Annotated in this window: 101 protein-coding genes, 1 pseudogene and 1 riboswitch (2 of these 103 running past the window's edge); of the genes and pseudogenes, 60 read left to right on the plus strand and 42 right to left on the minus strand. The window is 47.6% G+C overall.

Translation table 11 applies throughout. The features are described 5' to 3' along the window. The 6 genes from NFHSH190041_RS03850 to NFHSH190041_RS03875 all read left to right on the plus strand — a co-directional run. Nucleotides 1–1,170, plus strand: partial view of a sterol desaturase family protein gene (locus tag NFHSH190041_RS03850; RefSeq protein ID WP_261923987.1) — the 3' portion only. The gene continues 75 nt to the left of window position 1, outside the view; the window shows 1,170 of its 1,245 coding nt (coding positions 76–1,245); its start codon lies beyond the left edge, outside the window; the stop codon is at nucleotides 1,168–1,170. 218 nt (nucleotides 1,171–1,388) lie between these two features. Further along, nucleotides 1,389–2,093, plus strand: coding sequence for a DUF3581 domain-containing protein (locus tag NFHSH190041_RS03855; RefSeq protein ID WP_261923988.1), 705 nt, complete (start codon nucleotides 1,389–1,391; stop codon nucleotides 2,091–2,093). 293 nt (nucleotides 2,094–2,386) lie between these two features. After that, complete coding sequence (locus tag NFHSH190041_RS03860; RefSeq protein ID WP_261923989.1) at nucleotides 2,387–6,058, plus strand: ATP-binding protein; 3,672 nt, start codon at nucleotides 2,387–2,389, stop codon at nucleotides 6,056–6,058. After that, nucleotides 6,059–6,712, plus strand: coding sequence for a hypothetical protein (locus tag NFHSH190041_RS03865; RefSeq protein ID WP_261923990.1), 654 nt, complete (start codon nucleotides 6,059–6,061; stop codon nucleotides 6,710–6,712). Beyond that, nucleotides 6,709–7,929: a phosphoenolpyruvate carboxylase gene (locus tag NFHSH190041_RS03870; RefSeq protein WP_261923991.1), complete on the plus strand. Its 1,221-nt coding sequence runs from the start codon at nucleotides 6,709–6,711 to the stop codon at nucleotides 7,927–7,929. Before NFHSH190041_RS03865 ends, NFHSH190041_RS03870 begins: the two co-directional genes overlap by 4 nt. Before the next feature lie 591 nt (nucleotides 7,930–8,520). Next, entirely contained in the window at nucleotides 8,521–9,771 is a 1,251-nt protein-coding gene (locus NFHSH190041_RS03875) for a dicarboxylate/amino acid:cation symporter (protein ID WP_261923992.1), read from the plus strand. A gap of 161 nt (nucleotides 9,772–9,932) precedes the next feature. Here NFHSH190041_RS03875 and NFHSH190041_RS03880 read toward each other — a convergent pair whose 3' ends face one another. Further along, nucleotides 9,933–10,925, minus strand: coding sequence for a class 1 fructose-bisphosphatase (locus NFHSH190041_RS03880; protein WP_261923993.1), 993 nt, complete (start codon nucleotides 10,923–10,925; stop codon nucleotides 9,933–9,935). A gap of 211 nt (nucleotides 10,926–11,136) precedes the next feature. Further along, on the minus strand, nucleotides 11,137–11,853 hold the full coding sequence (arcA, locus tag NFHSH190041_RS03885) for a two-component system response regulator ArcA (RefSeq protein WP_261923994.1): 717 nt from the start codon (nucleotides 11,851–11,853) through the stop codon (nucleotides 11,137–11,139). Nucleotides 11,854–12,490: 637 nt separating this feature from the next. Between arcA and NFHSH190041_RS03890 the strand changes: the two are divergent. Both NFHSH190041_RS03890 and lysC read left to right on the plus strand, forming a co-directional pair. After that, a pseudogene (locus tag NFHSH190041_RS03890) lies at nucleotides 12,491–12,867 on the plus strand (DUF3293 domain-containing protein). Nucleotides 12,868–12,981: 114 nt separating this feature from the next. Then, nucleotides 12,982–13,155: riboswitch (Lysine riboswitch) on the plus strand. Nucleotides 13,156–13,289: 134 nt separating this feature from the next. After that, entirely contained in the window at nucleotides 13,290–14,648 is a 1,359-nt protein-coding gene (gene lysC, locus NFHSH190041_RS03895) for a lysine-sensitive aspartokinase 3 (RefSeq protein WP_261923995.1), read from the plus strand. A gap of 110 nt (nucleotides 14,649–14,758) precedes the next feature. Here the strand turns inward: lysC and NFHSH190041_RS03900 are convergent, their stop codons facing one another. The 6 genes from NFHSH190041_RS03900 to NFHSH190041_RS03925 all read right to left on the minus strand — a co-directional run bounded on the left by NFHSH190041_RS03900 (nucleotide 14,759) and on the right by NFHSH190041_RS03925 (nucleotide 21,728). Further along, a complete protein-coding gene (locus NFHSH190041_RS03900) occupies nucleotides 14,759–18,601 on the minus strand; it encodes a S8 family serine peptidase (protein WP_261923996.1) in 3,843 nt (1,280 codons plus the stop codon). 242 nt (nucleotides 18,602–18,843) lie between these two features. Next, nucleotides 18,844–19,305 (minus strand): transcriptional regulator AsnC, encoded by a 462-nt coding sequence (gene asnC, locus NFHSH190041_RS03905; RefSeq protein ID WP_261923997.1) that lies wholly within the window; start codon nucleotides 19,303–19,305, stop codon nucleotides 18,844–18,846. Nucleotides 19,306–19,454: 149 nt separating this feature from the next. Continuing rightward, the gene (gene rluA / locus NFHSH190041_RS03910) at nucleotides 19,455–20,132 is read right to left on the minus strand and encodes a bifunctional tRNA pseudouridine(32) synthase/23S rRNA pseudouridine(746) synthase RluA (RefSeq protein ID WP_261925029.1); all 678 of its coding nucleotides are present in this window, start codon (nucleotides 20,130–20,132) and stop codon (nucleotides 19,455–19,457) included. Between the two features lie 210 nt (nucleotides 20,133–20,342). After that, the gene (locus NFHSH190041_RS03915; protein ID WP_261925030.1) at nucleotides 20,343–20,642 is read right to left on the minus strand and encodes a hypothetical protein; all 300 of its coding nucleotides are present in this window, start codon (nucleotides 20,640–20,642) and stop codon (nucleotides 20,343–20,345) included. Nucleotides 20,643–20,778: 136 nt separating this feature from the next. Next, entirely contained in the window at nucleotides 20,779–21,321 is a 543-nt protein-coding gene (locus NFHSH190041_RS03920) for a class I SAM-dependent methyltransferase (protein ID WP_261923998.1), read from the minus strand. After that, nucleotides 21,318–21,728 carry a hypothetical protein gene (locus NFHSH190041_RS03925; protein WP_261923999.1) on the minus strand — a complete coding sequence of 137 codons (411 nt, stop codon included), beginning with the start codon at nucleotides 21,726–21,728 and terminating at the stop codon, nucleotides 21,318–21,320. Before NFHSH190041_RS03925 ends, NFHSH190041_RS03920 begins: the two co-directional genes overlap by 4 nt. A 360-nt stretch (nucleotides 21,729–22,088) precedes the next feature. Here NFHSH190041_RS03925 and NFHSH190041_RS03930 point away from each other — a divergent pair, with 360 nt between their 5' ends. The 3 genes from NFHSH190041_RS03930 (at nucleotide 22,089) to NFHSH190041_RS03940 (ending at nucleotide 25,986) form a co-directional block, all read left to right on the plus strand. Further along, a complete protein-coding gene (locus NFHSH190041_RS03930) occupies nucleotides 22,089–23,876 on the plus strand; it encodes a flavocytochrome c (protein WP_261925031.1) in 1,788 nt (595 codons plus the stop codon). 200 nt (nucleotides 23,877–24,076) lie between these two features. Beyond that, the gene (locus tag NFHSH190041_RS03935) at nucleotides 24,077–25,066 is read left to right on the plus strand and encodes a 2-hydroxyacid dehydrogenase (RefSeq protein WP_261924000.1); all 990 of its coding nucleotides are present in this window, start codon (nucleotides 24,077–24,079) and stop codon (nucleotides 25,064–25,066) included. A 182-nt stretch (nucleotides 25,067–25,248) separates the two neighbouring features. Further along, nucleotides 25,249–25,986, plus strand: coding sequence for a dienelactone hydrolase family protein (locus NFHSH190041_RS03940; protein ID WP_261924001.1), 738 nt, complete (start codon nucleotides 25,249–25,251; stop codon nucleotides 25,984–25,986). Between the two features lie 80 nt (nucleotides 25,987–26,066). Here NFHSH190041_RS03940 and NFHSH190041_RS03945 read toward each other — a convergent pair whose 3' ends face one another. Beyond that, entirely contained in the window at nucleotides 26,067–26,588 is a 522-nt protein-coding gene (locus tag NFHSH190041_RS03945; RefSeq protein WP_261924002.1) for a DUF3332 domain-containing protein, read from the minus strand. 287 nt (nucleotides 26,589–26,875) lie between these two features. Here NFHSH190041_RS03945 and NFHSH190041_RS03950 point away from each other — a divergent pair, with 287 nt between their 5' ends. From NFHSH190041_RS03950 to NFHSH190041_RS03975, 6 genes are all read left to right on the plus strand, one after another. Next, nucleotides 26,876–27,619, plus strand: coding sequence for a spermidine synthase (locus NFHSH190041_RS03950; RefSeq protein ID WP_261924003.1), 744 nt, complete (start codon nucleotides 26,876–26,878; stop codon nucleotides 27,617–27,619). Nucleotides 27,620–27,638: 19 nt separating this feature from the next. Next, the gene (locus NFHSH190041_RS03955; protein ID WP_261924004.1) at nucleotides 27,639–28,541 is read left to right on the plus strand and encodes an NAD-dependent epimerase/dehydratase family protein; all 903 of its coding nucleotides are present in this window, start codon (nucleotides 27,639–27,641) and stop codon (nucleotides 28,539–28,541) included. A gap of 211 nt (nucleotides 28,542–28,752) precedes the next feature. Beyond that, on the plus strand, nucleotides 28,753–30,297 hold the full coding sequence (locus tag NFHSH190041_RS03960) for a leucyl aminopeptidase (RefSeq protein ID WP_261924005.1): 1,545 nt from the start codon (nucleotides 28,753–28,755) through the stop codon (nucleotides 30,295–30,297). A 586-nt stretch (nucleotides 30,298–30,883) separates the two neighbouring features. Then, the gene (ahpC, locus tag NFHSH190041_RS03965) at nucleotides 30,884–31,453 is read left to right on the plus strand and encodes an alkyl hydroperoxide reductase subunit C (protein WP_261924006.1); all 570 of its coding nucleotides are present in this window, start codon (nucleotides 30,884–30,886) and stop codon (nucleotides 31,451–31,453) included. 192 nt (nucleotides 31,454–31,645) lie between these two features. Continuing rightward, nucleotides 31,646–33,220, plus strand: a complete 1,575-nt coding sequence (gene ahpF / locus NFHSH190041_RS03970) for an alkyl hydroperoxide reductase subunit F (protein ID WP_261924007.1) — start codon at nucleotides 31,646–31,648, stop codon at nucleotides 33,218–33,220. A gap of 903 nt (nucleotides 33,221–34,123) precedes the next feature. Continuing rightward, entirely contained in the window at nucleotides 34,124–36,052 is a 1,929-nt protein-coding gene (locus tag NFHSH190041_RS03975) for a hypothetical protein (protein ID WP_315972966.1), read from the plus strand. Nucleotides 36,053–36,122: 70 nt separating this feature from the next. Here NFHSH190041_RS03975 and NFHSH190041_RS03980 read toward each other — a convergent pair whose 3' ends face one another. After that, a complete protein-coding gene (locus tag NFHSH190041_RS03980) occupies nucleotides 36,123–37,397 on the minus strand; it encodes an amidohydrolase (RefSeq protein WP_261924008.1) in 1,275 nt (424 codons plus the stop codon). Nucleotides 37,398–37,402: 5 nt separating this feature from the next. Next, entirely contained in the window at nucleotides 37,403–38,695 is a 1,293-nt protein-coding gene (gene dcuC, locus NFHSH190041_RS03985; RefSeq protein WP_261924009.1) for a C4-dicarboxylate transporter DcuC, read from the minus strand. 922 nt (nucleotides 38,696–39,617) lie between these two features. Between dcuC and NFHSH190041_RS03990 the strand changes: the two genes are divergently transcribed. Further along, on the plus strand, nucleotides 39,618–40,589 hold the full coding sequence (locus NFHSH190041_RS03990) for a glucosaminidase domain-containing protein (protein WP_261924010.1): 972 nt from the start codon (nucleotides 39,618–39,620) through the stop codon (nucleotides 40,587–40,589). Between the two features lie 53 nt (nucleotides 40,590–40,642). On the opposite strand, the gene NFHSH190041_RS03995 is transcribed toward NFHSH190041_RS03990, so the two are convergent. From NFHSH190041_RS03995 to NFHSH190041_RS04005, 3 genes are all read right to left on the minus strand, one after another. Next, nucleotides 40,643–40,825, minus strand: a complete 183-nt coding sequence (locus tag NFHSH190041_RS03995) for a cytoplasmic protein (RefSeq protein ID WP_261924011.1) — start codon at nucleotides 40,823–40,825, stop codon at nucleotides 40,643–40,645. 80 nt (nucleotides 40,826–40,905) lie between these two features. Then, nucleotides 40,906–42,291: a glutaredoxin family protein gene (locus NFHSH190041_RS04000; RefSeq protein WP_261924012.1), complete on the minus strand. Its 1,386-nt coding sequence runs from the start codon at nucleotides 42,289–42,291 to the stop codon at nucleotides 40,906–40,908. Nucleotides 42,292–42,690: 399 nt separating this feature from the next. Further along, nucleotides 42,691–43,101, minus strand: a complete 411-nt coding sequence (locus NFHSH190041_RS04005) for a hypothetical protein (RefSeq protein WP_261924013.1) — start codon at nucleotides 43,099–43,101, stop codon at nucleotides 42,691–42,693. 265 nt (nucleotides 43,102–43,366) lie between these two features. Here NFHSH190041_RS04005 and NFHSH190041_RS04010 point away from each other — a divergent pair, with 265 nt between their 5' ends. Both NFHSH190041_RS04010 and rlmC read left to right on the plus strand, forming a co-directional pair. Beyond that, nucleotides 43,367–44,572: a glycerol-3-phosphate dehydrogenase/oxidase gene (locus NFHSH190041_RS04010; RefSeq protein ID WP_261924014.1), complete on the plus strand. Its 1,206-nt coding sequence runs from the start codon at nucleotides 43,367–43,369 to the stop codon at nucleotides 44,570–44,572. 15 nt (nucleotides 44,573–44,587) lie between these two features. Further along, entirely contained in the window at nucleotides 44,588–45,772 is a 1,185-nt protein-coding gene (rlmC, locus tag NFHSH190041_RS04015; RefSeq protein ID WP_261924015.1) for a 23S rRNA (uracil(747)-C(5))-methyltransferase RlmC, read from the plus strand. A gap of 127 nt (nucleotides 45,773–45,899) precedes the next feature. Here rlmC and NFHSH190041_RS04020 read toward each other — a convergent pair whose 3' ends face one another. From NFHSH190041_RS04020 to NFHSH190041_RS04065, 10 genes are all read right to left on the minus strand, one after another. Next, a complete protein-coding gene (locus NFHSH190041_RS04020; RefSeq protein ID WP_261924016.1) occupies nucleotides 45,900–46,463 on the minus strand; it encodes a cysteine hydrolase family protein in 564 nt (187 codons plus the stop codon). Between the two features lie 54 nt (nucleotides 46,464–46,517). Further along, nucleotides 46,518–47,234, minus strand: coding sequence for a tryptophan synthase subunit alpha (locus NFHSH190041_RS04025; protein ID WP_261924017.1), 717 nt, complete (start codon nucleotides 47,232–47,234; stop codon nucleotides 46,518–46,520). A gap of 4 nt (nucleotides 47,235–47,238) precedes the next feature. Continuing rightward, nucleotides 47,239–48,402: an iron-containing alcohol dehydrogenase gene (locus NFHSH190041_RS04030; RefSeq protein WP_261924018.1), complete on the minus strand. Its 1,164-nt coding sequence runs from the start codon at nucleotides 48,400–48,402 to the stop codon at nucleotides 47,239–47,241. A gap of 16 nt (nucleotides 48,403–48,418) precedes the next feature. Continuing rightward, nucleotides 48,419–49,213 (minus strand): BtpA/SgcQ family protein, encoded by a 795-nt coding sequence (locus NFHSH190041_RS04035; protein ID WP_261924019.1) that lies wholly within the window; start codon nucleotides 49,211–49,213, stop codon nucleotides 48,419–48,421. Between the two features lies 1 nt (nucleotide 49,214). After that, nucleotides 49,215–49,970, minus strand: a complete 756-nt coding sequence (locus NFHSH190041_RS04040) for a nucleoside phosphorylase (protein WP_261924020.1) — start codon at nucleotides 49,968–49,970, stop codon at nucleotides 49,215–49,217. Nucleotide 49,971: 1 nt separating this feature from the next. Continuing rightward, a complete protein-coding gene (locus NFHSH190041_RS04045) occupies nucleotides 49,972–50,916 on the minus strand; it encodes a carbohydrate kinase family protein (RefSeq protein ID WP_261924021.1) in 945 nt (314 codons plus the stop codon). Nucleotides 50,917–50,935: 19 nt separating this feature from the next. After that, entirely contained in the window at nucleotides 50,936–52,180 is a 1,245-nt protein-coding gene (locus NFHSH190041_RS04050) for a nucleoside permease (protein ID WP_261924022.1), read from the minus strand. Between the two features lie 494 nt (nucleotides 52,181–52,674). After that, complete coding sequence (locus tag NFHSH190041_RS04055) at nucleotides 52,675–53,013, minus strand: P-II family nitrogen regulator (protein ID WP_261924023.1); 339 nt, start codon at nucleotides 53,011–53,013, stop codon at nucleotides 52,675–52,677. Between the two features lie 270 nt (nucleotides 53,014–53,283). Then, nucleotides 53,284–54,192, minus strand: a complete 909-nt coding sequence (locus NFHSH190041_RS04060) for a ketopantoate reductase family protein (protein WP_261924024.1) — start codon at nucleotides 54,190–54,192, stop codon at nucleotides 53,284–53,286. A 6-nt stretch (nucleotides 54,193–54,198) separates the two neighbouring features. After that, the gene (locus NFHSH190041_RS04065; protein WP_261924025.1) at nucleotides 54,199–54,573 is read right to left on the minus strand and encodes a VanZ family protein; all 375 of its coding nucleotides are present in this window, start codon (nucleotides 54,571–54,573) and stop codon (nucleotides 54,199–54,201) included. A 160-nt stretch (nucleotides 54,574–54,733) separates the two neighbouring features. On the opposite strand from NFHSH190041_RS04065, the gene NFHSH190041_RS04070 reads away from it, so the two are divergent. Beyond that, on the plus strand, nucleotides 54,734–55,216 hold the full coding sequence (locus NFHSH190041_RS04070) for a YajQ family cyclic di-GMP-binding protein (protein WP_261924026.1): 483 nt from the start codon (nucleotides 54,734–54,736) through the stop codon (nucleotides 55,214–55,216). Between the two features lie 345 nt (nucleotides 55,217–55,561). On the opposite strand, the gene NFHSH190041_RS04080 is transcribed toward NFHSH190041_RS04070, so the two are convergent. The 4 genes from NFHSH190041_RS04080 to NFHSH190041_RS04095 form a co-directional block, all read right to left on the minus strand. Then, nucleotides 55,562–56,998 (minus strand): AmpG family muropeptide MFS transporter, encoded by a 1,437-nt coding sequence (locus NFHSH190041_RS04080; protein WP_261924028.1) that lies wholly within the window; start codon nucleotides 56,996–56,998, stop codon nucleotides 55,562–55,564. Between the two features lie 194 nt (nucleotides 56,999–57,192). Next, nucleotides 57,193–57,513 carry a hypothetical protein gene (locus tag NFHSH190041_RS04085; RefSeq protein ID WP_261924029.1) on the minus strand — a complete coding sequence of 107 codons (321 nt, stop codon included), beginning with the start codon at nucleotides 57,511–57,513 and terminating at the stop codon, nucleotides 57,193–57,195. 170 nt (nucleotides 57,514–57,683) lie between these two features. Next, nucleotides 57,684–58,238 carry a peptidylprolyl isomerase gene (locus NFHSH190041_RS04090; RefSeq protein ID WP_261924030.1) on the minus strand — a complete coding sequence of 185 codons (555 nt, stop codon included), beginning with the start codon at nucleotides 58,236–58,238 and terminating at the stop codon, nucleotides 57,684–57,686. A gap of 4 nt (nucleotides 58,239–58,242) precedes the next feature. Further along, nucleotides 58,243–58,809 carry a YajG family lipoprotein gene (locus tag NFHSH190041_RS04095; protein ID WP_261924031.1) on the minus strand — a complete coding sequence of 189 codons (567 nt, stop codon included), beginning with the start codon at nucleotides 58,807–58,809 and terminating at the stop codon, nucleotides 58,243–58,245. 498 nt (nucleotides 58,810–59,307) lie between these two features. Here NFHSH190041_RS04095 and NFHSH190041_RS19715 point away from each other — a divergent pair, with 498 nt between their 5' ends. From NFHSH190041_RS19715 to NFHSH190041_RS04110, 3 genes are all read left to right on the plus strand, one after another. Continuing rightward, nucleotides 59,308–59,859, plus strand: coding sequence for a DUF2804 family protein (locus NFHSH190041_RS19715; protein ID WP_410010848.1), 552 nt, complete (start codon nucleotides 59,308–59,310; stop codon nucleotides 59,857–59,859). A gap of 96 nt (nucleotides 59,860–59,955) precedes the next feature. Further along, nucleotides 59,956–60,495 carry a DUF2804 domain-containing protein gene (locus tag NFHSH190041_RS19720; RefSeq protein ID WP_410010863.1) on the plus strand — a complete coding sequence of 180 codons (540 nt, stop codon included), beginning with the start codon at nucleotides 59,956–59,958 and terminating at the stop codon, nucleotides 60,493–60,495. Between the two features lie 9 nt (nucleotides 60,496–60,504). Continuing rightward, entirely contained in the window at nucleotides 60,505–61,434 is a 930-nt protein-coding gene (locus tag NFHSH190041_RS04110) for a sterol desaturase family protein (protein ID WP_410010849.1), read from the plus strand. A gap of 24 nt (nucleotides 61,435–61,458) precedes the next feature. On the opposite strand, the gene NFHSH190041_RS04115 is transcribed toward NFHSH190041_RS04110, so the two are convergent. The 3 genes from NFHSH190041_RS04115 to NFHSH190041_RS04125 form a co-directional block, all read right to left on the minus strand. After that, nucleotides 61,459–61,809, minus strand: a complete 351-nt coding sequence (locus tag NFHSH190041_RS04115) for a hypothetical protein (protein WP_261924033.1) — start codon at nucleotides 61,807–61,809, stop codon at nucleotides 61,459–61,461. Between the two features lie 156 nt (nucleotides 61,810–61,965). Then, nucleotides 61,966–63,192, minus strand: a complete 1,227-nt coding sequence (locus NFHSH190041_RS04120) for a DEAD/DEAH box helicase (RefSeq protein ID WP_261924034.1) — start codon at nucleotides 63,190–63,192, stop codon at nucleotides 61,966–61,968. A 106-nt stretch (nucleotides 63,193–63,298) separates the two neighbouring features. After that, the gene (locus tag NFHSH190041_RS04125) at nucleotides 63,299–64,447 is read right to left on the minus strand and encodes a methyltransferase (protein ID WP_261924035.1); all 1,149 of its coding nucleotides are present in this window, start codon (nucleotides 64,445–64,447) and stop codon (nucleotides 63,299–63,301) included. Nucleotides 64,448–64,704: 257 nt separating this feature from the next. Between NFHSH190041_RS04125 and NFHSH190041_RS04130 the strand changes: the two genes are divergently transcribed. The 18 genes from NFHSH190041_RS04130 to dinB all read left to right on the plus strand — a co-directional run bounded on the left by NFHSH190041_RS04130 (nucleotide 64,705) and on the right by dinB (nucleotide 81,046). Further along, nucleotides 64,705–65,322 carry an alpha-ketoglutarate-dependent dioxygenase AlkB family protein gene (locus tag NFHSH190041_RS04130; protein WP_261924036.1) on the plus strand — a complete coding sequence of 206 codons (618 nt, stop codon included), beginning with the start codon at nucleotides 64,705–64,707 and terminating at the stop codon, nucleotides 65,320–65,322. A gap of 120 nt (nucleotides 65,323–65,442) precedes the next feature. Then, on the plus strand, nucleotides 65,443–65,742 hold the full coding sequence (locus NFHSH190041_RS04135; RefSeq protein WP_261924037.1) for a BolA family protein: 300 nt from the start codon (nucleotides 65,443–65,445) through the stop codon (nucleotides 65,740–65,742). Between the two features lie 418 nt (nucleotides 65,743–66,160). Continuing rightward, complete coding sequence (locus NFHSH190041_RS04140) at nucleotides 66,161–66,667, plus strand: TRAP transporter small permease subunit (protein WP_261924038.1); 507 nt, start codon at nucleotides 66,161–66,163, stop codon at nucleotides 66,665–66,667. Further along, complete coding sequence (locus tag NFHSH190041_RS04145; RefSeq protein WP_261924039.1) at nucleotides 66,667–68,034, plus strand: TRAP transporter large permease subunit; 1,368 nt, start codon at nucleotides 66,667–66,669, stop codon at nucleotides 68,032–68,034. Before NFHSH190041_RS04140 ends, NFHSH190041_RS04145 begins: the two co-directional genes overlap by 1 nt. Nucleotides 68,035–68,109: 75 nt before the next feature. Continuing rightward, nucleotides 68,110–69,219, plus strand: a complete 1,110-nt coding sequence (locus NFHSH190041_RS04150; protein WP_261924040.1) for a TRAP transporter substrate-binding protein — start codon at nucleotides 68,110–68,112, stop codon at nucleotides 69,217–69,219. Between the two features lie 41 nt (nucleotides 69,220–69,260). Then, complete coding sequence (luxS, locus tag NFHSH190041_RS04155; protein ID WP_261924041.1) at nucleotides 69,261–69,770, plus strand: S-ribosylhomocysteine lyase; 510 nt, start codon at nucleotides 69,261–69,263, stop codon at nucleotides 69,768–69,770. Nucleotides 69,771–70,290: 520 nt separating this feature from the next. Further along, on the plus strand, nucleotides 70,291–71,631 hold the full coding sequence (locus tag NFHSH190041_RS04160; protein ID WP_261924042.1) for a Na(+)-translocating NADH-quinone reductase subunit A: 1,341 nt from the start codon (nucleotides 70,291–70,293) through the stop codon (nucleotides 71,629–71,631). Continuing rightward, nucleotides 71,628–72,827, plus strand: a complete 1,200-nt coding sequence (locus NFHSH190041_RS04165; RefSeq protein WP_261924043.1) for an NADH:ubiquinone reductase (Na(+)-transporting) subunit B — start codon at nucleotides 71,628–71,630, stop codon at nucleotides 72,825–72,827. The genes NFHSH190041_RS04160 and NFHSH190041_RS04165 overlap by 4 nt, the downstream gene beginning before the upstream one ends. Next, nucleotides 72,820–73,617 (plus strand): Na(+)-translocating NADH-quinone reductase subunit C, encoded by a 798-nt coding sequence (locus NFHSH190041_RS04170; RefSeq protein WP_261924044.1) that lies wholly within the window; start codon nucleotides 72,820–72,822, stop codon nucleotides 73,615–73,617. The genes NFHSH190041_RS04165 and NFHSH190041_RS04170 overlap by 8 nt, the downstream gene beginning before the upstream one ends. Further along, nucleotides 73,617–74,249, plus strand: coding sequence for an NADH:ubiquinone reductase (Na(+)-transporting) subunit D (locus NFHSH190041_RS04175; protein ID WP_261924045.1), 633 nt, complete (start codon nucleotides 73,617–73,619; stop codon nucleotides 74,247–74,249). The genes NFHSH190041_RS04170 and NFHSH190041_RS04175 overlap by 1 nt, the downstream gene beginning before the upstream one ends. Before the next feature lie 6 nt (nucleotides 74,250–74,255). Beyond that, nucleotides 74,256–74,864 carry an NADH:ubiquinone reductase (Na(+)-transporting) subunit E gene (nqrE, locus tag NFHSH190041_RS04180; protein WP_261924046.1) on the plus strand — a complete coding sequence of 203 codons (609 nt, stop codon included), beginning with the start codon at nucleotides 74,256–74,258 and terminating at the stop codon, nucleotides 74,862–74,864. A 43-nt stretch (nucleotides 74,865–74,907) separates the two neighbouring features. Further along, nucleotides 74,908–76,164 carry an NADH:ubiquinone reductase (Na(+)-transporting) subunit F gene (gene nqrF, locus NFHSH190041_RS04185; RefSeq protein WP_261924047.1) on the plus strand — a complete coding sequence of 419 codons (1,257 nt, stop codon included), beginning with the start codon at nucleotides 74,908–74,910 and terminating at the stop codon, nucleotides 76,162–76,164. 76 nt (nucleotides 76,165–76,240) lie between these two features. Beyond that, entirely contained in the window at nucleotides 76,241–77,257 is a 1,017-nt protein-coding gene (locus NFHSH190041_RS04190; RefSeq protein WP_261925034.1) for an FAD:protein FMN transferase, read from the plus strand. Nucleotides 77,258–77,269: 12 nt separating this feature from the next. Beyond that, nucleotides 77,270–77,491: a (Na+)-NQR maturation NqrM gene (gene nqrM / locus NFHSH190041_RS04195; RefSeq protein WP_261924048.1), complete on the plus strand. Its 222-nt coding sequence runs from the start codon at nucleotides 77,270–77,272 to the stop codon at nucleotides 77,489–77,491. A 221-nt stretch (nucleotides 77,492–77,712) separates the two neighbouring features. Then, the gene (locus NFHSH190041_RS04200) at nucleotides 77,713–78,696 is read left to right on the plus strand and encodes a GGDEF domain-containing protein (RefSeq protein ID WP_261924049.1); all 984 of its coding nucleotides are present in this window, start codon (nucleotides 77,713–77,715) and stop codon (nucleotides 78,694–78,696) included. A 235-nt stretch (nucleotides 78,697–78,931) separates the two neighbouring features. Beyond that, entirely contained in the window at nucleotides 78,932–79,396 is a 465-nt protein-coding gene (gene bfr, locus NFHSH190041_RS04205) for a bacterioferritin (RefSeq protein ID WP_261924050.1), read from the plus strand. Between the two features lie 10 nt (nucleotides 79,397–79,406). Further along, nucleotides 79,407–79,877, plus strand: coding sequence for a bacterioferritin (gene bfr / locus NFHSH190041_RS04210; protein ID WP_261924051.1), 471 nt, complete (start codon nucleotides 79,407–79,409; stop codon nucleotides 79,875–79,877). A 101-nt stretch (nucleotides 79,878–79,978) separates the two neighbouring features. Continuing rightward, on the plus strand, nucleotides 79,979–81,046 hold the full coding sequence (dinB, locus tag NFHSH190041_RS04215) for a DNA polymerase IV (protein WP_261924052.1): 1,068 nt from the start codon (nucleotides 79,979–79,981) through the stop codon (nucleotides 81,044–81,046). A gap of 262 nt (nucleotides 81,047–81,308) precedes the next feature. On the opposite strand, the gene NFHSH190041_RS04220 is transcribed toward dinB, so the two are convergent. After that, nucleotides 81,309–81,713, minus strand: coding sequence for a hypothetical protein (locus NFHSH190041_RS04220; protein WP_261924053.1), 405 nt, complete (start codon nucleotides 81,711–81,713; stop codon nucleotides 81,309–81,311). Between the two features lie 803 nt (nucleotides 81,714–82,516). On the opposite strand from NFHSH190041_RS04220, the gene NFHSH190041_RS04225 reads away from it, so the two are divergent. Both NFHSH190041_RS04225 and NFHSH190041_RS04230 read left to right on the plus strand, forming a co-directional pair. Beyond that, on the plus strand, nucleotides 82,517–82,705 hold the full coding sequence (locus NFHSH190041_RS04225; RefSeq protein ID WP_261924054.1) for a hypothetical protein: 189 nt from the start codon (nucleotides 82,517–82,519) through the stop codon (nucleotides 82,703–82,705). 21 nt (nucleotides 82,706–82,726) lie between these two features. Further along, a complete protein-coding gene (locus NFHSH190041_RS04230) occupies nucleotides 82,727–82,960 on the plus strand; it encodes a GNAT family N-acetyltransferase (protein WP_261924055.1) in 234 nt (77 codons plus the stop codon). An 80-nt stretch (nucleotides 82,961–83,040) separates the two neighbouring features. Here NFHSH190041_RS04230 and NFHSH190041_RS04235 read toward each other — a convergent pair whose 3' ends face one another. Then, nucleotides 83,041–84,495, minus strand: coding sequence for an aminoacyl-histidine dipeptidase (locus NFHSH190041_RS04235; RefSeq protein ID WP_261924056.1), 1,455 nt, complete (start codon nucleotides 84,493–84,495; stop codon nucleotides 83,041–83,043). Nucleotides 84,496–85,744: 1,249 nt separating this feature from the next. Between NFHSH190041_RS04235 and NFHSH190041_RS04240 the strand changes: the two genes are divergently transcribed. From NFHSH190041_RS04240 to NFHSH190041_RS04250, 3 genes are all read left to right on the plus strand, one after another. Then, entirely contained in the window at nucleotides 85,745–87,034 is a 1,290-nt protein-coding gene (locus tag NFHSH190041_RS04240) for an NCS2 family permease (RefSeq protein WP_261924057.1), read from the plus strand. A 286-nt stretch (nucleotides 87,035–87,320) separates the two neighbouring features. Continuing rightward, complete coding sequence (gene proB, locus NFHSH190041_RS04245) at nucleotides 87,321–88,442, plus strand: glutamate 5-kinase (protein WP_261924058.1); 1,122 nt, start codon at nucleotides 87,321–87,323, stop codon at nucleotides 88,440–88,442. Continuing rightward, on the plus strand, nucleotides 88,442–89,719 hold the full coding sequence (locus tag NFHSH190041_RS04250) for a glutamate-5-semialdehyde dehydrogenase (protein ID WP_261925035.1): 1,278 nt from the start codon (nucleotides 88,442–88,444) through the stop codon (nucleotides 89,717–89,719). The genes proB and NFHSH190041_RS04250 overlap by 1 nt, the downstream gene beginning before the upstream one ends. 282 nt (nucleotides 89,720–90,001) lie before the next feature. Here NFHSH190041_RS04250 and ybaK read toward each other — a convergent pair whose 3' ends face one another. Further along, a complete protein-coding gene (gene ybaK / locus NFHSH190041_RS04255; RefSeq protein ID WP_261924059.1) occupies nucleotides 90,002–90,478 on the minus strand; it encodes a Cys-tRNA(Pro) deacylase in 477 nt (158 codons plus the stop codon). Between the two features lie 247 nt (nucleotides 90,479–90,725). Here ybaK and NFHSH190041_RS04260 point away from each other — a divergent pair, with 247 nt between their 5' ends. Then, on the plus strand, nucleotides 90,726–91,052 hold the full coding sequence (locus NFHSH190041_RS04260; RefSeq protein ID WP_261924060.1) for a cell division protein ZapB: 327 nt from the start codon (nucleotides 90,726–90,728) through the stop codon (nucleotides 91,050–91,052). A gap of 433 nt (nucleotides 91,053–91,485) precedes the next feature. Continuing rightward, nucleotides 91,486–92,757, plus strand: coding sequence for an MFS transporter family glucose-6-phosphate receptor UhpC (uhpC, locus tag NFHSH190041_RS04265; RefSeq protein ID WP_261924061.1), 1,272 nt, complete (start codon nucleotides 91,486–91,488; stop codon nucleotides 92,755–92,757). Nucleotides 92,758–92,869: 112 nt separating this feature from the next. Here uhpC and NFHSH190041_RS04270 read toward each other — a convergent pair whose 3' ends face one another. After that, a complete protein-coding gene (locus tag NFHSH190041_RS04270) occupies nucleotides 92,870–93,163 on the minus strand; it encodes a DUF3144 domain-containing protein (RefSeq protein WP_261924062.1) in 294 nt (97 codons plus the stop codon). 294 nt (nucleotides 93,164–93,457) lie between these two features. Continuing rightward, complete coding sequence (locus NFHSH190041_RS04275; protein ID WP_261924063.1) at nucleotides 93,458–94,366, minus strand: DMT family transporter; 909 nt, start codon at nucleotides 94,364–94,366, stop codon at nucleotides 93,458–93,460. A 256-nt stretch (nucleotides 94,367–94,622) separates the two neighbouring features. On the opposite strand from NFHSH190041_RS04275, the gene dnaK reads away from it, so the two are divergent. From dnaK to carB, 7 genes are all read left to right on the plus strand, one after another. Further along, nucleotides 94,623–96,539 (plus strand): molecular chaperone DnaK, encoded by a 1,917-nt coding sequence (gene dnaK / locus NFHSH190041_RS04280; RefSeq protein WP_261924064.1) that lies wholly within the window; start codon nucleotides 94,623–94,625, stop codon nucleotides 96,537–96,539. Between the two features lie 93 nt (nucleotides 96,540–96,632). Next, nucleotides 96,633–97,769 (plus strand): molecular chaperone DnaJ, encoded by a 1,137-nt coding sequence (gene dnaJ / locus NFHSH190041_RS04285; protein WP_261924065.1) that lies wholly within the window; start codon nucleotides 96,633–96,635, stop codon nucleotides 97,767–97,769. A gap of 270 nt (nucleotides 97,770–98,039) precedes the next feature. After that, entirely contained in the window at nucleotides 98,040–98,843 is an 804-nt protein-coding gene (locus NFHSH190041_RS04290; RefSeq protein ID WP_410010864.1) for a M48 family metallopeptidase, read from the plus strand. Nucleotides 98,844–98,942: 99 nt separating this feature from the next. Next, nucleotides 98,943–99,560 (plus strand): FKBP-type peptidyl-prolyl cis-trans isomerase, encoded by a 618-nt coding sequence (locus NFHSH190041_RS04295; RefSeq protein WP_261924067.1) that lies wholly within the window; start codon nucleotides 98,943–98,945, stop codon nucleotides 99,558–99,560. A gap of 178 nt (nucleotides 99,561–99,738) precedes the next feature. Then, nucleotides 99,739–100,551, plus strand: coding sequence for a 4-hydroxy-tetrahydrodipicolinate reductase (gene dapB / locus NFHSH190041_RS04300; protein ID WP_261924068.1), 813 nt, complete (start codon nucleotides 99,739–99,741; stop codon nucleotides 100,549–100,551). Nucleotides 100,552–100,728: 177 nt separating this feature from the next. Then, on the plus strand, nucleotides 100,729–101,874 hold the full coding sequence (carA, locus tag NFHSH190041_RS04305) for a glutamine-hydrolyzing carbamoyl-phosphate synthase small subunit (protein WP_261924069.1): 1,146 nt from the start codon (nucleotides 100,729–100,731) through the stop codon (nucleotides 101,872–101,874). 23 nt (nucleotides 101,875–101,897) lie between these two features. Beyond that, the gene (gene carB, locus NFHSH190041_RS04310; protein ID WP_261924070.1) at nucleotides 101,898–105,122 is read left to right on the plus strand and encodes a carbamoyl-phosphate synthase large subunit; all 3,225 of its coding nucleotides are present in this window, start codon (nucleotides 101,898–101,900) and stop codon (nucleotides 105,120–105,122) included. Nucleotides 105,123–105,502: 380 nt separating this feature from the next. On the opposite strand, the gene NFHSH190041_RS04320 is transcribed toward carB, so the two are convergent. After that, on the minus strand, nucleotides 105,503–105,901 hold the full coding sequence (locus tag NFHSH190041_RS04320) for an SMI1/KNR4 family protein (protein WP_261924072.1): 399 nt from the start codon (nucleotides 105,899–105,901) through the stop codon (nucleotides 105,503–105,505). A 173-nt stretch (nucleotides 105,902–106,074) separates the two neighbouring features. On the opposite strand from NFHSH190041_RS04320, the gene NFHSH190041_RS04325 reads away from it, so the two are divergent. After that, entirely contained in the window at nucleotides 106,075–106,719 is a 645-nt protein-coding gene (locus tag NFHSH190041_RS04325; RefSeq protein WP_261924073.1) for a LysE family translocator, read from the plus strand. Nucleotides 106,720–106,792: 73 nt separating this feature from the next. Here NFHSH190041_RS04325 and NFHSH190041_RS04330 read toward each other — a convergent pair whose 3' ends face one another. The 4 genes from NFHSH190041_RS04330 to NFHSH190041_RS04345 all read right to left on the minus strand — a co-directional run bounded on the left by NFHSH190041_RS04330 (nucleotide 106,793) and on the right by NFHSH190041_RS04345 (nucleotide 111,995). After that, complete coding sequence (locus NFHSH190041_RS04330) at nucleotides 106,793–107,785, minus strand: nucleoside hydrolase (RefSeq protein ID WP_261924074.1); 993 nt, start codon at nucleotides 107,783–107,785, stop codon at nucleotides 106,793–106,795. A 349-nt stretch (nucleotides 107,786–108,134) separates the two neighbouring features. Further along, nucleotides 108,135–110,501, minus strand: a complete 2,367-nt coding sequence (locus tag NFHSH190041_RS04335; protein ID WP_261924075.1) for a phosphoketolase family protein — start codon at nucleotides 110,499–110,501, stop codon at nucleotides 108,135–108,137. Nucleotides 110,502–111,120: 619 nt separating this feature from the next. After that, nucleotides 111,121–111,282, minus strand: coding sequence for a hypothetical protein (locus tag NFHSH190041_RS04340; protein ID WP_261924076.1), 162 nt, complete (start codon nucleotides 111,280–111,282; stop codon nucleotides 111,121–111,123). Further along, complete coding sequence (locus tag NFHSH190041_RS04345; protein ID WP_261924077.1) at nucleotides 111,240–111,995, minus strand: DMT family transporter; 756 nt, start codon at nucleotides 111,993–111,995, stop codon at nucleotides 111,240–111,242. Before NFHSH190041_RS04345 ends, NFHSH190041_RS04340 begins: the two co-directional genes overlap by 43 nt. 481 nt (nucleotides 111,996–112,476) lie before the next feature. Here NFHSH190041_RS04345 and greA point away from each other — a divergent pair, with 481 nt between their 5' ends. Further along, on the plus strand, nucleotides 112,477–112,953 hold the full coding sequence (greA, locus tag NFHSH190041_RS04350; protein ID WP_261924078.1) for a transcription elongation factor GreA: 477 nt from the start codon (nucleotides 112,477–112,479) through the stop codon (nucleotides 112,951–112,953). An 87-nt stretch (nucleotides 112,954–113,040) separates the two neighbouring features. Here greA and yhbY read toward each other — a convergent pair whose 3' ends face one another. After that, the gene (yhbY, locus tag NFHSH190041_RS04355) at nucleotides 113,041–113,340 is read right to left on the minus strand and encodes a ribosome assembly RNA-binding protein YhbY (protein WP_261924079.1); all 300 of its coding nucleotides are present in this window, start codon (nucleotides 113,338–113,340) and stop codon (nucleotides 113,041–113,043) included. A 91-nt stretch (nucleotides 113,341–113,431) separates the two neighbouring features. On the opposite strand from yhbY, the gene rlmE reads away from it, so the two are divergent. Continuing rightward, complete coding sequence (gene rlmE, locus NFHSH190041_RS04360) at nucleotides 113,432–114,061, plus strand: 23S rRNA (uridine(2552)-2'-O)-methyltransferase RlmE (RefSeq protein ID WP_261924080.1); 630 nt, start codon at nucleotides 113,432–113,434, stop codon at nucleotides 114,059–114,061. Nucleotides 114,062–114,093: 32 nt separating this feature from the next. Beyond that, nucleotides 114,094–115,343 carry the 5' portion of an ATP-dependent zinc metalloprotease FtsH gene (gene ftsH, locus NFHSH190041_RS04365; protein ID WP_261924081.1) on the plus strand. The gene runs 733 nt beyond the window's last position, so 1,250 of the gene's 1,983 nt are visible here — the first part of the coding sequence; it begins with the start codon at nucleotides 114,094–114,096; its stop codon lies off the right edge, out of view.

Below are 115,343 nucleotides of genomic sequence, written 5' to 3' on the forward strand. Positions count from 1 at the left end.
GTCGATACCAGTAAACGTATTTACTGGGGCTATTTGCTCGGGGCGCTACTGCTGGCAATCCCGGTCTATCTGCGACTTGGGCATGCTTTTGCTCGGCATGTCAGCAGTCATCCGGCCGCATCCTGTCAGTCTGATAAGCGCGGTATTTGTGCGCCCAGCAGGCCGAAAATGCAGGAAGAGCAGGGCGCTCAGGGCGCAAATCAGTATTCTGGTGTGAGCGGGTTTTTCCGCTTTGTCTTCCCCCGCGCCGTGTATCTGTCAGCCTCAGCCAGAATGGATTATCAATTGCTGGTGGTAAATAAACTGCTTAAAGGGCTGTTATTTGCCCCTTTGGTGCTGACCATGGTGCCGGTGGCCATGGGGGTGAGTGATGCTTTGTCATGGCTGCTAGGGGATATCGCCCCTTTGAGTCCCCATGTTGTCGTGGTGATGACGACCTTTACCGCACTGTTGTTTATTCTCGATGATGCTACCCGGTTTGTGTTGCATTGGTTGCTGCATAAGGTGCCTGTACTGTGGGCATTTCATCGGGTGCACCATTCTGCTGACGTGTTAACGCCACTGACCATTTATCGCACTCATCCGTTGGAAAGTTATCTCTATGCCTGCCGAATGGGATTGGCACAGGGGATTGCGGTGGGGCTGGGGTATTTTTTGTTTGGACCGGCGCTGAAAATGTACGACGTGCTGGGTGCCAACCTTGTTGTGTTTCTGTTCAATGTGCTGGGGGCAAATTTGCGCCATAGCCATATCTGGTTGCCCTGGGGCGACAAGTTGGAGGGCTGGTTTATCAGTCCGGCGCAGCATCAAATTCATCACAGCGTGGCCCCGGAGCATAGAGACACCAACTTGGGCTCGGCGTTAGCCTTGTGGGATAGATTGGCGGGCAGCTTGATAAAATCCAGCCAAGTGGTGCCGTTTTCCCAACGTGGTGGTCATCGTGTCGATGATCGTGTCGATGGCAATCATGCCGCAGTGCCTGGGGCGGCTTATATGCCGTTACCCATAGGTGTTGGCGGCTATCCCGGCCATGATAGCCTATGCGGGGTTTACCTTAACCCGCTGCGGGATGCGATGATGATATTAAGTCGCAAGGGCAGAATATGGCCGCAGTATTTATTATTGCGTTTACGCCAGCGGATGGCGCGGCGACAGCCAGACTCGGATTGATAAATTACTTCAATTTGTAGACGCTTTGCAGCTTTTAGTGAGAGTGAAGTATCTGGTTTTTACCGCCACAGTCAGGGCCATTTTCAGGGCTAGAGCCACAGACTCAACTGCTCCGTCCAGTGGGAATTTTGCGGCGAAAACCAAGTCATCGGGTGAGTTGTTGACGATTTTGCCGGTAGACTGTGCCCCGTTTCTGTTTCAATGTCAGGTAATGCGTTATGTTTCTTCAGCCGTATTTTAATGAGTCCTGCCAAGGTGTCGAAATTACTCCAGCCCAGGCCAGCGCTTTTGCCAAAGGGGTGGCCGGTGACTTTAACCCCATTCATGATGTAGATGCTAAGCGATTTTGTGTGCCCGGCGATTTGCTGTTTGCTTTGATTATGGGCCGTTATGGTTTGCGCCAGCAGATGCAATTTAGTTTTTCTGGCATGGTGGGTGCGGGGGTGACATTGCAGTTGCCCCAAGCGGCAGATGAAATGCAGATTTGTGACAGCCGCGACAAGCCTTATCTGTCTGTTTGTCAAAGCGGGGATGTCAGCCATAACCGGGCACAGATAGAGTCATTTATCCGCAGCTATGTGGCGTTTTCTGGGTTGAATTTTACCCATGTGTTGGTGCCCTTGATGAAAGCTCATCAAGTGATGATCAACCCCGAGCGGCCGTTAGTGATTTACGAAAGTATGAGTTTTACGTTAAGCGAGTTGGATTTTACTGAGGTAAAACTGGAGCTTGTCAGTAAAACCTTGATGGCGGATGGCAAACGTGGTGATGTGACGCTGGAGTTTGCTTTGATAAGCGATGGACGTCAGGTGGGTACCGGGCAGAAAAAATTGGTGCTCAGTGGTTTGCGCCCCTATGAAGAAACCGCTGTGCAGCAACTGTGCGATGCCTATTTAGCCCGCAGTATGGCTATGTCAGCCTGATCCCATTGCGATAAATCTCAACGGTCATTTCCTTTGCAATATCACCTGGGGGATTTGGCCGTTTGGGATATGACTTTTCTTTGCTCATCAACCCGCCTGCCTGTTATTCCCTCTGGGCTGATTATCTTCTAAGCGCTTCTTTTTCTACTGATTGCATGGCTCTTGCCTTTGAATTAAGTTAGTGGGTTTGAATATCCCTTTGACTGCAGGGGTGCTCCCCGGCAACTGTCTGGGGCCGACATGGTGTCGGTCTGCCAGTGCCTACTGTCCGGGCAATTCTCGTAAGGAAAGCCATGTCCAGCTTGATTCGAATTGTGCTTATCGACACCCATTTACCCGGGGTGGTCGAACTGGCCTTAGACGGCCACACCAATATTTGTGGTACCAATGCTTCGGGTAAAACCACATTGCAGCGTCTGGTGCCAGTGTTTTACGGTGAATACCCCAGCCGAGTGGTGCCATCGACCCGTGACAGCTTTGAGCGCTGGTACTTGCCCCGTGAATCAAGCTACATCATTTATGAATACCGTAAAGATGATGGTTTGTTATATCAGGCAGTATTGTCGTCTGCCGGTGACGGTAAAGGGGTGAACTACCGTTTTATCGCCAAAGGTTTTGAGCTGGATGATTACGTCAAGCAGCGTAATGGCGACACTATTTTGTGCCATACCATGGCCGAGCTGGGACGGGAGATGAAGCGCAATGGCGTTAGTGTCACCAATTTGCTTAATACCCGTGAATATCGCGCCATTATCCAAAATGACCGGGCATTACTGAGCAGTGGTAGTAACCGTTCTGAACTCAGGGCTTATGCTCAGCAATTTGCCCTTTGCGCCCCTGAGCATTCTTTGCGCCATATTGAAAAACTGGCTAAAGCGGTGCATTCCAAAGAAGGCAAAATGGAAACGGTGAAGTCCATGATTGCGGCTATTTTGGAGGAAGATGGCGTTAATCCGCCCAGCTCGCGCATTAATCCGCAGCGGGTGGAAGCTTGGATTAAAGAAAGTCAGCTTATTCAGGGGTTTGAACAGATCCGTCCGGAATATGACAAGCTGGAGCAGGAGTTTAATCAGTTACAGAGCAGTGAGCTGCGTCTGGCTGGCCTGGCTAAGGGGTATCGCCATGATGAAACCCAGGAAGTGGAGCGGCAAGAGAGCAATCAGAATCTATCCAAGGAGCTGAATCTGGCGCTGAAACAGCTGGATGAAAGCTGGAAAGAGCAGCGCGATGAAATCAACCTTGAGCTGTCTGCTGCCAAGGGGGATGTGGCCAAATTTGAAAGTGAGCTGGATGCCATTGAAGAGCAACACAGCGCATTTTTAGATGCAGATATTGAGCAGGCCAAGCGGGATTTGGAATCTCTGCCTAACTGGCGTTCAGATTTAGACAGTTTATCTGAGCGGCACAAACTGCAAACGGAAAAACACCAGGATGTGGAAGCGGCTTATAACGCTCGGCGCAGTAAAATTGGTGAGCAGCTTAACCGAGAACTGGAAAAACTGCACAGTGAACAAGATGCGGTGCGGGAACAACGTGATGCGCAAAAAGAGCAAGGCCGTAATGATTTGGCCGCTCAGGCTGACAGTGACCGTGAAGCGCTGCAAGCCGGTAACATGCGCTTTCAGGAGCAAGAGTACCAGCTGAAATTACGCGCCGCCGAGCTCAAGCTGAAAGTGGACAGCGTTACCTATACCGAAGAAGAGAAGCTGGAGTTGGCGGTTTTTGATGAGCGTATCTCCCAGGCTGATGAAGATCAGGATGTGGCCAGCAAAAAAGTTGACCGTATCGGCACTGAAGAGCGCAAACTCCGGGCGCGGCGGGATCAGGCCAATGAGGCATTACGCCAAGCAACCCTTCGGGTGACTGAGCGGCAAAATGCCCTCGATGAGCTGCATGAGATGTTGTTCCCTCAATCTCATACGTTGCTGGAATATCTGCGTAAAGAAGCTGACGGCTGGGAGCAGACGCTGGGTAAGGTGATAGCCCCTGAACTGCTGCACCGTACGGATCTGCACCCAACCTTGGGTGGGGATAAAGACGCATTATTCGGGGTGCAGCTGGATCTGAAAGCGCTAGATGTTCCTGAATACGCCGCTTCTGAGCAGGAATTACGGGCTCGGCATGCACAGGCTGAAGAAGCACTGAAAAGTGCTGTTGAGCTGCAAGAGCAAGCAGAAGATAAACTGGTTGAGGTCAACGGTGAGCTGGATAAACTCAGCCGGGAACTGACCTTTGCCCGTACAGCTTATCAAAACAGTCGAGATGATTTGCGCCGCTTGTTGGATGAAAAACGCAGTCTGCAGGCGAAAATTAATGAATTGCTGGCTGGCCGTAAGGCGATGGCGGCAAAACAGTTGACTGTACTGGATGGTGAGCAAAAGCAGCTGAAACAGCAGCATGCCCAATGGCTGGAAGAGCAAAAATCCCTGATGCTGGAAGCCAAAATGGAGAAACAGGCTTACTGGCAGGAAGTGGTTGGGGCATTAGATGCCCAGCTCGCACAAATTAAAGCCAGCCTTAACAGTCGGCGGGATAACGCCAAGGCTGAGCAAAAAGCGTGCGAAGCCTGGTATAAAAATGAACTGAAATCCCGCGGTGTGGATGAAGATCAGATTGTGGCGCTCAAGCGGGATATCCGGGATCTGGAAAGCCGCATCAGCCGCGCTGAGCAGCGCCGCAGTGAAGTGCTGCGCTATGACGATTGGTACCAGCACACCTGGCGGGTACGTAAACCTAAGCTGACTGAGCAGTTGGCAGAGGTTAAACGCATTGCCACTGAGTTGGAGCAGCAACTGAAAAGTCGCGCTTCTGATGTGAAAACTCGCCGTACTGAGTTGGAGCAACAGCGCCGTGAATCCGATGCCGCGCAGGTAGAAGCTTCTGAAAATCTCACCAAACTGCGCAGTTTGATGCGTAAATTGGCAGAGCTGAAATTACCACCGAACAGTGAAGAAGCCGTGGGCAGTCTTGGTGAGCGGTTGCGTCAGGGTGAAGATTTACTGCTTAAGCGGGATTATCTGCTGGGTTCTGTAAAGCAGTATGTGGAACATTTTGACACAGTTATTGCTGCCAAATCTGGCTCAGGTTTATCAGAAACCTGGGAGCGAGCCCGGGAAGAGTCGAGCTTTATCAATGAAAAAGGGATCCGGTTACTGGATTACCGCAAATTGGTACCGGCTCTGGAGCAGTTACTGAATGTGATCGTGCCCCAATCTATGACGGCGCTGCGTGAGCAGGGACGTATCTTCGGGGTGGATTTAACGGCCTTTTATGAAGTGCTGGCAGACATTGACCGCCGTATTGCCAGCCAGAGCGCTCGGATCACCCGGGAAGTGGGAGAAGAGCTGTTCCTAGACGGAGTCTCTGAGTCTGCGGTGCGTATTCGTTCTCGCATCAGTGAGCTGGAATTCTGGCCTGAGCTGGAAGCCTTTGTTAAAGCCTTTAAGCGCTGGCGCAGTGATGGCTTTAACGGCCTGCCGGATGAGGATTATATCCACTCGATGCGCCGCGCTTTGGATATTATCGGGCGCAGTGCCTTAACTGGTGGCGTGGCCAAACTGCTGGAAATTGAGCTGCGGCTGAAAGAGGGAAATTCGGATCTGATTATCCGCACTGACCGTCAGCTGAATGAATCGTCCAGCCATGGTATGGCTTATCTGATTTTGTGTAAGTTCCTGCTGGCCTTTACCCGTTTGTTACGGGGCCGGGCGGATGTCACTATTCACTGGCCAATTGATGAATTGGGCACCTTGCACCATGGTAACGTGAAGAAAATTTTCGATGCCTGTGAAAATAACAATATCTCCGTACTGGGAGCCTTCCCGAATCCGGAATCTGAGGTATTGAGCCTATTTGCCAACCGCTACATTATCAACAAACAAACCCGCAAGCTGCAGGTGGTCAAACCTAAGGTCAACCCTTTGGCTGAAAGACTGAAACAGCATATGTCAAAGGAGGCGATGTAAATGAGTGAGCCACAAACTGTGATTTTGGGTGTCGGCGCCCTGATTGAACGGCTGTTAAAGGGCCAATTTATCTGTAAAACCACAGATGAAGATGGCTGGCGGGCACTGCAAACTCCGGCCACCCGGGAGCGGGTAGAAGAATATCTTAGCCATATCAACCGCACGGTGGCATCGGCGGCAGAAGGTGAGGTATTTTTCTGTGGTTACCGTTTGCTTGGCGATGCTGAACGTAAGGTGATCTCCTCGCAGTTTAAGGATATTTGCTCCGCTTTGACCCCTATGGTGGAATGGTTAGTGCTGGTTCAGGAAGCCTCTGGCCAGGATGCGCCGTTGACCGAAGGCGCGGCAATTCGTCTGACCGATCTGCAAAGTCGTATTGAAGATACTCCGGCATTTCGTGAGCAACTGGCGAAACTGAGCCAGTACCGTCTGTTCGGCTCAACCAGCAGTAATGCTGATGCCCAGATTAAACTGGTATTTAAGCGGCTGGTGGAGCTGGGTTACCTTGTCCGCCCCAATGCAGAAAAACAGATTTATCTGGCCACAGGTAAATTAGATTACCTGTATGAAGTGATCCGCTTTATTGATGAAACCGAGGGGTTGCAGCTAGAAGCACAGGCTGAGACTGCCAGTAATCAACGGGAGCTGATATGAGCAGTAACCTGCATCAGGCCGGTGTCAAGTTGCTCAAACAGTTGGGCCGCCATGCTGATGCCATTATGGATGTGTACCAAAGCGGTGAGCTGACCGAAACCGAAGACAATGCGGCGGTAGTAGAGAAGTTGTTGAAAGCCGGGCTAATTTGGCGGCCTGAGCCGGAGCAACCGCTGCGACTGAAACGCACTATACGGGCATTTTTGGAAGAAGCTCTCAGTGATGAGCGTAATCGGCAGATTGATGCCAATGTTGGCTCGGCGCTGGCAACTATCAAGACATTAGCTGAGCACTATAAAGAGGCTCGTCATCGGGTCGATTTCAGCGCTGCGGAAGCATATCTGGCTGATTTGACAGAACATGTTTATGCCTTTACCGATGCGCTACGTTATGCCGTGCGGGTGTTGTGGGGACGGATTAATAATGAGTTCGGTTATGTCGGTACCATTAACGCTAAAATCCGTGAAAATGAGTTAGCCCAAAGTCAGGTAACAGAGCTACTCAATGGCTTGGAAATGTTCCATTTCAATGAGCTGGCCGAGATTGCCGGGGATACCCGGGAATTGCGACGGTTATTGGTGACCTCATTGCAGGATACCTTGAGTAATTGTGCGCAGGAATTGTCTGTGGTGCAGGCGCGGTTATTGGAGTTGCTGGGGCGCTTCCGGCAAATCCGTGGCCGAACCCGCTTGCTGAAAGGTTGGTTACTGCATACGGATCTGCATCCTGATTATCGGGTACAGGATCATGTGGCCCATAAACATGTGGCAACCTTGTTTAACCGGGCTGAAGGTATTTTGGCGCAGGCATCCGTGGATGTGCATAACCTGAGTCAAGAACATGATCTGCTGGAGCTGGTGGCAAAAGTAAAAGAGATTGTTCGGCTGCCTAAACCGGTCAAACAGCAAGAGGCGGATCCCAGCGTGGCGTTGTCGGATGCCGGTGAGTTTGATGTGCCGGATAATCCGCTGAAAGAGGCGGTGGATCAGTATTTCTGCGCCGTGATCGATTCCGGGGTACGGCAATCGGCATTGGAATATCTTGAGCATCAGCAGCTGCCGTGGAATGCGGAAAACTGGTTGTATCAGGTGATCTGTGGCTATGACGGGTTAAGTGAAGAATATCGGGGGTTCTTTGAGTTAGAGCCCATCGGTGAGCCACACCCTGTCTACAGTGGTAACTTTATCATCCGGGATGTGGAGTTATGGATGGCCTGATGTGGTCACCTTGCGGTGATATTTTGCCATAGCTACGCGATATATTTGTCATCGTCGCGAGCGTGCAACAGAATGCATAAAAAACCTGCCAGATAGCAGGTTTTTTATTGTTTTAATGAAAGGGGATGGATATTGAATTAGGGGATATTTTGCGCGAATAATGGGTAACAATGGGTGAATTAACAAATATCGGTTACCAGAAAATGTGTAGCACACATAATAGTGGTAGTTGTTTTATCCTTTAATAAATAAATATGCAGTTTATTATTCTATTTATATAGCACAACAAAGTATTAATCACCGACATAGTTTGCCGTTATGTATTTAAAATGATATCAAATTATTGATTTGGTAAAAGTTTTGATTTTTTGTAATTTGTTTTAACCTTTTTATTTTCCTTTAAAATCATCTAGATGAGTAGTTTTATTCCTAGTGGTTGTTGAACTGTTGCTGAGACTTTAGGCAAAGTTGTGATTGAAATAATATCCAGCATGTTTCACTATCCTCAGCCAGATAATAAAACAGGGGCTTAAAGCTCCGGGTTATATAGCGAGTGATTGCTGTGTAACGCCAACCAGGGAAATACTCATTATGATGAAATCATTATCAGCCCGGATCTTTTCCGGACTGTTTGCCGGCCTGATATTAGGCACATTAGTGCAATATCTATTAAGCGATGTGGCATTTTTTTCGGCAACCCTGGTGGATATCGCTGCGGCCGTGGGCACCATGTTCGTCAATATGATTATGATGCTGGTTGGCCCCATGGTGTTTATCAGTATTGTTTGTGGTGTCTGTGAACTGCAGGATTTACGTAGTTTTGGCCGTTTAGGCGGTAAAACTTTTGGGTTTTATATTATCAATACCTTGGTCGGCATCAGTGCGGCGTTAGCTGTGGTGTTATTGTTGCGCCCTGGCGAAGGGGTAGAGATGAGCAGCCATGCCAGCGCGGTTATTCATGCCACAGAGCTGCCAGATTTAACCGCTTTGATTGTTGATATTGTACCCCGTAACCCGATTGGCGCTTTTACCTCCGGTAATATGTTGCAGATTATTTTTATGGCGTTGTTGCTTGGTGGGGTGATGAAATCCATGGGCAACTCAGTGGCTTCTGCGGTGGCCGGATTTCAAACCGCCAATCGTATTATGATGAAGCTGATCACCTTGGTGATGCAGTTGGCACCCATAGGGGTATTTGCGCTGATGTTTAAATTAGGGGCCACCTTACAGGCATCAGTATTTGTCAGTGTGCTGCAATACTTAGTGTTGATTATTGGGCTATTACTGTTGTGGGTGTTTGTGGTGTATCCGGCCGCAGTGGGTCTGTTTACGCCAGTGTCAGCTCGAACATTCAGGGAAAAGACCCAAGAGCAGATTATGTTTTCATTCTCCACTGCCAGCTCCAATGCCACGATTCCTGTCACTATGCGCACTTTAACGGATAAATTAGGTGTGAATCAGGCGATTGCTGGGTTTGGTGTTCCGCTGGGGGCAACGATGAATATGGGCGGAGTCGCGATTTATATTACTGTCGCTATTTTCTTTATTGCCAATGCGTTTGGTATGCCGATTACCACGGAGCAGTTGCCAACAGTGTTATTGAGTATTTTTCTGCTGGCAGTGGGCGCAGGTGGAGTGCCCGGTGGCGGTATGGTGATGATTGGTGTACTTATTCATCAGATGGGACTGCCGGTTGAAGCCTTTGCTTTGGTTGCTGCGCTAGACAGACTGATCGATATGATCCTGACATCCTGTAATGTAGTGGGTGACACTGCGGTACTGACGATTGTTGATCAAACGGAAAAAGCACATCACAACGGTGCTTTGATGTCAGATGTTTAGGGTTTATTGACCTTTTAAGTTTGTTGTTTCAGCGATTAAGCGGTTTTTTATCGAGTAAAAATTAATCATGAAAAGGTCATGGTTTCCAGTCATTCGACGACTTAACACCATAGGTTAAGACAAAAACGCCGGCAGTTTGCCGGCGTTTTTATTGTAGCGTGTTACAGTTCAGGTTCCTGATCACTGTATGTCTCTTGGTGGTAGGCTAAGCAGGTATCCACCTCATTGGCAGAGCCAAGAATAACAGCTACCCGTTGATGGATACGCTCTGGCTGGATATCCAAAATATCCTGATAACCGGTAGAAGCTTTCCCCTGAGCTTGCTCGACCAAGAATGCCATCGGGTTAGCCTCATACATCAAGCGCAGTTTGTATGGTTTGTTTGGATTTTTATTGTCAGTGGGATAAGTGAAAATCCCACCGCGACACAGCACTCGATGCACATCGCCAACCATGGCGGCAATCCAGCGCATATTGAAGGCTTTTTCTCTAGGCCCCATGCTGCCCAATAACAGATCTGCAATATAGGTTTGCATCGGCGCTTCCCAGAAGCGTTGATTGGACATATTGATGGCAAATTCAGCCGTATCTGGAGTGATGGTGACATTATCCTGAGTCAGCAGATAGGCACTGCTATCGGGGTTTAAGGTAAAGAAACTGACGCCTTTCCCTGTGGTTAATGCCAGCATAGTGGATGGACCATATAGTACATAACCTGCCGCAACCTGCTGGCGACCTGACTGCAGGAAACTCTGTTCATTCAGTGCACCGGCTGGCGCTGGTAAGATTGAAAAAATAGTGCCTACCAGTGAATTAATATCAATATTGGATGAGCCATCCAGAGGATCAAAACAGACCAAGTATTCCCCTTGTTCACTGACCGGCAATACCTCATCTTCTTCTTCTGATGCTAACCCTTTGACATGGCCACTGGCTTTGAGCGCTTCTTTGAGCATGTCATTGGTGATCACATCTAGCTTTTTCTGGGTTTCACCCTGTACATTTTGATGATCAGTGGCACCCAATACCCCGGCTAATGCTCCTTGGCGAACAGCCCGGCTGATGGATTTGGATGTTTCAGCCAATGTCAGAATAAGCTGACATAATGGCTCAGAAATACCTTGTTGTTGCAGATGCTGCGTCAGGGTTTGCATGCTCGATCCTCTGGGGTATGTTGCTGTTTTTGCTACTGTAGAATCATACCGCAGCCGGGTGAAAATAGCAGCGCTTGGCGCACAGATTTGTCAGATAGCTTGCATCGACAAGCAGAGGGGAAATTATGGGGCACTGGATAAACAAAAGCCCGCAATAGGCGGGCTTGGGTAGCAAAGCAGGCTTATACCGACTTTATAATGTCACGGAAGATTAATCTTCCAAGTGACCGCAGAAACGGTAACCTTCGCCATGAATAGTGGCGATGATTTCTGGCGTATCTGGCTGGCTTTCGAAGTGCTTACGGATGCGGCGAATAGTGACGTCAACGGTACGGTCATGAGGCTTCAGCTCACGGCCAGTCATTTTCATCAGCAGATCAGCACGGCTCAGGATCTTGCCTGGGTTTTCAACAAAATGCAGCATAGCGCGGAACTCACTGCGTGGCAGCTTGTAAGATTCACCCTGAGGGCTAATCAGAGAGCGGCTGTTGATTTCCAGCGTCCAGCCATTGAAACGATAGAATTCCACAGAACTCTTTTCTTCAACTTCGGCACCGGCACTGTTTACACGTGTCAGCAGGTTACGGGCACGGATAGTCAGCTCACGTGGATTGAATGGCTTGGTAATATAATCATCAGCGCCAATTTCCAGCCCCAGGATTTTATCAACTTCGTTGTCACGACCGGTCAGGAAGATCAGACCGATATTGTTGATTTCACGCAGTTCACGTGCTAACAGCAAACCATTTTTTCCAGGCAGGTTGATGTCCATGACAACCAAATTTACTTTGTTTTCCTGCAAGGCTTTATGCATTTCTGCGCCATCATTGGCTTCGGTTACCACATATCCTTCTGCTTCAAAAATACTTCTCAGCGTATTACGGGTAACGGCTTCATCTTCAACGATCAGAATGTGCGGGTTTTGCATGCTATGTACCTAATTAAAAAAATCAATTCTGTGCCAATCATGAATAGGCTGCTCGGGAGGAGAGCCTCCAAACACAAGCGGGTAAGGTATTGAATTCTCGCGAATGTTTTTCAAAGAAGGGTTTGAACCACAACGCACTTCATGATTAGTTCAATACGCAATCGGCCAGCGGGATTCTGGTCTTTGCCTTGGTTGTACTGATTTCGATTCATACTAACCGGGGATAGTTCCACAATCGTTGTCACTATGTGAAATAAAGAAGTGAATCAGTCCGGAGATTACAATTAGTACAACACTGTGTCAGGCTACGTAACGCTCTGAGGCATATGTAACGAAAGCTAGTTCAATTTGCTTCAGAAGGTTAGGTAGCGAACTTGGGTATTGTACTCGTTTTGGGGATTTGTTAACAAATCAAATGTTAAAAAAATAGTTTTCAGTATGTGATCTATGTCATCAAAAGTTTTTTATTTATTGATTTATAAGGATTTTATTTTTAATCATCGCGTGATGGCGATCACAAACTATTACCTTGAACCGTGCTGAAAGCGATATTATTTGTAGTGATTATCAATAAGTTTTAAATATGAATCAGTCATTTAATGAACTTTGGCAGTGTTATCAAAGTACAAAATTTTTGATGACGCAGAAATTATCACCTTTGTTATCGTTTGCGATTATTACCGCGTGGAATCCATTAGGCGAAAATTTATCTAATGGTCAAAATGCTTTACTCGACAGACAATTGCAAAATGAATTAATCAAAAAAAGGTCGTTTATCGGCAACTTATCGGTACCTGTGATGACTATTCTCATATGGAAATGAGCTGGGCGGTCGCCCTTTCTAAGGCGCAAGGCGTGGCACTGGGGCAACAATTTCAACAATTAGCGATTTATTATGTAAATGAAGATCAGTTAATTTTGTTACCATGTCATTTACAAAAGGAAGCTATTGAATTGGGTGGTTTTTCTAGCCGAGTAACACTGGTTTCTGATTTTCTCCTGCCAATAAGTTGAATTTTAATTTATGAAATATTGCGCATTGTTCAAATTTTCTTATCTTTGCTGTTTCACGGATTGACTTGTATTAACATCAATTGTTAATTTTTGGTTCTCACCGGCATTTACGGTGACAACAGAAGAGGCGCGTTAACCAGGTAGCCCGGGCTGAGGGACACAACACCCGGCGATCCGGGTCAGGGGATTAACGCCGAGGGGCTGCGGGACGTTGTGAACTGTAGCGCCGGTTGGATGGGCTGAATCCCATCGACTGTCACCTGTTATTGGTGGAGAGCTTCTGGTGACGGTTTCATGTTCCCGCCAAGGGGTGCAGGGTGCACCAGACTCTCCGGACGAGGATAGTTCGGAGAATGTAATGTCATTATTAAAAGGTATGTTCATCGTTCAGCTTTCCGGGCAAATAAGTAACGGAGGCAAAGATGACGGTAATTGCTAAATTCGGTGGGACATCAGTAGCAGATTTTGCGGCCATGTCACGCTGTGCTGAAATTGTACTTAATCGGCCGCAAACGCGTGTAGTGGTGGTCAGTGCATCCAGTGGGGTAACGAACTTACTGGTTGCACTCACTCAAGCCAATATTACTGATGCGCAGCGTGTGGCGCTGCTCAATGATATCGCTTTGATCCAGCAAAACATCCTTCAACACATCACACAACGTGAGGTGATCAGCCAAGCACTTGAGGTGTTACTGTCTCGTATTTGGCAACTTAGCGAGGCGTTAGTGTTGGATCGCAGTAAGTCCTTGATGGATGAGTTGTTGTCATTGGGGGAACAGTGCTCATCTTTGTTATTTGCTGCGGTACTACGCCAGTTAGGTGGACGAGCCGAAGTATTTGATATTCGTAGGGTGATGCGTACCGATAGCCATTTTGGGCGCGCAGAACCTTTGATTGATGAGATTGCAGTATTGGCGAATGAACATCTTGCGCCATTATTGGATGATACTGTGATGGTAACCCAGGGCTTTATCGGGGCGGATTGCCATGGCAAGACGACAACATTGGGGCGCGGGGGCAGTGATTATTCTGCGGCATTACTTGCCGAAGCATTGGCCGCTGAAGCAGTAGAGATCTGGACCGATGTTGCCGGGATCTTTTCAACTGATCCTCGCCTCGCACCTGGCGCTAAGGCATTAAAGGAGATCAGTTTTAATGAAGCCGCTGAGATGGCGACATTTGGCGCCAAGGTATTGCATCCCGCTACGATTTTACCTGCGGTGCGGCGGCAGATTCAGGTGTTTGTTGGCTCAAGTGTAGCGCCAGAGCAAGGTGGAACCTGGATTCGACACCAAGTTACCGATGCCCCCGTTTTTCGTGCTGTGGCTGTGCGTAAAGATCAGACGTTGCTTAATTTACACAGTTTAAAGATGCTTCATGCTCAGGGGTTCTTGGCTCATATCTTTGCAACCTTGGCAAAACACAAGATAAGTGTGGATTTAATTACCACATCCGAAGTGAATGTGGCGTTAACATTAGATAAAACCGGCTCAGACAGTAGTGGTAGCGGATTAATTAATGCACCGTTATTACAGGAGTTATCTGAGCATTGCCGTGTCAGTGTGGAAGATAATCTGGCATTAGTGGCAATCATAGGTAATCGCATTGCGACTACCTCTGGGTTGTGTCGCCGGGTATTTTCTGTGCTGGAGCCTTTTAATGTCCGTATGATTTGCCAAGGGGCGAGTGCCCATAATCTCTGCATCTTGGTTGCTCAAGCTGATGCAGCAGCCGTTGTCAGTGCTTTGCATACCGATCTATTTGAATCTGATGTGGATTAATTGGGTATTGTAATGTGTCAATGCTGACTGATGTAGTTGGTGAGAAGTTTACAGCATCAGTGATGCTGAAATGAAAAAGGAGCCCTCAGGGCTCCTTTTTTGTTATGACATTATGCCGCGCGTTTACGACGGATAAAGGCCAAAGGCAGCAGTAATGTTGCAATCCAGCCTAATGCACCACCATCATCATCGACAACTGGTTTAGCATTAACTGTGACGGTTACATTGACCGGCTCAGAAGCAACAGTACCATCTGATGCCGTCACACTAAATACCAACTCGCCCGGTGCGGGCGCTGTAAAGCTAATGGCATCACCTGACTGGGTGAAATCAACACTGGTACCAGATGTTTGCGACCACGTGTAGCTCAGTGCATCACCATCTACGTCAGTAGCTTTAACGGCAACGGTGACATTGTTACCTTCTTCGGCGGTGACGGTGGCAGCTGCTAATACCGGTGCATCATTGATGTTTTCAACTTTGAGCATCACAGTGGTTTTTTCTGCGACTAGATCAGTTGCATCATCAACCCGATAAGTGAAGCTGTCTGTACCGAAGAAGTCCGCAGTCGGGGTGTAAACTGCGCTACCATCTGCAGCTAAGGTGACTTTTCCATGCATTGGTTGGTCGACTAATGCCGCGGTCATATCACCTGCGGCATTAACAGGGATCAGACGTTGTGCTTTTGCGGTAATTTTACCGTTTGTTACGCTAGTGGTTGACAGTTTGAAGTCAGTACCATCATTAGTCAGTACATTGAATTCAGCATTGCTGTCTTCATCCAGTGTGACCATATCATCACTGGCTGGGGTATTGGCTGTAGCCTGCACTTTATAAGTGATTTCAACCTTGCCACCAACGCTTGAATTAATGGCTACACTATTGCCGTTATTAATTGTAGCTCCGTCACCGTTATAGTGGTAATTGGCGCCCACTGTACCAGAAATGTTTTCTGCACCGACAGAAACACTTGATGGCATATTAGCTAAACGAGGATAGGTGAAGAAAATATCTTCTTCTGTACCTAGGCGGATCCATGCGAGGAAGGTGTAAGTGTTACCTGATGTATCACCCCAGAGTTGAGCTCGGTTCCACTCGATAACAACATAATCATTGCCATTCCGTGTCAATACTGCTGCCGCGATACCGCCGCCACCAGTATCATTTGTCGCTGTACCGGCTAAATCGAAATCACTCCAAAATGGGGCCAGTATGTTATTTGGCTCTGTGGCATCAGGCAAGGCTCGATTGCGCCAAGTACCAGAGGTGTTCCCCCCACCAACAATAATCATACCGTTGTCACTGACGGTGATTTTATTATAGCTTTCCCCGTTATACATAAAGGCTGGCAGCGTGTAAGTGACAGAAATTTCATCACAACCACCGTTACAGCTACGTATCGGCGTACTCATATCTTCAACCAGACTGAAGGTCCCTACACCACTGTCAACGCTCTGAGCCGACATGGATGGTTCAGCTAATGTTCCCACCCAAGTGACACGGCCTTGGTCAACATTGACTTCGCTGCCGGTTTGCGTGGCATTGGTGAGCATAATGGAAACATCATTCGCGGCTGTCATTTTGGTTTCAGCCGGGATTTTTACCTGCATGGTAATCAGTTCATCATCAGTAAACTCGACATTGCTGAGCGTTGCTTTGATCTCAAATGGATCTGCTGCATTGAGGTCAGTTCCCACTTCAGTGGTGGAAATCAGGTTACTGTTGCTGCTGTCTTTGGCGAGCACAGCGACAGGAAGATGGGCATCTTGCGCTGCACCGGTAAAGTTCAATTTCCCGAATACCCACTCACCACTGGTGGACATGCTGGTATTGAATTTAACTGTAATCTCGGCTGACTCACCTGCTGCCAGTTCGAGGGTTGCAGGCATCATTTCGACATCGGCATCTTTCACATCGGCAGTAAGTGTCCAGGAGGTTGCTGCATCAGACTTGTTGTGTACTGTGCGCTTAAAAGTACACTCAGTGACACAAGAGTCAGTGGTAATTGATGCTTTATCAAAGGTCAGTACTGCATTGGCTGCTGCCGCCAGATCCATCCGCCCCGCGCCCATATCAAAAGGCGTTGCTGGGGTTTTATTATCATCGTCACGAATGTCATCGGTTGCTGCTGTGGACATCAGCGCCGTTTTGATATCGACAGCAGACCAGCTTGGGCGCATTTGCTTGAGGATAGCTGCTGCTCCGGCGACATGGGGGCTAGCCATACTGGTACCGCTCTTGAAACCGAAATCACCGCCATCGGTATCTGGTGAGGCGGCAGACAGAATGCTGCTACCCGGCGCCGCAATATCAGGCTTAAAGATGTTTTCATCACCGTTGGGGCCTCGGGAGCTGCTAGCACTGATCATATCGGCAAAGTTGCTATCCACAACCCGCTTGACAGCCACACCGAGAGTGCCTTGGGCATTGTTACCGGCATCCATTTCTACGGCTTTACCGTCTTTGTTGGAGATCATTAACCCGGGAATACTGGTATCAGGCATATACATAGAAATGGGGGCGCCATCATTATTGTTGTAAACCACAATGGCCTTGGCACCGGCATTCGCCGCGTTATCTGCTTTGGTACTGAAGTTACAGCTACCACGGGAAATCAGCGCGATGCCATCAGTAAAGCTGTCGGCTGCGAAGGGATCACAACCTTCAACATTATCAGCATTGATACCCATAGCGGTAATCACAGGTGCCGTGATATCGGCAGCAAATACGGCTGAACTGTTAGAGTTTACCGCCAGCATATCTTTGCCATCAAAATTGAAGTTGTTGGCAAAGAAACGCCCTGCAGTGCTGTTGGCTACTGCAATACCGGATTCAATACAGGCGGGACAACCTATGGTTTTAGCGCCATTACCGCTATTGCCCGCCGCAGAAACCACGACGATACCTGCAGCTTCTGCTGCTTCAAAAATGGCTTTATATGGACTACCAGCCGGGTTTGCCCCTGTGCTGCCGCCCCAAGAATTATTAATGACATCAGCGCCATCTTCTACGGCATATTCCAGTGCTTCCATCAGCATGGTGTCTGTGCCGCTGCCACCGGAACAGTCAGAGCGGCTGTAGAGTGCTTTATAGGACATCAGATAAGCTGCTGGTGCCACTCCGGATAAGGTGACTTCGATGCCTTCATATTCCGTGGTGACCTGATTGCCGACAGCAGTACCGGCAACATGGGTTCCATGGCCACCGTAGCCCAATGGGCTCATATATTCATCAGCACAAACAGCAAAATTCGGCGCTGACCAGCGGGCAACGATGAGTTTGTCGTTACAAAAGCTGGAATCTGTGGTTGCACAGTAATCATTGTCTGGCAGGTTTGCGGGAGCGGTAAAGCCATCGCCAGAGAACATGGGGTTCTCTGGACGAATACCACCATCAATAATCGCTACTCGCATACCTTTGCCGGCATTTTCCATGCCATTGACGGCCTGCCAAATGGCATCAGTATTGATGACAGATAAGGACGCATCCATCTGAATATGATGCATTGTATCGGGATAAATGGCTTTAATGCCCGGGATTTGTTTTAGCGTTTCAATATCCAGATTGGCGCTGCTAATACTCATACCATTAAAAACAGTATCAAACTGCTTTTGTACTTTAAGGCCGGGGACCGCTTTACGCAGTTGGCTGATAACTCTATTTTGCTCGGCAGCGATTTTCGCCACATGGCTGTTAAATTGCGTATGTTGACGGATTTGCTGTAGCTGGTTACCAAGGCGTTCGCCTGAGCTACCGAACGCCTTCGCGATAGAAGGGGTTTCCAATTCAATGATAATGCTGTCTTGATACAGGTTGTGAACCTGATTCTTTTCCGAGTGATACTGCTCCACCGCCAAGATTTCCGGTGAATGCCCTTTGATCGTCAAGTTGCCGGCTTGTACGGCACCCGACAATAACGCCGATGATATGGCGATAGCGAGAGGTGTCTTCACTTTGTTCCATCCTTGTCAATGCTGACTTTATTATTGAAATACTGACTCGCCCGTCAAAACGGCTTTTGAGGAGCCGCTATATTCGAGCTGGTTATTAAGTATCACAATTCCAACAAATAGTTAACAAGTGAGACAAAGGTTTTGGTCATAAACGTAAAAATGTTTGGACACTTATCGAGGGGCAAGATGTAAATATGGCGAGGGAGAATGCAGAAATACTTGGGTATTTCTGCTATGGCGAATTATGGCTTAACGCCTCTGATAATAGGATTTTGCAGACTGATCAGGGTTTCAGTGGACTGGATTTCATCGATAGATTGAATACGGTTTATCAATACATGCTGTAAGCCATCAATAGATTGGCACATGACTTTGACAAAAACACTGTAGTTGCCGGTGGTGTAATAGGCTTCGACGACTTCTTCCAAGGCGTTGAGTTTGGCGATAGCTGCGGGGTAATCTCCGGCGCTTTTCAGGTTAATGCCAATAAAACAACAAACATCGTAGCCTAGTGCTTTGGGATTTACGGTAATTTGGGCGCCGGTAATAATGCCGGCCTGCTTCATTTTTTCCACTCGGACATGAATGGTTCCGGCACTGACACCAAAACGTTTTGCCAGTTCGGCAAAAGGGGTGCGGGCATCTTTCATCAGCGCTTCCAATATCTGGTTGTCGAGTTTGTCACGCTGGTATGAGGTTTCCATGATAAATAGCCATTTTTATTGTTAATTTATCAGGAAATTTACGGGGTTTTGTTAATAAAAGCCAGTTTGTCGGCCAGGAATGTGAGCAAGATGGAATTTACTGCCACCCATATGTGCTTTAGGTGGCAGATTATTATTTCAAAGCCTTTTTATTGCTCACCAGTCGGCTCAGTAAAGGGGACGGGTGCATTGAAGGTCATTGGCTCGCCACTGTATGGGTGAGTAATTGACAATTGTGCTGCATGGAGCAGTAATCTCGGCGCGAGTCGCTTAGCCAAAGGATCAGCATAAAAGCCATCACCTAGAATAGGATGTCCCAATGCCATCATATGTACTCGTAATTGGTGGGAGCGCCCAGTAATCGGAGTCAACTTGACTAAAGTGGAACGATGACCATAACTTTCAACGTCATAATGGGTCAGTGAGGGCTTACCTATATCATGATCCACTTTTTGTCTTGGACGGTTTGGCCAGTCACAGATCAGTGGTAAATCAACACTGCCTTGCTGCTCTTTGATATAGCCAGCGACTCGGGCGTAATAAATTTTATGGGTTTCCCGGTCACGAAATTGTCGTTTTAATTCCCGCTCGGCACTGCGGCGCAGCGCCACCACAATAACACCTGAGGTGGCCATATCCAATCTGTGTACGATTTGAGCATTGGGGTGAATATCCAGTATCCGGCTATAAATACTGTCTCGATGGGCTGGATCCCGACCGGGTACCGACAGTAGCCCAGATGGTTTGTTCACCACCATAATATCTTTGTCTTCGTAGAGAATATCCAGCCAGGGGCTGGTGGGTGGTTGATACACAAAATCAGGCATGGCGGTTAAATTACTCGATTGATAGAAAAAAGGCCGCGGCAAAGATACCTGCGCTATTGGTGTACTGCAAGTCCGGTAATCGTTGTTAACCCCATTGCGGCACGGGTTTTAAGGTTGGGATTCGCTCATGTTGCGTCAAAGGTGGCGAGCTGCATGTGCATTGTGAGTGCATAAAGTAGTTAAACCTAAGGTTACACCGCAGTAGATTAATCACCCCGCAGCTGGTGGGGTAAACATATCACCGTTAATGTGCATCAGACAGAAGGTCCAGATAACAAATGCGAGAGGGCAATGGATCAGGGCGTAAAACACCTGTTCTAAGCGGCTGATCCCGCCATTATCCCAGATCAGATAGAGATGCTCTAATACCACCAAAGCAAAGAGTGCAATGATTGGATAGTAAATGATTTCTCCAACATTGAACGGCACAGTGATTAGCGTGGCAATTACCATCAGTGTTGTGGTCAGTGGTGGCAGTGCCAGTTTGTAACTTTCCGGATATGGAAACAGCATAATCTTCCTTATTTATGGCTGTTTGTCTGGTGGTATCCCCGCTCAAGCGGAGTCAATAAGCTGAGTAAATTATGCTTATCTTCTTATTGATAGTGTATCTCCGTATAACACAGGACTTATTGTGGCTTAGGCATTATGGTTTAATCGGCTTTCGAGCAATAAATTGAGCTTTATATTGCGATATTCCCGCAGTTGGCACTGTGAGTGTTGCTGCCAGACAAGGTGATGTGATTAATCCTTCCTTTTCAAACAGAATTTCCCACTGATAAAATTGCCTTGGTAATTCATTTGGTTGCAGTAAAAAATCTGGATTACGTGGTCTGCCAATTTGTGCCTGTTGCCAAGTAAAGGTTTCATAAACCAGTATGCCACCTGGTTTAATCGCCTTTGCAATCTGCTCGTACAGGGGGCGGTGCAGATAGTTAAATACCCACACGGCATCAAACTGATTTTTTGCTAAATGGCTTTGCCCATCCTCAAGGTCTATGCATTGGCATCGGGCATTGGGGTGGTCAGTTATTTCAGGCAATAACCGACTTAAATCCTTATCGATAAAGCTTACTTGGTGACCGCGAGTCAGTGCAGTCAATCCGCGATGCCCTGTGCCACAGGCCAGATCCAAAATATGGAATTGTTCTGATGCGGGCCATGGAAAATGGCTGAGTAGTGCTGTCATCCTTTGACCTCTTTTTTGCCACCTAACCGGCGGCGGTGTACCACAGAATAATGTCGTAGCCCAGAAGGTCCATGGGTAACCAGTACTGATAACAGCAGAATAATGACAAAGAGTTCCGGCTGGTAATCCGGCAGAGGAATAAATAATACAAGCAGGAGCAGTTTTACCAGTGTTAACACCCCCTTGAGTTGGATAAGCCAACGCCAGTCCTTCACTATTTCCCACAGCATCATGATGGTGCCAGTGCACATTGCCATGACCCAGTAACTTTGCCATTGGGGAAAAGGCACATGCAGCAAGATACCGCCGCCGCTGCCAGCGATACCGAGGATATGGATAGCACGAAGTGCAGTTTTGCCCAGGCGCTGAGCCCAGTAGCGGCGCTCAGAGATAGAGTGTTTTGTCATGACAGTTGCGCGTGGTCAAAAAAAATAGCTTAGCAGGAATTAGCGGTATAAAAAAAGTTAACTGGATCTCATATTCAGTTAACGCTTAATTAATTTTTTGAGATTGAGATATTCAGCCATTGCTGATGTTTTTTTATTCTACATATGTCACAGATTTTCACTTGTTACACCCTAGGTTACAGTTTTTAATTCCTGTTCTATCAACCACATAGATTTGTGAGCTTGATACAAAAATATGCATTTAGATAGTGCTATTTTCTGCGCCCATAACAGCACGTCAACCAGTTTTCCACTGTCGGGATGATGGGAAAAGGGGTGCTGATAAAAATCTAAAAAGATTCTATAAGATGGGAGCAAATGATGAAGACATCTATGTTACGCAAAACTGTACTGGCGGCGCTCGTTTCCGCCTGTATGGCCGGAACTGCTTATGCGCAGGCAGATTATCTGGCTGATTTCCACACTGAAATGGGCGGTTGTGAAAACTGCCACGCTTCAGAAAAAGGCCCAACCGATGACAACCTGAAGTATGAAAATACTCAGTGTGTTAGCTGTCACGGTGATTTGAAAGAAGTGGCCGCTAATGATCCTAAAGACATAGTGTCTCCCCATGCATCCCACCTGATTGGTGATATTGCTTGTACTGCTTGCCATAAAGGCCATGAGAAGTCAGTTGCTTATTGTGATGCTTGCCATAGCTTCGGTTATGACATGCCATTCCAAGGCAAGTGGAAGCGGACTTTTGTTCCCGTGAATGCGGATAAACAAGCACAAGATGCTGCTATCGCAGCCGGCCCAACCGAGTCTACTGATGTTGTGGTCATTGGTTCTGGTGGTGCTGGTCTGGCTGCAGCTGTGGCAGCTCGGAACCATCATGCTTCTGTGATTTTGCTGGAAAAAGAACCTATCCCAGGTGGTAACAGTAAGTTGGCTGCCGGTGGTATGAACGCGGCAGAAACCAAAGTTCAGGCTAAGCTGGGTATTAAAGATAAGAAAGAGATCATGATCGCCGACACCATGAAAGGTGGCCATGAGAAGAATGACTCACAACTGGTTAAAGTGCTGGCGAATAACTCTTCAGATTCCATTGACTGGCTGATGAGCATGGGCGCTGATATGAATGACGTCGGCCGTATGGGTGGCGCTAGTGTTAACCGTGCTCACCGTCCAACCGGTGGTGCCGGTGTGGGTGCTGAAGTGACTCAGATACTGTGGGATGCAGCTGTGCAGCGTGGTACTGATATCCGCTTTAACAGCCGTGTTGTGCGTATTTTAGAAGCTGGTGGTAAGGTCACTGGCGTGCTGGTACAGGGTGCCCGTACTGGTTACTACGTGATTAAAACGGATGCAGTTGTGCTGGCAACTGGTGGTTTTGCTAAGAACAACGAACGCGTCGCTAAGTTTGACCCTAAACTGAAAGGTTTTGCTGCGACTAACCATCCAGGGGCAACCGGTGATGGTCTGGATGTGGCAACTCAAGCTGGCGCTGCTACCCGTGATCTGCAGTATATTCAAGCGCACCCAACTTATTCTCCTGTTGGTGGTGTGATGGTAACTGAAGCCGTTCGTGGTAATGGTGCGATTCTGATTAACCGTGACGGTAAGCGTTTCGTTAACGAAATCACCACCCGTGATAAAGCTTCTGCCGCTATTTTGGCACAAAAAGGCGCTAGTGCTTATCTGGTATTCGATAACTCAGTACGTAAGTCTCTGAGCAAGATTGAAAACTACATCCACCTGCACATTGTTGAGCAGGGTGCAACTTTGGCCGATCTGGCGAAAGAAATGGGTGTTCCAGCTAAGAACTTGGAAGCTTCTGTTGCCTCTTACAATAAGTTTGTGAAATCAGGTAAGGATGATCAATATGGTCGTCCAGATATGCCTCGCGAACTGAACCATGGCCCCTACTATGCAATTGAAGTTAAGCCTGCGGTTCACCACACCATGGGTGGTGTTGTGATTGATACCAAGGGTGAAGTAAAAGACACCAAGGGTAACATCATCAAAGGTCTGTATGCCGCTGGTGAAGTGACTGGTGGGGTACATGGTGCTAACCGTCTGGGTGGTAATGCGATTTCTGACATCGTGACCTTCGGCCGTATCGCCGGTACCGATGCTGCTGTATTTGCAGAAAAAGAATCCAAGTAAGTCGTTATTTGTTACTCCGAACCGGGTCTGCTTGTCAGACCCTCTCCAAAGCGGGCGGTCAGGCGCCCGCTTTTTTTATTCGTCATTGCCGGCTAAATGGGCTTTGTCTGTTTGTAGGGCAGGCGTACCATGCAGTCGGAGTGCTTGTTTCATTGTTGTATTTGCCGGACCTTTATCAGGCCCGTTATTAAGGGGGATATATGAAAATAGGTTTTTTCAGTGCCAAACACTATGACATTGAGCATTTTAACCAATTGAAGGATGAGTTTGGCGCCGAGATTGATTATTTCGAGCTGCGTCTGTGCGCCAAAACCGCCATGCTGGCCCATGGCTTTGAGGTGATCTGTGCCTTTGTTAATGATGAATTGAATGCTGATGTATTGGCCGAATTGGCGGAGCACGGCACCCGGATAATTGCCATGCGCTGCGCCGGTTTCAATAATGTGGATTTGGCTGCCGCTAAGCGTTTGGGATTGCAAGTGGTTAACGTCCCAGCTTATTCTCCCGAGTCAGTAGCTGAACATACCATAGCCCTGATGTTAACCTTAAACCGTAAAATCCATAAAGCGTATCAGCGCACCCGAGATGCTAACTTCTCCCTCAGTGGCTTGGTGGGCTTTAATATGCATGGCAAAACAGTCGGGGTGATTGGGACTGGTAAAATTGGCGTTGCCACTATTCGTATTTTGTTGGGGTTTGGATGCCGGGTACTGGCTTATGATCCTTATCCAAATCCTGCGGTATTAGCACTTGGGGTGTCTTATGTGTCTTTAGATGAGATGTTTCCCCAATGTGACATAATCAGTCTGCATTGCCCGCTGACTGAGCAGAACCACCACTTATTGTGTGAGGAGAGCTTTGCCAAGATGAAACCCGGGGTGATGGTGATAAACACCAGCCGGGGTGGCCTGCTTAATGCGCAAGATGCGATGGAAGCATTGAAGCAGCAGCAAATTGGTTCATTGGCATTAGATGTGTATGAAAATGAAAAAGATCTGTTTTTCGAAGATAAATCCAATGAAGTGATCAAAGACGATGTATTTCGTCGTCTGTCAGCTTGTCACAATGTGATTTTTACTGGTCACCAAGCCTTTTTGACCGAAGAAGCATTGGATGCCATTGCCCGCACTACGCTTAATAATGCTGAAACAGTATTGGCTGGCCAGCGCTGTGGTAATGAATTGTTCTAGCCGTAACTGCTGACTTTTTCAGCGTGGACTGCTAGATTGACTGGCAGTCCGGTTAAATACTGCGCGGCTTTTGTTTGCTGTGCAGTTAGCCGGAGGGCTATCCGGCATCTTTGCACTGTCGATGCCAGATGACATGAGGTCATTGTTTCTCTTAAGCAGGAATCGAAAGCAGGAATCGAACCATGAAGGTGATTCGCGAAATTCATGATATCGCGGTGGCAACAGGCAGTATGCGTACTTATTTGTACCGTCCCGTCCGGGAGGGTATTTTCCCCAGTTTAATTTTTTATTCTGAGATTTTTCAGCACACAGGCCCCATTTCCCGTCTTGCCAGCGTATTTGCTGGGCATGGTTTTGTGGTGTTAGTGCCGGAAATATTTCATCAGCTAAACCCCGCGGGAACAGTACTTGGTTATGATGATGTAGGGCGGGCGAAAGGTCATCAGGATAAGTTGAGTAAGCCACTGGAGAGCCATGATAAAGACACGGAAGCTTTAGTGGATTTTGCTCGGGCTCAGCCGTTTAGTTCCAGTCAGATTGGGGCGCTGGGCGTTTGTATCGGTGGTCATTTGGCATTTCGGGCCACGTTAAATCCTGATGTGCGAGGGGCATTTTGTTTATATCCCACCGATTTACATACGGATAAGCTAACTTGTGAGAGTGGTAATCAAACTCTGATGCGTTGCGGGGATATTCAGGGGGAGGTGCAATTGGTCTTTGGTCGGCAAGATCCTTATATTCCAGTGGAAGGGCGGGAGCAGATTTACCGTGAGCTTAATGCTCAGCACTGTAATTTCAGTTGGAGTGAAGTTAATGCTGAACATGGTTTTATGCGAGATGAGGGCGAGCAGTACGATCCTGAGCAAGCGATGTTGATGTGTCAAAAAGCGGTGGCATTTTTTAAACGGGTATTGTTGTAATTTGCCATGGGTTAGGATAACAAACAGGCCGCAATTTTTGCGGCCTGTTTGTTATTTAATCCATAGTGACAGCCGTGATATCAGTTACGGCTCGCGACGTAAGATTCCAGCTCTTGGGTACTGACACTGGCAATAAACTGATTATCCAGATAGAAGTCTACCATTTCACCGGTTTTCTGACCGCTCATGACTTGCTCAGAGCCATCTTCATAGGTCAGGGTCATCGCGAGACGATCATCGCTTTGGGCTGATACTCGTGCTTGGGTCAGCTTAACCGGTGCGGTGGTCAGATCCCGGTCCAGCTTGTGATTGACTTTAAAAATTGCTTCCACTGGCATATCAACTAACGCTGGTGATTTTCCGGTAATTGGATTTTTACCCGTCCAGAATTCAATCGTATTGAAAATAAACAGGTCGGCAGTAGCAGCAACGCCATAAACAGGTGCCAGCAGCATATAAATCCCGGCGCGGCCATAGCGGTTGTCCACTACGCTCAGGTTGCCTTTGGTAACCATACTGCTCAGGCCCATCTGGCCCATACAGCCAGACAGCTGGGTACAGATAAGCAGGGTGGCGCCGATGGTGATCTTGCTCAGTTTCATTTCATTTTCCCCGAAGTCATCTAACCGAACCAATTCAGTGGCGGCTGATTTTAGCTGTGTTTTGAATGTAAACCGTGTGACCGCTCACGCTTCTTAGTTAATCTATTGGGTGTGTTTGTGTGTTTTTGGTGTGTTTTTGGTGGTTTTTGTGTGAGTTATGCCGGGCTGGTTGTAAAGGTACGTTTTTATTCATCAAGCTTCGACATCTGTTGCTGTTTGTATCGCGGTCAGGTGAGGCAGATCAGGTATAATCGCCGCTTTTATTTTCCGGGGAGAAGCAGGCAAGCATGTCAGATTATCAGATGTTGTGGCAAGGCAGTGACGAATGGGGGGAGATCCGAGTATTAGATGATGGGCAATACCGCATTTTGTCATTTGGGGAGAATGATGAGCAGAGTAAGCAGCTGAAAAGTGCCCCAGGTGTGCCGCAACACTCCTATGTGCAGGCGATGTTGCTCAGTTTGATGTTTTGCCAGCCTAAATCTGCCATTGTGCTGGGGTTGGGCGGCGGCGCATTGTTACATAGTCTGAAACAGTATGATGCTGCCATTAAGTTAACCGCGGTAGAGCTTCGGCCGATGGTGATTGAGGCAGCTAAGCGTTATTTTCAGTTGCAACCGGGTAAAAAGTTGCAGTTGATTGAGGCGGATGCAGTGGATTTTCTGGCATCGGCTGAGCATAAGCGTACCGATCTGATCTTTGCTGATATCTATACCAATGACGGGGTTGATGCCCGACAACTGGCAGAAGTCTTTTTTGCCGGTGCCCAGCGTTTGTTGAAGGCCAATGGCATCTTGGTATTGAATTGTTGGAAAGAACACAGTGTTAATCGTGAGTTGCTGAGTCGACTGCAGTCGCGTTTTGCCGATGTTTATGCTTGCTTAACCGCCGGAGGTAACTGGGTGGTGTTTGCCGCTAATACCCCAGGCACCTTATCTGATGTGGGCTTGAAAGCCCGGGCTGAAGCTTTGTCTGATAAGTTAGATTATGCAGCGAGTCGCAGTCTGAGCCGGTTTGGGGTTTGGCAGTAATATTTTTTAGGTCGATAAAATGAAAGTTTTAGTCACTGGCAGTGCAGGGCGGGTGGGGCGAGCAATCTATATCCATTTGCTGCGCAGCAGCCATCAGGTGGTGGGAGTGGATCGTACCCCTTGTTCCACTGCTGATTTTGTTGGCGATATTCGTGATACCGCACTGTTATCTCAAGCGTTAGTCGGCGTGGATGCTGTGGTGCACACCGCCGCGCTGCATGCTCCCCATGTGGGACGATTACCCGACAGTGAATTTCAGTCTATCAATGTTGATGCCACCATCACCTTGGCCCAAATGGCGCTGCAGCAAGGTATCAAGCGTTTTGTACTGACCAGTACGACAGCGCTATATGGTTATGCTTCCCGCCAATCGGGGCAGGCGGCTTGGATTGACGAAACTGTTACGCCACAACCCAGAACCATTTATCACCGCAGTAAAATCGCGGCTGAGCAGTTACTTGCTGAGTTAGCTGCTAACAGTGATATGACGGTGATTGCGTTGCAGATGTCGCGTTGTTTTCCTGAGCCGGTGGATCAGATGGCCGTTTACCGTTTAAATCGCGGAGTTGATGCGCGGGATGCCGCTAGTGCACATGCCCTTGCGTTGACAGCACCGTTACAGGGATTTCATCGGTTGATTATTTCTGGGCAGACCCCGTTTACTCCGGCTCAGTGTCAGGCGCTGTATTGTGATGCGACGGCAGTGATCCACCGCGCAGCTCCTGAGGTTGCTCATTTGTTTGCTCAGCGTGGTTGGTCGTTACCTGTCCGGTTAGATAGAGTCTATGATGCATCTGCTGCGTGCCGTTTATTGGGCTGGCAACCGCAGTATGGGGCAACTAGTGTTGTGCAGCTGTTTGATATGAGGTTAGCGGAAGTCTTGCCGAGCCTCGCTTATGGTGAAGAGACGGTATTGGATTAGCTGAGTTCTACCATAGCGTCATCTACGCCCGTTTTTTGTCGGGCGTTTTAAGCATTCGCGAGTCATTAATCGGGATTAGATGTTTGCCCAGTGGAATCATTTGATAATGTCTAAATGTAAGTCATTGTTGGATTTAGATTGTTTTGGTTAATTGCTGTGGCGTATTTTGTTATGATGCGACAAAATCATAACAACAAAAGGTCCTCTACAGATGAGAAGTCAATTATTTGCCCCCGTCTTCTTGGCAGCTGCTTGGTTCAGCACATTGCCAGCTCAGGCGGAAAGTTATCATTTCACCCCATCGTTGCAACAATCCTTTACCACGATTGTTATCTTCCAAAATCAACAAGGCACCTTATACGGTAGTGATACCCTATCGGCTAAGACATTGACACAATTAGCCCGAGCAGCTAATGCTGCAGAATTTCGCGGTAAACAGGGACAATTATTAGAACTACTGGCGCCGAATGATATTAGTGCTGATCGGATAATTTTGGTTGGTCTGGGTGATAAAAAATTAACTTCTGGTGAAGTCAATGAGTTAGGTGGCGCACTGGCTCAGAGGTTGGCTGAATTGCCCAGTCAGGATATTGGGATATTAGTTGAAAGTATGCCAGAGGGGGAGCACTTTGCAGCGCAATTCGCTCACGGTATTGAGCTACAGAGTTATCGTTTTACCCGTTATCGTGACGTTGAGCTTAAGCCTAAACATTATCATTTTGCTATTGACGATGCTGCTATTGCCAGCCGTTACCATAGCCAATTGCAGGCGGTGGAAAGTGGGGTATTTCTTGCCCGAGATATGACTAATGCTACTGCTGGCGATATGTACCCGGGGAGTTTTGCGACAGAAGCGCAGAAATTGCGCAAGCTGGGAGTGAAAGTTGAGATCTTAGATCGGCGTAAACTGCAAGCGCTCAATATGGGCGCTTTGCTAGGGGTTGGTCAGGGCAGTGAGCGAGAGCCTTTGCTGGTGGTGGCCCAGTGGCAGGGCAGTGACGATGCCCCTATTGCACTGGTGGGCAAAGGGATTACCTTTGACTCCGGTGGTTACAATATCAAAGCTACTGGCACGACTATTGTTCGTATGAAGTCGGATATGGCTGGCGCAGCAACCGTGCTGGGTACGATCAAAGCCATGGCGGTGCAACAAGCACCAATTAATGTGGTTGGGGTGATGCCTCTGGCGGAGAATATGGTCTCAGATCGGGCACTGCGTCCTGGCGATGTGGTGATGACGGCTGAAGGTAAATCTGTGGAAGTCACTAATACTGATGCAGAAGGGCGGTTAATTCTGGCCGATGGGCTTTGGTATGCACGGACGATATATCAGCCACAAATGATGGTGGATGTGGCAACCCTGACCGGCTCTAAGGTGCGGGCCTTGGGTTATGAATACACAGGCCTGTTCAGTGATCACCCGCAACTTATCGAACAGTTGAGTTATTCCGGTCAAGAAGTGGGGGAGAAGCTCTGGCGTTTACCGTTAGATAAGGTTTATGCCGATGAGCTTAAATCGGATATCGCGGATATGAAAAATACCGGTCGCACAGCCGGAGCTTCGGTGGCCGCTATGTTCCTGCATACATTTGTTGGAGAGACGCCTTGGGCTCACCTGGATATTGCCGGCAATGCCTTGACCTCTACCGGTAATCAGTTAGCCCCCATTGGGGCAACCGGGCATGGGGTGAGGTTGCTCAGCCATTGGCTGACAGAATTTCAAACTTACCCCCAAGCTGATACCGCTGCGCGGTGATCCGGTGAGCTTAACTAACAAGCGCCAGCGATAGATAAAAACGATTACTGAGAAGGGCTGCGATGGCAGCCTTTTTTTATTCCTGTCATACAGTTTTTCTACATTAGCTTTTTGTCTTTGTTTTTACACTATTTTCACCACTAATCAGACTGTTGCACTAGTCAGGTAGCATGGTCTTGGCAAGTGTGGTTGTCCTTTTCACGTTATCCGACATAGGTGGTGACTCGCCATGTTGTCACTAGATAATCTTATAAAAATTAACCTATCACGCTGATGTTGGCGCTTGAGCTCAGGATAATTTGTACGGCAAGGCATGCTATGGAATTGTGGCGCGGCAGTGAAGGTTAATTAACTTGCTGATCTTAGGTGTAAATTGCATGCTCAGTGGCAGATTCGCTAGAGCGGATGATGGCAGAAACGGTGAGTTAAGTAGTTCTGTGATTAATTCAATAAATCGATTAGACCTATAGTTTTAATCTTCTTTATAAATTTCAGTGCTATGGGTATTCTCTACCACATCGACGGGAGACAAGGTTTCCTGAATGCAGAATCTTTACAGAATCAACGATTAATGGAGTTTCAAGATATGTCACAGTCAATTATCAACACTGAGATCAAGCCTTTTAACGCAACTGCTTTTCACAACGGTGAGTTTATCGAGGTTTCTGAACAGGATCTGCTGGGCAAGTGGTCAGTAGTAATGTTCTACCCTGCAGACTTTACCTTTGTTTGCCCAACTGAACTGGGTGACATGGCTGACCACTACGAAAAACTGCAGTCAATGGGTGTTGAAGTGTATTCCGTTTCTACTGATACCCACTTCACTCACAAAGCTTGGCACGATACTTCTGACACCATCCGTAAAATTCAATTCCCAATGATTGGTGACCCGACTGGCGTTATCAGCCGTAACTTCGGTGTCATGATTGAAGAAGAAGGTTTGGCGCTGCGTGGTACTTTCGTTATCAACCCAGAAGGTCAAATCAAAGTTGCTGAAATCCATGACCTGGGCATTGGGCGCAGCGCAAGCGAACTGCTTCGTAAAATTCAGGCTGCTCAGTATGTCGCTACCCACGACGGTGAAGTGTGTCCTGCCAAATGGCAGCCAGGAGAAGAAACTCTGGCACCTTCCCTTGACCTGGTAGGTAAAATTTAAGCTGAATTATCAGCGACATCCTGGAGCCGATGATTTAGACACTTGAGCACTGTCGAAACCGGATATCCTCCATCCATTCGGTTTCATCATCACTCCTGACGGCCCGGGCTTTCCCTGAAGGCTCGGGCCGTCGCTTTTGCCCTCGGCGCATAGATTATTTTTATCATCATCAGAATAAATTAGGGAGTCGCCATGTTGGATGCGAACTTAAAAAATCAACTGCAAACTTATTTACAGCACCTTAAGCGGCCGGTTGAGCTGATTATTGCTGCCGATACCAGCCCCAAGGCACTGGAGTTGGTTCAGTTGGCAGATGAGATCGCATCACTATCGCCGCTGGTTTCGGTCAGCAATCGCGATAGTCAGCGCAGCCCTGCCATGACAGTCACCGGGGAGTTGGGAACCTCTATCACGTTCGCCGGTTTGCCTATGGGTCATGAATTCACCTCTCTGATTCTGGCCTTACTACATACCGGCGGACATCCGGTTAAACTGACTAATGAACAGATTGAACAGATCCGTGCACTGCCGGGGGAATACCGCTTTGAGACTTATGTTTCTTTAAGCTGTCAGAACTGCCCTGATGTGGTACAGGCGCTGAATATGATGGCGGCGTTAAACCCAAATATCAGTAATGTGATGATTGATGGTGCACTGTTCCAAGATGAAGTGACTGAGCGCAATATTATGGCGGTGCCGTCAGTGTACCTGAACGGTGAGCTATTCTCCCAAGGACGTATTACGCTGGCGGATATTCTTAACCGCTTGGATACTGGTGCACAGGCTCGTCAGGCAGAAGCTTTGGCGGAAAAAGAACCTTTTGAAGTACTTGTTGTTGGTGGTGGCCCTGCGGGAGCTTCTGCGGCAATTTATGCTGCACGTAAGGGATTGCGTACAGGTGTGTTGGCAGACCGTTTTGGTGGTCAGGTAACAGAAACCTTGGGCATTGAAAACTTTATCTCAGTGAAGGCGACTGAGGGGCCAAAATTGGTGGCCAATATGGAAGCCCACGTACGTGAATATGATGTAGATGTTATGGACAATAATAAAGCTGTTGCCCTGCGAAAAAATGGCCTGTTTGAACTGGAATTGGCTAATGGCGCTGTATTGAGAAGTCGCACCGTATTGTTAGCAACCGGTGCCCGTTGGCGAGAAATGAATGTTCCCGGCGAGCAGGAATATCGTGGTAAAGGGGTGGCTTATTGCCCACACTGTGACGGCCCACTGTTCAAAGGCAAAAAAGTGGCGGTTATCGGTGGCGGTAACTCAGGGATTGAAGCGGCAATCGATCTGGCTAATATTGTTGAGCATGTCACTGTGTTGGAGTTTGATACCAAACTGCGGGCGGATGATGTGTTGCAACGTAAGGCACGCTCTATGGGAAATATCACCATTATTACCCAAGCAATGACCACGGAAGTTCTGGGTAACGGACAGCAGGTGACCGGGTTAAACTATACCGATAGAGCCACAGGTGATAATCATCATGTTGAACTGGCCGGTATTTTTGTTCAGATTGGTTTGATGCCAAACTCTGAGTGGCTAAAAGATACGATTGATCTAACCCCTCGTGGCGAAATTATTGTTGATGGTCAGGGACAGACTTCTCTGCCTGGGGTATTTGCTGCCGGTGATGTGACTAACTCTGCTTATAAACAGATTATTATTGCGATGGGGAGTGGTGCAACTGCTTCGTTAGGTGCATTTGATTACCTTATTCGTCACAGTGAAACTGATGATGATGTGACAGAACCTGTTGCTGCCTGAACAACAGGTTTAAATGAAGACAAATCGCCTGCCTTGTGCAGGCGTTTTTGTTATTAGGACAGCAAATAATAAGAATATTGTGGGGTGATTTCGGGTGAGTTTATTGCTATGCAGTTTAGTGAATATGCAAAAATAAATACCTGTAATATGGCTACATTATTAAGTTTATATTTTGAACCAATTATATGGGTTGTCTGAGATAGCAAATTAGAGCTTGGCTTTATTTCTCATTAATCTCTACTATTAATCTCTAACATTATTATCTCCATTCAATAAAGCACATTTGACTTTCAATAACGTTGATATATGTGGTTATTTATTATTATCTATGCGGACATCTTATTTATTTTATACTGTCTGATAATGATCTCGATTAAATATAAGCGCCATTAATTGGTCTTTGTGCTGAATTTTTGCTGATGAAATATTGTTTTATTGCTACGTAGTCTGGTTACCAATACCTGTGTACCGAATTTTATTTTCATTCTATGAAGCAAGATCGCTAAGGTTTTGCTTTTAATAAAAATTCCTCTTATTTATCTTGTGGTAATACCGATGTTGTATATATTCAGTATTATATATAATTAAAAAGTATGTTAGATTTTTGTTTCATTTTATCTATTCATGATAGCATCGTGCCTCTGGAATTAACGCTGTAATAGTTAGTCTTGTACTGTTTGATATAACTCAATGGTAGTAATATATATTTTAAATTTATTTTCTGCTGAGGTAATGTCTATTGTCGATCATTTCAGATATTAATCATTTGTTTATCAGTTATATAACAGTGCAGTGTACAGGGTGTTGTTGACGGTTTTATCGTTATTTGCTGTTAAGTTTTAGCAATCATAACTTTTTATGGCGAATCTATTTGTCTTGAAAATGCATGGGTGGGGATAATGTATGGCTATGATCAACCGGATTTTAATATTGCTTACCATGCTTATGGTTGGCTCTGCTCACGCAGTGGTATATGACACGATTAAATACGCCCGCAGCTGCTCTGGGTCAATGCAACCCATGCCCGTGGCGGATGTCAGAGATAATTTAAATTTTTTCAAAAATAATATGGGTAAATGGCAAATTACTCGTATTGCCGATGGCTATGTCATTATGGGCAGTGGTTATGGGAATGCCGTGAAAAAAGGCAGTGCAGCGGGTATTTTCTGTGTTCCTCGATCTGATTCAGCGGCTGTTGCTTATAAAAAGATTGAGTATGCCCGCCAGTGTGCCGCGGGATCATTTCCTGTTCCTGTAAAAGATGTTCCGGCCAATATGAATTTCTTCAGAAATAACCTAGGAAAGTGGCAAATTGTCAGAATTGGTGGTGGCAACGTGATTATGGGCGGAGGCTACAACTACCAAGTTAAGCCAGGTAGTGCTTACGGTGTTTTTTGTGCTTATGGCGAAGGAGATAATTCACCGGTTAAATACGACACAATTACCCACAATCGACATTGTGTAGCACCAACATTTCCTGTTCCACGTAAAGATGTTGCTGCCAATATGGATTTCTTTAGAAAAAATCTTGGTACTTGGCAAATTACACAAATTGCCGATAAGCACGTCATTATGGGCTCTGGCTATAACTATGCAGTAAAACCGGGGACAGCAGGGTATTTTTTCTGTGCTCATCCGCAAAATAGTTTTGTCATCCGGGATAAGGCGACGATGGATAGAATTGCCACTGATGAGAATTATTTTAAGCAGTTAATTGCTAAATATCCCGTTATTACCATGATAACCTCCAATGGTAATACACCTTCCCAAACCGTTGATTTACCACTGGGGGTGGCTAAAGACCGGCAGTTTATTGTGCAGCATCGGACATCGACAAAACTGAAGGTAAATTATGTGAAAGGCATTATTCAATTTATCTATGGTATTGATGCTGAGATTCCAACTAATCAAGATATCAGCTTTAAGTTCAATGGTGAACGCTGGTTGATGGAATCAAATAAGAATGTGTTTTCCCGCAGTGATTTTTCCGATCAGAATACGTTAAATCAATTATTGTTACGTTATCGCGGCATAACGATTCGCACCACGAATCAGGAGTGGCAACCAGAAATAGTGTTACCAAGTAATGGATTAGGTGGCACACCTAATCTGCATGGCACCATGGTGTATTTCGAACAAAAATCTGATCAGGATGTCACTATCAAATATGGAACAGGTGAGAGAAGAACGATTACGCCACCTAAAAATAGTGTCACCGTATTCTTAAATTACTGGAATTTCTGGTATGTGGTTAGTGAGCGGCGCGTTAGTGATAACAGTACATTGGGAAAACTTGGCAATAATCCTGCATTATTAAAACAACAGCTGGAGCAATATAACACTTTGATATTGACAACTTCGGATGGTAATTGGACTGACAGTTTCACCATGCCATCTGCTGCTGAAATCGGTGAGCAAAGGATGCTTGTGTTAAGACGAAACTCATCTTGGGGCGTGAAGTTGAAATTCCCTGGAGTAACTGTTGTGCCTCGTAGAGGTGCCACGATACGTTTTAATGCGTTTGGTGATTGGGCTATGTTCAGTAATTATGTATTTTATCGAAAGGGGGATAGTCAATATGTCTCTACTGCCGCGAAAATAAAACAGCAATTAGATAAATATGGCAATATTTCAATTGCCTTACTTGATGAAGACCATCTTGATGATATTTACCTGCCTGATAATGCAGTCAACGGTGAATTTGTGCGGGTTTATTGGCGGACCGGGGATCGACTTACTGTCCACTATTCAGGAAAAAAATTGAATGTCGGTGGTGACTCCCCTACATTCTACTTTGACAACGGTAGCTGGCGAATCATTAACTTTAACTAAACAAGAGATTTTCATTAAAATAGTAAAGGCCGTCTCAAATGAGGCGGCCTTTACTTATTGGTTATGATGGTTATTGCAAGCGCAAAATCATCTGGCTGAATAAATCAAAGGCAGTTTGCAGTTGCTGCTCATCAAAATCAAAATCAGTTTGATGGTGACCTGCCGTACGGTCGGCGCCAACGATAAAGAACAGGGCTTTGCCCCCTTCTTCGATGACTTTTTGGGCCAGTAGCGTGGCATCTTCACTGCCACCGAAGATTCGTTGATCGACCACGTGGGTGACCCCAGGGGTGTGGGCGGCGACGTCAGCTAACAGCGCCACTAATTCCGGGCTGTTGTTCAGATCAACAGCTTCACCCATCACTTCGGTTTCATATTGCACATCGAAACTGATGGCGCAGCCCTTCGCGATAGCCATCACTTGATCCACCATATATTGGTTGATGGCGGAGTTTTCGCCCCGAACTTCCAGTTTCAGTTCAGCATGGGCAGGAATCACATTGCGGCCTTCACCAGCGTGCAGTTCACCGATATTGATACGGCTCATGCCATCGCCGTGGCGGGAGATGCCCAACAATTGTACTGCGGCGTTACTTGCCGCAGCTAAGGCATTTCGACCTAGATGTGGTTGTGCGCCAGCATGGGCACTGCGTCCTTGATAACGGATATCAATTTTCTGGGTGCAGAGGAAATGGGTTGGATCGACGACAATTTCGCCGCTGTTGGCGATGAAGCTTAAATGCATGCCTAAGAAGTAATCCACATCATTAAGCTGACCGCTTTCAGCCATGGGCTTGGCACCGCGCACCCCTTCTTCAGCAGGTTGGAAGCAGAGTTTAATCACACCGCTAAGTTGATCATGATGATGATTAATCCAATGAGCCAGTGCCAGCCCCACCGCCGTATGTCCATCATGGCCGCAGGCGTGCATCAAACCGGGATTATGGGAGCGGAATCCAGCTTGATTAGGTAGGTGGGACTGGGACTGGGTTTCTGCCACATTGACACAGTCAATATCAAATCTTAAAGCAATCACAGGGCCTGGCTTATGGGTATCAAAAACACCAATACAACCGGTTAACCCTTCCATTTGGGCTAAGGTATCAGCAGCTACACCAGCGGCAGCTGCACGGGTCATTGCTTGTTCTGCTAGCGCCGCATCACGGCCACGCACAAACTCAGGGTTGATGGCTTGGGAGCCAGTTAATACGCGAAAATTATTTTCTTTCAAAAACTCAATAATATGAGCTGTAGTTTGAAATTCAGTCCAGCCGATTTCCGGATTTTGGTGTAATGCCCGGCGCTGGGATTGCATAAAGTCAAAGTAATTCAATTCAGTAGTCATAATAGTTAACCCAGAAGTACAGCAAGTAAGATAATGGCGACGACCATGGCAGGCGCTGTGCGTTTGATAATTTCCATTGGTGATACCCCCGCCATACCGGCGCAGACAATGGTTACCCCTGCAACCGGGGACATGGTGCGGCCCAGAGAGCCTGCGATAGCGGCCAACATCCCCAAGCTTGGAATGGTAAAGCCCATTTGTTGCGCGTGGGGAGTGACAGCCTCATTGAAGGCAAAGGCTGCAGCGTCACCAGAACCGGTTAAAATCGCCATAATAGAAGGGCCGATGGATGCTCCCCATTGGGCGATTTGTCTAGAGGATTCTAAGATGTGGATAAAACTGTCGACTAATCCGGAGACTTTTAAGCCTTCAGCGAAGACTGATGCAGCAATAATAATACCGATCACATCACCATAGGCGCTGCCCATTCCGGAAAAAAAGGTTTTAGTTAAATTAAAAGGATTAGTTCTGGTAAGAATTAATGCCGCTAAACTACCAATGATCATTGCCTGAGCAATGCCTGTTTTAATCTCGGGGAAAATACTATTACCAGTTAGCAATATAACAAGAGGCACAAATGGAATAATAGAATAAATAATATTTGGTTTTATTTTTGTTGCTTCATTGTCACCGGTTTTATTATTAGCAGATGCTGTGCTTTGATCATCATTAGTATGCTTTTCAAATCCATAATCTCTGAATACGACTGCAGTCAATGTCAACAAAACTAAAGTGATGCCCATAATAGTCAGAGAATAAGGTGTGTGAAATGCAATTAGATCGACAATTTCCATATGCGCCATATTAGCAACAAAGGCGTTATGCGCCCAACCTGGACTCAGAACCGAGCCGATAGTACCAGCTAGAATCGCTGCACCCGCCATAGCAGGTTTTACTTTTGAGTTGAGCATTAAAGGGATTAATGTCGCTCCAGCCGCAGCAGCACAGCCTGCAGCAGAAGGGATTGCAGTATTAATCAGCATGGTTGAAGCGGCTGCTGCGGGAATAATAAAAATGCCGAATTTTGATAATACTTTTGAAAGGAAAAACACTAAGTGTTCATTGCAACGAGTGATTTTCATCACGTATGCAAAGCCCATACTGGCGCAAATAGCTTGAATAAGACAAGAAGATGTCATTCGTGTTGCAAAAGCATCTAATGCCGCTAGAGGATGCATTGCAATAATGGCTAATGCTAAACCAGCACCAATTAAAACTGTCCGTGTTTCATATTTTTTTAATAATAAATATATTGTAATAAATAAAATAGCCAAAGCTAAATAAAGCGTAATATTCATTTTGTCAACCTGATGTTGAGTGACAGGATTTATTTAGTTGTTGTTGAGGTGAAGCAAGTTAGATTTTTCGTTGAATTAATCTTGGTATATAAATTTGATTATCTATTCTAAAGCGATGGTGAAAAATTGATTTGTGACTCAACTATCAATTTAAGAAGACTTAAATTGGGAAATTAAACAAAAATTTTTTTAAAATTATGAGTTATGAGTACTTTTAATATAAAAAATAAGATTCAAAGACTTATAGATATATCTAATATACATAAATTATTACTTCACCACTTACTAATAATTTAATATGCGTTAATATTCATCACGGCTAAATACTTATTGATACAAAATAATCTAGTAATTTTAATTAGTTATAATTATGTCAATAATTTAGGTTACTTAATTTTGTAAAGGATGAGACAGCTCTGATAACCCAAGAAAAATTGCAGCACTGCACAATTAATGAAATTGGGGCTAGATCAAAAAAACACACAGTTAATGCCGTAATGCTGTCGTTTTGGGGCGTCAAATGTTTGCGAATTTTCTAGGGTTGATGACTTTTCAAGTTTGTTTTTGCAGCTATTTGAGGGGGCTTTACACAAGTCAGAGGCTTTGATAGTTGCGATACCTGATAAGCCGATAACGCAGTAGAAAGGAGGCTCAAACGCTGCCAGAAGGGTTCAGTTGCTTTGTTGAGCCGTGCTTATTGAGTATGTCAGGAGGTAACCCCTCGCCGCAATTAAAACGTTTTTATCTCGAACAAAATTCAACGACGAAAGGTCAACTGACCCTAGTAAAGGTGCTTTTATTCGGCACTTAATGCTAAGTTTGGTATGTTCCGGATATGATTTGTACGGCTCTGTCTTGACGGATATCCGGCTGATTTTGATAACCTTAAGCATTTACTTATGGAATTTCAAAGGAGTGCGCCATGTTGACCCGTAATATTACCGTGTTGCTGGGAGGCACTTTGGCTATTGCCACTGCCGGATTGCTCTTTTCTATGGATGTGACTACTAAGGAGCATGATCGGGAGATTCTGACTGAACCTGCAGCGCTACATGCGGTGCATGTGCTACCTATGATGCCGGAACGTATCCGCCACCCTTTCGGTGATGCTGATGTGCGTGCCATGTCCGGTGCTGGCCAGGTTGCTGAGCTATTTGATAACGCAGATTACCATTTGCCGGCAGTGCGGGCGGGAAATCCGGTCGCTGGGCTATTTTCTCTCAATTTGCCTGATAATCTTGATGCGCAGAATGTTGATAATAAAATCAATGATTTCATCCGTATTTTGTTGCCCAATGTGTTAGCTGTAAACCGGCAGATTATGAAGGTACGCCATGAAATCATGCGTTTGGCCGCGTTGCCGCGAGAGGGCTTGAGCCAGCATGAAAAAGCTTGGTTAGCGGCGCTGGGAAAGGATTATGGCGTTAACGGGCTGGATATTGAGACGCTGTTACTGCATTTAGATGTTATCCCTGTGGGTATGGTGCTGGCACAGGGAATTGATGAGAGTGGTTGGGGGACTAGCCATTTCGCGATTGCTGGTAATGCTTTATATGGTGAACATTTACCGCCCGGCGGGGCTGATTTTCTGACGACGCCCGGGGGCAGCGTTAAGGTGGCAGCATTTACTTCGCTGTATCAATGTACCGCCGCCTATATCTATAACCTCAATACCAGTGGTGCTTATGCAGAACTGCGAAAATTACGCCGTGAGCTGCGGCAGGAAAAAGGGTTGAGTGGCTTTCAGTTAGTCGGCGCATTGTCTCACTATTCAATCCGGGGCAATGCTTATGTGGATAATTTACGGGCGCTGATCGATAACCATCAACTGGACAGTTATGATATGGCCAAGTTGGATACATCCCAACCCCAAGTATTAAAATTCCGTCGTTAGGATAAAAAAACACCGGCATTTGCCGGTGTTTTTCGTTTGACCGCAGCTTAGCATTAGGCGGTGGTATTGATATTTTGCCCCAAGTTTCCTATCGGTTGTGCGGCCGGTGCCGGGGTACTGGCTTGGATGAGTTCCAGAGCAATCTCTCCTTCAGCTTGTTGCTGATTTTTAGTTAACTCTGCCATCTTGGTCATATGCAGTATTGCATTGTCGGTGACGTTGCCTACTGAGGTCATAGTGCTGTCCTTACTGTTTACCGGGTGAACCCATTCTGTGGCTATATCGGCGTATTGCGATAAAAGTTTAGCCTTCAAGGTTATTTTTTACCCATGGCCCGGCGCGCGGCAATAATGATGGTTGTTAGTAAAATAGCGACAATAATCAACCCAATAGCTAGTACTGGGTTTTGCATTGAACTGGGGTCTACTACCAATAATGCCCCCAGACCTGTCATCATGACACCAGACATTAACTTCAGTCCTTCACCTTCTTTTTCCGTCAGTTTTCGCTTGCCCAAGGTGGCGCTGAAGATAATGACTATGGTGGCTAACGGGATGACATAAACAATATTGTATAAAGCCAGGTAGGCATAACGTTCCATTGTGGGTAACTGGTGCATGGACAAGACACTGGTATAAATCATCGGGAAGCCGGCAGTACAGAGCAATTCATAGGCATTGGCTAAAATGGCCAGTACGGTTGAGCCGATTATCATGGCGCCCAGTGAGCTGGCGCTAGAGAGCTTACCCATGCGCTTGATCAGCCCGGAGCGATTTTGTGTCGACATGGAGAGACTGACTTTGCCGCGATGGAAGAAAAACTCTTTAATATTGATCCCCCCTGCGACCAGTGCCAGTAATCCGGCAATCAGAATAATAGTGCCACCGTCCCCTCCGGCGCCGAGCAGTTCAAACATATTCAGCCAGGCAGTCATAAACAGGAAGTAAATAAGCCCGGAGAAAAAGACAAAGATCCCACCAACAATCAACATGCGGCTTCGACTTTTGGCATTGACCATAATCGACAGTAAAAACAGCAGTACAAAGAAGGCACAGGGGTTAAAGGCATCTACGCCCGCGAGCACTAAGGTCAGTAGCGGCAATGATAATTGCTCTGGCGCGACTGTACCGATAAGGGGCAGATCCACCGGTTGCACTTTAGTGATGCTGATCGTTTCGTCACTGGCGTCACAGGCACCTGGTGCACTGCTTTCACTGCAGGTGCCAAACAGTGGCGAATCCAGCGTGATAGGAGCCAGCAGCGGCTGTTGTGGGTCTAATTTGCCGCCCAGTTTGCTATAGCAGTTCCGTAGCGTCTTCTCGATAAACTGCCCGGTGACTTCATCACTGTTATAACCCACAACGGCTTGACCACAGATACCGATAAAGGGCACAGAGGTGGTTTGTTGTCCGGTTTGTTCAGCAATGTGTTGCCAGCGAGCCAGCGCCCCGGGCGCCGTCACCATTTCCGCATTCAGTTCTACCCAAGGGTATTTTTCTGCCAGCTTATCAATAAAGGGGTGAGCCTTAGCACAGTGGGGACAGGTTTTTGACCAGAAAAAATACAGTTTGACCACAGGCTCGCCCCGGGCATTTTGACTGTGCCACAGTGGGGATGAATCCATTGCCGCAAAGCTGGGGGTGATAAAGGTGCACAAACCGATAAACAACAGCGTGAATATCAGTTTACAGGAATGAGCCATGTAGCCTCCCGGTAAAATTAGAGTTGTGTAATATATTGAATTAACAACATTTTACCCCTGTTAGCTAACAGGTTGCGTGACAGGGTTACAATTACCGCTCGGCAAATGGCAACAATAACGTAACTAGCAGGGTTTGTTGACTTTTTAAGTTTGTTTTTGCAGCAATTTGAGGATTATTTATACAAGGTAGAGGCTTTGATAGGTAGTGCGCTACCTGATAACCCGATAACGCAGTAGAAAGGAGCCTCAAACTCTGTCCGAAGGGTTGGGCTAAAAGCGTTTTACGCTTTGTTGAGTGGCGCTTGCTTAGCATAACTTGGCCTGAGCGTGACTGATTAGAGGTTATTGTGGCTGTGATGACGGATGATGGTACCGCCATAGCAGACAAAAAGTGGGCGGTTACTCCGCCCAACGGGGTTGGTTTGCGTTCATTTGGCCGGGGCATAGGCTGATATAGACCGTACGGCTACCATTGGCGGCGGTATTTATCCGGCTGATCAGTGGCGGGGTGGTCGCCGTGGCTGCCAGATGAGCTTTGATCCTGTCTATTCGTCGCATGCCTAGCCAGCGGTTGTATTCACGATCTTTTTCTGTAGCGCTTTTGGCTAAACTGAATTCAAGCAGTAAATAATCACCCGGCGCACCGATTGTCAGTTGCTGCAGTTGCTGTAGGTGTGCCATTGCCGATTGATTGAAATAAGAGCTGTTGCGGTCAAAATCGATACTGGCAAGCGGTTGCCCTCCTGGGCAGGATGCTGCTGAGGCCAGTGGGGCAAACAAAGCCATCAAAAGAGGCAGATATTTAGGCATAAAAATTCGTACTCTGTGGTGATTTGCCGATAATGTTGCTGGCCACACTTTACGGTATCACTAACCGGGTTGCAAAAGCCAACGCCTTGATGTAACCCATTGATACATATGGGCGTTGTGTCTTTGATGGTTAATTAGCCCTAGGTCGTCGGCGTCTCAATCACTGACTCAGCGATAGCTTAAAGAGGGAAGTCGCAATCCTTTGCCGTCTTGCGAGCGATTAGCCGAGTGAAGGGCAAGTAAAACAATGGATGGGGATAGCACAATGGAGCAACTGGATGTTTTAGTGGTAGGGGGCGGCATTACCGGCGTTGGTATTGCTCAGTTTGCTGCGGCTGCAGGCTATCGGGTAGCACTGTGGGAAAAGGCTGAGCTTGGTAGTGCCACATCAGCCAATTCCAGTAAACTCATCCATGGCGGACTTAGGTATTTAGAAACGGGTCAGTTGTCCTTGGTTCGCCGTTGCCTTAAGCAGCGGCGGCAATTGCTTAACTTGGCGCCGGCACTGGTAAAACCTGTGCCGTTTTATATCCCGGTCTATCATGACAGCCGCCGTGGCGCGATCACCATTACTGCCGGCTTAGGCCTGTATGCCTTACTCAGTGAGCTGGATCCCATGGGGCGTTTCAGCCGTCTGGCATCAGGCCAGTGGCCGAGATTCAATGGGCTGAAACAGACCGGGCTGCAGCATGTTTTTCAATATTGGGATGCTCAAACTGATGATCAGCTGCTAACTCGAGCTGTCGCCGCCAGTGCCGCCAGCCTGGGCGCAGTTGTGTGTGAGCAGACTCAATGTGATGCGATTTATCTTGGCGCCCATTGTTGTCAGGTCACTGGTCGGGGGGCGCAGGGGGAACCCTTGGCGGTGCGTAGTCAGATGGTGGTCAATGCTTGTGGCCCTTGGGTCAATGAGTTGCTGGCCCGAGTGACGCCTGCTCAGGTCGGTATTGATATTGACTGGGTGCAGGGCAGTCATCTGTTGTTGGATATACCACCGCCGGATGGCGTGCTCTATCTTGAATCACCTTTGGATAATCGGGTGATCTTTGTCATCCCCTGGCAGGGCCAGACGCTACTGGGGACAACGGAAGTGATGCTGCCAAGTTTAACTCAGCAGCCAAGCATCACAGATACCGAGCTGCGTTATCTGTTACAGGTATACGGTCATTACTTCTCGGCATTCAGCCAAGCTGAGCTGCAATCGCGTATTGTGCGCCATTTTTGTGGGATACGGGTATTGCCACACGGTGGTGATGCCGCGTTTTCTCGCCCACGTGAAACCTTATTGCATGCCACTGCAGGGCAGCCAAGATTATTATCGGTTTATGGTGGCAAGCTGACAGAGTTTCGAGAAACCGCCGCCCAAGCCTTAGCACATATTACCCAACAGCTGGGCCCGCGACAGCTGATTGCTGATGTTGACCGTTTGCCGATAGGGCAGCAGGATGATCCTTTGGCCGAAACCGGCTAAAATACGCGGCCATTTATGACCGGGCTTACCGGCGCAGTTCTGACGCGAGAAAACACCATGCTGAAATGCCATTTCCATCAACAGGGCCTTTGCCACTCCTGCACCCGGTTGGACACCCCTATGTCACAGCAGTTGACGGATAAAATGGCGCAGTTGCAGACCTTATTGGCCGGTATTGATGTGGCAGAATATTTGCCTCCCGTGTCAGGCCCACAGCAGCAGTTTCGCAATAAAGCGAAAATGGTGGCCTTGGGGGCGGCGCATCAGCCGGTGCTGGGGATTGTGGGGCCGGATGGTCAACCTGTGTCTTTGTGTGATTGTCCCTTGTATCCTGACGATATGCAGCAACTGCTGCACCGGTTAGAAAAATTTATCCAGCAAGCTGGCCTGCCACCCTATCGCATTGATAAGGCAAAAGGTGAGCTGAAATTTATTTTGCTGACCCGGGCGGCTCATTCTGGTCAATATTTACTGCGTTTTGTGCTGCGCAGTCACCAAGCTATTGCTCGCATTGAGCGTGAGTTGCCAGCCTTGTTGGCGGACTTTCCGGCCATTGAGGTGGTTTCGGTCAATATTCAACCGGTGCATATGGCTAGGCTGGAAGGGGAAGAAGAAATTTTTCTTACCGAGCAGACGCGTCTGGCAGAAGTATTCAATGATGTGCCTTTGTTTATCCGGCCAAAAAGTTTTTTCCAGACCAACCCTGAGGTCGCCTCTAAGCTCTATGCCACTGCGCGGCAGTGGGTTGCTGAAACGGGTGCCCGCCGTGTTTGGGATCTGTTTTGTGGTGTTGGTGGGTTTGGCCTGCATTGCGCGTCGGATTCGGTGGCGGTGACGGGGATTGAAATTGAGGCTGAAGCCATTGCCTGTGCGCAACTGTCGGCCGATGCCATGGGGTTGAGTCAATTTCATTTTGCGGCGCTGGACTCAACGGGTTTTGCCAAAGGGCAGCAGGCCGAAGATGTGCCGGATGTGATTATTGTTAATCCGCCACGGCGAGGGATAGGTGCTGAATTATGTCAGTCTCTATCCGAGTTTGCGCCGCAGACCCTGATTTATTCCAGTTGTAATCCAACGTCACTGGCGCGGGATCTGCGGCAAATACAAGGTTATCGGATAAGTCGGGTGCAACTGTTTGATATGTTCCCTCATACAGCCCATGCCGAAGTGCTGGTTTTGCTGGAAAAATGCCCGGGCTAATTTAGTCATTTTTTGCCACCGGTAGGAAGACAAAACGCCCGAGTGCTTCGGGCGTTTAAGATTAGGCGGGGATGAGGACAACGCGGCAAATCGGGCTGGAATAGACTTACTCGCCGCGTGATAACGATTAAAGTTGCTGCTGGGCTAATTGTTGGCAGCACTGTTCAAAGCTGATGACTTTGCCTAGGTATTTATCAATATCGGTCAGGTGCATCTGGTTGACAGCTTCACTGTTGGTTGCAACGCATTCTTGTACCACAATGGCGTTGTAATCCAGATTGTAGGCATCTGTGACCGTAGCGCGGATACAGCAGTTGGTTTTGGTGCCAACAATAATGGTGTTACGGATGTTGTGCTCACGCAGGACGACATCGAGATCTGTTCCGAAAAAACCACTGTAGCGGCGCTTTTGGATCACATAGTCAGATTCCTGCAGGGTAAAGATGTCATCAATATCTTCACCGCCGCTGCCTTCAATGCAGTTAGGACGCATATTCAGTAGATTTTTATCAAACTTGCCACGGCGATATCTGTGTTGCAGAAAGACTATCAGGCAGTCATGCTGCCGACAGACAGTTAACAGTTCATTGATCCGGGGCAGAATTTCCCGGTTCTGCGGATAAAATACCAGGCCATCAGGGCTGGTAAAGTCTTTCACCATATCAACAATGATGAGTGCGGTTGTTTTCATTACATGATGCTCCAGAACCGGGCCGCCACTCAGCGGCTGCCCGGATATCGCTGATTAGCAGGCCGCTTTGAAATCACGGATCACCTGCTGTAGCGCAGGAATATCATCGTGCAGTTTCAAAATCGTGCTACCAACAAAAATGCCATCTGCGCCAGCGGCTTTCACCATGGCAACATCGTCTAAGGTGTGCACGCCGACACCACAGTAAATCGGGGCGGTAATATCCAGTCCACGCAGATAGTTGATGCAGTCCTGTAGCTTTGGGTATGCCGGGTTGATATTGCCTGTGGTCGGTTTGGCTTGCAGGTAAACAAATCCATTAGATTGAATGGCGTAATCAATTTCATCCTGCGGCAGATGATACTGGATGTAGCAGCTGACTTTGATACCTTGAGCCATCAGATAATCTTTGATGTCGTTATTGGTTAGACCCACAAAAATCAGATCGTCAAAGCCGTTGTCCAGGGCAAAGCGGGCAAACTTTTCCTGACCAATGGCTTTTACTGTGCTCTCGTAGGCGAGCAGAATAAATTTAGCCTGAGGGAAGTCATTTTTAATGCGGATCATACCCGCCATATATTGGTCATAGTCACTGCAGTTGGTTAGTGCGGTGGCCATTCGCCCCTGGATCAGTTCGTTTTCCAGATAAGGATTGGTGTCCGGAAAGTCGATCTCAATAATGTCGCAGCCGGCATCAATATAGTGCTTGGCCATTTGGTAGCTGTCCTGGATGGTTGGATAGCCATTAGATAAGTAACCAATTAAGTTCATAAAATTATTTCTCACCATAGTATGCGGCTTTAAACAGCTGCTTGAATTCGTCAATCGTTGGGATGACAGGATTGGTTTTGGTGCAACCATCGTGCAAAGCCATCTGGGCCATGTCATCGAGTTTGGCCAGGAAGTCAGTCTCATCTTGCAGGGCTTGGCAGTTGCTGTTGGCCAAGGTGGCCGGGATATTCAGACTGGCATTTAATTCACTGACCAGCGCTGTCATATCGGCATAACCCAGCTCGGTTGCCAGCTGTTGATACAGCGCCTTTGCGTCAGCATTGGCACTGTTATAGCGGATGATATAAGGCAGCAAAATAGCATCGGCCAGCCCGTGGGCAATGCCGAAATAACTGCCCAGGGTATGAGCCATAGAGTGCACAATGCCCAGTGACACATTGGTAAAGGCCATGCCAGCGACCATAGAGGCATTAAGCATTTGCTCGCGGTAATCGAGGTTTTCACCTTCCCGGTAGGCTTTTGGCAGATAGGTGACGATATCGCGCACAGCCTGCTTGACCAGCAGATGACTGACATAATTGGCCCGGTTTGATACCAAGGCTTCCAGTGCGTGGGTTAGGGCATCAAGACCGGTTTCTGCCGTGATATGCGGTGGCATTGATTGGGTGACCACAGGATCGCAAATGGCGATATCCGGCATCATTTCCATATGACCAATACCGTATTTGATATGGGTCTTTTCATCGGTGATCACCACTGAGCGAGATACTTCACTGGCGGTGCCGGATGTGGATGGAATACAGGCCAGCTGAGCTTTGGCGCGCAGCGGTGGAATGGGGTTGGGGGCCACAATATCGGCTAAGCAGTTAAGCTGCGGATGTTCGTAGTACACCCACATGGCTTTGGCCGCGTCCATTGCCGAGCCGCCACCTAGGGCAATAATCAGATCTGGCTCAAAGGCCTTCATCTGTGTTGCACCGGCCCAAACGGTCGCAAAAGAGGGATCAGGTTCCACCCCTTTAAAGGTGTCGACGACCATGCCAGCAGTTTCACAGTAATCAATTACCTTGCCCAGCATGCCGGATTTTTCCATACTGCTGCCACCCATGACAATCATGGCTCGCTTATGGGGCAGCGTTGCCAGATGAGCCAGACAGCCTTGACCGAATAACAGCTGGCTACCGGCCAGTTTCATTGGACGCATCATAATCTTTTTTCCGTATTTATCTGTTGCTGAGTGTCAGGGCGTTGACCACATTGCGGGTCAGTTCCAAGGAGATCGGGTTGGTGATCACGCCACCTTGTTTCAAACTTGAGCCGATAATGGCACCGTCGGCGATATCCAACTGGGCAGCAATATTGTCGGCGTTCACCCCTGAGCCAGCGATCACCGGGATATTGACCACTTTTTTCACCCGGGCAATCATTTCCAGTGGAGTTTCGGCGCCAATGGCTGAGCCGGTCACAATAATGGCGTCAGCTCCACACTCAGCGGCGGTTTTGGCTGACTGCTCAATGGTGATATGGGGCAGCAGCATATTGGAGTGCTTAACCTGCACATCGGCTAAGACTTTGATATTTTCCGCTGCCAGTGCTTTACGGAAATACATACATTCCCGCGCACAGGGCTGAATAATGCCACCGTAGAACTCAACGGTATCGACAAAGACAGGAATGCGGACAAATTCCGCGCCAATGGCCTTGGCCAGCGCCAGAGATGTCTGGGCATCATTGAAGGCGGCATCAATCCCGACCGGTACCTTGACCGCTTGTTTTACCAGTGCCGCCGCCGCTGACAAGGCGGTGATCTGGGCGATATCCATTTTGGCGGCAAATGGGGTATCCCCCATGTTTTCTACTATGATGCCGTCCACCCCGGCGGCTTCTAGTGCGATGGCATCTTGCACGGCTTGATCAAGAATTTTCTGGCTGTCGCCGTCAAACCCCGGTGTTCCCGGTAGCGGCAGACAGTGCACCATACCGAGAATAAAACGCCCCTGATTACGGATAATGCTCATGTTATTTCCCCGCCTGCATGTGGTACTGGTAAATCCCTTCTAGGGTGACACGGCACAATAAATCTTCGGCATCAATCCGCGCTTGGCCTTCCAATACCTGCTTTAAGTTTTCCAGTACCGTCACCATGGTTACGACACAGGTTTTGACATCCATGAGTCGCCCCAGCGTCAACATGCAGGATGATTCCATATCGATACAGCAGATATTTTCTTTTTTCAGCTGGGCAAATGTGGCTTGAATATCCGTTTGACGCTCATCAGATAGGCGGCTTTGGCGCATCTGGGAGTAAAAGCCATCCATGGTGCAGTTAATGCCGTTATGGTACTCACAGCCCAACATGGTCACGGCCTGGTTCATGGCATTGACGAGAGCAAAATCCGCCACAGCCGGGTAGGAGACCGGGACGTAAGTGGCAGAGGTGCTTTCTTCTCGTTTCGCGCCCACCGGGATAATAAATTTCCCCAGTAGCTCATCTTTCAGTGACATGGTCGTGCCCATGCGCACAGCGACTTCCATGCCGCATTGGTACATTTCTTCCATGGCGATGGCGGCAGAGGGGGCGCCGATGCCGGTTGAGGTCACGGTAATCGGCACCCCTTTGTATAGGCCGGTATAGGTGTTGTATTCCCGGGCAAAGGCAACATGTTTGGGGTCAGTCAGATATTTTTTGATGACATCAATACGCCAGGGATCACCGGAAAACACCACATAGTTGGCGATATCGTGACTGGTCGCTTTCATGTACAAAGTGGTCAAATCATTCTCCTTGGAGGCTTGCTTTAAACTGGTTAAACCGCTCAACCAGCTGTTGTTTGTTTGGGGCATTGGTGGTGCAGCCAATTGCTTCAATCACAAATGCCGACAAGGTGCCGCCTAGCATGCAGCACTCATCTAATGGGTATTGCTCGCTGATGCCGTACATAAAACCTGAGATATAGGCATCGCCTGAACCTGTGGTATCCACCACCTTGCAACGGCAGGCGGGGAATATCTGGCTTCCTTGGGGGAGCGTTGGGGTAAAGTGCTGACTGCCCTGTTGCCCGAGGGTAATGACGATGACGTCGGCTTGCCCCAGGCTGAACAGATCGCTAATGGCACTTAAAGACAGGTATTCCCGAATATGTTCAGCTTCCAGCCGATTCATAAAAATGATGCGGGACTGGGTTAGCAGTTCGAGCAGAAAATCTTTCGGGAACGCGCTAGCATCACCGCGCATGCCAAATACCACCGGGATATCGTGCTGGCGACATTTGGCTAAAAATGCCCGGTTATCCTGCAGATCGCCGACGGTGATAATGCCGTAAGCAGCATCGTGGAAACTGGCATCTGCTGGTGGACTGAAATACTTGTCACTCTGCGCCCCGGGATAGAAAAACGTGGTGTGTTCCAGTTGCGGATCTTCCATCAGCAGGCTGAAAGAGGTGACGTCTTCAGCAACCTGCTCGACATAGTCGAGTTTCACGTTCGCTTGGGTCAGGTACTGGCGGTAGCCACTGCTGTCAAAATCGTGCCCTACCCGCATGATTGGATAGGTATCCAGCCCCAGCTTGGCCAGATTGCAGGCGATATTCGGCGAACACCCCCCAAAATACAGTTGGGTATTTTCCCGGTTGGTAATGATCGAGGTCTGACCCACCTGTGGGGCGGTCGAGATCTTGATGATTCTGTCTATGCTGGTGTAACCACTGCTGATTATCTTCATCTCTGTATTCTTATTGTTGTTAAGAAACCTTGACCTCATGGATCTCGTGATTCTGCTCTTTGAACAGCATGACGAAGGCCATGAAGATTATTGCAATCATGACGGCACCGACCGCCCACATACCGGACCAGTTGAAGCTCAAACCATCCATTTTTTCCGGATAGGTGAACATTTTCTCCATCAGATTACCGCCCAAGCTGTATCCCAACAGACTGCCGATCCCCTGACAGCAGAGGATCATCAGTCCTTGTGCTGCCGTGCGCATTTGCTTGGGCGCTTTTTTATCCACATAGATGTAGGCGGTGACGAAGAACAGGTCATAGCTCACCCCGTGCAGCAAAATGCCAGCGAATAGCAGGGAGTAGAGATACCAAGTATCCGTATTGCCATAGACAAAGAAGCCATAGCGCAGGGCGGCGGTAAACAGCCCGAGGATAAGCACTCGGCGGATACCAAATTTGCCGATTAGCAAAGGCAGGGCGAGCATAAAGAAGATTTCAGAAAACTGGCCTAGCGACATCCAGCCGGTGGCATTTTGCATCCCGACTTCGGTGAGGTAGCCGTTGGCGAAGATGTAGTAAAAGGCGATGGGCATACTGAACATAAAGCAGCAGGCAAAGAACACGAGGAAGTTTTTGTCTCGCAGCAGTACCAGTGCATCCAGCCCCAGCAGCACCTTCAGGTTCAGGGCTTGATGGCTTTTGGGTGGGGTATTAGGCAATGTCAGGGCATACAGGCCGAATAACAGGGAAATTGCGGCCGAGATCACCAGTGGCAGGTTGGTGGCTGAGATATCGGCAAAACCGAGCCAGGTGGGTAAGAAGCCACAGACAATACCGGACACAATCCAGCCGATAGTGCCCAGTACCCGGATAGGGGGATAATCTTTTTCGACACTGTCCACATTGGCAAAGGTGATGCTGTTTGTCAGCGCAATGGTGGGCATATAGGTCATGCAATACAGCAGGAATAGGCCAAAAAACGGCATGAATTCAGTCTGCTGAGCGGTGAGGTACATAAAAACTGCCCCAAGGATCATCATCACGGACAAAACCTTTTGCGCAGCAAAAAAACGGTCGGTTAATGAACCGACCAGAATAGGAGACAGAATCGCCGCAATGGCTGAGCAGGAATAAGCCCAAGCAATTTCAGTTGGGGTAAAGTTATTGGCACTTAAAAATTGCCATAAAGGTACAAACCAAGATCCCAGAATAAATGACTCGATAAACATCATCGCTGAGAGTTTTATTTTTATTAGCCTCATTTTCATCCTGAAAAGCATCTATTTTTTCAGGGAATCATACTGGCAAGGGACATGAATAAAATGTTTATCCATGTAAATTGTGACCATATGTATAAACTTGCAAATAATTAGATAAGGATCGGTTTAATAATACAAAGGTAAACAATTATTAAATTGACGTAATATCCGATTTTTAATTACATCAAATTATAAGTTGCTATCTTTTATCAAATTTACGATAGATGGATAGTTGTGGGAGTGGTTTTTATAACTTTGATTTATAATGTTTTTTTAGTTTAGGTGGTGAAACTGGATAAATAATGGTGTTTTTTATCGATGGTGAAAAATAAAGCTATTATTGTAAATTAACAACAATATTGTTTAGCGTCATCTAAATATTTAAATCATAGAATTAGTTAATAATAAACTAATGGATTAATGAAGATTTTATAAGGCGTTGGCTGAGTTTTTTGGCTTAATATAAAAATAGGCAGCTTGGTGTGATTTAGGTGAGGTTAAGCTGCATGCTCTCCCTCTTCGCCGGTTCTTATTCTCACCACATGACCAAGGTCGGTGACAAAAATTTTGCCATCACCAATTTTTCCTGTTCTGGCGGCTTTGATGATGCTGTCGATGACTGCCTCTTCCTGCGCTGCAGTTACAATTAGCTCAAGTTTGATTTTTGGTAAAAAGTCGACCGCATATTCAGCCCCGCGATAGAGTTCAGTATGGCCTTTTTGGCGTCCAAACCCTTTGACTTCAGTGACAGTTAACCCCTGAATATCTAGCATCGCCAGAGCTTCACGCACATCGTCAAGTTTGAATGGTTTTATAATTGCGCAGATAAGTTTCATCTTGGGTTAAGGCTGGAGAGGCTGGGATGAGATGAATGCATTATTTAGACCAAGAGTACCGGCTAAGGCATCATAACGGCTTATTTGGTCAATGCGGGAAATCAGCTTGTCGCTTATGCGCTCAAGTGTGCCATGGGTGCACGAAAATGGTGCGTTAGAGAATGTAAAACGCCGGAATTGCTTTATTTTAGTGCATGCGAAAATAGCTCCGCAGTTAGCCAGCACTTGATTTCATCAGTACTTTATTGGGGGAGTGAAACGGGGGGCTCATCAGTGCCCAAGGAACTGCTCTGAGGATGGGCTCAGGGCTAAAATACGCTGCACCAAGTCATGATTGAGCGGCGCAGTTAAGCCGTGGGCGGCCGCCCGAACAACAACATAGCCATTAATGGCATTGATTTCAGTTTGGCGATGATGGCGGCAGTCCTGCAACATGGATGACTGGTTATTGGCCGTTAGGTTAATGACTTGATTAATTCTGGCCAGTAGCTCGTTTTGCTTGACATGCTGCCCCTCTGCTGCGGCAACTTGTTGCAGCTCACTGATAATACCAATGATTTGTTGTTGAAATTCTGCGGCTGCCAAGGCGCCATTTGGACATTGGTGCAGTGCCGTTAGCGGATTGATGGCACAGTTGACTGCCAGTTTTTGCCACAATGCCGTGAGAATATCTTGCTGCCAATGGCAATCAGGTAAGGTACGTAACAGACTATGACGGATAGTCTGGCTAAGCGGGACACCGGTATATTGGCCTATGTGGGTGATCCCATGGCCGGTATGACGTACAAACCATAACTTTTGTCGCAGCGCGCCTTGAGATGTGGTGCCCAGTAACAAGGGCCGGGTACCGGTATGAGCCGCCACATCGAGGTGCGGCCCCATGCCATTGTGTAACAGCAAGATGGCGCAGTGGGAGGGCAGTTCAGGTAGCAGGGGCAATAATGCATCTGTTACTTGATGGGCTTTGACACTGACGATAAGCAGATCGGTATCCGCATCTATACCCTGGGTGAGTTGAAGGTATCGGGGCGCTTGATGTTCAATATGGCCATTGAGGTGTTGGTAGCTGATGCGAGGTGGTGTTGGTCTTCGGCCTAATAATTGCGGCGTCAATGGCTGCAGTTGCCAGTAGAGTAACTGTCCAATAGCGCCCGCCCCCAGGATCACCACCTTCGGCATTATGTATTACTCCCGGTTGTCTCCACGCTCAAATAACCGTTGCGATATGCCGCTAAGGGGTTTGAGGAGCATATAAAACAGTGCGACCCCGAGCATATCTGCGACCACATCGCCGACAGAGGCGCTGCGGTAGGGGAGGAAAGATTGGACAAATTCAATGCCGACTGCATACACGGCCATGGTAGGTACCAGAATCTGCCAGCGAGGGCGAAAAGCCTCATAGCTTAGCCATGATAATAGGAAAAAGCTGCCAAGATGGCCGATTTTATCCATATTGGGGATCACATCCTGAGGATAGTCAGGACGGGAAAAAACCAGATAGCTGACCACAAGTAAGGCCGCTAACAGGGCAAATTTAAAAAAACGGATTCTGGATATCACAGTAGCTGAAATATTGGCGTTAGGTGGCGCTCATAATAGGCAAAGCAGACTAGCTTGTCATCATTCTTGCGTTGTTATTCGTTGGATTGTTAACTGCTACTTGGGAGATGGCATGGTAAAATCAATCCAAAGTTGTTGTAGCAGAATTTAAGGAAGCAAGATGCCTTCATTTGATATTGTGTCTGAAGTGGATGATGTGGAACTGCGTAATGCGGTGGATAATACCAAGCGTGAACTGGATTGCCGCTTTGACTTCAGAAATGTGGCGTTTGAAGTCAGTTATAAAGATCACCAGGTAAAATTAAGCTCTGAATCTGACTTCCAGTGTCAGCAGATGGTCGATGTGCTGCGCGGGCAGCTCAGTAAACGTAAAGTGGATCCTGCTGCCATGGATGTGGAAGACAAGGTTGTTCATACCGGCAAAATGTTTACCCAAGTGGTGAAATTTAAGCAGGGTATTGAGCAGGATGTGGCCAAAAAATTGGTCAAGATGATCAAAGACAGCAAAATTAAAGTGCAGGCACAGATCCAGGGTGATGAACTGCGAGTGACCGGTAAAAAGCGTGATGATTTACAGGGCGCGATGGCCATTGTGCGCGAATCTAAACTGCAGCCTTTTCAGTTCAAAAATTTCCGCGACTAATCAGCTAACATCAGCAATATAGCCTGATGTGTTATCAATAAAAACAGCGCTCAGTGCGCTGTTTTTTTATTGAGTAAGTTTAGGGTCTGTTGACCTTTCAAGTTTGTTTTTGCAGCGATTTGAGGGTTCTTTATACAAGGCAGAGGCTTTGATAGGTAGTTGCGCTACCTGATAAGCCGATAACGCCGTAGAAAGGAGCCTCAAACGCTGCCCGCAGGGTTCGGCTAAAAGCGTTTTACTCTTTGTTGAGCGGTTCTTGCTTAGCATAACTAGGTGGCAAACCACTCGCCGCGATTAAAACGCTTTTATCTCGAACAAAATTTAATCATGAAACGTCAACAGACCCTAGGTATTGTCTGAATTCTTTTTGCCGGAAAGCGTTGCTTGCGATGGGGACAATTGTGGCGCTTGATGATCTTTAAGTTGCTCCGGGGGCGGCACTCTGCGATTGACCAAGGTTATCAGCAGTAATACCGGTAAACCGATAAGACTGCAGACAATAAAGAAGTTGATATAGCCATAGGCATCGACATATTCGCCAGAAAACCCGGCGACAAATTTAGGAAAGAGCAACATGATAGAAGAGAGCAGCGCATACTGGGTAGCACTGTGACCGCTGGATGTCAGGCTGGATAAATATGCGATAAAGGCTGCCGTGGCAATCCCGGCACTGAAGTTATCTGTGGCGATGACAAAGGTAAGCAGTGGAACGTTGTGCCCCATCACCGCCTGTAGTGCAAACAGCAGATTCGTGGTGGCAACCAGTAATGCGCCAAGAAATAAAATTTTCATCGTTCCGAAGCGGTTAACTAACAGACCGCCAAAAGCGGCGCCGACCAAGGTCATAATGAGTCCATAGACTTTGGAAATAAACGCAATTTCTTCGTTTGTGAATCCCATATCGACATAAAACACATTGGCCATAATGCCCATCACAATATCTGAAATGCGATAACAGGAGATAAGCAGCAGAATTAAAATGGCACTGGAGCCGAAGCGGCGGAAAAAATCAATAAAGGGAACGGCAGCTGCGCTGTAGACCCAAGACAGTGCTGCTGCTAACCAGTGAGGATAACGTTGCGTGAGTCTGGCTTTGACCGCCAGCTCCTGCTGACTGGCACTGGTTTCAATGACTTCTGGCTCCCGGGCAAATAAGGTGGCCAATATCCCAACGCCCATCATTATGGCCATCACGGTATATGCTATCTGCCAGCTGGCCAGAGAGTATGCCTGACTGTGTTCATTGACTCGGGCTGCAATCGTCAGTGCCCCGGCCGTGGCAAGGATCATCGCGCTGCGATATCCCACCTGATAGGCTGCCGCTAATGCGGCTTGCATGCGCTGCGGTGCAGAGTCAATACGAAAGGCGTCAATAACAATATCTTGTGTGGCAGAAGCAAAGGCAACCAGCAGGGCAAATAGCGCCAGCAATTGTAAATTTTGTTTAGGATCACTGTGGGCCATCCCCAGAATTGCCACCACTAAAATCGCTTGGGCGAGCAGCATCCAACTGCGTCGGCGCCCCAGCCAGCGGGTTAACCCGGGTAATGCCATCCTGTCCACTAAGGGAGACCAGAGCCATTTGATCGCATACATCAGAGAAATCCAGCTGAAATACCCGATGGCCGCCCGGTCAATACCGGCCTGGCGTAGCCAGAAGGAGAGGGTTGAGAAGACCAGCATTAATGGCAGCCCGGAGGAGAATCCCAACAGTAGCAGGATTATGACCCGGCGGTGGCAATAAACCGATAGTGCCTGTCTGGCTTTTAAGGCAAAGGACATAGCAAAATCCACAGAAATAATATGCCGTTAGCTTATACCATCATGGGGAGAATGTGAGCAGTGCCGTGGTAATGCGTTGATTTTTTCGTCAGGGCAGGGGTGGATATGATGAGGAGGAATGAAAATGGCCCGGCATGCCGGGCCATTGGTTTGCAGATAAAGACATTGTTCCGCTTCCAAAGGAGCAATGTTGGTTAGGGGCTGACGCCAACACAGTTTTGTGGAGTTCGGCCACCTAAACTGAGGTAATCGCAGTAACCATCAATTTGTCCCCGTAGGAACTGGTTGCCGCGGATCACCCAATCGGGCCAACGGTCAAAACTGTGCAGCAGGTGCCAAAACACCCTTTCCATATCTGTCTGCGCATCACCCTGATAATTATGAAACTGCCACTCTTCCAGGGTGTCCCATAGGTAATGCTGAATTTCCGCAAATTCTATCTGATCCTTCAGATAAGCCTTGGCATAGAAAGCCAGCTGGGGCGCTTTTTCATCGATAAACTCGTCACGTGTCATCGGCTCGCCTCCGTTATTATTTGCAGCACTAAAAGCTGCAAATCCAGTATAGAAGGAAGTCTGGAGGCCACAATTTTTTTTAAGCGTTATTCGCGTTTATCAGAACTTAGTATTAGCTAAAGTTAAAAAAATATCGATTTATTAAAACCTTAGTTGGAGTTTGTACTTAGTTACTGCGGCAGTAAGCTCGCTTTGTTGAGCATTACACTGCCCTGAGGCACTTGAGTAATGGCATCCAATACATCCATCCCTTGAATGACTTCACCAAAGACAGCATATCCCCAACGGCGAGGGCTGGGATCTAAATTGGTGTTATCCGCCATATTGAAATAAAACTGTCGGGTAGCCGAATGGGGGTCATTGGTTCTCGCCATTGCAATGGTGCCTCGGGTATTGGACAAGCCATTGCCTGATTCATTGACCACTGGCGCGCGGGAGGGTAGTTCCTGCATTTGGGCATTAAGTCCGCCACCCTGTACAACAAAGCCGGGGATCACCCGGTGAAAAATGGTGTTGTTATAGTCGCCGTTAACCACATAGGTGAGGAAATTATTGACCGTTAAAGGTGCGCGGCTGCGGTCCAGCTCCACCACTATATCTCCTTTACTGGTGCTGAGTTTGACTTGAGGAAAAGTGACATCAGGTTGGATATCAGCAGCCCAGCTCAGTTGACTGATACACAGCAGAACCAGACTGAGCAGATAACGGCTTAGTTTAGATTTCATGGTATTAGGCTTCCTGGGTTAAAAATTGGTTGAGATCTTTGTCTTGCACGATTGCTTGGGCTATTTCCCCGAGTAATTTATTCAGCTGTAGTTCCAAACTGGCAAAATCTGCCCCGAAGGCGCCACTTTGCTGGCCAGTAGTGCGAAATTCTTGGGTTAATGTTTGCTGGCCGCGGCGACTGATCACTGTGATAAGGATGTTACTGTCAGCATCAAAACTAAAGCTGCTTTCATGTACCTTGGTGAGCAGTTGACGCAGCTCTACTGTGACACTGGGTTGACCGCTTTCACTTAGGCGGTAACCTGCCTCTCGAAACCCTTTACTGAGTAGTGCGTTAAGCTGCACCCGAGGAGATGAAGCCGGGCTGATGAGCTCTGCCGCGTCCTTGTCCCGATCAAATTTCACCACATAATTGGCCGTGCGCAGATCCTGCACGGTCAGGTGCAAAACCTGTTGGTTAGCTTGTTGACTGATGGGGCCAAGCTGGGGATCCAGTGCAATTAAATTGGGTTGATGACCAGCGCAGCCAGTTAGCAGCAGGCCGGAGAGTAAAATCAGTGCAGCTTTCATTGTATTAATCCATATCATGCCGTTTGCCGGTGAGTTAGTGCCACAGTCCCGGGGCGCCGACAATAAAATTAAGTTGCAGAGCATAGCAGAATATTGCCGGGCTCAAATAGCCTGCATATGGAGTAACTTACCTGTTATACGATAAAAATCATCACCTCTCTCCTAGGGTCTATTGACGTTTCGTGATTAAATTTTGTTCGAGATAAAAGCGTTTTAATCGCGGCGAGTGGTTTGTCGCCTAGTGATTCTAAGCAAGAACTGCTCAACAAAGAGTAAAACGCTTTTAGCCGAACCCTGCGGGCAGCGTTTGAGGCGCCTTTCTACTGCGTTATCGGCTTATCAGGTAGCGCAACTACCTATCAAAGCCTCTGCCTTGTATAAAGCATCCTCAAATCGCTGCAAAAACAAACTTGAAAGGTCAACAGACCCTAGGGCGCATTGCTGCAACATCTGGGTTCGGGGTAGAGTGAAAAAGCGGCAATAACAGGGATGAATAATATGGCTAGTAGACAGCAGGATGAAAACTACAGCAGTGATGGCGCTATTTTTAAACGCGACACTTGCAATGCTAAAGAGGCGACAACCGCTGATGGCATGTGTCATCTCGATGCCAGTGCCACTGTTACTGCCCCAACTATTGCGGGTTTAAGCGGCATACGTGCCCGGCCCGCGCCCGCGACTTTAATCAATCGATTGGGGCAGCCTCACTTTGGCTATTTTGCTGAGCCGGTGGCGCAGTTTTCTTTGCCGCAGTTTGTTTACCGCACTGAAATGGATGGCTCCGCATCGGCTTGGGCGCGGTATTTTCACTATAAACAATTTCAATTTGTGGCTTTGCAAGGCGCGGATTTCTTATTGGGAATGGCGCTGGCCGATATTCGCTATCTGGGGTCTGGGTTTGTTTATCTCTATGATATGACCACCAATCACCTGACGGAGCTAAATTTTCTACAACCTCTTGGTGGCCGTTATGCGACTAGCCCTTCACCGGTCAATGGTCATGGCTATATCCGCGCGCGCCAAGGGCAACTGGCATTGACGCTTAGCTAAGGCTGCTGGCAAATACAAGTCGATACCCCGTTTGCCCGTGGTGAATTTTCTTTATTACCGTCCCAATCCGCTCGGGCTGATACTGCTCGGCCTTTGGTGGTATGCAGTCCAACCGGGTATAGCGGCTGGACTTATACCCAAAAGCATAATGGCCTCGCATTGGATGGGCAGTTACAGCTACAAGGGCGCGAGGTTGATCTGACCAGTGTACGCGGTGGCTATGATTTTTCTGCCGGATATATGCGCCGTGAGACCAGTTGGCGCTGGGCATCGATTAATGGCAGCTGTCACGGCATATCCGTGGGCCTTAACTTGGCCGCGGGCGTCAATGAGACAGGCTTGAGTGAGAACGCCTGTTGGGTGAATGGCGTTTGTATGTATCTGCCACCTGTGCACTTTGCTTTTAAGCGGGATGACCCGGATGCACCTTGGCATATCTACAGTGACGATGGTCGCATTGACCTGCATTTTATGCCGCGAAACTGCCGACGGGAGCGGCGAAATTTGTGGCTCCTCAAAAGTAATTTTCGTCAGTTTATCGGTCATTTCCATGGTTCAGTAGTGCTGGATAATGGTCAGCGATTGGCGTTGTCACAGGTCCCTGGGCTGACCGAAGATCATTTCGCTAAATGGTAAGGAGGGATAATGCTTGATTGGCTGATCGCTCATCCTGAATGGTTATTGGTATTGTTGGCGCCGCTGTTTGGAATATTGATGGTGGCAGAATGGTTTTGGGGAACCGTTAAGCAACACCTGCCGCAAAATGGACATTACCGTTTACCTGAACTGGCCTGTAATTTGACATTGGCGGGGCTACATCAATTGATGGATCTGCTGGTGGGGCTGTTGGTCTTTAAGGTGTATCTATGGCTGTTTGGTTGGCGGCTGTTTGATATCAACATGACACCTATGATGTTTTTCGTGCTGATGTTAGCGCAGGATTTTTGCTATTACTGGTTTCACCGTGCCAGTCATCGGCTGCGCTGGTTTTGGGCCGCCCACAGCGTGCACCACAGTTCGAAAAATATGAATTTCAGTACGGCATTACGCCAAAGTATGCTGTATCCGCTTACAGGCATGTGGCTGTTTTGGTTACCCCTAGTGATCATCGGTTTTCCGCCCCAGTATGTGGTATTGACCGTGCTGGTGAATCTGGCACTGCAATTTATTATCCATACCCAGTGGATCCGTAGTTTCGGCTGCTTGGATAGACTGTTGAATTCCCCTAGCCATCACAGGGTGCACCATGGTCGTAACCCCCAATATATTGACCGAAATTACGCTGGGTTGCTGATCATATGGGACAAGCTATTTGGCACTTTTACCCCGGAAACTGAGCCGGTGGAATATGGCATTACCACCCCGGTACAGAGTATGAACCCAGTGACAGTGACTTTCGCTGAGTGGCGGGAGTTATGGCGGGATATCTCCACGCCGGGGCTGACATTGACTCGGCGTCTGGCATTGCTGTGGTCGGCACCTAAAAACGGGGGGCTAACCCAACAGGATTTGACTCGACAGTCAGATTTAGACAAGGCCGCGATCCCCCAAGACTCAGGCTTAGATAAAGAGTGAATCGTCGGTTGATTGGTAAGTGGGTTATGGACAGGTTTGCACTCGCGTCAGGCTGTAACCGCGTTTCTCTCCATTTTGCCAGTGATATTTAACACTTTGGCACAATGTGAGCCCTTGCTCATCCTGATAGTGGATGTTGGCAGTGGCATAGTGGGTACCGTGACTTTCAATATCCAGATGAATATCAATGTTGCTGTGGCTCTGTGGAAAAAAGCTGCTGTTGCTGGGTTTCAGCCATCCTTTGCTGCGGCCAATCTCATAAGCGATTTCCATGGCTTCTGTTTCACAGCGTTTGGCCGCCCGGCCCGTTGTGAATGGGTTGAGGAACCACACCAGGGCGATTAACCCCAAGACCATTAAAATCAGATTACGCAAGCCTGCTTCCACCATCAAGGCATATAAAAACCTGCTAATAATATCATTGTGTTAGCAGGTTTTTTCACTGATATCTTCACGGGAAAAAATAAATCTTCAGGCTGTGAATCAGGTCAACTTCTTGGCTTTGTGAGGGAAGATACGCCGAGCAGTTATTTAGCGCCGCCGACGGGTATTACCACCCAGTGCCCGTTTGCGAGCCCGCTGTTTTTGTGCCGCTTTGGAGAGTTTCGGGCTGTCATCTAGTCGGGTTAAATCCGGTTCAAAGCCGGGGTACCATTGGCGGGGCAGACGGCAGTCTAACAGGACTTCTAGCTCTTCCAACTGGCGGGCGTCTTTATTATTAAAAAATGTCATCGCCAGCCCAGTGTTACCGGCGCGGCCGGTGCGGCCGATGCGGTGAACATAATCTTCGGCGATATAGGGCAGCTCCATATTGATCACGACGGGTAAGTCGTCAATATCCAGCCCCCGGGCGGCAACATCTGTGGCAATCAAGGCCTGTAACTCTCCGGCTTTAAACTGGGTTAATACGTCAGTGCGTACTTTCTGGGACAAATCGCCGTGCATGGCCGCGACGGTCAGACCTTGTTGTTGCAGGTAATGACTTAGCTGATCACAGGCCTGTTTGGTGCGGGAGAATACCAAGACTTGGCGCCAGTCTTTATGACGAAGCAAATGGGCTAACAGCGGCGCTTTGCGGTCATCATCCACTTCATATAGCTGCTGGGTAATATCCTGGGCGGCTGAGTTGCGTTTGTCGACTTCGACCAGTTTGGGTTGTTTAAGCAATTGACGGCTAAAACGGAAAATACTGTCATCAAAGGTGGCAGAAAACAGCAGGGTCTGACGTTGCCGGGGCAGTTGTCGCAAAATGGCGCTGATTTCATCTTTAAAGCCCATATCCAGCATGCGATCCGCTTCATCAAATACCAGATGGGTCAGTTGGCCCAGATTGACGGTTTTTTTACGCAGATGGTCCAGTAATCGTCCGGGGGTAGCAACCAGAATATTAACCCCCTGGGCCAAGGCTTTTTGCTGCGGCTCAAAAGCGGCGCCACCATAAATCAGGGCGGTTCGTAGTCGGGTGTGTTGACTGTATTGGTTGAGATTATCAGCTACCTGCTGGGCAAGCTCGCGGGTGGGCACCAGGATCAATGCTTGAAGCCTTGCTGTCTGCGGCTCGGTTTGTAGCAGGGCATGCATAATGGGCAGGGCATAGGCGGCGGTTTTGCCGGTACCGGTGCGGGCACCCGCCATCAAATCATGACCCGCCATAATTTCAGGAATGGCTTCGGCTTGGACTTTCGTTGGTTGAGTAAAGCCCAGCGTGTCTAGGTTGGCTAAAAGGGCAGGGGCGAGATTAAGTTGGGCAAAAGACATGGATGATTCCGGCAAACAGACTGGGCGGCGATTGTAGCAGGCTTTATCTATCAGGTCAGGCAGACTGTATACCGGTATATGCCGGTATACAGTGGCCGTTTTGCGGTTATTTGATGGCTTGTAAAATAACAAACTTACCATTGCTGGCGGCAGTACGACAGTTGCCAAACAGGCGTTTGAGTTTTACGTGATACCCCAAATGTCGGTTACCGACGACTTGCAACATACCGCCGCTTTGCAATCTCTTGCGGGCATCGACAAACATTTGCCAGGCAATATGATCAGTGATGGCTTCCCCTTGGTGGAATGGGGGGTTACACAGCACGAGATCGGCACTGATCCCGGCCTCCAGATGGGTCAGACAGTCATCCCAATGGAAGTGGCCATGTCCTGGGCACAGTTGATTTTGCTGCCAGTTATCCCGAGCACTGGCAATGGCCATTTCTGAGTCATCAATAAAATGGATATTGGCGTGGGGATATAACTGGGCTGCTCGCAGGCCGAGAATACCGTTACCACAGCCAAGATCGATTACCTGGCGGTAATCTCCTTCAGGCATATTATCGAGCATAATGCGGGCACCAATATCGAGCTTATTAGCGGCAAACACATTAGCCAGATTGCTGATCTGTAATTGATATTCGGGTACTGGCCAGTGTTGAGGCGCGGGGAGTGACCGTGCATTACCATCAGCGGTTGCCCGGATAACCCGGGTTTTTTTCCACGCTAAGCTGGCACTGGCAGGGCCGAGATGTTGCGCAATAAGTGCAAGCAGACTTTGATTGATCAATTTGGCTTTTGCCCCAATCAGTATGGGGGTGCCTGCTGGCAGTACTTGTGACAACCGAATCAGCTGGTGGGCAAAATAGGTCAGATTTTTCGGCAGTTTCATTAGCACGATAGCCGGCAGCTGAGGCAGATTTTCCCGGCTATTGAGCCAGTGAATATTGGCATCGCTTAATTCATTACGCTGCAGGTTTTCCAGTGTACCCAGTTGACTGGTTTTGGCATCGGTTTCGATATAAAGCGTCGCTTCTGGCATGATGCGCTGCAACGCGCAGGTGAGTGCGCCAAATCCATCATTAATAATGGCGATATTGGCATTAGGCGCCAATGACTGGTCGCTCAGTTGTTCATTGAGTTGTTGCAGCAGATGCTCATCAGCTGCATCCCAAGCTTGCAGGTTAGAGACCTGACTGGCCGGGTAACGGTGTAATTCCAGCTCAACGCCGGGTACTGAAAAATGGGTGGTCATATGTCACACTGGGATCACAAAAAGCTAAAGTGCAGAATTATAGCCTACAAGTCTTAACCTTAGTTAGCATAACGCGCCTTTCCTGTCAGTCTAACAAGCTGTATTGCTGGCAATACCTTTCCCGAATGGGACTTGGCGTAATGGCGCATATGTTTTGGCTGGCATGTGGCTTTGCAATTAGCAAGCTTGAGAGTAACAGTGCCTGAGTTGTGGGGAATATTATCTGCAATCTGCAATCTGCGATGGAGTCGGCCACTATGGCAAAACATATGGGAGGGCCCTGTGATCAAACGGGCCAACATGCATACCCTTGGACCCATATCCGTCATTATTTGTCCACTGAATTTCAACAGCGACTTTGGCGCGAGGCTGAAACCTATCCGCTGAGCAGTCCTGAGGTTAAGGTGTTTGGAAAATGGCATGCCATCCCCCGACGGCAGGTGTGGTTTGGTGACACCTCTTGTCACTATAAGTATTCCGGTTTATTGGTGGAGCCCGAACCTTGGCCAAAGGTTTTAGCGTTACTGCGCCAGCGGCTGCAGGCTGATTTTGGGCTATGCAGTAATGGGGTGCTGGTGAATCATTACGCCGATGGACGTGATTGTATGGGGTGGCATAGCGATAATGAGGCTGAGCTGGTACCTGATGCCGATATTGCTTCAGTATCCTTAGGCGCTGGTCGGGATTTTATGTTGCGCCATCGTTTTACCGGAGAGCGGATTGTATTGCCATTGGTGACAGGGGATTTATTGCTGATGCATGCTCCGATGCAACAGGTGTGGCAACATAGCTTGCCAAAACGGCTGAGGCTGGATAAACCGCGGCTTAACTTTACCTTTCGGACTCTGTATCCGGGCTTTTATGCTGATAATTAAGCAATACGTGAGTTTCGTGAGCTTGACGCGATGTTATAGCCACTGTTGCATCATGGTTTGACCTTTTTACCAGCTGACATTAATCTGCTGGGGAAAAATTTGCCACCAAAGAGCTGAAATATGATTGTTCAGACGAGCATTACTGATAAGTTGACTGCGCGTTTTTCCCCTGTTCACCTAGAGGTGATCAATGAAAGTAACCGTCATCATGTGCCGCCGAATTCAGAAACCCACTTTAAGGTGGTTATCGCCAGCGATGCATTTGACTCTCTGCGTTTGATTGCCCGTCACCGTCTGGTGAACGAACTGTTGGCTGATGAATTTGCTGCCGGTTTACATGCCTTGACGATGCATACCTATACCCCTGAGGAGTGGCAAGCATTGGATGCCATTCCAGCTTCACCCAAATGTAAAGGGTAAGTATCTCGGCCGGTGTGCGCGCCGGCCGTTTTTTCCTGTTTGAGTTACTTATTTTTTCACTGGCAGGTTCTCGCCATCAGCCTTGCGCTATTCGCTTTATTTCAAGATGTTAACTTTCGTTTATCGCCCACCGTCTTTTACCTTTCACGCCTTAGATTTATAAAACAGTACATTTCATTGCGATGAACTAATTGCCTGCGGCTTTATTTTGCTTAGCGTTGCTTGAGCAAGGATGGGACGCTGAGTCATTAGGTTGGCGTCAGCCATTCTTGCCGTTGTGAGGCGATGAAGCGTCAAGCTGATAGAGATAAGTTTGGGGCATGATATTTGTCTGACAGTTTTCTTCTGCCGGTAATTTTGTTATCAATAAATGCGAATAACAAAAAAATAACAATCCATTCAGGATGATTGGCGCAGTATGACGAAATTGATTGCGGTACTGACAGGTATGTCAGAGTATTCGGGGCGTTTTATTAGTTGGGCAACCCTGCTATTGGTGTTGCTGACATTGGCAGTCGTATTGCTGCGTTATTTGTTTCACACCGGTGCCACTGCGCTGCAGGATACGGCGCTGTACCTGCATGGCGCTATTTTTACTCTGGGCGCCGGTTATACCCTTAAGCATGATGCCCATGTACGGGTGGATATTTTCTATCGCCGCCTGACCCCTTATCTGCGTCATTGGATAGATTTTCTTGGTACCTTGCTGCTGTTAATCCCTGTTTGTGTCTTTATTGCTTTATGGAGTTGGGATTATGTGTTGGCATCCTGGCGCATTGGTGAAGCATCAGTGGAAGCTGGGGGGCTAGCGCTGGTTTATCTGCAAAAATCCCTATTGCTGGTATTGGTTGTCAGTTTGCTTATCCAGGCTTTTGCTGACTTGCTGCGTCATGGACAGGCGTTGCGAGCTGGAGGGCGGCAATAATGGCAATATTACTGTTTATTTGTATCTGTGCAGTATTGATGCTGGGATACCCAGTGGCCTTTTCTCTGGCTGGGGTGGCGCTGATGTTTGCCGCCATTGGCAGTTGGTTCGGGGAATTTGATTCTGTGCTATTGCGGGCATTACCCAGCCGCCTGTACGGGGTACTGAATAATCCAATTTTAATGGCGGTGCCATTGTTTGTGTTTATGGGCACTGTGCTGGAAAAATCCCGCGTGGCGGAGCAACTGTTAACCGGCATGGCAGAGCTGTTTGGTCGATTCCGTGGTGGGCTGGTGTTCAGTGTCTTTATTGTCGGTATGTTACTGGCTGCCAGTACCGGCATTGTCGGTGCGACGGTTGTGACCATGGGCTTGATGTCTTTACCGGCGCTTATTCAGCGGGGGTACAGTCCAGCATTCAGTGCCGGAGCCATTTGTGCCACAGGTACCTTGGGGCAGATTATCCCCCCTTCTATTGCCTTGATCCTGCTGGGGGATGTGTTGTCCAACGCGTATCAGCAGGCGCAATTATCGATGGGGATTTTTAGCCCTAAATCTGTCTCAGTGGGGGATCTGTTTGCTGGCGCACTATTGCCAGGCTTAATGTTGGTTGCCATGTATTGCCTTTATACCCTGTGGCAGTTGTGGCGCCATCCGGCGCAGTTTCCAGCCGGGGAGCCGGGCCGTGTCGGCGATTGGCGATTTTGGTTGCGCCTAGCCAATGTGCTTTTGCCTCCTTTGGTGTTGATCATGTTAGTGCTAGGGTCGATTTTATTTGGCGTGGCGACTCCTACTGAAGCGGCCTCTGTTGGGGCATTTGGCGCTTTGATTATTGCGCTGACCAAACGGCGTTTAACTTTGAATGTATTGCAGCAGGTGATGCGCAGTACGGTAAAGGTGACGGCCATGGTCTTTATGATTTTGATTGGCGCCAGTATTTTTTCTTTAGTATTTCGCGGACTGGGTGGTGAGGACCTTATCCATCAGCTATTTGCCAATATGCCCGGTGGCACGCTCGGGGCAATGATATTGGTGATGGCGGTGATTTTCCTGCTTGGTTTTATTCTCGACTTTATTGAAATTACCTTTGTGGTGGTGCCTTTAGTTGCCCCGGTGCTGTTGGCTATGGGGTTAGATCCCGTGTGGCTTGGCATTATGATTGCCGTTAATTTACAGACATCATTTTTAACGCCGCCATTTGGTTTTGCGTTGTTTTATTTGCGCGGCGTTGCGGCCGATTTGGTCAGTAGCGGACAGATATACCGGGGCGTTATGCCCTTTGTGGTGATCCAGTTATTGCTGCTGGTGTTGTTGAGTGTATGGCCCGGATTAGCGACCTGGCTACCCGAACAAATTTATGGTGGCTAAGTTGGATGGGGGACAGTTTTTAAACGCTTTAGTGAAACGCTATGGATAACACTATCAATGTATAAGGATGGCAGCATGAAAAAAACGATATGGTGGCTCCCCCTATTGGCGCTACTGGCATTGAACGGCTGTGGTGACAATACCCAGTCCCAGAGCGATAACAACACGGCACCTGCCGCGCAGCAGTATCAGTGGAATCTGGTGACATCTTGGCCTAAAAATTTTCCGGGACTGGGCATGGCACCTGAGCGATTCGCCACTTTAGTGGGGGAGATGTCAGCGGGGCGCTTGACCGTGAAAGTATATGGTGCCGGGGAGTTAGTGCCAGCATTTGAAGTGTTTGATGCTGTCAGTCAGGGCACTGCGCAAATGGGGCATAGCGCGGCATATTACTGGAAAGGTAAGAGCCCGGCTGCGCAGTTTTTTACCTCGATTCCATTTGGGTTGAATGCCCAGGAAATGAATGGCTGGCTAAATTATGGCGGTGGTATGGCGTTATGGCAGGAAGTTTATGCCCCGTTTGGTATTTTGCCTTTAGCGGGTGGCAATACCGGGGTGCAAATGGGGGGCTGGTTCAATAAGGAGATTAACTCTCTTGATGATCTTAAAGGGTTAAAGATGCGATTGCCGGGACTCGGCGGGGAAGTGCTCGCCCGGGTTGGTGGTACCCCGGTGACGTTACCGGGCAGAGAGCTGTTTACTGCCTTGCAGACTGGCACGATCGATGCCACTGAATGGGTCGGGCCGTTTAACGATCTGGCGTTTGGACTACATAAAGCTGCGAAATACTATTATTACCCGGGTTGGCATGAGCCGGGCACTACGCTGGAGTTTTTGGTTAACCAGCAGGCATTTTCTCAGTTACCGGCCGATTTGCAGGCGATTGTCAGGGTGGCTGCCCGGGCGGTGAATCAGGATATGCTGGATGAATACACCACGCGACATGTCGCCGCCTTAGACAGCTTGGTTAATGAACATGGGGTCGAATTGCGGGCTTTTCCTGCTGAGGTGCTGGCAAAGTTACGTGAGGTTTCGACCCAGGTGATTGCTGAGCAGGCGGGGCAAGATGCCATGATGCAGAAAGTCCATGATGCGTATCGGCAATACGAACAAGGCGTGCGGCGTTATCATCAAATTTCTGAAGATGCCTATCTCAGGGCGCGAACAGATAACCCGGTACAATAAACCTGTTTAACGCGTATGGAACAGTGAGCTAGGAGGGCAAGATGCCATTACTTGACAGTTTTACCGTAGACCACACCCGGATGCAGGCTCCGGCAGTGCGGGTCGCTAAAACCATGACGACACCGGCCGGGGATACCATCACAGTATTTGACCTACGTTTTTGTGTGCCAAATCAGACGTTGCTCAGTGAGCGGGGTATCCATACCTTAGAGCACCTGTTTGCCGGGTTTATGCGGCAACATTTGAATGGCCCCGGGGTGGAGATTATTGATATTTCGCCTATGGGGTGTCGCACCGGTTTTTATATGAGTCTTATTGGTGGACCGGATGAGCGGCAAGTCGGGCAAGCCTGGCTAGCGGCGATGCATGATGTCTTGGCTGTTGTGCGGCAGGAAGATATTCCTGAGCTGAATGAATACCAGTGTGGTACTTATCAGATGCATTCTTTAGCTGAAGCCAAAGCTATTGCCCAAGGGATTATCGACAGTGGTATTCAGGTGAACCGTAATGATGAATTGAGTCTGGGAGACGATATCCTAAAAGGACTTTAAGCCGGAGATATTCGCGGGTGGCGTCAATGTAAATTTATTGTTTTAAGCGGCTTATTTCAGCTTTATATGAAAAAGCACTGTTTTTAACATTTTTCCCGGTCCGGATGGTGATCACTGTTCGGGCCGCGGCCGTAAAATCTGCAAACATTTACCCCGTCTGACTTGGTTTTAGCCTACGTGTTGGCTCTAGTGTATATCGCTATTTTTTATTTAAGCATTAGAGAAATAAGACAATATATTCCTGATGGCAACAAATTGTGACGCATGTAAGCAGCTTATCCTGCAAGCCTGTGCCCAGTAGATATTTTGTCTTTTTCGCTGAGTTACCGCTTGTTGGTGACATGTTTATTTTCATGGCGATAGTTAAATAATTGGGGTAAAATGCGCGCGAACAGCGTGATTATTGTCGCATTTCTGTGATAAATCTGCGCTAGCTCAATGGCGGCAAAGGAATAACAATAACCGGCATTGAGCGGGAATACGGCGCATTGTCTTTCCTTCAAACGTAGTGCATGTGGATATGATTACAATAAAGAAAGGATTGGATCTGCCCATTGCTGGCAGACCGGAGCAAGTTATCCATAATGGCCCGGCCATTAAACACGTAGCTACATTGGGTGAAGAGTATATTGGCCTGCGGCCTACCATGAAGATTCGGGTAGGCGATAAGGTCAAAAAAGGTCAGGTGATTTTTGAGGATAAGAAAAATCCCGGCGTGTTATATACGGCTTTAGCCAGTGGAACTGTAACTGACATTAACCGCGGTGCACGGCGTGTACTGCAATCTGTGGTGATCCGTGTTGAAGGTGATGACGCGGTCACTTTCCCCCAGCATGACGCCCGGCAGCTTGAGACCTTAGATGCTCAGACGGTGCGTGACACACTTATCGCTTCCGGTCTGTGGACTGCGTTGCGTACCCGCCCATTTAGCAAAGTACCTGCCATTGATGATGCCACTGCTGAAGGTATCTTCGTTACTGCGATTGATACCCAACCTTTGGCGGCAGATCCGGCGGTGATTATTAGCCAACACAAACAAGATTTTCTTAATGGTCTGACCCTGCTGGGTAAGTTGACTGATGGCAAAGTGTTTGTCTGTAAAGGCCCGGGGGCTGATGTGCCAGCGGGTAAGGCCCAGTTGGAAACATTTGCCGGAGTGCATCCTGCCGGTCTGCCCGGTACCCATATGCATTTTCTGATGCCAGCGTCTAGCCACAGAACCTTATGGCATGTGGGCTATCAGGATGTGATTGCCATGGGACGGTTATTTACTGAAGGGCAGTTAGCAACAGATCGTGTTGTGGCCATTGGTGGGCCTCAAGCCGTCAAGCCACGATTATTGCGCACCCGATTAGGCGCTTGCGTCTCTGAGCTGACCCAGGGGGAGACCCAAGGAGAGAATCTACGTCTGGTCTCCGGCTCTGTGCTCAATGGCCGTACTGCCAACGGGGCACATGATTTTCTTGGCCGTTATCACCTGCAAGTGTCTGTGCTGGAAGAGGGCACAGAGAAAGAGTTATTTGGCTGGGTGATGCCGGGGCGGGAAAAATTCTCCATTACTCGAGCGTTTCTCGGTCACTTGTCGCCATCAAGACTATTTTCCATGACCACTTCAACAGGCGGCTCTGATCGCGCCATGGTACCGATTGGTGCGTATGAACGTGTGATGCCGTTGGATATTTTGCCGACGATGCTGCTGCGGGATCTGATTGCTGGTGATACCGAAGAAGCTATGGCACTGGGGGCATTGGAGCTGGATGAGGAAGATCTTGCCCTGTGTACCTTCGTCTGTCCCGGTAAATATGACTATGGCACTTATTTACGGGATTGTTTGGATACGATCGAGAGGGAAGGCTTATGAGCTTGAAGGATTTTATCGAACGTATTGAACCGCAGTTTGAAAAAGGCGGGAAGTATGAGAAGTGGTACGCTCTGTATGAAGCCGCCGCCACCATTTTCTATACCCCGGGTAAGGTTAACCGTGGCCGTACCCATGTGCGTGATAATCTTGATTTAAAGCGCATGATGATCACTGTGTGGGCCTGTACCTTCCCAGCTATGTTTATTGGGATGTATAACGTTGGCTTGCAGGCACAAGATGCACTGATTGCCGGATTTGCGACCCCGGATGTGTGGCAGGTCTCACTGTTTAGTTTATTTGGCACAGAGTTAACCGCCAATGCCACTTGGCCGACCTTAATGTGGTATGGCGCCTGTTTTTTCCTCCCGATTTATGCCGTGACCTTTGTGGTGGGGGGATTTTGGGAGGTGCTGTTTGCATCTGTGCGGGGTCATGAGGTGAATGAAGGCTTCTTTGTCACTTCGATTCTGTTTGCCTTGACGCTGCCGGCAACGATTCCCCTGTGGATGGTGGCGCTGGGTATCACCTTTGGTGTGGTGGTTGCTAAAGAGGTATTTGGCGGTACTGGGCGTAACTTCCTTAACCCGGCACTCGCCGGACGGGCCTTTTTGTTTTTCGCCTATCCACTCAATATGTCCGGTGATACCACTTGGGTGGTGGCCGATGGTTACTCCGGCGCTACCGCGCTGAGCCAAGCCGCTACTGGCGATTTACAGTACGGGGTAACGCCACAGTGGTGGGATGCTTTCTTCGGCTTTATTCCCGGCTCGATGGGTGAAGTGTCTACCTTGGCTATTTTGATTGGCGGGTTGGTGATTGTGTACACCCGAATTGCCTCCTGGCGCATTATTGCTGGCGTTATGGTGGGTATGTTCGCTGTTTCCACCCTGCTTAATCTTATCGGTAGCGATACCAATCCGATGTTCGCTATGCCTTGGTATTGGCACTTGGTTCTGGGTGGTTTTGCTTTCGGCATGATTTTTATGGCCACAGATCCTGTGTCGGCATCCTTTACCAATCAGGCCAAATGGGCTTATGGGGCACTGATTGGTGCGATGGCAATTTTTATCCGCGTGATTAACCCGGCTTTCCCTGAAGGGATGATGCTGGCGATTCTGTTTGCCAACCTGTTTGCGCCGTTATTCGACCACTTTGTGGTTCAGGCCAATATCAAACGGAGGATTGCCCGTGGCTAGTAAAAAGGACTCGTTCGGAAGAACACTGTTTGTGGTTGTTGGCCTGTGTTTGGTTTGCTCTATTTTCGTTTCGACAGCGGCAGTGGTGCTTAAGCCTACCCAGCAGGAAAACAAATTGCTGGATAAGCAGCGCTACATTTTAGAAGCGGCCAATTTGCTCGGCAGTAAAAATGCCTCGATGAGCAAAGCGGATATTTTGCAGACCTACAATGCCCATGTGAGTGCCAAGGTGGTGTCGCTGGCGTCGGGGGATTTTGTTGCCGGATTGAATGGCAATACCTTTGATATGGATAAAGCGGCCAGAAATCCGGCCACTTCATTTGTGCCCCAGCATGATGTTGCCTCGCTTAAAAGAGTTGCTGATGATGCTGTGGTGTATTTGGTACACGATGAGCAGGGCAAGCTGAGTTCGGTGATTTTACCGATTAAAGGATATGGCCTGTGGTCGACCATGTATGCCTTTTTGGCGCTGGATCCGGATATGAATACCATCCAGAACTTGGTGTATTACGATTTTTCCGGCTCAGGGGAAACCCCTGGATTAGGTGGTGAGGTGCAAAACCCGAAGTGGATTGCCAAATGGCATGGCAAAAAGCTGTTTGATAAGGATGGTAAGTTAGCTATCACTATCACTAAAAATCCGGCTTTAGCACAGACAGAGTATGGGGTTGATGCATTATCCGGCGCGACTTTAACCAGTAATGGGGTGCAATATTCGCTGGAATTTTGGTTGGGCAGCGAAGGCTTTGGCCGCTTTATCGACAAGGCCCGTAACGGAGGACTGAGCTAATGGCTGATGCAAAGGAACTCAAGCAGGTCCTGTCCGGACCCATTATTAATAATAACCCGATTGCTTTACAGATCCTTGGGGTATGTAGTGCTCTGGCGGTCACCAGCAAGATGGAAACGGCTTTGGTGATGACGCTGGCGCTGACCGCAGTGTGTGCGTTTTCCAATTTGTTTATCTCTCTTATTCGTAACCATATTCCCAGCAGTGTGCGGATTATTGTGCAGATGACCATTATTGCTTCATTGGTGATTGTGGTTGATCAGATTTTGCAGGCGTATGCCTACAGTGTTGCCAAGCAATTATCCGTGTTTGTGGGACTGATTATTACCAACTGTATTGTGATGGGAAGGGCGGAAGCTTACGCCATGAAAACGCCCCCGATGATGAGCTTTATGGACGGCATTGGTAATGGGTTAGGGTATGGAGCCATCCTGCTCAGTGTGGGTTTTGTCCGTGAACTATTTGGTAATGGCACGCTGTTTGGTATGGAAGTGCTGCCTAAAGTGACCGATGGCGGCTGGTATTATCCTAACGGCATGCTGCTATTGCCGCCCAGCGCTTTCTTCCTGATTGGCATCATTATCTGGATTATCCGTACTTACCGTCCAGAGCAAGTTGAAGCAAAAGGATAAGCTGAGATGGAACATTATATTAATCTGTTAATCCGCTCCATTTTTATCGAAAACATGGCGCTGGCCTTCTTCCTTGGGATGTGTACCTTTTTGGCGGTGTCGAAAAAGGTGTCAACTGCCATGGGACTTGGTATTGCGGTCATTGTGGTACTGGCGATTTCGGTGCCGGTGAACCAACTGATTTACCACGGCATACTCGCTCCCGGTGCATTGAGTTGGGCTGGGCTGCCTGAGGCTGATCTTAGTTTCCTTAAGTTCCTTACCTTTATTGGTGTGATTGCCGCACTGGTACAAATCCTGGAAATGACTTTGGATAAGTACTTCCCGCCGCTATATAACGCGCTGGGGATCTTCTTACCGCTGATCACAGTGAACTGTGCCATTTTCGGCGCCGTATCTTTTATGGTGGAGCGGGACTACAACCTGTCTGAAAGTGTGGTGTTTGGTATCGGCTCTGGTATTGGCTGGGCGTTGGCTATTGTGCTATTGGCCGGTATTCGCGAAAAGCTCAAATATGCCGATGTGCCTAGTGGATTGCGCGGGCTCGGCATCACGTTTATCACAGCAGGTCTGATGGCCTTGGGTTTTATGTCGTTCTCCGGCGTTTCTCTGTAGCGGGATGACGACAGTTAAGAATCGACCTTCTAAGGATAAGTAAATGGATATTCTTGGTATTTTTAAGTCGACTCCCCTGGAGGTATATCTGGGTGTGAGTATGTTTACCGCCATTGTATTGGTCTTGGTGCTGGTGATTATGTTCGCCAAATCTAAGCTGGTGGCTAGCGGTGATGTGACCATTGGCATTAATGGGGATCCCGGTAAGGCGATTACCACGGGTGCTGGTGGTAAGTTACTGGGGGCGTTAGCTGACAATGGTATTTTTGTGTCATCTGCCTGTGGTGGTGGCGGTTCGTGTGGGCAATGCCGCGTTAATATTAAATCCGGTGGTGGCGATATTTTGCCAACCGAGTTGGATCATATCAGTAAAGGGGAAGCTAAGCAGGGCTGTCGCTTGTCCTGTCAGGTGAATGTGAAATCTGATATGGAAATTGAGTTGGATGAAGAGATCTTCGGTATCCGCAAATGGGAATGCACCGTGGTATCCAATGATAATAAGGCCACCTTTATTAAAGAATTGAAACTGGCTATTCCGGATGGCGAGTCTGTGCCATTTCGCGCCGGTGGTTATATTCAGATCGAAGCTCCTGCTCACCATGTGAAATACGCTGATTTCGATGTACCGGAAGAATATCGTGGTGATTGGGAACATTTTGGCTTTTTCAAACTCGAATCCCAAGTGGATGAGCCGGTTATCCGTGCTTATTCAATGGCTAACTATCCGGAAGAGCATGGTGTCATCATGCTAAATGTTCGGATTGCGACACCACCACCCCGTAACCTATCACTCCCCTGTGGTAAAATGTCATCTTACATCTGGAGCTTGAAGGCTGGTGATAAGGTGACGATTTCTGGTCCATTCGGTGAGTTCTTTGCGAAGGAAACCGAGGCAGAAATGGTCTTTATCGGTGGTGGTGCCGGCATGGCTCCCATGCGCTCACATATTTTTGACCAGCTGAAACGTTTGAAGTCTAATCGGAAGATGAGCTTCTGGTATGGTGCCCGTTCGAAGCGTGAAATGTTCTATGTGGAAGATTTTGATGGTCTTGCGGCAGAAAATGATAATTTCCAGTGGCATGTTGCCCTGTCAGATCCTCAACCTGAAGATGATTGGGATGGTTACACTGGCTTTATTCATAATGTGCTGTATGACAACTATCTGCGTGACCATGAAGCGCCTGAAGACTGTGAGTTTTACATGTGTGGCCCGCCAATGATGAATGCCGCGGTTATCGGCATGCTGAAAGATCTTGGGGTCGAAGATGAAAACATCCTGCTGGATGACTTCGGCGGCTAATAGTTGTCTACCCGGAGGCCGGGGTATGCTGGCCTAGATAACACCGGGCAGTATTATGAAGGAATCTCAGGTCATTATGGTTAAGACCTTGGCTCACTGGCTAGCCTTTATTGGGTTGGCCTTTTTTGTTTCAGGCTGTTCTGCCCCGGTAGAGCAAATATCCCTTACCGGGAATACTATGGGGACGACTTACCATATTAAAGTGGTACCCAATGATAAATTACCCGATCCCGCACTTCTGCAGGCCGAAATTGATATGGCGCTGGAAAAGGTAAACGATCAGATGTCTACCTATCGGCCTAATTCGGAACTTTCCCGTTTTAATCAGCTGGCATTAGCCCAGAGTGTCACTGTGTCACCAGATACAGTGAAAGTGATTAATGAAGGGTTAAAACTGCATAAAATTACCGATGGAGCACTGGATATTACCTTAGGTCCATTGGTCAATATGTGGGGATTTGGCCCGGATGCAAGGCCAACTCATATTCCGTCTCAAGCTGAAATTGCAGCGGTAAAAGCTAAAACCGGGGTTGATGGTATCCGAGTGGTGGGTAATCGGCTGGAAAAGCTTAAACCGAATCTGTATGTGGATTTATCCTCAATAGCCAAAGGGTTTGGTGTTGATAAAGTTGCTCATATTCTGGATAAATACGGGGTAAAGGGTTACTTGGTGGAAATTGGCGGAGAAGTTTCTGTTAAGGGCACCAAAGCGGATGGTGAGCCATGGCGTATTGCTGTGGAACAGCCAACCATGGATGAGCGGGCGGTACAGCAGATTATTGAGCCTGGCACTATGGCGATGGCGACCTCAGGGGATTATCGAAACTACTACGAAGAAGATGGTCAGCGTTTTTCCCATATTATTGATCCTCGTACTGGCTATCCGGTACAGCATAAGCTGGCATCGGTGACGGTTATGAATAAAAGCTGTATGGTAGCTGATGGTTATGCTACTGCCATGATGGTGCTGGGGACCCAAGCGTCATTAGCCTTGGCGGAAAAAGAACATCTGGCCATTATGTTGATTGAAAAACAGGGAAAAGGATTCAAGGTCTATTACAGCAAGGCATTTAAACGTTTCCTTGTTGACTAACAGGAGGTTGTCATGAGTTCATTTATTGCTGCATTTGTGGTGCTGCTGTTGTTTTTTGTCTGTATGTCTATCGGTTATATATTGAAACGTAAAGCCGTTGCCGGCAGCTGTGGTGGACTTGGAGCATTGGGAATCGAGAAAGCCTGTGATTGTGATGAACCCTGTGATAACCGTAAAGCACGGATGGCCGAAGCGGCTCGAGCAGAAAGATTGACCAAGGAGCGCATCCTCTAGCGGTATTGTTGCTTGGCTTGGCAGGATTGAAATTTATCAGGTGATATGAAATGAAACGGCACATTCAGTGCCGTTTTTTGTTTCTGTAGCGGTGAGCTTCAATGCAGTGGCTATACTCATAAAGGCAGGAAGTTGAAAGATATCCTGTGAAGTGTATGGCCATTGGCTATATTTTCCGGTGGGTATCACAGCCCTGCAGACGGGGATGTTCAGGAGGGGAGATGAGTACCGCAGCCGAGACGATTATCAATTCAGTGATAGAGCTGACGGAGCAGCGACAGCTTAAGTCCCTGGCCGAGAGTTTAGTTTCTACCATGAAGCAGACTTTTTGCATTTCTGATGTTGCCTTCGTCAATGTTGATAGCAAAATTCATTTTCCAGTTAAGTTACTGCCAGGTGGTGATAAGTTTAATCACAGCACCATGCCAGACTGTGTCCGTCAGTGTATTGATGATAAAAGGCCGGTTGCGATTGAAGAAAATGGTAACTTTATGGTTGCCGTGCCCATCTTGATGCAGGGCGCCGTTGTTAAGGTGCTTTGGGTGCAGGCGCCAGAGGCACTGAATGAACATCAGCAATTTATGCTACGCAGTTTTGCCCGTATTTATGAAAATTTTTTCAATATTGTGCTCGACAGTGAAACGGATAGCCTGACCGGACTATTAAATAAAAAGGCTTTCTATTCTCAGGTTGCGACAGCGATGGAGCAGGAGTCTGGCACTGTGCAATTGGCCGATAATGGGCATTCGGAACCTGGGTATTTTTGGTTGGTGATCTTTGATGTTGATAAGTTTAAAAAAATCAATGACACCTTTGGCCATCTCTATGGGGATGAAATTCTGTTGCTGGTGGCCAATACCATGGCGGAGATCTTTGATGAGTCAGATTTACTGTTCCGCTTCGGCGGCGATGAATTTGTGGTATTGATGTCGCCGCGAACCAAAGCTGAGGCAAGGGCGGTTTTACAAGGCTTTCAGCAGGCGATTGCAGGGATTAAGAATGATAAATTATGGCAGGTGACCTGTTCTATGGGGGGGGTGAATGCTTCCGGGGCAGAGAACCCTTCTGATTTATTAGTACAGGCAGATCGCGCTTTATATTATGTGAAAGAACATGGCCGGGCACAGGTGGCTTTTTACTGTGATTTACTGGAACAGGGCGAATTAGCCAATGCACACTTCGATGATGATATAGAACTTTTTTAATTCGGATTACTGACTGTTAAATCAATATCGACTCAGCAGCCTTGCCGCCCATTTGGGCGGCTTTTTTTATTGGGGTGAATTCAGCAACTTGTTGAATGATTTTAATCTGAACAATAAATGAAATGATAAGCGTTATTATTATTCAAGATATTGAAAAATAACGCAAAGTTGATATGCGCATCACTTATGGCTAAAGTGTTAATGTTGCATTTACGTTAATAATAAGGATATCACCATGAAAGGGCATCCCAGTGTTATTGGTCAGCTCAATCAGATACTCACCTGTGAGCTGACCGCCATTAACCAGTATTTTCTCCATGCCAGAATGTTTCGAAATTGGGGTTTTGAGCAGCTCAATAGTGCTGAATATAAAAAATCGATTCAGGATATGAAGCATGCAGATAAGCTGATTGAACGGGTGCTGTTTCTTGAAGGGCTGCCTAATTTGCAGCAATTGGACAAAATTCATATTGGTGAACATCCGGCGGAAATGCTTGGTTGTGATAAATCCCAAATAACGCAGCAGATAGTCGTGCTTAAAGAGGCTATTCAGCACTGTGAATCGATGCAGGATTATGTCAGTCGGGATTTACTGAATGATTTATTGGAAGATGAAGAGGCGCATCTTGATTGGCTGGAAGCTCAATTCGAGCTGATAGAGATGACAGGGATAGAAAATTATCTGCAGCGGCAGATATAGGAGCTGAACGATGAAAGGTAACAGTGAAATTATTGCCGCCCTGAACCGGCTACTGACAAATGAGCTTTCAGCAATGGATCAGTATTTTGTACATGCCAGAATGTATGACGATTGGGGATTAAATGCGCTATTTGAACGGATAAACCATGAATCTGATGACGAGCGTATGCATGCATCTAAGCTCATTGAGCGTATTCTATTTTTGGAAGGTAAGCCGGATGTTGCCAGTCGGGCTCCCTTATCCATTGGCTCCAATCCTCAGGAAATGTTACATAACGATCTGCAGTATGAATATAAAGTGGCTGATGATTTACGCGAAGTGATCGCTTTGTGTGAGAGCAAAGGTGATTATCAAACCCGTGAAATATTGCAGGTCTTGTTGGAGGAGACTGAGGCTGATCATATGTACTGGCTGGAAAAACAGTTAGGGCTGATTGAAAAAATTGGCTTGGGTAACTATTTGCAGTCGAAGATGGGATAGTCTTGCAGTCGCAGATGGGGTAGTCACTGGTGCCGTGATGGCTTTTAATACTGCTTGATAACTGTTTTTTTATACAGTATCTTTTGCCAGTAGGAGGCACTGTGCAAAAGATTATTCACGTCGATATGGACTGTTATTACGCCGCAGTGGAAATGCGCGATAACCCTGATTTATGGGGTAAGCCGCTAGCGGTTGGTGGGCGGCGGGAGCGGCGCGGCGTAATCAGTACTTGTAATTATGAAGCGCGCCGTTTTGGTGTGCGCAGTGCCATGGCCTCCGCCTATGCATTACGTCTCTGTCCGGATTTAATTTTGGTACCGGGGCGTATGGATGTCTATAAGCAGGTTTCTGCCCAAATCAGGGCTATTTTTCAACGCTACACCTCGCTGATTGAGCCATTATCACTGGATGAGGCTTATCTTGATGTGACTCAATGTCAGTTTCACCAAGGATCCGCAACCCGGATTGCGGCTGCCATCCGGGCTGATATTCTGGCAGAAACAGGGTTGACTGCTTCTGCTGGGATTGCGCCAGTAAAATTTTTGGCCAAGGTCGCTTCCGATCTGAATAAACCCAATGGTCAGTATGTGATCCCCCCTGATGCCGTAGCGCAGTTTGTAAAAACCTTGCCGCTTGGCAAAATTCCTGGGGTTGGGCGGGTTACCGGGGAAAAACTGGCAGCTATGGGCTTACATAATTGTGAGGATGTCCAACAGGTAGACCGTATTATGCTACTTAACCGTTTTGGTAAGTTTGGTGAGCTGTTGTGGCAACGTGCCCATGGGGTTGATCCTAGAAGCGTCAGTCCTGACCGGATCAGAAAATCGGTTGGGGTAGAAACAACTTTGGCGCAAGATATCAGTACCTTGGCTCAGGCTGGCAGGGTAATGGACAAATTGATCCCAGAATTATCGGCGCGGATGGCGAAGGGAGCCTCCGGGCGACAAATTCATAAGCAGGTGGTTAAACTTAAATTTGATGATTTTAAACAAACGACCATAGAGCAGCGTAGCGATATGTTATCGGTCAGTCTGTTTCAGACGTTATTATCCCAAGCAATGCAGCGGGCTGATGGGCGCGGGATCCGGTTAGTCGGTATATCTGTTGGTTTGGCCGATACGCCAGGTCAAGGGGAAGAACAAGGGATGCAATTGGATTTGGCACTATAAGGTTATCAGGCTGATATTATCGGTGTTTTTGGGCCACATTATCTCGCAATCTCACTTTATCCCATTGTTTTATTGATTAATTTATAATCCTTGCATTGTTACTTTTACCCATTCAGTGAAGATTTATGCTCCATAAAGCACTTTACCGTTTTTACTATGGTTTATGGGGCGTTAGGGGCAATATGCTTAGATAGCAGGGCCTATGTGAAGCCATCGTATTGAACTCTTTTTTGAATGGCATGACTATGTCAGGACATGCGCATTATTTTAAGAGCGATGTTATCTGCTTTTTTGTGTTATCAGCCGGAGTGGTTGTTAGCCGTCGCTGACAGTTATAGATATTGATAGCCATAAAGACCAAAATTGCCGAAATTACCGCACTGATAATATGATGCAATACCAGATGAGCTAAAATAAACTCCGGCAGTTGGCTAAAGCTACTGAGCATAAATAGTTTGATTAACATAGAGGTATATACCAGTAGGTGTAGCCCTATCGCCGTGAGAAACAGCCGGTGGAATTTACGGCGGATTTGCGAGGTTATTTTTCCTAATCTGATACGACAAACTAACCAGCCGGCCATTGCGGCTGTAATCGTCGTCATCCCCATACCGAGTAGAGATAGTTTAATCACAATTAGGGCGATAATAGATAGCAACAGCAGCATGGCAACTCCACACAAAGGTTCTGGACAGTAAAAGGTTATGGTTTAAGTAATTGGCTAAGGTTTTGTTAGCCGTATTTGTTTAAGCTAGCCAATACTGACATAAAGTCGGCTGATTTAGATAAGAGGTCGTTTGGGATAAAAAATTGCTAAAGGATAAAGCAATTATTTGACCGAATAAAACTGACAATGTTCAGATTACTTTTTTGTTCAGTATATTGTGATTCGAGCTAGGACTGAAATATCGCTTAGGGTTGATTGTTCTTGTATTCGCTTTGCTGTATTCGCCTTGTTGTATTCGTGATGCTGTATTCAGTGGATTATTAATTTGACGTCCAGGGACTGAAACTGGCTTCAGGGCTTCCTTTCTGCTGAGTGATTAGCTTATCTGATGGCACAACGACATATCAAAGCCTCTGTCTGGTATAAAACACCTTTAAATCGCTACAAAAACAAACTTAAAAGGTCAACAGACCTTAATAACATTCATCGTTAGCAATGATTATTCCTCAGTGGATGGAGAATATTGGCTAAGTAAGGTAATAAGTCATTTCTTGTCATAAAATCACGCGCTAACACAAAGGATAAAGCAAAGTGAGGAAGCAAACGTCCGTGGTGTTAAAACGATATGATGGAAAATTCATTTTATCTGTGAGGGTCTGCAGAGAAAGCGAGAGCTAGGCTAAACTTTTTCCCGGTGACTGGCTCTAGAGTGATGGGGTCAACTTTTGTCCCTCATGCTGGGGCTTAGCCGGGGATGTCTCCGGTTTATCTGTTATTTGGTTACAGGATAAGGAGATTTTTTCATGAAGATTGTCCGTGCCACGCATCAGCATATTGAGCTGGTGGCCTCATTATTTGATCAATATCGCGTGTTTTATCAATGCCACAGTGATTTAGCGCTTGCTCGGCATTTTATTGCAGAGCGTATCGAGCATCATGAGTCAGTGATTTTTTTGGCGATGGAAGGTGAACAGGCTGTGGGATTTACCTAACTTTACCCCTCTTTTTGTTCATTGGAAGCGGCTAAAATTTTTGTACTGTATGATTTGTTTGTGGCTCCCTCTGCACGCAAGCAGGGCGTCGCTATCCAACTAATGAATACTGCTCGAGATTATGCCCGTGAAGATGGGGCTAAGCGCCTAGATTTAGACACCCATGAAACCAATATTGCCGGGCAACATCTGTACGAAAAATTAGGTTACAAACGGGTATTGGATGATTTTATTGCCTATTCCCTTTGGCTTTAGTTATCCATGGGGACATAAAAAAGCCATCGGTTAGGATGGCTTTTTTGATCTATTCGGGATGGTTACCGAAGGTCGTTATATCAGGCTTTGGCCGGAATACGTTTGAGTACTTCTAGCATGAGATCCCAATAATGCCCTACGGTGGCAATATTCACCATTTCATCAGGGCTGTGAGGGAAGCGGATAGTTGGGCCAACAGAGACCATATCCATCAGCGGATAAGGCTTTTTAAAGAGGCCGCATTCTAGGCCCGCATGGATCACCATAATATCTGGCGCTTTATGGTACATATCCTGATAGGTATCACGCACGATAGCCATAATTTCTGAGCTGTTGTCCGGTTTCCAGCCTGGGTAGGCTCCGCTGAGTTGCAGCTTGCCGTCAGTCAGAGAGACCAGTGCGGCTAAACGTCCTTCAAGCTCTTCTCGGCCGGTATCGATCAGGGAGCGAATCAGGCACAGCAAGGTGGCTTCATTGTCAGACAGGCTAACTACCCCTAAGTTAAGGGAGGTTTCTACTACGCCTTCTACTTCATCGCTCATGCGCATTACCCCGTTAGGGCAAGCGTGCATCAGGGCAATAAATTGTTGTTGTGCAGTGCTGGTCATCACTTTTTGTGGCATATCAGCCGGTACCAGTGTCAGGGTGACATCAGCATCTGCACTGGCCAGTTCAGCAGATAAGATTTGCTGATAGGTTGCCAGATCGGCTTGCAGTTGTGGCAAATGCTCTGACGCAATCACGAAGCGGCAGCTTGCTTCACGTGGGATAGCATTACGCAAAGTACCCCCCGTAAATCCAGCTAACTGGAGCTGTTGCCCATGGCCAAACAGGAAACGGGCCAATAGTTTGTTGGCATTACCACGACCTAAGTGAATATTCACCCCGGAGTGGCCACCTTTCAGACCGGACAGCTTCAGCTCAAAGGCTTGTGCTTGAGGCGCTGCATCAGTCCAGCTTAGTGGCAGATTAATCGCGGCATCCACTCCACCGGCACAACCCATGTAGATTTCACCTTCCTGCTCAGAATCGGTGTTGATTAGAATATCGGCCTGCAGTTTGCCTGCTTCTAAGCCAAAGGCACCGGTCATGCCAGCTTCTTCATCTATGGTCAACAGTACTTCTAATGGACCGTGGGCAATATCAGTGCTGCCGAGCAGTGCAAGCGCTGAGGCCATACCGATACCATTATCAGCACCTAATGTTGTGCCCGTTGCTTTAACCCAATCGCCATCAATGCGAGGCATAATTGCATCGGTTTCAAAGTTGTGGACTTTGTCATCGTTTTTCTGCGGCACCATATCTAGGTGAGCCTGAATGGCGACGGTTTTGCGGTTTTCCATGCCAGCGGTGGCAGGTTTACGGATGATAAGGTTACCAACCCGGTCAGCTTCTACATCCAGCCCTTTTTCTTTTGCCCAAGCTTGGATATGAGCACTGAGTGCAGCTTCATGTTTAGATGGATGAGGAATTGCACAGATTTGATCAAACCACTGCCACAGTGGCTGAGGATATAGTTGTGTGATAGTTGTCACTGGAAACTCCCTTAAATAAAGGACCTTGAGGTAATTGCTTCCGAGTGTATCACAGAGTTGATGGGGCAAAATGCTGTTTGCTTGCGGGCTTGACGCAAGTTGTCAGCGAAACTTTCCAGGTGGTGATAAAAGCAGCAATGGAATGTATTGGGGATGTTTTATGGGTCAAAAAATTGCTGCGAGCTGGCAAGCAATTGTGTAACACGGTTTTCGCCGACAACATTTTTACGGCAAACTTTCAGTTTTACTTTCAGTTTATCTAAATTTGTTTTTTACTAGGCAAGATTCGATTAAAAAGTATGCTTATTTGGTAATAAAATTACATTAAAACTGAAAATTGAAAAAAATTGGCCGTAATACTTGTAATAAAATAACGGATATGTAGAATAGTCAACGTTCGCTAAGCCCGGGTGGGTTTAGCCATCTCTAGTCAATCCAGGATGGATATCCTCTCCAGGGAAATGAGTGACAAGTTGTCTCTACGGATATGAGAACCTCTAGTTCCAGGGAACCGAGCCAAGCTTCACTAGAGTGATTTTTTACAACTTTGATCGGAGTAAAGACATTATGCCTTACCAAGCAATGAAAAGTTTTTATTGGCAAAACACCTGGTTTGATGCTCGTGTTTTACGTGGTGGTATTTTCACCATGCCAGTTTAAGGGCTGAAGCTACCCCTACTTAAGTAGTTTCATCATCCATCAACCTTTGTATCACCCTTTGGGTGTGTTTATGACTAACAAGTGTCTTCGGTAACTGACCTTTATCGGAGCAGATTTGACCAGCTAGCGCGGTAATCTATTTCCCTTCCAGGAATGCTTGATATATGTCTTTGCCTGCTCAGTGAGCAGGCTTTTTTTTATCTCTCATTCACCTTTCAGTTGTTAATCCCTATCAGTTTTGCCATTTACGCCAGATTTGTCGCTGACTCCATCAGTATTGGTGGTGGCTTGTTTGGGGGTTATTGCGCCGTTAATAGCATTATCGAAAAAAATGCTGGCATGGTTTGATAGAAGACTTGTAATACCCTTCTTTGTGTCTGTTTATAAAACATCCGTTATCGTTTTGATTTGAGAACAATATTTTCTTTTGTTAGCACCTTAGCTAACTGGTTTGGTCGTAGGTAAATCCCTATAATCGCCGCCGAAGAATCCATGGATTCAAGGATGGCTGTTATGGGATTCTGCGGGCTGCAAAAAAATACATATCGAACCTTAATACCCTCATAAAAAATAAAGAGAATCTGGTGTCATGCTGGAAAAAATATTTAAGCTGAAACAAAACAATACCTCACTAAAACAGGAAGCGATTGCCGGACTGACGACCTTCTTGACCATGGCTTATATTCTGTTTGTGAACCCCCAGATGTTGGCTGATGCTGGTATGGATCATGGCGCTGTATTTGTTGCCACCTGTGTGGCAGCGGCATTGGGCTGTATCGTGATGGGGGTGTTAGCGAATTATCCCATCGCCCTGGCACCTGGGATGGGGTTGAATGCCTTTTTTACTTACACTGTGGTCGGTGAAATGGGTTATAGCTGGGAAACGGCCTTGGGTGCGGTATTCCTGTCGGGTATCTGTTTTATGGTGCTGTCGTTGGCGCGGATCCGGGAGTGGATTGTTAACTCTATTCCGATGTCACTGCGTTTAGGCATTGCTGCCGGTATCGGCTTATTTTTGGCTTTAATTGGATTGCAGGGCGCGGGTATTGTGGTGGCGAATCCTGTCACCATGGTGGCGATGGGGGATATTACTGCGTTTCCGGCCTTAATGTCGGCATTGGGCTTTTTTATCATTATTGCCCTGGTGCAGCGTGGATATAAAGCCGCTGTGATTATCAGTATTTTGGCAATTACTGGACTTGGATTGGCCTTTGGTGATGTGCAGTATCAGGGAGTGGTTTCCATGCCGCCCTCTGTCGCGCCAACCTTGATGAAAATGGATTTATCTGCCGCGCTGGAAATTTCTATGCTCTCGGTGGTGTTTGCCTTTTTGTTTGTGGATTTGTTTGATACGTCGGGAACATTAGTTGCTGTTGCCCAGCGTGGCGGGTTCTTGGATGATCGTGGCCGCTTGCCAAGGCTGAACCGTGCGCTGTTAGCTGATAGCACTGCGACGATTGCCGGTGCCGCATTGGGGACTTCGACCACGACCAGCTATATCGAGAGCACGGCGGGTGTTAGTGCCGGTGGCCGTACTGGGTTGACAGCCGTGGTCGTGGGATTGCTATTTCTGGCGGCACTGTTTATCTCGCCGCTGGCGGGGATGGTGCCAGCCTATGCGACTGCGGGTACTTTGTTCTACGTGGCGATTTTAATGATGTCCGGTCTGGTTCATGTGGAGTGGGAAGATCTGACTGAAGCGGCTCCCGTCGTGGTGGTGTGTATTCTGATGCCACTGACTTACTCCATTGCAACCGGTATTGCCTTTGGTTTTATTGCCTATGCTGCCATCAAACTGCTCAGTGGCCGAGTGCGGGAATTGAGCTGGGGTGTGATCGTATTGGCGGCATTATTTATCGCCAAATTTGCTTGGATGTAATACATCAAGCTAAGTTAAGCCAAAGCTCTGAATGGCTGTTTTAGTTTTATACCGTGTTGGATGTGCCTGTATTGATACTCTCTAAGAGTGGATTGCAGGCATATTCTTTTTTAGTTTACCGCTGTTATTATCCTGGACGGGAGCGCTGGGGTTAAATTCTGCGTTACCGAAACATGAAGAAATCATCATTACGGTAATTTTTTTCCTGTCTTGAAATCCTCTGTCTGTTAATTTCCCGGGGGATTGGGTATAACAATTTCTTCGGATTTTGATAGCTGACTTAATAATGAACTCGAGTGAGATAGCATACCGCCGCGTGGTGGTAAAATTGGGAACCAGTGTACTGACCTCAGGTAGCCGCAGCCTGGATAAGGCACAGATGGCTGAATTGACCCGTCAGATGGCACACTTGATGAAAGCAGGTGTGGAAGTGGTATTGTGTACTTCAGGCGCGATTGCGGCGGGCCGAGAACATCTGCAACACCCGAGTCTGCCCGACACTATGGCGAGTAAACAACTGTTGGCGGCAGTCGGGCAAAGTCAGCTGATCTTAGCATGGTCACAATTATTTGATATTTACGGCTTTAAGGTTGGCCAGTTGTTGCTGACCCGGGCAGATCTGCATGACAGAGAACGTTATCTCAATGCCAGAGATACCCTGAATGCACTGCTGCATCAAGGTATTGTGCCCATTATCAATGAAAATGATGCTGTGGCCACGAATGAAATTAAAGTGGGTGACAATGATAACCTGTCAGCACGTGCCGCACTTTTGTGTGATGCTGACTTATTGATTTTGCTGACGGATCAGAAAGGGCTATTTGATGCCGATCCACGCACTAATCCACAAGCCAAATTGATTGCCGAAGTGGCCAATATTGACGACAGCCTACGTCGTTTAGCCGGGGGCTCGGTATCAGGTTTAGGCACAGGCGGCATGGCCACCAAACTGGAGGCAGCGGATATTGCCCGTCGCTCAGGGGTTGAAGTGGTGATTGCCTCAGGCCAACAGCCAGATGTTATTGAAAAACTGGTCTGTAAAGAAGCTGTTGGTACACACTTTAGTGCCACAGAGCATCCACTGGAAAGCCGTAAACAGTGGATTTTGGCCGGTCCTAAACCTAAAGGGCAACTGATGTTGGATGACGGCGCAGTTAATGCGGTTACAAATAAAGGCCGCAGCCTGTTATCCAAAGGCATTATTGCGGTGGAAGGTGAATTTGACCGGGGCGCAACCCTGGAGCTGGTTGACCGACATGGTAAAGTGATTGCCCGCGGATTAACCCATTACAATGCTGGGGCACTTAACTGTATTGCTGGCCGGCATTCCGATGATATTGAAGCACTGCTGGGCTATTTTTATGGCGATGCAGTGATACACAGAAACGATATGGTGGTGCTGTCATGATGACTCAAGAAGATAAACAAGCTTATCTGGATAATTTGGGCAAGCAGGCCCGCGCTGCCAGCTATGCTCTGACAGGCCTGACTGCAGTGGCTAAACAGCGTCTGCTGGCCGCTATTGTTGATTCATTGCGCCAGCAGCGCAGTGACATTCTGGCGGCCAATGCAAAAGATGTGCAGGCAGCTCGAGAATCTGGTCTGTTTGAAGCCATGGTCGATCGCCTGTTACTGGATGATGTGCGTCTGGAAGGGGTGATTGCTGATATTGATAATGTGATAGCGCTGGCTGATCCGGTCGGGACGGAAATTGATAGCCGTTTACTGGATAATGGCATGCGGCTATCTCGTCGCCGAGTACCTCTGGGGGTGATTGGGGTGATTTATGAAGCTCGCCCTAATGTCACTGTGGATATCGCTGTGTTGGGATTAAAGACCGGTAATGCGGTGATCCTACGTGGGGGGAAAGAAACACTGAACTCCAATTTAGCCTTGGCCAAGGCTATCCGCGCAGCGCTGGTTGAGCAAGGGTTGCCTCAGGATGCGGTGCAGTTGATTGATAACCCGGATCGTGAGTTGGTGACCGGTCTGCTGAAGCTGGATCAGTACGTGGATATGATTGTGCCTCGCGGTGGCCAGAAACTGCAGCGACTATGTGCCGAGCAAGCAACTATTCCGGTCATTCTGGGCGGCATTGGTATCTGCCACATGTTTATTGATGCGCAGGCTGATTTAAGCCGTATAAACCCAGTTATTATTAATGCCAAGGTACAGCGGCCAACTGTATGTAATGCCTTAGATACGCTCTTGGTGCACGAGCAAGTTGCTGCCGAGGTTTTGGCTGCAGCGTTGCCAGCACTGGCGGCGCAAGGCGTGCGGTTTTATGGCTGTGAAAAAACCTTGGCATTGTCAGCCGGTCTCGCTGTTGATATGCAGCCAGCAGATGAGCAAAGCTTTGATACCGAATGGTTATCATTGACGTTGGGCATTAAGGTTGTCAGTAACTTGGATGAGGCTGTAGCCCATATTCGCCGTTATTCCACTGGACATTCTGAAGCGATTTTGACTGATAATATCCATACTGCTGAGCATTTTATGGCGCAGGTGGATGCTGCCGCTGTGTATGTGAATGCCAGCACCCGCTTTACTGATGGTGGGCAGTTTGGACTAGGCGCAGAAGTTGCTGTTTCGACACAGAAGTTGCATGCCCGTGGGCCGATGGGATTAGAAGCGCTAACCACCTTTAAGTGGTTGGCGTGGGGTGATTACACTGCCCGCAGTTAATGCTACATCATCATAAAAGGCCGCATTTGCGGCCTTTTTATTGCGTGATGGGAACTGACTTTAGCTGGGTAAATATTGATGATTGCTTTTGAGTCATCAGCAGTGACAATAGCGCCGTCATTATGAGTTAGCGGCTTGAATTGTCAGGCGCTGTTTTATCACTGCGCCTGCTCCCGCCTCAATGCTTTATCTAACGCCGCTTAGTTTTAGCGGGGCATAGTTTTAGTGGGCATAGTTTTGGCCTAGCTTATGGGCATCGTATCGCTTTAGATGTCGTGCTGTTTAAGCGTGACGCAGCTCAGCAAATTTAGCGTTAAGCACTTTGGCCAGATCATTGGCATTCAGACTTAACTGCAAGCCACGTTTGCCGCCACTGACATAAATAATGTCAAAGTTTTTCGCACTTTCATCAATTACGGTTGGTAAGCGTTTTTTCTGCCCCAGAGGACTGATCCCTCCGACTAGGTAACCAGTACTTTTCTGCGCTGGTTCAACACCCGCCATAGACAGTTTTTTCATACCGATAACTTTTGCCAGGGCTTTAAGATCTAGCTGATGACTGACAGGTACCAAGGCCACGGCAACAGGGGCTGAGGTAGCTGATTCAGCAACCAGTAGTGTTTTGAATACCTGATCCGGATCGGCATTGAGTTTTTCTGCAACTTCATCACCGAATGCATGAACATCTTTATCATGATGGTATTCGTGCAATTCAAAGGCAATTTTGGCTTTTTTGGCCTGAGCGGTAGCCGGTGTCATAAGCGCTCCTGATAAAAGCGACATTATAACCTTTGTATCATGTTGCTACAGTGCTTTTTCGCGTGCTTTTGGTCTGCTTCACAGCGGGTTTTATCGCTGAGGTGTTTGTGCTGAAAACATGCAATAGCTTGTAACGATTTGTGACAGTCGTTACACTGCCGCGCACTATGTATTATTTATTAATTCTCCCTAAACAAGCCTAAAGAGGTGAGCTGTGAAACGAGTGTGGCAAGGGGGTTTTACCCTTATGTTAGTTGTGATGAGTTGGATGTGTCAGGCTGGGACATTGTCTGATGATATGGAAATTGCACAGCTAAAACAAAAGGTTAACACTCTGCAGCAGGATGTGGCTTTACTGCGACAAGAAGTGTTGCAGTTAAAAAATTTACTCTTGTCTCAGCGAGGGGGAAATGCTACCCATCAGTGGGGGTGTTATCTGGATGATATCCGCGCTGGCGGAGTATATGGGACAGGTAATAGCGAAGCTGAGGCTAAGGGAAAAACATTAGCACAATGCCATAAAAAGGGTGGCGTTTGCTGGGAAAGCTCCCTGAAATGCAGTTTGGGAAATTAGAGTAACTGCCCGTATTCGATGATTTAAATAACCGGTAGATTTAATCATTTACCGGTTTTATTGAGATTGACGTTTTAAATATGAATTAGGTTTAATGCAGTTAATAAATCGTTTAGCTGGCTAGATTTTTAATATAATTATTATTTAGTTTATTTATTTTCAAGGATAAAAATTATTTTTCAAATTTGTAAATAAGGTGATGTAAAAATATTTTTGTTAGGTAATCTTTATTCGTACTATTGATGATGTTTATAGTTGCATAAATAGATTTTTCACAAATGATAAGTGTGAAAATTATTTAATGGCGGTGATTTGGAAATTATTATTAATATAATTTTTTTCAGAGAGTAGTCACATTTAAATGAATGATTAATAAATACTCTCCACTCATAATAAAATAGTAATAGATAGGTTGATGATGTCTGAGTTAGTAATGAAAGAAACAGAAGTTGATACCACATATAAAAAGTGGCGTATCAATATTTTGATTGGTATGTACGTTGGTTACACTGCATATTATTTCACCAGGAAAAGTCTTAATTTTATTGCCCCAACGCTATTAACTGAACACTTGTTGACCAAAGAAACCTTGGGGATAATGAGTACATTGTTTTATATAGTGTATGGTTTATCTAAGTTTTTCTCCGGTATTATCAGTGATAAATCTAACCCTCGATGGTTTATGGGGGGGGGACTGATTATAACCGGCATTGTAAATATTATTTTTGGTTTTAGTACTTCAACCGCAATGTTTATTACATTGTGGATCATTAATGCATATTTTCAAGGCTGGGGCTGGGCTCCGTGTTCTAAGTTGCTAACTAGTTGGTACTCTAAATCAGAGCGGGGTACTTGGTGGTCGATTCAGAATACATCTCATAACTTAGGTGGCGCGTTAATCCCAGTATTAGTTGGGGCGATTGCGCTACATTATGGTTGGCGTTATGGCATGTTTATTCCGGGTCTAGTTGCTATTGTTTGTGGATTATTCGTGTGTTGGCGATTAAGGGATAAACCAGAAACCATGGGGTTACCATCTGTTGGTGAATGGCGGCATGATGAATTAGAGTTGAAGCAGGAGGCTGCCAGCGTTAAGGCTGACACTAAAACGATTATCGTTAATTTTATCCTGAAGAATAAAGCAATTTGGTTATTGTCGATTACTTACATCATGGTTTATATCGTTCGGACGTCGATAAATGACTGGAGTAATATTTATCTGACTGAAGCCAGAGGGTTTGACATTTTAACTGCTAACTCAACGTTGAGTTATTTTGAAATCGGTGGCTTTCTAGGATCATTATTTGCCGGATGGGGCTCTGACTTCTTTTTTAAAGGTCGTCGTGGTCCTATTAACTTTATTTTTGCTATTGGTGTTGCCTTAGTTCTGTTTTTACTTTGGACCTTGAATACATCATCTTATCTGGTCTTTTCGATTCTATATTTCTTCTCTGGATTCTTTGTCTTTGGCCCTCAGATGTTGGTGGGTATCATGGCGGCTGAAGCTTCACATAAAGATGCCGCTGGTGCTGCGGTTGGCTTTGTTAGCTTATTCGGCTATGTTGGTGCAGCGTTGTCTGGTTACCCGATTGCGAAAGCAATTGAAATATTCCACTGGCATGGTTTCTTCACCATTATCTTTGTAACATCGTTACTTGCCGCGTTGTGTTTATCACCATTTATTTTCAGTAAAAATAAAGTTTGATAATCACATAGATTATAGAAAACCCCGGCCAGCTAATCTGCCCGGGGTTTTGTGTTCTTGGCCCCATCCAACTTGATATCACAGGATAAAAGGAGGCAATTCACCCAATAGGCTATTTTTGTGTTTTACGATAATGGTCGAAATGCTCAATATAGTCATTCATATTTGCTTCCAGCATTTCTTTATAGCGCTCGACGTAATACTCCATCATTTCTTGTTTATGGGTCTGCATCTGCTCTTTAGTCTCAAAACTCGTTGAACCAAACCAGGCATTATAGCGGGCAACGGCATACATAAATGATGCACTGATTTCCCCGGTTTTCACTTCTTTGTTCTGGTTCTGCTTGTTTGCCAGTTCAATTAATTCGCTGGCACGGGTAAAAAACGCTTTATCGCTGTCAGACATCCGAAATTCCTGTTAAGTCCAGCCAAACGTCATGATTGGCTGCTGTGTATACCCTACGTATTTTTAGTGCTTTCTGCCGCAAGCTTTCTCACATTCTCTGGGGTATATCAGTGAAAAAGGCTGCGCTAAATCTCAATCCAGTGAAATGGTTTTAAACGTGTCAGTCACTGAGCCATAATCGGGAGGGGTAACTCCCGATAAGTGGCATCATCATGTGCGTTACTGAGGGATTCGCTCTTTGCTCATATCAATACGGTACAGGTCAAAGCCGGGTTACACGATCGGGTAGCCCGATTAGTTTTTGGCTGTTTTGGTTATTTCTCTGCGTGGTTTGAATAATTTCTGTATGACCAGTGCCGTTAAAATTAATGCCATACCAATGAGCGTGGCTGCTGTAATTGCTTCTTTTAAAATTACAGCAATAAAACACATGGAAAGTAGCGGGGTTAAGAAAGCTAAAGTACTGATATTGGCTGTGCGGGTAGCACTTTTCAGTGCCATCAGCCAAAGCACAAAGGTAATCCCCATTTCAAATAGTCCGACATAAATACCAGCAGCCAAGGCCTGCCATTTCAGCGTGGGTAGCGTATCGGTTGCTAAAAGTGTGATCGTGATAAAGGGCAGGCTGATGATAAAGCTTAGGAGCAGACTGACAATGGCATCGCCCTTATCCTTGGTATTAATTATCCAGTACAAACACCAAAATAGCGTACTGGCTAATGCTAGGCCGACACCTAATGGGTTTGCGAAATTCAGGGCCAGTATATTACCGCTGGTAGCTATCACTAATACGCCCAGATAGCCGATGAGCGCTGCCAACAAATCTGTGCCGCGCAGTGATTGTTTTAGCAGGGGGGCGGCTAACAGAGGCAGTAAAATTGCCCAAGTATAGTTAAGCGACAGCGCTTGCTGTGCCGGTAATAACGCATAGGCCTGAAATAATGCCAGATAGTAAAGAAAAGGGTTGAGCAGACCGGTTTGTAAATAGAATAACGGCCGGCTTTTAAACTGTTTTGGCAGTAGTGTTAATTTCCCCTGATAAGCCAAGATAAGTATTAATGTCACTATCGAGGTACAGACGGCAACAAAGACCAGTTGCAGTGGGGAATAATGATTGAGCGCTAATTTAAAGGCGGTGGCAACGGTCGACCAGAGCAACACCGCGCCCAAGCCATAAAGATAAGCCAATGTGGAGGTATTCAAGCAGGGTTCCTGTTATGTGGCGGTTTTTTCGCCTCATTGTGTGATTTTGCGGCATTATACAAAAGGCCGTTACCTACCGAATAAAAAAATGATCAATTTTTTTCAGCCTGGCCTTGTTTTTCAAAACCCCATCCCAATATAGGGAGATAAGAGCGATATGGCCATGTGAAAAACGGTACTTGAAAACCCTTTTATCCGTCTCCATATCTCCATCAGATAACAGAATTTAGCGTTACAAGTTTTTTTGGAGGACCCCATGGGTAAAATTATTGGTATCGATCTGGGTACAACTAACTCTTGTGTTGCCATCCTGGATGGCGGTAAGGCACGTGTACTGGAAAACGCCGAGGGTGATCGTACTACTCCTTCTATCATTGGTTACACAGAAGATGAAACTCTGGTAGGCCAGCCTGCAAAACGTCAGGCAGTGACTAACCCAACTAACACTTTCTTCGCTATCAAGCGTCTGATTGGCCGTCGTTTTACTGATGATGAAGTTCAGCGCGATGTGAACATCATGCCATTCAAAATTGTTGAAGCTGATAACGGCGACGCATGGGTTGAATCCCGTGGTAACAAGATGGCTGCACCTCAGGTATCTGCTGAAGTGCTGAAGAAAATGAAGAAAACTGCGGAAGATTTCCTGGGTGAGCCAGTGACTGAAGCCGTCATTACCGTACCAGCTTACTTTAACGATGCGCAGCGTCAGGCAACTAAAGATGCCGGCCGTATCGCGGGTCTGGAAGTTAAGCGTATCATCAACGAGCCAACTGCTGCGGCACTGGCTTACGGTATCGATAAGAAACAGGGCGACAACATTGTAGCCGTGTATGACTTAGGTGGTGGTACTTTCGATATCTCCATCATCGAAATCGATAACAACGATGGCGACCAAACTTTCGAAGTACTGGCAACCAACGGTGATACTCATCTGGGTGGTGAAGACTTTGATAACCGTCTGATCAACTACCTGGCTGACGAATTCAAGAAAGAGCAAGGTCTGGATCTGCGTAACGACCCACTGGCCATGCAGCGTCTGAAAGAAGCTGCTGAAAAAGCTAAGATTGAGCTGTCTAGCACTACTCAGACTGAAGTTAACCTGCCATACATCACTGCAGATGCAACTGGTCCTAAGCACTTGGTGGTTAAAATTACCCGTGCAAAACTGGAATCTCTGGTAGAAGACCTGATCCAACGTTCTTTAGAGCCTCTGAAAGTTGCTCTGGCCGATGCTGACCTGTCTGTATCTGACATCAATGAAGTGATTCTGGTGGGCGGCCAAACCCGTATGCCTAAGGTTCAGGAAGCAGTAACTAACTTCTTCGGTAAAGAGCCTCGTAAAGACGTTAACCCAGATGAAGCGGTAGCTATGGGTGCGGCTATTCAGGGTGGTGTACTGGCCGGTGATGTAAAAGACGTACTGCTGCTGGACGTGACTCCTCTGTCTCTGGGTATCGAAACCATGGGCAGCGTAATGACCAAGCTGATTGAGAAGAACACTACGATCCCTACTAAGGCATCTCAGACCTTCTCAACTGCAGACGACAACCAAAGCGCTGTGACCATTCACGTGCTGCAAGGTGAGCGTAAGCAAGCTGGTGCAAACAAGTCTCTGGGTCAGTTCAACCTGGAAGGTATTGAGCCTGCACCACGCGGCATGCCACAGATTGAAGTTACCTTCGACATCGATGCTGACGGTATTCTGAACGTGTCTGCTAAAGACAAGAAAACTGGCAAAGAGCAGAAGATCACCATCAAGGCTTCTTCTGGTCTGTCTGATGACGAAATCCAGCAAATGGTTCGTGATGCAGAAGCACACGCTGACGAAGATAAGAAATTTGAAGAGCTGGTAACTGCACGTAACCAAGCTGATGGTCTGGTTCACGCTACCAAGAAACAGGTAGAAGAAGCTGGTGATGCACTGGGTAGCGATGACAAGGCAAAAATCGAAGCGGCCATGACTGAAGTGGAAACTGCCACTAAAGGTAATGACAAAGAAGCTATCGAAAAAGCCTCTCAAGCCCTGATTGAAGCTTCCGCTAAGCTGATGGAAATTGCTCAAGCTAAAGCTCAGGCTGCTCAAGGCGGTGCACAAGCAGCGGATGGCCAGAAAGCCCCAGCTGACGATGTTGTCGATGCCGAGTTTGAAGAGGTTAAAGACGACAAGAAATAATTAGCTCGCGTAGCTTAATTATTCTGTTGGCGGGCGTTACGGGGCAACCCTAACGCCCGCAGTTATACCTCCTGCTCAGAAGAAGATAAACAAATGTCAAAACGTGATTATTACGAAGTATTGGGCGTAGAACGCGACGCCAGCGAACGTGAAATCAAAAAGGCGTATAAGCGTCTGGCGATGAAGTTTCACCCGGATCGTAATCCTGGTGATAAAGAGGCTGAGGCCAGTTTCAAAGAGGTAAAAGAAGCCTACGAGATCCTGACCGATAGCGACAAAAAAGCGGCCTATGATCAGTTCGGCCATGCGGGTGTCGATCCAAATCGCGGCGGTGCTGGCGGCTTTGGTGGTGGTGCCGATTTCGGCGATATTTTCGGTGATGTTTTTGGCGATATCTTTGGTGGTGGCCGTCGTGGCGGTGGTCAACGTCAGGCAGCTCGCGGCGCGGATTTGCGCTACAACCTAGAGCTGTCTCTGGAAGAAGCGGTCAGAGGCCTGACCAAAGAATTGCGTATCCCAACGCTGGCAAGCTGTGATGAATGTGATGGTTCTGGCGCGAAAAAAGGTACCTCTGCAACCACGTGTGGCACCTGTCATGGCAGTGGTCAGGTACAGATGCGCCAAGGATTCTTTGCGGTTCAGCAGCCATGTCCAACTTGTCACGGTCGTGGCAAAATCATTAAAGATCCTTGTACTAAGTGTCATGGTGAAGGCCGGGTTGAGAAAACTAAGACCCTGTCAGTGAAGATCCCTGCCGGGGTGGATACTGGTGACCGTATCCGCTTGTCTGGCGAAGGTGAGGCGGGAGAATTTGGTGCCCCAGCCGGTGATCTGTATGTACAGGTTAGTGTGCGTGAGCATCCGATTTTTGTTCGTGACGGTAACAATCTGTATTGCGAAGTACCTATCTCATTTAGCAAAGCTGCCTTGGGTGGTGAAGTGCAGGTGCCTACCCTAGACGGTAAAGTGAGTCTGAAGATCCCAAGTGAAACTCAGACCGGCCGTATGTTCCGTCTGCGCGGTAAAGGGGTGAAATCTGTTCGCAGCCATGCCGTGGGTGATCTGCTGTGTAAAGTGGTGGTAGAAACACCGGTGAATTTAAACGACAAGCAAAAAGATTTGCTGCGTCAGTTTGAAGAAACACTGACCGGAGAATCTAGCAAGCACAGCCCTAAGGCGACCGGCTTCTTCGAAGGCGTGAAAAAATTTTTTCAGGATTTAAATAACTGATCCTGAGTGATTGAATAAAAACCCGGCTGGTGATGCCGGGTTTTTTTATGCCTGTGTGCTAGAGCTATTTTTAGCGCATCACCGATTTATCATGTCGAGCAATGGATCAAAGCCTCGGCCTTATAAAGAGCCGCCAAACAAGTTTGAAAAGTCAACAGACCCTAGTAAACGGATTAATTCTTCGCAACCAAGTCGCTGAAAAGAATGAAATTGGTATTATAGAGCGATAAGTTATTCCTCTGTGACAATTTCCCTGCGAAGGTCATTATGATGAAGATGAAATCCCTGATCTGCGGTTGTCTGTTAGCACTGTCGCTGACCGGCTGTGATACCCATGCCTCACCAACTGGGCGGGGGCAGACGTTACTCTATTCTGAGCAGGATATGCAGCAGCTGGGGCGGGCCAGTTTTTCGCAGATGAAACAGAGCCTGACCATTAATCGTAATCCGGTGCTAAATGCCTACGTCGATTGTATTGCCGGGCGGATTATTGCGGCGTTGCCCGGTGAACGACAACCTTGGGAAGTGGTGTTGTTTGACTCTCCTCAGGTGAATGCATTTGCCTTGCCGGGGGGCTATATCGGCGTTTATACCAGTATGCTGCGGGTGGCAAACACCCCGGATGAATTGGCCGCGGTGATTAGCCATGAAGTGGCCCATGTGTTGTCGAACCATGGCAATGAGCAGGCATCCCGAGCTGATATTAAGGGGATGGGGCTCAAACTGGTGGATTTGGCGCTGGATTTAGGGGAAGTGGAAAACCGCCAGATGTGTATGGCGGCACTGGGGCTGGGGGCTGAAGTGGGGATTAGCCTGCCTTTTGGCCGGGAGCAGGAAACAGAAGCGGATATTATCGGCTTGGAATTAATGGCCAGAGCTGGCTTTAACCCTAAAGCGGCTATTAGCTTATGGCAGAATATGGCCCGCGCCTCCCAAGGCGAGCCGTTGGAGTTATTATCCACCCATCCATCCCATGATAGCCGCATTGAAGAACTGGCCGCTCAAATCCCTAAAGTAGAGGGGGCGTATCGAGAGGCATCACGTCGGCAGTTGCGCCCCTGTCGTCTGCGCTAACAGGGATAAGTACCCCTTGCTGTTAATTTCGCGGTATTGGTTTGGCGGGTGTGTTACAATTCGCGCCGGAAAATGACCATAAACAGAGAGTAATGAATTATGTCTGAGAAGTTCTCCACTATTGAGCAGCAAGCCAGTTACGGTGTAGGTCGTCAAATGGGCGAGCAGCTGGCTGCCAACTCTTTTGAAGGTATCGACATTCCAGCAGTTCAAGCTGGTCTGGCTGATGCTTTCGCGGGGAAAGAAAGCGCTGTGGCTATGCAGGATCTGCAGATTGCCTTTACTGAAATCAGCCGTCGCCTGCAAAAAGCCCAAGAAGAAGCTGCTGCTGCTGCCTCTGCTGAAGGTGATGCTTTCCTGGCTGAAAATGCCAAGCGTGATGGTGTATTCACCACTGAATCCGGTCTGCAGTATGAAATCATCACTGAAGGTACCGGTGCTAAGCCATCTTACGATGATACCGTTCGTACTCATTACCATGGTTCTTTCATCAATGGTGATGTATTTGATAGCTCTGTTGTACGCGGTGAGCCAGCTGAATTCCCTGTATCTGGCGTGATTGCTGGTTGGACCGAAGCACTGCAACTGATGCCAGCAGGTTCTAAGTGGAAACTGTATGTACCACATCACCTGGCCTATGGTGAGCGCGGTGCTGGTGCGTCTATCCCACCATACTCCACTTTAGTATTTGAAGTTGAACTGCTGGACGTGCTGTAACTATCAGCCCCATCAGTATCACTGAATTAACGCCGGCTTTGTCCGGCGTTTTTTATGCCTGCAGTTATCTATTTATGCTCAACGGGTGACTTTCTGGTGCAACTGGCATAGATTGCTGAGCCAGAACATGTATTTTATCAGGCTTGTATATGCCTGATGGCTTTGATGGAGAAAATGGATGACAGAGCAGATCCGGGTAGCCGTTGTGGGTGCGGCAGGGCGCATGGGGCGGACGTTAATTGAAGCCGCTACCGAGTATGAGGGGATTGTTCTGGGGGCGGCCGTTGAACGTCCTGGATCGAGTTTGATTGGCTGTGATGCCGGTGAGCTTGCCGGGGTTGGCGCGCTGGGCATTACAGTTGTAGACACCCTTGATGCGGTTGCTGATAAATTCGATGTCTTGATCGATTTTACCTCTCCGGAAGGGACTTTGGCACATTTGACCTGGTGTGCTCGTCATCGCAAGGCATTGGTGATTGGTACTACCGGTTTTACTGCTGAGCAGAAACAGCAGATCGCGGCTTTAGCTTGTCAGATCCCTGTGGTATTGGCACCGAATATGTCCGTGGGTGTTAACCTGATGTGGAAGCTACTGGAGTTGGCGGCGGAAGTGATGGGGGAATATACCGACATTGAAATCCTTGAAGCCCATCATCGTCATAAAAAAGATGCGCCCAGTGGCACGGCATTAAAAATGGGGGAAGTGATTGCCAATAAATTGGGACGGGATCTGAGTCAATGTGCTGTATATGGTCGTGAGGGGATCACCGGTGAGCGGGAGCGAGACACCATAGGGTTTGCGACCGTGCGGGCAGGAGACATTGTTGGTGAGCATACCGCTATGTTTGCTGATATTGGTGAGCGGTTAGAGATCACCCATAAAGCCTCAAGCCGAATGACCTTTGCTAAAGGGGCGATGCGTGCCTCTTTATGGTTAGCGACACAAAATGCCGGGCTGTATGATATGCAACAGGTGTTAGGGTTACGTTAATAAATAACCGCCGCAAGGCGGTTTTTTTCGTCGCGCCATCGCGCAGTTATAGACAGAGTTGAAAATGTCAGGTAGAATTTTTGGAATTTGTCAAATTTTCTCATTTTAGCGAAATTTGGTATATTAATATTATAAAAAATTTAACAATTTCAATGGCTTGTCTTTTCGGAGGTCGCATTGACACAGTCTGCCTTACTTGTACTCGAAGATGGTTCAATATTTACCGGCACTGCAATTGGTGCTAATGGAATGGCTGTTGGCGAGGTGGTTTTTAACACTTCCATGACAGGTTACCAGGAAATATTAACCGACCCCTCTTACTCCCGCCAAATTGTCACTTTAACTTACCCCCATATTGGTAATACCGGTACCAATTCAGAAGATACAGAATCCGCCAGTGTGCATGCCTGTGGTTTGATTATCCGGGATCTGCCGCTGCTGGCGAGCAACTTCCGTAACCAACAATCCCTCAGCGATTATCTGAAAGCAAATAACGTTGTGGGGATTGCGGATATTGATACGCGCCGCCTAACCCGTATTTTGCGTGAGAAAGGCGCTCAGGCGGGCTGTATCCTGGTGGGGGATATGGATGAGGCGAAAGCGCTGACCGCAGCAAGGGATTTTCCGGGGCTGAAAGGAATGGATCTGGCCAAGGAAGTGACCACGCAATCAGCTTATCAGTGGCGCAAAGGCAGTTGGCGTTTAGAAGGTGGTTTGCCGGCCGACACCCCAGCAGAAGCGCTGAAATTCAAAGTTGTGGCCTACGACTATGGGGTAAAAACCAATATTCTGCGTATGTTGGTCGACCGGGGCTGTGATGTCACAGTCGTGCCTGCAACGACCCCAGCCAGTGAGGTACTGGCGATGAATCCCGATGGCATTTTCCTCTCCAATGGCCCTGGAGACCCAGCGCCATGTGACTATGCTATCGCGACGATTCAAGCAATTCTGACCACCGACATCCCTGTATTTGGTATCTGTCTTGGCCATCAGCTGTTGGCATTGGCCAGTGGTGCTCAGACCGAGAAGATGAAGTTCGGTCACCACGGGGCTAACCATCCGGTGGGTGATATCGACAAAGGCACTGTGATGATCACCAGCCAGAACCATGGTTTTGCGGCTGACGAAGCAACGCTTCCTGCCAATATTAAGGTGACTCATAAGTCCCTCTTTGATGGCTCATTGCAGGGGATCCATCTGACGGATAAACCGGCGTTTAGCTTCCAGGGGCACCCTGAAGCCAGCCCCGGACCGCACGATTGTGCGCCGCTATTCGATCACTTTATCGAACTGATTGAACACTACCGTCAGATTGCCAAGTAATAGATTCGGAGCAGAAGTAAGCCATGCCAAAACGTACAGACATTCAAAGTATCCTTATCCTGGGCGCTGGCCCAATTGTGATTGGTCAGGCCTGTGAGTTTGACTACTCAGGTGCCCAAGCCTGTAAAGCACTGCGGGAAGAGGGGTACCGCGTCATTCTGGTGAACTCCAACCCGGCCACGATTATGACCGACCCGGAAATGGCCGATGCCACCTATATCGAGCCTATCCACTGGGAAGTGGTGCGCAATATTATCGCCAAAGAACGTCCTGATGCGATTTTGCCGACCATGGGCGGTCAGACGGCACTGAACTGTGCGCTGGAACTGGAACGTCAAGGGGTACTGGAAGAATTCAATGTAGAGATGATCGGGGCGACAGCCGATGCCATTGATAAGGCTGAAGACAGATCCCGCTTTGATACGGCGATGAAAAAAATTGGCTTGGAATGCCCCCGCGCTGGAATTGCCCACACGATGGAAGAGGCCTATGGCGTATTGGATCAAGTGGGATTCCCTTGCATTATCCGCCCTTCTTTTACCATGGGCGGCTCAGGCGGCGGTATCGCTTACAACAAGGAAGAATTTGAGGAAATTTGTAGCAGTGGACTGGATTTGTCACCCACCAATGAGTTGTTGATTGACGAGTCGCTGATCGGTTGGAAAGAGTACGAGATGGAGGTGGTGCGCGACCGCAATGACAACTGCATTATTGTCTGTGCCATTGAAAACTTCGACCCCATGGGGGTTCACACCGGTGACTCTATTACTGTTGCGCCGGCTCAAACGTTAACCGATAAAGAATACCAAATCATGCGAAACGCCTCGATGGCGGTATTGCGTGAAATCGGCGTAGAAACTGGCGGCTCCAACGTACAGTTCGGCATTAACCCCAAAACTGGCCGTATGGTGATTATTGAGATGAACCCTCGGGTATCTCGTTCATCGGCGCTGGCATCTAAAGCGACTGGCTTCCCGATTGCAAAAATCGCCGCCAAGCTGGCGGTAGGGTTTACGCTGGATGAGCTTTCCAATGATATTACCGGTGGTAAAACCCCTGCATCGTTCGAGCCTGCTATCGATTATGTGGTGACCAAGGTGCCACGCTTTAACTTTGAAAAGTTTGCCGGCTCCAATGACCGTCTGACCACACAGATGAAATCCGTAGGTGAAGTGATGGCTATCGGCCGTACCTTCCAAGAATCATTGCAAAAAGCTTTGCGCGGATTGGAAGTGGGGCGCAATGGGTTAGACCCGATTGTTGATGTGGAAGAGGCGGATGCCCTGCAGCGTATTCGCCATGAGCTCAAAGAGCCGGGCGCTGAGCGTATCTGGTACATTGCTGATGCTTTCCGCGCCGGTCTGTCCATGGAAGCCATTTTTAAGCTGACCAATATTGACCCTTGGTTCCTGGTGCAGATTGAAGATCTGATTAAGTCGGAAAACCGGGTTCGTGAGTTGGGCTGGGCTAACTTGGATGCGGGGCAACTGCGTCAACTGAAGCGTAAAGGTTTTGCTGATGCCCGCTTGGCAACACTGCTGGGCATTAGTGAAAACGAGCTGCGTAAGACTCGCCACCGTCATCAAATCTTCCCGGTATACAAGCGGGTGGATACCTGCGCGGCGGAGTTCTCTACCGATACAGCTTATATGTACTCCACCTATGAGGAGGAGTGTGAGGCTAACCCATCGACCCGTGACAAGATTATGGTATTGGGTGGCGGGCCAAACCGTATTGGGCAGGGGATTGAGTTCGATTACTGCTGTGTTCATGCAGCGCTGGCACTGCGCGAAGATGGTTACGAAACCATTATGGTTAACTGTAACCCAGAGACAGTTTCCACTGACTATGACACTTCCGACCGCCTGTATTTTGAGCCAGTCACACTGGAAGATGTACTGGAAATTGTTCGGGTTGAGCAGCCCAAAGGCGTTATTGTGCAGTACGGTGGTCAAACACCACTGAAACTGGCCCGCGCCTTGGAAGCGGCTGGTGTGCCTGTTATCGGTACCAGTCCGGATGCCATTGACCGCGCTGAAGACCGTGAGCGTTTCCAGCATGCGGTGCAGCGTTTGGGGCTGAAGCAGCCTGAAAACGATACTGTGACCACAGTCGAAGGCGCTGTGGTCTCTGCCGAGCGTATTGGGTACCCACTGGTGGTACGGCCATCTTATGTACTGGGCGGCCGGGCGATGGAAATTGTCTATGACGAGCAGGACTTACGCCGTTATTTCAACGAAGCGGTCAGCGTATCTAATGCCTCTCCCGTGTTGTTGGACCGTTTCTTAGATGATGCCACCGAGGTGGACATTGATGCGGTATGTGACGGTAAAACTGTGGTGGTTGGCGCCATTATGGAACATATCGAGCAGGCTGGGGTTCACTCAGGTGATTCAGGTTGTTCTTTGCCGCCATACACGCTGAGCAAGCAAATTCAAGACGAAATGCGCGAGCAGGTTCGCAAGCTGGCCTTCGAGCTGGGCGTTGTGGGGCTGATGAACGTACAGTTCGCGGTGAAAAATAACGAAATCTATATGATTGAAGTGAACCCCCGTGCTGCCCGTACCGTGCCATTCGTGTCCAAGGCTACTGGCGTACCGCTGGCCAAGATTGCTGCCCGGGTAATGGTGGGCAAATCTCTGATTGAACAGCAGTTCACCGAAGAGGTTATTCCACCTTACTATTCGGTGAAAGAAGTGGTTCTGCCATTTAATAAGTTCCCGGGTGTTGACCCGCTACTTGGCCCCGAAATGCGCTCAACCGGCGAGGTGATGGGGGTTGGTGATACTTTCGCTGAAGCCTATGCCAAGGCGCAGCTGGGCTCGGTAAAGGATATTCCGAAAAAAGGCCGTGCATTATTGTCTGTTCGTGACAGTGATAAAGGGCGAGTGGCGGATCTGGCCGCTAAGCTGGCAGAGCTGGGCTATGAGCTGGACGCAACCCACGGCACGGCTGTGGTGTTGGGTGAAGCCGGAATTAACCCTCGTTTGGTTAATAAGGTACATGAAGGCCGGCCGCATATTCTGGACCGTATCAAAAACGGTGAGTACACCTATATTGTTAACACCACTGAAGGACGTCAGGCGATTTCTGACTCTCGTCAGCTACGGGGTGGCGCTTTACGCTACAAGGTGCAGTACACCACAACCTTGAATGCGGCATTTGCGACCTGTATGGCATCGACATCTGATGATCGCAGTAAGGTAAATTCTGTGCAGGAGCTGCATCAGCGCATTAAGCGCAGCTAATAACAAACTCCCACTAGACCCGAAAAGGCCGCAATATCATTGCGGCCTTTTTTATGCACTCTTACCAGGGGCTGTTAACCGTTTATGATTAAATTTCGTTCGAGATAAAAGCGTTTTAATCGCGCCGAGTGGTTTGCTGCCTAGTTATTCTAAGCAAGAACCGCTCAACAAAGCGTAAAACGCTTTTAGCCGACCCCTGCGGGCAGCGTTTGAGGCACCTTTCTACTGCGTTATCGGCTTATCAGGTAATGAAACTACCTATCAAAGCCTCTGCCTTGTATAAAGCATCCTCAAATCGCTGCAAAAACAAACTTGAAAGGTCAACAGACCCTAGCAGCTCCGGCGGTGTTGTGATCTTGATAGTAAGGGCTTAAAACGGGTTAGCTGTATAACAGTGTTTCCGGCGCCGATGGTGCATTTATGAGTTCTGTTAGAGAAGAGGCGATGTATTTGGCATTATCCCAGCCTAGGCTTCCGCAACTGGCAAGGTAATAAGCTACAATATGTCGTTGCTCAACCTTAGCGACACAAATATTGCCGTTACCATCCATACAGATGGGGATGGCGTGGGGCATATAGTGTGCAAGGTTGAATGGTGTATCTTGCACAATCTCTGTGACGGAAAAAAACTGTAGTTCTTTGAAGCCAAAGTATATATCCGCACCATTGCTGTGTGCCCACCAGGCAAAGAACTCATCGGGTAAGCTCACATCAAATCGCTTTTCTATCTTACGGATCTCGGCGTTATTGGCGCCTGTGGGTTTGATTACGTATTCCATCTTATTTTTATGGCATGAATGGCAGATGGGATTTTACCAGTTTGTATCCGTCAGTATTTGGCTAATGGGGTGAAAACCGGGTTGTGAATGGCTGGATCCTGTGCGGATCATGGTCTTGTTTAGCGCTTTGTTCTACAATGCCGCCTCTGAATTTTCTTCATGATGTTGAATGAATGATTGATGTATCAGTTTTGCCGCTGTATCTCACTGCAGTTATGGCACTTTTATTGATCCCTGGCCCAGATATGTTGTTGATCACTTCTGCCAGTTTGAGCTATGGTCGCCGAGTTGGGGTATGGGCCAGTATGGGCAATGCCACTTCGGGGGTGATCCTGACACTCTTAGCCGCGATGGGGGTATCCGCTCTGGTTGCCATGAGCCCGGTGACGCTAGAGATTTTACGTTTAGTCGGCGCCGCTTATCTGCTGCGTTTAGGCTGGGGATGTCTACGTCAGGGTGATGTGGCCGAGGCAGAAACGCTCGCTCCTGCAAGAGATTTAGCCCGTCAGCTGTATCGCCGGGCAGTATTTAGCAATCTGCTAAATCCTAAGGCATTACTGTTTTTTGTACTGTTTTTGCCCCAGTTTGTGTCAACGCATGTGGCGGCATCTTCCGGTGAGCAAATGCTGGTATTGGGTCTGCTGTTGAATATCGCAGGCTTGCTGTTTAATTTGATTTTAGTGGCAGCCGTTGGCTCTGTAGGGCAGGCGCTGTTGAATCAGCCTAAATTTCGCCGCTATCAGAATAAGGTGATGGGCGGGGTATTTGTACTGCTTGCACTGTGGTTACTTAGCGCGCAGATTGTCGTGCCTAACTAATAGTAATTGAGCCCTATCAGTCAGCGCTGACAGGGCTGATATCAATCACCATGTTGATAATTGTATATCCGTGCTAATTGGGTCGACTTTTGCTGCTAGCCAGATGATGACCAAAAGCTTCAATGGTTTCACGGTATAATTGCAGCAGCGCGTGATTATCAACCTTGATTGCTACCTGCTGCGCCGGAGTATCCCAGCTGTTATTTGGATAATTGTGACTATCAAACTTTTGCAGTGTCATGCCTTCAGCGCACCCCTGTAATACAACCCGCACAGGACCTTGTCTAAGGGTAAATAAATGTGGGTTTATCACATAGGCAATGGCTGATGGGTCATGAACATGGCAGCCATCCAGCCCCAATTTTTCGGCATAAAACCTCAGATAATAACGGCTGATATCATAGATAAAACGGCCGGCTTCACCTGCTGTATCACGCAGATTGTCAAGATAGTGACCAGAGAAAAAACTTTGCTGGGTAACATCTAATCCAATAATCACAACAGGCCAGTTGGCAGTAAATACCCTATCCGCAGCATGGGGATCGTCATGAATATTAGCTTCTGCTACCGGGGTGACATTACCCCGATGACCATGCTCACCAAAAGCGCCGCCCATGATGACCACTTGTTTTACCCACTGGGTAATCTGTGGCTCGGTTTGCAATGCCAGCGCGAGGTTGGTTAATGGGCCGACGGCGACAAGCGTAATCTCTCCGGGATGAGCTTTTACCATATCAATAATAAATTGGTGTGCCGGGCGGGGATCGATTGGGATATCGGTTTGGGGTGGGATCTGTAAATCCCCAAAGCCGCTTTCGCCATGAACAATGACGGTTGGGCCATTACCGGGCTTGACGAGGGGGCGGTCAGTCCCCATGGCGATAGGGTAATCTCCCGCAAAACGCGCTTTTAAATATTGGGCATTACGGGTGGCATTTTCCACCGTGGCATTACCGTATACCGTGGTGATCCCCATAAGTTCAATTTGGGGATGGGCTTGGGCAAAGAGAATCGCCATAGCATCATCAATGCCGGGGTCGGTATCAAGAATAATTTTATTGTGCATAGGGTTAGGATATATCCACTCGGTATGATCTTTTCTGAGTGTACCCTGAACATGACGATATGATTGTGATCGAGTTGGATTGTTAGGCGCTTGCTGTTTATCTGGTGTGTGTTTGCAGCACTTGGGGCTGAGCTAAGTTCCTGCAGCAACCGAGCAATGATTAAAAAATTTGGTACTCACCATAGTATCTTGCAAGAAAAGTATATCGCGCAGCATGCCAATATCTGGTTTTAGTGCTGAGGCTGTTGATTTTGAACGGGTATATCTTGTGGCGTTGGTTATGGCATTTGCCCTATATAGGAAAAGCCCCGCACTGGGCGGGGCTTAGTAGCAGTATTGAAAACAGCGATTAACGGGTCCAAATCCAGTTTTCGATGTATTCAGGGTCTACACCATTGGCTTTGATGTAGTTTTTATGGTCTACCAGACGTTGCAGCATGTCAGTGGTGAGTGCTACGTGAGCAGTTTCATCAATCACACCTTGCTGGAACAGTTTGTAGGCCATGTCGATAACCAGGTGGTAACGAGAAGTGCCGTTACGTACACCCATATCGAATGGTGTGGTAGTTGAACCTTCTTCCTCATAACCTTTGATGCGGAAGCGGCGGTTGCCTTTGTAGTCAAATACCAGTTTCTTAATGGTGTTTGGATAACCGTGGTAGTTGAATACTACACCTTTGTCTTCAGTGAAGATTTCATCCATACGCCATGGTTGTTTCTGGAATTCACGGCTACCCAGGCCTGAGCTGTGTAGCTCAGAAACACTGACGAAGCGAACGCGAACTTTTGGCAGCAGCTCACGGATAAGCACCAGTGCGGCCATACATTCCTGAGTAACATAGTCACCACAACCTGCCAGTACTACATCAGGATTTTCATCAGAAGCAAAATCCCACACCATGATACCGTCTTTCGCTTGGCGACGCGCTTCTTCCAGTGTTAGCCACTGTGGCAGTTCTTTCTTACCGGCAACCAGAATATTCATCTTATCGCGGTCAGCATAAGCTTTTTCTGTGTATACCAGTGTGCTGTTACCGTCAGCAGGCAGATAAGCTGAGATAATATCTGGATGTTTTTCCAGCATAGCGCCGAGGAATGATGGATTCTGGTGAGAATAACCATTGTGATCCTGGCGTTCCAGCAGAGAAGACAGTACTACGTTGCAGCTTGGCAGCGGCTTACGGAAGTGTACACCTTGGCTGGCATAAACATATTTACAGTATTGGTCAGCCATGGAAGAGACAACCTGAGAGAAAGACTCATAGGTTGGGAACATACCGTGGCGGCCGGTTACGGTGTAACCATGCATCATACCGAACAGCAGGTTTTCGGACAGCAGTTCAATCACACGGCCATCACGAGCCATGTCAGTATCCCAGCTTTCGATAGGCCATTGCCATGCACGGTCAGTTTCTTCAAATACAGCTTGCAGCTGGTTTGAGTAAGTTTCATCTGGGCTGAAGATACGCAGATTTCTTTGGTCACGGTTCAGTTTGAATGCATCACGCATCCATTCACCCATTTTGAACATGGAGTAACCGCGGTGACCACGTGGTGTTTCTGGGCCATAAGCCAGTTTGGTCAGATCTGGGTTAGTCAGGGCGCGAACCACTTCACCACCGTATGCCAGGTGTTGACGACCACAGCACAATTCTTTTGGTGGGAGCAGGCTTTGGATATCAGCATCAAAGGTTAGATGACCGTTTTCATCCTGTTGGTACAGTTCATGGAACTTATAGCTTGCCAGCCAAGTATCCAGTGCCGCCAGATGACCTTTGTCAGTGGCACACTTGTTTACGATAACTTGGTGGGAGTCACAGTTGCCTTCCAGTTTTTTGCCATCGTAATCTTTAACACCAGTCCAGCCTTTTGCGGTGCGCATCAGAATAACTGGCCAGCGTGGTTTGACGACATCTTCACCGTTACGGGCACGGGTCTGAATGTCGGTGATCATGGTGTAAGCGGTATCCATTGCAGCAGTCATCTGCTCATAGATATCTTCTTCCATTTGATCATCCACAATGATTGGGTAGTAGCCCAGACCACGGAATTCCAGATCCAACTCTTCATGGCTCATACGACCCATGCGGGTTGGGCCAGAAATTTTGTAGCCGTTGATGTGAACGATTGGCAGAACGGCACCACAGGTTGCAGGGTCAACCAGACGGTTTGCATACCAAGAAGCAGCCAGTGGACCGGTTTCTGATTCACCATCACCCACCAGTACAGTGGCGATCAAATCAGGGTTATCCAGTACCGCGCCCCAACCTACAGACAGGGAGTAACCCAGTTCACCACCTTCCAGAATTTGGCCAGGGGCTTCAGGGTTAGCGTGGGATGGATAGCCATAAGCGGCAGAGAATTTACGGCAGATATCTTCGATACCGGTTTCATTGTATGGAATTGTTTCTGGGTAGTAGTGGCTCAGAGAACCTTCCATAAACAAGTTTGCTTGTACTGCAGGGAAACCGTGACCAGGACCGACCAGATACAGGAACGGACGTTTGTGCTTGGTAATGAGTCGGTTTACGTTGGCATAAACAAAGTTAATGCCGGGGCAGGTACCCCAGTGACCCAGCAGTCTGGGTTTAATATCACTGTGGCTCAGTGGACGCTTATGCAGAACATTCTGCTTCAGATAAATTTGAGAGGTAGCCAGGAAGTTGGTTGCTCTGACAAATTTTTTCAGTGCGGTGATCTCATGCTGTTGTGTCATAACGGGCCTCGACTTGCACAAAAGACAAATTAAATTTCGTTGCTTGCTAATCACTATATTTGTAGTTTTATTACAAAAACGTGTCCAATCTCCAAATTTGGGAACTGGAATTTCGACCGAAGTGATAAAATTATGCACAAAATGCGTAGTTATGCCGAAATTTAAGCCAAATAATTCGCTATTCATTTACGCTTGTTTCATCGGTAAAGCCATATGTAGCAAGGTTTGTCATTTGTTTAAGATGAAGCTGATGTAATGCTGGAATTAATTTTTGAAAAAAAATTTCATCTAGATACACAAAAACAAAAACTGTGAGTTAGATCGGTATTTATTGTGAGAGAAAGTGACAGATAGCCGTGTTAAAACTGGTGCTGGCAGGAAAGTTACCTGAGAAATACGTGAAATATTGCCGGTATTGGGGAATAAATGGCGGAATTTAGCCGTACTGTGATTACGCCTTAGCATGGCTACATAGTGAAATATTGCCGATTAAGTTGCTATTTTTTGCTAAGGCGTTTGTTTGCTATTCACCCGATAATGAGACTCAGATGGCTATGCCATGATGAATAATTCATCTGTTAATCGCCTCATCACATTCCAACAATTACTGGGCGGTAGCTTACTTTAATGGCCGCTGACGCCGGGTGAGATGCAATTTCCACAGGGTATGCAGCGTTAGGGTGACTAACACCAGTAACCCGCCGAGGATATCCATATTGGAAGGTTTATCGCCCAAGGCTAAGTAGACAAATAATGGCCCGAGAAAGATCTCCAGCAGCAAAATAAGTCCGGTTTGGGCCGCAGGTATATAGCGGGGGCATTGGAGATAAACATATATGATACAGGTACGACAACACCACCAAGAAAAATAGCAAATAATAGGTGTTTACCTTGCACATGGCTTGGTGTTGCACCGGCTGCGAGAGCAAACAGTGCAATAAATATCCCGGCCATGATGATCAGCGCTGCTGTATTTTTTCCTTGGGTAAAGCGCATTGAAACCAAATATACGGCAGTTGATAGCGCTGTTACCAAGGCATATAAATCCCCTTTTAACTGACTTTCTCCCGGGGCATGGGAAAAAATGATCCAGACGCCACCGACTGTTGCCGCAATCGCCAGTACAGAATAGAGCGGTAATTTTTCCCGCAAAAAGATAAATGCAATGATGGCGGTAAATAATGGGGCGGTATTGATGATCACTAAGGTACTGGTGACGGGTGTGTGAGCCAAAGCCTCAATAAAGCAGATACTGGATGCGGCAAATAACAGGCTGACTGTAATTGTCAGTGGATTTAATTGACGTAATTGTTTACTTAACTGTTGACGGTCAAATATCAGTAAATAGCTGCATAAACAGCCGGCTTGCATGGCACCGCGCCAAAACAGTAAATCCAAAGGAGCAGCGGCGACCAGTTTTACCATCAGACTGTCAAGACTTAGGATAATGATGCCAGTGAAAGCCAGCATTAGGCCGCGTTGGGTGTCAGTCATTCATGTTTACCATTAGCAAAAGGCCTGTTATATCCTCACCGCTATAGCTTTACAAGTTGTCACATAATTGATTTCAGTTCGATTTGGCATGGTAAGAGCTATGTTGAAATTGCCTTAGTATCGCAGCTTTTAGGTTTTGTTTGGATCTTGGGGCGGAGATGTCGTTAGTCAACGCACTGATAGGGATAAACGATATAGTCTGAGTTATTTTGCTAAAATGGCGACTGAGATAGGTATTTCAACAACTTGAGTCAATGTAAGTCGTTGCTTAGTTGTGAGAACTCATGCTAATGGTAACTGGGTCTGTAGCAATAAATTTACCGGCTGATCTGGTGTAATTTAACGGGCTTAGGTAAGCTGTACGGCATATCTGAAAGTGGTGTCTTGTGCGCGTTCAGGCGCAATCTCATCCGATAATAAGCTGTGTGGGCCTTAAGGTCTGCACGGGCTGCTTTTGTTTTACAGGAGATGAAAGAGAATTATGAATAAGGTTCCAATGACAGTGGTCGGTGCCGATCAACTGCGCAAAGAGCTGGATATGCTGAAATTTGAGCGCCGCCCTAAAATCTCTGAAGCCATCGCAACGGCCCGTGAACTTGGGGATCTGAAAGAAAATGCTGAATATCATGCTGCCCGTGAAGAGCAGGGTATTTGTGAAGCCCGTATCCGCGATATTGAAGGCAAGCTGTCTAATGCGCAGGTGATTGATGTCACCAAAATGGATAATAGCGGCAAAGTGATTTTTGGCGTAACAGTGACCATTATGAATTTGGACTCTGAAGATGAGATGACTTACCGCATCGTGGGCGATGATGAAGCGAACATCAAAGAAAATTTGATTTCAGTTAATTCACCGATTGCCCGTGGACTTATCGGTAAAAATGAAGGGGATGAAGTCAGTATCCAAACACCTGGTGGGATCACTGACTATGAAATTGTTGCTGTAGAATATATTTAATCTTGGTTTCATTTTCGTAAGTTACAAAAAGGCCGCTCAATGAGCGGCTTTTTTATTGCCTGATTGAAACAGGCTGATGCGGATGCATTAACGGGCTTTAGGCAGCGCGATTTTCATCTCTTCAGACTGACGGAACAGCACAGCGTTATGTCCGATAAGTTGGACGTTTACTGCACCTGTTTCCCGTACGATGGCCTCGACAATAGCCAGTTTGACCTCACGGTCAGTGGTAGGCACCTTAACTTTGATTAATTCATGATGAGCTAGGGCGTTGTCGATTTCAGCCAGTACACCTTCAGTCAGGCCATTGGCACCAAGCAGCACCACTGGCTTTAAATTATGTGCCAGACCTTTGAGGTACTGTTTCTGTTTGGTTGTCAGGTTCATTTATACCAACTTTTACTGAGTTACCGTTGAAAAACGGGTATTCTACCCTCATATAGGTTTAGGTGTAACTCACAATTGTTGCGGAATTTAGATGTCAGGTAAAAAACGTTCAGCCAGCTCCACCCGTTGGATGCAGGAACACTTCGATGATCATTATGTGAAATTGGCCCAAAAACGGGGACTTAGATCTCGAGCAGCTTTTAAGCTGGAAGAACTGCAGCAAAAAGACCAGTTGATAAAACAGGGCATGACCGTTGTGGATCTCGGTGCTGCGCCCGGTGGTTGGTCCCAAGTCGCGGTGAAATTGGTGGGAGAAAAAGGCAAGGTTGTTGCCTGTGACATTTTACCGATGGACCCAATCGTTGGGGTCGATTTTTTGCAGGGAGACTTCCGTGAAGACAAGGTTCTGGAAGCGCTGCTGATCCGGGTTGGTGATGATAAAGTTGATGTGGTGCTATCTGATATGGCGCCTAATATGAGTGGTACAGATGGCGTGGATCAGCCTCGCGCTATGTATTTGGTTGAGTTGGCGTTAGATATGTGTCACCAAGTATTGGCACCTAATGGCAGCTTTGCCGTTAAAGTATTTCAGGGAGAGGGATTTGATGAGTATATGAAGGCAGTGCGAGCGGCTTTCAAGACTGTCAAGACCAGAAAGCCGGATTCATCACGTCCTCGTTCTCGGGAAGTGTATCTGGTGGCGACAGGGTATAAGTTGTAGTAACCTACCGTTAGTTATTGCAAGACTTTGAAATGGGGTCTAAGAATTTGAGTGACATGGCAAAAAATCTAATACTCTGGGTAGTCATCGCCGTGGTGCTGATGACTGTATTCCAGGGTTATTCCCCTTCGTCGTCCTCAGCGTCGAAGATGGACTATTCAGCGTTTGTACAGGATGTGGAAAAAAATCAGGTAGCAACCGTAGATTTTAAGGCGGATCAGCGCACGATTAACGGCACGCTGAAAAGTGGTGAAAAGTTCACGACTATCATGCCTATCTATGATCGTGATTTGATCAATGACCTGCTGGCCAAGGGCGTTAAAGTCAAAGGCCAGGAAGCCGAGGAATCCGGATTCCTGACACAAATCTTTATCTCATGGTTCCCAATGCTGCTGCTGATCGGGGTATGGATTTTCTTCATGCGCCAGATGCAAGGCGGCGGTGGTAAGGGCGCGATGTCGTTTGGTAAGAGTAAAGCCAAATTGATGAGCGAAGACCAGATTAAAACCACTTTTGTTGACGTGGCTGGCTGTGATGAAGCCAAAGAGGAAGTGAAAGAATTGGTGGATTACCTGCGTGATCCGACCAAGTTCCAGCGCCTCGGTGGTCGTATTCCGACAGGTGTGTTGATGGTTGGTCCTCCAGGTACAGGTAAGACTTTGTTGGCAAAAGCTATTGCCGGTGAAGCAAAGGTACCGTTTTTCACTATTTCAGGTTCTGATTTTGTGGAAATGTTTGTGGGTGTGGGGGCTTCCCGTGTCCGTGACATGTTTGAACAGGCCAAAAAATCTGCTCCATGTATCATCTTTATTGATGAAATCGATGCGGTTGGTCGTCAGCGTGGTGCCGGTCTGGGCGGCGGTCATGATGAGCGTGAGCAAACCCTGAACCAGATGCTGGTTGAAATGGACGGTTTTGAAGGTAACGAAGGTATTATCGTTATCGCTGCAACTAACCGTCCGGATGTGTTGGATGCCGCTTTGCTGCGTCCGGGACGTTTCGACCGCCAGGTTGTTGTTGGTCTGCCGGATGTGCGTGGCCGTGAACAGATCCTGAAAGTGCATATGCGTAAAGTGCCTATCGGTGATGATGTTAAGGCCAGTGTTATTGCCCGTGGTACACCAGGTTTCTCTGGTGCTGACTTGGCTAACTTGGTTAACGAAGCGGCATTGTTTGCAGCTCGTGGTAACCGTAAAGTTGTGGGCATGGAAGAGTTTGAGCGGGCGAAAGATAAGATCATGATGGGGGCTGAACGTCGCTCCATGGTGATGTCTGAAGATGA

The organism is Shewanella sp. NFH-SH190041, assembly GCF_024363255.1.
In the GTDB taxonomy this organism is placed as follows: Bacteria; Pseudomonadota; Gammaproteobacteria; order Enterobacterales; family Shewanellaceae; genus Shewanella.

Coding starts and splice junctions, on each gene's coding strand:
- arcA (WP_261923994.1), bottom strand. CDS start 11,853: ATGCAAAACCCGCACATTCTGATCGTTGAAGATGAAGCCGTTACCCGT.
- NFHSH190041_RS04225 (WP_261924054.1), top strand. CDS start 82,517: ATGAAGATTGTCCGTGCCACGCATCAGCATATTGAGCTGGTGGCCTCA.
- dcuC (WP_261924009.1), bottom strand. CDS start 38,695: ATGAATATTACGCTTTATTTAGCTTTGGCTATTTTATTTATTACAATA.
- lysC (WP_261923995.1), top strand. CDS start 13,290: ATGACGGTAATTGCTAAATTCGGTGGGACATCAGTAGCAGATTTTGCG.
- NFHSH190041_RS03990 (WP_261924010.1), top strand. CDS start 39,618: ATGTTGACCCGTAATATTACCGTGTTGCTGGGAGGCACTTTGGCTATT.
- NFHSH190041_RS04045 (WP_261924021.1), bottom strand. CDS start 50,916: ATGAAGATAATCAGCAGTGGTTACACCAGCATAGACAGAATCATCAAG.
- NFHSH190041_RS04345 (WP_261924077.1), bottom strand. CDS start 111,995: ATGACTGACACCCAACGCGGCCTAATGCTGGCTTTCACTGGCATCATT.
- ahpF (WP_261924007.1), top strand. CDS start 31,646: ATGTTGGATGCGAACTTAAAAAATCAACTGCAAACTTATTTACAGCAC.
- NFHSH190041_RS04010 (WP_261924014.1), top strand. CDS start 43,367: ATGGAGCAACTGGATGTTTTAGTGGTAGGGGGCGGCATTACCGGCGTT.
- rluA (WP_261925029.1), bottom strand. CDS start 20,132: ATGCCTGATTTTGTGTATCAACCACCCACCAGCCCCTGGCTGGATATT.
- NFHSH190041_RS04125 (WP_261924035.1), bottom strand. CDS start 64,447: ATGACCACCCATTTTTCAGTACCCGGCGTTGAGCTGGAATTACACCGT.
- NFHSH190041_RS04335 (WP_261924075.1), bottom strand. CDS start 110,501: ATGACACAACAGCATGAGATCACCGCACTGAAAAAATTTGTCAGAGCA.
- nqrF (WP_261924047.1), top strand. CDS start 74,908: ATGGATATTCTTGGTATTTTTAAGTCGACTCCCCTGGAGGTATATCTG.
- NFHSH190041_RS04240 (WP_261924057.1), top strand. CDS start 85,745: ATGCTGGAAAAAATATTTAAGCTGAAACAAAACAATACCTCACTAAAA.
- NFHSH190041_RS03880 (WP_261923993.1), bottom strand. CDS start 10,925: ATGCAAACCCTGACGCAGCATCTGCAACAACAAGGTATTTCTGAGCCA.
- asnC (WP_261923997.1), bottom strand. CDS start 19,305: ATGGAAACCTCATACCAGCGTGACAAACTCGACAACCAGATATTGGAA.
- NFHSH190041_RS03975 (WP_315972966.1), top strand. CDS start 34,124: ATGGCTATGATCAACCGGATTTTAATATTGCTTACCATGCTTATGGTT.
- NFHSH190041_RS04190 (WP_261925034.1), top strand. CDS start 76,241: ATGGTTAAGACCTTGGCTCACTGGCTAGCCTTTATTGGGTTGGCCTTT.
- NFHSH190041_RS04110 (WP_410010849.1), top strand. CDS start 60,505: ATGCTTGATTGGCTGATCGCTCATCCTGAATGGTTATTGGTATTGTTG.
- NFHSH190041_RS03925 (WP_261923999.1), bottom strand. CDS start 21,728: ATGACAAAACACTCTATCTCTGAGCGCCGCTACTGGGCTCAGCGCCTG.
- NFHSH190041_RS04260 (WP_261924060.1), top strand. CDS start 90,726: ATGTTAGTTGTGATGAGTTGGATGTGTCAGGCTGGGACATTGTCTGAT.
- luxS (WP_261924041.1), top strand. CDS start 69,261: ATGCCATTACTTGACAGTTTTACCGTAGACCACACCCGGATGCAGGCT.
- NFHSH190041_RS04005 (WP_261924013.1), bottom strand. CDS start 43,101: ATGCCTAAATATCTGCCTCTTTTGATGGCTTTGTTTGCCCCACTGGCC.
- NFHSH190041_RS04130 (WP_261924036.1), top strand. CDS start 64,705: ATGGCAAAACATATGGGAGGGCCCTGTGATCAAACGGGCCAACATGCA.
- rlmE (WP_261924080.1), top strand. CDS start 113,432: ATGTCAGGTAAAAAACGTTCAGCCAGCTCCACCCGTTGGATGCAGGAA.
- NFHSH190041_RS04090 (WP_261924030.1), bottom strand. CDS start 58,238: ATGAAATCTAAACTAAGCCGTTATCTGCTCAGTCTGGTTCTGCTGTGT.
- NFHSH190041_RS04200 (WP_261924049.1), top strand. CDS start 77,713: ATGAGTACCGCAGCCGAGACGATTATCAATTCAGTGATAGAGCTGACG.
- NFHSH190041_RS04025 (WP_261924017.1), bottom strand. CDS start 47,234: ATGAACTTAATTGGTTACTTATCTAATGGCTATCCAACCATCCAGGAC.
- NFHSH190041_RS04150 (WP_261924040.1), top strand. CDS start 68,110: ATGAAAAAAACGATATGGTGGCTCCCCCTATTGGCGCTACTGGCATTG.
- NFHSH190041_RS04035 (WP_261924019.1), bottom strand. CDS start 49,213: ATGAGCATTATCCGTAATCAGGGGCGTTTTATTCTCGGTATGGTGCAC.
- nqrM (WP_261924048.1), top strand. CDS start 77,270: ATGAGTTCATTTATTGCTGCATTTGTGGTGCTGCTGTTGTTTTTTGTC.
- NFHSH190041_RS03945 (WP_261924002.1), bottom strand. CDS start 26,588: ATGAAACTGAGCAAGATCACCATCGGCGCCACCCTGCTTATCTGTACC.
- greA (WP_261924078.1), top strand. CDS start 112,477: ATGAATAAGGTTCCAATGACAGTGGTCGGTGCCGATCAACTGCGCAAA.
- NFHSH190041_RS04000 (WP_261924012.1), bottom strand. CDS start 42,291: ATGGCTCATTCCTGTAAACTGATATTCACGCTGTTGTTTATCGGTTTG.
- carB (WP_261924070.1), top strand. CDS start 101,898: ATGCCAAAACGTACAGACATTCAAAGTATCCTTATCCTGGGCGCTGGC.
- NFHSH190041_RS03855 (WP_261923988.1), top strand. CDS start 1,389: ATGTTTCTTCAGCCGTATTTTAATGAGTCCTGCCAAGGTGTCGAAATT.
- NFHSH190041_RS04120 (WP_261924034.1), bottom strand. CDS start 63,192: ATGTCTTTTGCCCAACTTAATCTCGCCCCTGCCCTTTTAGCCAACCTA.
- NFHSH190041_RS04095 (WP_261924031.1), bottom strand. CDS start 58,809: ATGAAAGCTGCACTGATTTTACTCTCCGGCCTGCTGCTAACTGGCTGC.
- ybaK (WP_261924059.1), bottom strand. CDS start 90,478: ATGACACCGGCTACCGCTCAGGCCAAAAAAGCCAAAATTGCCTTTGAA.
- dnaJ (WP_261924065.1), top strand. CDS start 96,633: ATGTCAAAACGTGATTATTACGAAGTATTGGGCGTAGAACGCGACGCC.
- proB (WP_261924058.1), top strand. CDS start 87,321: ATGAACTCGAGTGAGATAGCATACCGCCGCGTGGTGGTAAAATTGGGA.
- NFHSH190041_RS03950 (WP_261924003.1), top strand. CDS start 26,876: ATGTCAGATTATCAGATGTTGTGGCAAGGCAGTGACGAATGGGGGGAG.
- NFHSH190041_RS04055 (WP_261924023.1), bottom strand. CDS start 53,013: ATGAAACTTATCTGCGCAATTATAAAACCATTCAAACTTGACGATGTG.
- nqrE (WP_261924046.1), top strand. CDS start 74,256: ATGGAACATTATATTAATCTGTTAATCCGCTCCATTTTTATCGAAAAC.
- NFHSH190041_RS04270 (WP_261924062.1), bottom strand. CDS start 93,163: ATGTCTGACAGCGATAAAGCGTTTTTTACCCGTGCCAGCGAATTAATT.
- NFHSH190041_RS04080 (WP_261924028.1), bottom strand. CDS start 56,998: ATGTCCTTTGCCTTAAAAGCCAGACAGGCACTATCGGTTTATTGCCAC.
- NFHSH190041_RS03920 (WP_261923998.1), bottom strand. CDS start 21,321: ATGACAGCACTACTCAGCCATTTTCCATGGCCCGCATCAGAACAATTC.
- NFHSH190041_RS04060 (WP_261924024.1), bottom strand. CDS start 54,192: ATGCCGAAGGTGGTGATCCTGGGGGCGGGCGCTATTGGACAGTTACTC.
- NFHSH190041_RS04325 (WP_261924073.1), top strand. CDS start 106,075: ATGATTGATGTATCAGTTTTGCCGCTGTATCTCACTGCAGTTATGGCA.
- NFHSH190041_RS03870 (WP_261923991.1), top strand. CDS start 6,709: ATGAGCAGTAACCTGCATCAGGCCGGTGTCAAGTTGCTCAAACAGTTG.
- NFHSH190041_RS03955 (WP_261924004.1), top strand. CDS start 27,639: ATGAAAGTTTTAGTCACTGGCAGTGCAGGGCGGGTGGGGCGAGCAATC.
- NFHSH190041_RS04175 (WP_261924045.1), top strand. CDS start 73,617: ATGGCTGATGCAAAGGAACTCAAGCAGGTCCTGTCCGGACCCATTATT.
- NFHSH190041_RS03930 (WP_261925031.1), top strand. CDS start 22,089: ATGAAGACATCTATGTTACGCAAAACTGTACTGGCGGCGCTCGTTTCC.
- NFHSH190041_RS03960 (WP_261924005.1), top strand. CDS start 28,753: ATGAGAAGTCAATTATTTGCCCCCGTCTTCTTGGCAGCTGCTTGGTTC.
- NFHSH190041_RS03860 (WP_261923989.1), top strand. CDS start 2,387: ATGTCCAGCTTGATTCGAATTGTGCTTATCGACACCCATTTACCCGGG.
- bfr (WP_261924050.1), top strand. CDS start 78,932: ATGAAAGGGCATCCCAGTGTTATTGGTCAGCTCAATCAGATACTCACC.
- NFHSH190041_RS19715 (WP_410010848.1), top strand. CDS start 59,308: ATGGCTAGTAGACAGCAGGATGAAAACTACAGCAGTGATGGCGCTATT.
- NFHSH190041_RS04145 (WP_261924039.1), top strand. CDS start 66,667: ATGGCAATATTACTGTTTATTTGTATCTGTGCAGTATTGATGCTGGGA.
- NFHSH190041_RS04135 (WP_261924037.1), top strand. CDS start 65,443: ATGATTGTTCAGACGAGCATTACTGATAAGTTGACTGCGCGTTTTTCC.
- dnaK (WP_261924064.1), top strand. CDS start 94,623: ATGGGTAAAATTATTGGTATCGATCTGGGTACAACTAACTCTTGTGTT.
- rlmC (WP_261924015.1), top strand. CDS start 44,588: ATGACCGGGCTTACCGGCGCAGTTCTGACGCGAGAAAACACCATGCTG.
- NFHSH190041_RS04290 (WP_410010864.1), top strand. CDS start 98,040: ATGAAGATGAAATCCCTGATCTGCGGTTGTCTGTTAGCACTGTCGCTG.
- uhpC (WP_261924061.1), top strand. CDS start 91,486: ATGAAAGAAACAGAAGTTGATACCACATATAAAAAGTGGCGTATCAAT.
- NFHSH190041_RS03865 (WP_261923990.1), top strand. CDS start 6,059: ATGAGTGAGCCACAAACTGTGATTTTGGGTGTCGGCGCCCTGATTGAA.
- NFHSH190041_RS04020 (WP_261924016.1), bottom strand. CDS start 46,463: ATGAAAACAACCGCACTCATCATTGTTGATATGGTGAAAGACTTTACC.
- NFHSH190041_RS04250 (WP_261925035.1), top strand. CDS start 88,442: ATGACTCAAGAAGATAAACAAGCTTATCTGGATAATTTGGGCAAGCAG.
- NFHSH190041_RS03875 (WP_261923992.1), top strand. CDS start 8,521: ATGATGAAATCATTATCAGCCCGGATCTTTTCCGGACTGTTTGCCGGC.
- NFHSH190041_RS04140 (WP_261924038.1), top strand. CDS start 66,161: ATGACGAAATTGATTGCGGTACTGACAGGTATGTCAGAGTATTCGGGG.
- NFHSH190041_RS04085 (WP_261924029.1), bottom strand. CDS start 57,513: ATGACACGTGACGAGTTTATCGATGAAAAAGCGCCCCAGCTGGCTTTC.
- ahpC (WP_261924006.1), top strand. CDS start 30,884: ATGTCACAGTCAATTATCAACACTGAGATCAAGCCTTTTAACGCAACT.
- NFHSH190041_RS04050 (WP_261924022.1), bottom strand. CDS start 52,180: ATGAGGCTAATAAAAATAAAACTCTCAGCGATGATGTTTATCGAGTCA.
- yhbY (WP_261924079.1), bottom strand. CDS start 113,340: ATGAACCTGACAACCAAACAGAAACAGTACCTCAAAGGTCTGGCACAT.
- NFHSH190041_RS04330 (WP_261924074.1), bottom strand. CDS start 107,785: ATGCACAATAAAATTATTCTTGATACCGACCCCGGCATTGATGATGCT.
- NFHSH190041_RS04030 (WP_261924018.1), bottom strand. CDS start 48,402: ATGATGCGTCCAATGAAACTGGCCGGTAGCCAGCTGTTATTCGGTCAA.
- NFHSH190041_RS03995 (WP_261924011.1), bottom strand. CDS start 40,825: ATGACCTCAGTAGGCAACGTCACCGACAATGCAATACTGCATATGACC.
- NFHSH190041_RS04070 (WP_261924026.1), top strand. CDS start 54,734: ATGCCTTCATTTGATATTGTGTCTGAAGTGGATGATGTGGAACTGCGT.
- NFHSH190041_RS04295 (WP_261924067.1), top strand. CDS start 98,943: ATGTCTGAGAAGTTCTCCACTATTGAGCAGCAAGCCAGTTACGGTGTA.
- NFHSH190041_RS03940 (WP_261924001.1), top strand. CDS start 25,249: ATGAAGGTGATTCGCGAAATTCATGATATCGCGGTGGCAACAGGCAGT.
- bfr (WP_261924051.1), top strand. CDS start 79,407: ATGAAAGGTAACAGTGAAATTATTGCCGCCCTGAACCGGCTACTGACA.
- NFHSH190041_RS04165 (WP_261924043.1), top strand. CDS start 71,628: ATGAGCTTGAAGGATTTTATCGAACGTATTGAACCGCAGTTTGAAAAA.
- NFHSH190041_RS03935 (WP_261924000.1), top strand. CDS start 24,077: ATGAAAATAGGTTTTTTCAGTGCCAAACACTATGACATTGAGCATTTT.
- NFHSH190041_RS03980 (WP_261924008.1), bottom strand. CDS start 37,397: ATGACTACTGAATTGAATTACTTTGACTTTATGCAATCCCAGCGCCGG.
- NFHSH190041_RS04160 (WP_261924042.1), top strand. CDS start 70,291: ATGATTACAATAAAGAAAGGATTGGATCTGCCCATTGCTGGCAGACCG.
- NFHSH190041_RS04220 (WP_261924053.1), bottom strand. CDS start 81,713: ATGCTGCTGTTGCTATCTATTATCGCCCTAATTGTGATTAAACTATCT.
- NFHSH190041_RS04320 (WP_261924072.1), bottom strand. CDS start 105,901: ATGGAATACGTAATCAAACCCACAGGCGCCAATAACGCCGAGATCCGT.
- dapB (WP_261924068.1), top strand. CDS start 99,739: ATGACAGAGCAGATCCGGGTAGCCGTTGTGGGTGCGGCAGGGCGCATG.